Genomic DNA, 91,598 nt, shown 5'->3' with positions numbered 1-91,598 from the left:
CGAAGCGCCGTTGCGCATGTTGATGAACAACCTGGACCCGGAGGTCGCCGAGCGTCCGGATGACCTGGTCGTGTATGGCGGCACGGGCCGGGCTGCCCGGTCCTGGGCCGCGTTCGACGCGATCACCCGGACCCTGGAGACCATGGAGAAGGACGAGACGCTGCTGGTGCAGTCCGGCAAGCCCGTGGGCGTGTTCCGCACGAACGAGTGGGCGCCGCGGGTGCTTTTGGCGAACTCGAACTTGGTGGGGGACTGGGCGACGTGGCCGGAGTTCCGCCGCCTGGAGGCAGAGGGCCTGATGATGTACGGGCAGATGACCGCCGGGTCCTGGATCTACATCGGCACCCAGGGCATCCTGCAGGGCACCTACGAAACCTTCGCCGCCGTCGGGAACAAACTCAGGGCCGCAAGGCATGACACTGCCCGCCGCCTGGCCCCGGCCCCGGAGGGTTCCACCGAGGGCCCGCTCGCGGGAACGCTGACGCTGACCGGCGGGTGCGGTGGCATGGGCGGGGCCCAGCCGCTCGCGGTGACCCTGAACGACGGGGCCTGCCTGATCGTGGACGTGGACGAGTCCCGGCTGCGCCGCCGGGTCGGCAAGCGCTACCTGGACGAGGTCGAAACCGACCTGGACACCGCGATCGCCAAAGTCCAGAAAGCCAAGGCCGAGCGCCGCGGCTGGTCCGTCGGCTACGTGGGCAACGCCGCCGAAGTCTTCCCCGAACTCCTGGCCCGCCACCGGGCCGGGGAGATCAGCATCGACGTCGTGACGGACCAGACCTCCGCGCACGACCCGCTCTCCTACCTGCCCGAGGGCATCACCGTGGAAGAGTGGCACGCCGAGGCCGAAGCGGACCCGGAAGGGTTCACCAAGAAAGCCCAGGCCTCCATGGCCCGGCACGTCCAGGCCATGGTCGAGTTCCAGGACGCCGGGGCCGAGGTCTTCGATTACGGCAACTCGATCCGCGACGAGGCCCGCAAGGGCGGCTACGGCCGGGCGTTCGAGTTCCCCGGCTTCGTCCCGGCCTACATCCGGCCSCTGTTCTGCGAAGGACTGGGCCCGTTCCGCTGGGTCGCGCTCTCCGGKGACCCCGAAGACATCGCCGTCACCGAYRMSGCGATCAAGGAACTGTTCCCGGAGAACACCCACCTGCACAAATGGCTCGACGCCGCCGCCGAACGGGTCGAGTTCGAAGGCCTCCCGGCCCGGATCTGCTGGCTSGGCTACGGSGAACGYGCCAAGGCCGGGCTGCTGTTCAACCAGCTCGTCGCCGAGGGCAAGGTCAAGGCCCCGATCGTGATCGGCCGGGACCACCTGGACTCCGGCTCCGTGGCCTCCCCGTACCGGGAAACGGAGTCCATGAAGGACGGCTCCGACGCGATCGCCGACTGGCCCCTGCTGAACGCCCTGACCGCCGCGTCCTCCGGGGCGACCTGGGTCTCCATCCACCACGGCGGCGGCGTGGGCATCGGCCGCTCCATCCACACCGGCCAGGTCTCCGTCGCCGACGGCACCGAGCTCGCCGCCCAGAAACTCGAACGCCTCCTCACCAACGACCCCGGCATGGGCGTCATCCGCCACGCCGACGCCGGCTACGACCGCGCCATCGAAGTCGCCCACGAACGCGGCGTCCGCATCCCCATGAACCCGACCATGACGGAAACCAACTAACCAGACCCCACACCCCCAACTAACTCGCATTAGATGTCGTTATGGGACCCCAAAACGACAACAACTGCAAGCTAGTTGGGAAGGTCAACTGCACATCTGAGGAAGGATCACTTCCATGATCGAAATCGACGGCAAACGGCTGCAGCTGGCCGACATCGCGGCCGTGGCAGGGGGCGGAACAAAGGTGACGTTGGCGCCGTCGGCGGTTGACCGGATGGCCGCATCCCAACGGTCCGCTCGTGCGACGGCACTGTCCCGACCCGTCTATGGGCGGTCAACAGGCGTCGGGGCCAACCGCTCCGTGGCACTGGACGCCGCGAACAAGGACGCCAACGTCCACGGCTTGAACCTCTTGCGCAGCCATGCCGTCGACGCCGGACGCGTCCTTGACCAGGAAACCGTCAGGGCCATGCTTGTCATCAGGCTCTCGCAGCTTGCCGCGGGCTCGTCCGGCATCAGCCCATCTGTGGCCGACGCAGTGGTGGACATGCTCAACGCCGACGCTTTGCCGGAGGTGCGGGAATTCGGCGGAATCGGCACAGCGGACCTGGCTGCGCTGGCGGGAACGGCCCTCACCCTCCTCGGTGAGCGCCCCACCATGGAGGGCAAGGACGTCCCCGCGCCGCTGGAAACCTGGGCCACCGAGGACGCACTTCCCTTCATCAGCTCCAGCGCGCTCACTATCGCCCAGGCCACACTCGCCCACCAAAGACTCGCCACGCTCGTGGAAAACCTGACCACGGTGAGCGCCTTGTCCTTCGCTGCAATGTCCGGGAATCCCGAGGCATTGAGCCCTGAAGTCGCGCGGGCAGCTGATTCGCCCGCAGTCACCGAGGTGGCTGGGGTTCTGCTCGGCCTCGTGGAAGGCAGCGGTGCGCCGGCGAGGATCCAGGACCCGTACTGCTTGCGCACCCTGCCTCAGGCCCTCGGCTCGGTGGTCGAGGAGTTGGACGCGCTCGGTACCCTTTTGGAACGCTTGGTTGTGGCCGGTCATGAAAACCCCCTAGTGTTCGGTTCCGCAGAGGAGGGCAGCAATGGAGTAGCCCACCACGGCCTCTTCCAGATGACCAGCCTCGCCCGCCGCATTGATGCCCTGGAACTGGCCATCGGTGCGGCGTGCGCCACGAACCTTCGGAGGATCAGCTTGCTCTGCGACCCGGCGTACACCGGCCTGCACCGATTCCTTGCGGGCGACGACGCCGGCCAGTCCGGCGTCATGATGCTGGAATACGTGGCAGCCGCAGCGGTGGGCCGAATTCGGGCCAATGCCCAGCCCGTGAGCCTGCAAACCGTGGTGCTCTCGTTGGGCGCCGAAGAGGATGCCAGCTTCGCGAGCGTGGCCAGCTCCCGCATGGATTCCACCGTGCGGGCGCTTTCTACGGTGGTTGGCATCGAACTCCTTTGCGCATCGCGGGCGCTCAGGCTGCAGGGCAGGACACGAGGAGAATTTACGAGTCCTCGGTTCCGAAAAGCCTTCGACGCCGGTCTATCGTTGCCCGCCGACGTGCAGGACCGGGATCTCCGCCCCGACGTCGATGCCGCGTCCCACCTGGCGACCCTTCCGGAGTTCGGTCACTAAGCGTGCTTAGCTATTTACTGTCGCCCCGGACGGGCGTACCTTAATATCCAAACACCGCACTGGGGAGGTGGCGTGTTTGGCTGGGTCTCTGGGGTGCCGTCGCGTTTCTTTGGTTCGCCCCGTTCTTCTCGCCGTTTTTGGCGCATTGGCGTGGTTGCTATGGCTGGCCGGTCCTTCGCAGGCAGCTAGCGTCCTGCCGACGATTCCGGCTGTCCCTGCCGTTCCCTCAGCTCCAACCATTCCCCTTTCATCCTCCCTGCTCCCGTCCCCGTTGCCCGATCCGATCGGGCCAGTGGCCCACAGCCTGTTGTCCGCCATTCCTAGTCCGACGCAAGTGTCTGCCCTTCCCGGAACCGTGGTCAGCCAACTGCCCGGCTCCACGGCGACTCGCCTTGTGACCGCGCTCACCGATCCCGCGAGCTCCTTGGTTGATACGGTGGTCGGCACAATTCCGGCGTTGCCCGGGTTGCCTTCGGTACCCCAACTGCCTCCAGGGCCGGCCTTGCCGCCGCCATTGCCGCCATTGCCTGGTGTCCTGGATCCTCCGGGACGAGGCCTTCCAATCGGCGCAGTCCCAGGCATTCCGTTGAGGGCTCGGGCCGAAAGCGAACACGCGTTGGCATATCCCACGCTTTTGCCAATCCCCGGACGCGGAGCGGCGACGAGCATGCGGATCCCCGGATTCATTCTGGCCGACCTCGTTGTCCTGCCCCCGGCAGTGCTGGCGACGACGGAAATGCCTCAGCTTCCGGGCGGCCCTCCGCCCGGCAAACAGGTCCCTCCGGTGGCACCGCCCCAAGAGTCTGGCTCGACGTCGGAATCGCAAGGCGGCTCGGCCGCCAACGGCGCGGCGGACCTCCCTGAACAACGTGCACTGGCGCCACCGCTCCACAGAAGCCCCGTCCCCGACGGTGGGCAAGTCCCCCCAGCCGAACCTGCGTTCGATCCGGGGTCAACTCCCGACTGAACAGGTCAACCCTGTCCCCGTGGCAGGCACGACCATCCGCGCTAAACAGCGCGGGACCAAGTCTCAGTCAGGAGAAAGACAATGCAAGTCCAAATCAGTAGCAACCACGCAATCCGGGCCACGAAGACATCAACCGGCCGGATCATAGGAAATTGGCCCGACCCCATGCAGAAGGGAGGTATATAGATAGCATCGCGACAGGCGCTCAGCGCCCATAAGGGAACAAGGACGCCGGCCGCGCAGTCAATCTGACTGCACGGCCGGCGTCATGATGCTGAAGGTAGGAACGCCTCCCTTTAGAACAGGGCGTTCACCACAGCCTGGGTGAGCTGGTGGAAGATGTCGGTGCGGGCCGGGATATCGCTCTCGTCCTGGCCTTTGGTGTAGACCACGAAGGCGTAGGAGTTGGTCCCGTTGGTGAGGATGCTGGCGTCGTGGAGTTCGTCGTCGAGCAGTCCGTACTTGTGGAAAACAGTGATTCCGGCTGGCACCGCGGCGGGGATGAGCGATTCGTAGTTGGTGTTCTGCATGTAGGACAAAAGCTGTGCGGTGTCTTGCTGGTTCAACAGCTTCCCGCCGTAGAGCCCGGCCATGATGCTTGCCATTTCGCTTGGAGTCAGCGTGTTGTTCATGGGGTCATAGCTGACGCCGATCGAAGCGGCATAGGACTGGAGTTCCGAAAAGCCAACCGCGTCCATGATCAAGGACCAGGAGTCGTTGTCGCTGTCCTGGATCATCTCTTTGATCTGGAATCCAGCCGTGTAGTCGCCCAAGGGATCGTCAAGGGACACTACGCCCGTTTCGACGAGGTGATAGTACGCGGCGGCAGCCAGGACCTTTGCGGTGCTTGCTGCCTCGAACGGCGCCTGGACCCCGTACTGATGGCTCGAGCCATCGGACAGGTCGATCAGGGTGACGCCAATCTGGTACTGGCTGTTCGCGTCGATGATGGCGTTGATCTCCGAGTCCAACGCGGGAGTCACGCCGGTAGCCGGCGCGGCCGGCGCTGCGGCTGCGGGAGCGGCGACGGCTGGGGCGGCGCTCGGAGTCTCGGCCGCGGTCGACGGCGGTGCGGCGGCTGCCGTCGTCGGGGCCGCTGCCGTCGGGGAGGCGGTTGGAACAGCTGCCGACGGCGTGGCGCTGGCTACCGCCGATACGGTTCGGGAGACGGATGAGCGGGCATGCGCAGCCGAGTAGACCGTGGCCGTCAGGGTCAAGGCCAGAATGGCCGCGAAGGCTGTCAGCAAGGCCGATCGACGTCGGCGGGGACTCCAGCTGTTCCACCGACTTCTCTTTCGTCCGGACCCTTGGCCGGGACGACGGGGCTCTCGCTCTTCCATAATGAACCAACCGTAGCTACTGCAGCTATGTGAGAGCTATGAAAATCCTGTCCATCAGCCACGTGTCGCCTGGGTGAATATCAGGCGTCACGGATCGGCGAGCCCAATACCGTGAACCGGGTGCCGCCCATCTCACCGGACAGCAGTGGCATCGTCTCACTTATCGCGGCCCGGACGCTGTCCAGCTTCAGCGAACCTTGGTGTGCTTCCGCCGATTCCCAGAGTTCGCAGACAAAGACCGTGTCCGGCGATTCTTCGTTGACGCCCACCTCGTAGAGGAGGCAGCCCGCGCCCCGGAGCTCCGGTTTCGGTCTGAGCAGGATGGATACAACGGCGTCGCGTTGGCCGGGTTTCGTGCCGAGGCTTCCTACGTTTGCAAAAGTCATGGGCCCATTGTGCTTCATTCCTCCGACGTTATTGGGGAATCTCGTACCGGCGGACAAAGTTGCCGAGGATCTTCATTGGTTCGGTCGCGGTGATCTTCCGGGCGTCGGCCATCAGCTGCTCAGCAGCCTCAGGCGGGAAGTATCCGGCGTGGCGATAGGTGTCGATCCGTGTGACGAGGCCTTCGGCGTCGAGCTCCGGATGGAATTGAGTGGCATAAAGGTTCTTCTTGATCCGGAACATCTGCACCGGGCAGGCGGCCGAACCAGCCAGCAACACCGCGTGCCCCGGCAGGACCGTGCAGGCTTCCTTATGGCCGGTAAAGGCGACAAAGCGCTCGGATATGCCTTGGAGGAGCGGGTCCTGGATGCCCTCCGCTGTGAGTTTGATGGTTACCCCGCCGAGTCCTTCACCATAGGTACGGTCAATCACGGCCCCCTGGTGAAGTCCCAAGGTTCCCACTCCGTAGCAGGCCCCCAGGAAGGGAAAGTCGGCGGCAACAATCGTGTCCAGCAACTGCGCGAGTTCCTTCTCCACCCGTTTCTGGACCGGGCTCTTGTGCTCCGGCGAGTCGCTCGAAGTGAAGGGGCTGCCTCCCACGATCACGCCGGAATAGTCGGAGAGCCTGAGCGGCGGCAGGGGCGCCGCCTCCATTCGGATGCGCTGTAGCTGCTCGGGAGCGAGCCCTCCAAAACGAAGATACGCCTGGTACTCTTCCTCGGCGGCGGCGTCTTCGGCGCGAGATGCGAGCAGGAGAAACGGCTTCACAGGCTAAGTGTGCGCCCGGTACCCGTGACGCGCCAGCGTTCGGCTGAAACATCCTTTTCGGGGCGGTGAGCCGCCGTTCACGTGCGAGAAATGTCCCGAATTCCGGCCGGGTGAAAGGATTTCACCTCCGTTGACTCGGGAATCCGCGGAATCACGGGGATCCCCGCCACCCTCTCCAGGTGGCCTCGCGTCCCCGCCGGGGGGCCGTTAACATTCCCGAAACATGCCCGTCATGCGTTCTTCACGCCGAGTCAAGTTATGTAACGTCCCCGCAATTTTTCCTCGCATTGCTTGAAACACGGAACCGGAAATATTGGGCAGGGGAAGAACGGGGCCACGCTACGGCGGCCCTCCTAGGCATTCCGATAAGAAGGGAAACGCACGTGGATATCACTGCGGAAAACGTTTGGGTGATGGTGTCGGCGGCACTTGCACTGCTCATGACCCCGGCACTCGGCCTCTTCTACAGCGGCATGACCCGGGCCAAGGCCTCCCTCAACATGATCATGATGAGCTTCATCTCCGCGGGAATCGTAGGCGCCGTGTGGATCCTGTGGGGCTACTCGATGATCAGCGGCAAGAGCGTACTGGGGATCTTCGGTAACCCGTTCAGCAGCTTCGGCTCGGCGGACTTGGTCGGTTCCACCGATCTCATCAAGCTCGGCTTCAGCGCTACGTTCGCTATCGTCACCGTGGCCTTGATCAGCGGCGCTATCGCCGACCGCGCCAAATTCACTTCCTGGGTCATCTTCGTCCCCATCTGGATCACCCTCGTGTACTGTCCCTTGGCTTTCATGGTCTGGGGCGGCGGCCTGCTCAGCCCCGGCGGAGCCATCAGCTCGGTCTTCGGCCAGGTGATTGACTTCGCAGGTGGCACAGTGGTGGAAATCAGCTCCGGCGCCGCCGCGTTTGTCCTAGCGTTGATCCTGGGCAAGCGGCACGGCTTTGGAAAAGACCCGAACCACCGCCCGCACAACCTCCCCTTCATCATGCTTGGCGCCGGCCTCTTGTGGTTCGGTTGGTTCGGTTTCAATGCCGGCGCGGCCACGACGTCGGCGCAGGCCGGCTTGATCTGGGTCAACACCCTTGTAGCCCCGGCTGGTGCCATGCTCAGCTGGTTGGTCACCGAGAAGATCCGGCACGGCCACCCCACATCCTTGGGCGCCGCATCCGGCGTCGTTGCCGGCCTCGTGGCTATCACTCCGGCCTGCGCCAACGTGGCTCCTGCCGCAGCCCTTGGCCTGGGTCTGGTGGCCGGCGCAGCCTGCGCCGTGTTTGTCGACCTGAAACACAAGTTCGGCTTCGATGACTCCCTCGACGTCGTGGGCGTCCACCTTGGTGGCGGGCTCGTGGGCACGCTCGCGCTCGGATTCATCGCGCTGCCGGTAAACGGCAAGGGCGGAGGACTGTTTTACGGAGGCGGACTCCAGCAGCTCGTGGCGCAGATCGTCGCCATTCTGGTCACCCTTGCAGTATCTGGAATCATGACGGCGATCATCGCCCTGGTCATCCACAAGACCGTTGGATTCCGGGTCAGCCACGAAGCCGAGGTGGCTGGCGTGGACTTGTCCGAGCACGCCGAGACCGCCTACGAGTTCGGCAGCATGTCCCGGAGCCATTTCAACGCCATCCCGCACGTTGCTGCCCTCCCCCTCGTCAACATCCCGGTTGCCGCCCGAGCCACCGCCGCCCCGGTTTCAGCCCGTGCCGCCGCCGTCGCCTCGTCGCCCGCCGCCGCCGTCCAGCTCCAGCGCGAAAAGCAAACCGACCCGGCTTAGGCGAGGCGGGCATTTCCGCCACTGCAGGGGACGCGTACGCTCAACTTGTGGATATCGTCGATTTCCTCTCGGACCGCCTGGACGAGGACGAGGCTGCGGCGCGGAAACTCCTCGGCGACCGTTCCGTCTCCGAGGCGGGCAAATGGTACGAGCGGCGCCTTCTCTTGGAATGCGAATCAAAAAGAAGGCTGCTCAGCATCGTGGAATCCGCACGGCAGACGGCCCTGGCCACGATGGTTCGCGGCACGCTTGGGGACACCCCCCAGTGGATCCCGGAATCGATCGAATGGACCACGAAATCTCTGAATGCCCTCGCGCTGCCCTATTCGGACCATCCGGACTTCGAACCGGAATGGCTGGCGGGGACGTAGCCCCGGCCCGCCCATCGCGGACTAGGCTTCCAAGCACAAATCGGCAAGATCTTGCCGAAATGAGGTTTTGACGGCTTCACAACAAGCAAAATCATTACTTTCGGCAGCATCTTGCCGATCTTGGCAAAATGGTTCAGAATTGACCAAGAATACTGTCAAATCGGCAACATCGTGCCGGATCATCGGAGACTCGTGGAAGACCTAGCGGCGATTGCGGCCACCATCCGGAAAGCCCGCAAAGAGGCTGGAATCACGCAAGCTGACCTTGCCGACCTTGCCGGGACTTCCGAAAGGACCGTGCGGGCGATTGAGACCGCCACCGGAAATCCTTCGCTGGGGGCCGTCGTGGCCGTAGCCAACGCCGTCGGCCTGCACATGGCAGCAGTCTGATGGCCGACGATTTCGAGGAGTTGAAGTTCGTTCGTGCAGCGGACGTTCACAAAGGCGGCGTCCTGGCGGGCCACCTTGCCCGCACTGGCCAGGGCGGGGTCAGTTTTTCCTACGCGGCGGAGTACCTGACATCCGGTTTGCCCGCGGTTGCCAGTTCGCTGCCCGTGACGGACCATCCCGTCGAGACTCCCGCTGGCGCTCTTCCGCCGTTCTTCGCGGGCCTGCTGCCGGAGGGGCATCGGCTGAGCGTGCTCAGGGACGCTACCAAAACCAGCTTCGACGACGAACTCACCCTCCTGCTCGCAGTCGGCGCCGACGTGCCAGGAGACGTCCAAGTGGTCCCTAGCGGCGAAATTCCCACCGAACCGGCACCCCTTGCCGACACATCCAGGCCCGAGGAATTGGACTTTGCCGCCCTCGCCAATGCAGTGGACCGCCATGCCATCCCCGGAGTGCAGGACAAGGCAAGTGCCTCCATGCTGACCACGCCACTGTCTCTCCGGGGGCAGCGGTATCTGCTCAAACTCGACCCGCCCAACCACGCACACTTGCTGGTAAACGAAGCGCTGCACCTTTCCGCCGCCAAGGATCTCAAGATCCCTGTAGCGAAGAGCCATATCATCGCCGACATGCACGGGCTGCCTGGGTTGCTGGTGGAACGCTTCGACCGCGTGCAGGACAAGGATCGCTCCTGGGTGCGCCTACCCATGGAAGACGGAGCCCAGGTCATGGGCCTGCCACCGGCTTCCAAGCATTCCGTGACGTCGGAGGACGTCGCTGCTGCGCTGGCCGGGCAGTGCAAGGCCCCACTCGTGGCAAGCCGCAATCTGTACCTGCAGTTCGTCTTTGCCTGGCTGACCGGGAACGGCGATCTCCATGCCAAGAATCTCTCGATCCTCGGGGACCGGCACGGAGGATTCGTTATGGCCCCGATCTATGACATTCCATGCACGCTGTTATACGGAGACGACTCGCTCGCGTTGCCGTTGTCCGGGAAAACCAAAAACCTCAAGGCGAAGCACTGGGCCGATTTCGCGTTCGCCCTCGGCCTACCACAACGCGCCGCAACCGCCGCAAATACATTGGCCCTGTCAGCCTCTGGGAAGGTCAAGTTGGAGGACCTACCGTTCACTGGGTCACCGCTCCGAGGCGCCCTGCGGGAGTTGAGGTTCCGGAGAGGAGAGCTGGCGGGCTGACTGGCGCACCCACACTCTGAGGCCTGCTAGATCGACTGCCGGTATCCGAAGAACTCGTAGTCTTCGTTGTAGCCGCCGAATCCGCCACCCACGTCGGAGAAGTCCGCTACGAACTCGATGCCCTTGATCCATTTGACCATCTTGAAGCCGAGCTGCACTTCGTTGCGCAGCCGAAGTGGCGCCCCGTGTCCGTACGACAGCGGCGCGCCGTTCATGTCATAGGCGAGCATGGTGAGCTGATAGCCCATCTGCTCGATCGGATGCGCATCGTAGTAGTCGCCCTCATCCGGCCCCTCACCCAACGAATAGAACACCACCCACTTTGCTTCGGGTGCCGGCTTGACCAAGTCGAGGATGGCCTGCATCGACACCCCTCCCCATTTGGCTACTCCCGACCAGCCCTGGATGCAGAAGTGTTGCGTAATCTGCTCGTGGTAATCCATTGCTCGCAGCTCGGCGAGGCTCAACTCGACCGGATTGCCCACGAGCCCGTTGATGCGCAAGCGGTAGTCCCGGAAATCGTTGTCAAAGAGATTCTTGTACTCGTCGGATTCGGGATACTGGCCGTTCAGCCAGAGGCGCGGCGAGATGTCCTTCTCCGTGTACTGCCCCGGGCGTGAGTCGATGTGCTCGAACAACCGCTGTGCCGGGCCGATAAGGGCGTAACCGGCCCTCTGGACGAGCCGCGGATGCCGAATGGTGAGCGGAGTAGCAGCGACCCAGCCGACGATGATGACCACCATCGAGGCAGCGAAAATCCAGAACCCCGTCCAAGACTGGTCGTTGCGCCCCGCGTACATGTGGTTGAGGTTCTCCAGCGCCCCGGTAGTGAGAACCAGAGCCACGTGAAGGACGATGAACAACAGGAACCAGCACAGCACCAGGAAGTGCAAGGAACGTGCCATCTGGATGTTGAAGACCGAGCTGATACGCCGAAACCGCGTGGAGAGCGCCGGGGACATGCCTAGCCCGGTGATGAGGGCCAGGGGTGCAGCGATGAAGATCGTGATGAAGTAGGCGATCAGTTGCAGGCTGTTGTAGTTGGTCCATCCGCTCTCGGTAGGCCATTCCAAGGAGAGGTATTGGATGACAACCGAGATCGAGTTGGGGATGACGTCCCAGCTCAGCGGGACCACGCGCATCCACTGGCCCGTCGCGAACAACAGCACGAAAAAGACGACTCCGTTGACCAGCCATAGCGTATCCCAAGGTGCCACCAGCGCGCGAGCCCGATCGAGTGCCGTAGCCCTGGCAGGCCGACCTGCAGAGGGAGGCTGATCGAATCCTTCTTAGCCGTCCACAGTGGATCTTCGGGTACTGGCTTCTGTACCCGGAACCAATCCCGTCCCGGCGTCGAATGTCGCGTCCAATAGAGTCGCGGGTGGTCCGTGAGTATCTGTGCACCCGAACGGATGATGAAGATCAGGAAGAACATGTTGAGGAAGTATTGCCAACCCAGCCAGGCTGGAAAGCCGACGGGGGCGCCCTCCGGCAGCTTTGAGGCTCCCGGATAGGTCTTCAGGAACGACTCGACGGGCGGCAGCCCGCGGATCCCTTTCGCGACGGCGACCGCGACGATGAGCAGCACGAAGCCGATCGGAATCAACCAGAGCAGATTGAACCACTTGGTGGGGCTGATCCGAACACGCGGGGCGATGCCGCGATCCTGCGGAAGCGAACCGGCGAAGGTCATCGGGTCGATGACGTCCTCCCCGCGCTTCAATTCACTCCGGAAGCTGCCCTCGGCACCGGGTCCGGCTTGCGACGTCGGACCCCTCCGCTGCGGGTCCTGCATCGGATCCTGCGGCATCGGTTTGTCAGCTGTCATGAGGCCGAGCCTAGACCCCGGCGGGGTTGGATGATGAAACTGGATCGTCGCCCTTGGCGAATCCACACTGTCCCGCCCCGCTTCATCAGTTCACTGATGATTTAGCTGATGGTTCCCTGTGAGTCGGACCAACGTGTTTCGGGGCTCCTAGCTTTGGGACCATGAAATTCAAAACAATCCCGGTCATCATCGGAACATTGTCTTGTGTGCTGGTCGGCAGCGCTGCGTTCGCGGCGGTCTCCACCTTCGCCGGCCCCCACGAGGACGGAACGGCAGTCACTTCAATCGGCATGCGCGTCACGCCGACCGGACAGCAGACCTCACTTGGGGACCTCCCGCTGAACTCCGCCATCTCCCCCGACGGCAAGCGGCTCGCCGTCACGAACAACGGTCAAGGTACGCAGTCGCTGCAACTCGTGGATCTCGCAGACCACGAGGTAGACCAGACCATCTCCTACAAGTCCCCGGAATCCCTCTACATGGGCTTGGCGTGGAGCCCCGACGGCACCAAGCTTTACGCCAGCGCGGCAGCAAACTCCAAGATCCGCACCTACGGCTACTCCGGCGGCAAGCTGGCCGAAGGGGCGCCCATCCAGCTACCCACCACGACGCCCGCGGGTAAGGCAGTCAATCTCTTTCCGGCCGGATTGGCGATCACGCCCGACGGCAAGCGGCTGGTTGTCGCAGATCAGCTCGCTGACGCCGTGTCCGTCGTCGACCTCGCCACCGGAAACGTCTCGACGACGCCAGCCGGTCACCGGCCGCTTTCGGTCGCCGTTTCCCCGGACGGCACGACGGCGTTCGTCACCAACCAGGGCGCCTCGGACATCTCCGCGGTGGACATCACAGGCGCCGAACCGAAGGTTTCCCGCACCGTCACGGTGGGTCTCCATCCCAACAAATCCGTCCTATCGAAGGACGGCCACACGCTTTACGTTGCCAACGGCGACGACGACACCGTCTCGGTTGTCGACACCGCCGCCGGTACAAGCACGAATATCAGCGTCGCACCTGAAAAGGGCGCACCGGTGGGAACCAATCCCACCGGACTGGCCTTGGACGAAGCCGGCCACCGCCTGTTCGTGAGCAACTCCGGTAACAACGACGTCGCCGTCGTCGACCTCGCCCAGAAGGCAGTCGCTGGTGTGGTGCCCGTGGGCTGGTACCCGAGTTCGCTGGCCTTCCGCGGCGGGACATTGCATGTCACCAACGCGAAAGGGCTAGGCGCCGGGCCAAACAACGGACCTGGCCACCCAAACCCCGAGTCAACCGCTCCGGCCGCCGAAAACCAGTACAGCGGATCGATGATCGTTGGCACACTGAGCAGTTTCAGCGTGCCGGAGGGCGGTCAGCTGCAGAAGGCCACCGAGCAGGTCAAAAACAACAATCGCCCGGACACCGCCGGCGGCAACATCATCCCGCGCCAACCCGGCCAAGAGAGTCCCATCAAACACGTGATCTACGTGGTCAAGGAAAACCGCACCTACGACCAGGTGCTTGGGAGCCTCGGCAAGGGCAACGGGGATCCCTCACTGAACCTCTTCGGCGATGAGTCCGCACCGAATATGCGGGCCCTCTCCAAGAAGTTCACCACCATTGACAACTTCTACGCCGATGCTGAAGTGAGCGCCAACGGATGGAATTGGGTGGCCTCTGCCAACTCGAACCCGTACGCCGAGCAGATGTGGCCGGCCAACTACTCGGGTCGCAAGGCACCGTATCCCAGCGAAGGAAATGCCCCTGAAATCGCGGCCCAACAGCCTGACAACACGTATGTCTGGCAGCGGCTCGCCAAGGCAGGCATCAGTTTCCGCAACTACGGCTTCTACGTTTCCAATAATGCCGGCACGTTCAACGCCGCGGACCCCGTCCTGGATGCGCAGACCGACCACAACTACCACGGTTACGACCTGAACTGCCCTGATTCGGCGGGATCGTTCGCGCCGCTGAAGCCTGGCTGCGGTACCCCACGTATTGAAGAATGGGCCAACGACTTCCAGTCCCAAGTGACATCCGGAACGGTTCCCACGGTCCAGTTCGTGCGCCTGCCGAATGACCACACCCAAGCCACCCGTGTTGGCGCCCCCACGCCAAAGGCTTATGTCGCGGACAACGACTACGCGCTCGGCAAGCTGGTGGACACCGTGTCCCACTCTTCCGCCTGGAAGGACACCGCCATCTTCGTCACGGAGGATGACGCTCAGAACGGCCCGGACCATGTGGATGCGCACCGCACCTTGGCGCTGGCCATCAGCCCCTACACCCAGACAGGGAAAGTCGATTCGACCTTCTACAGCACGGCGTCAATGGTCCGTACCATCGGCCTCATTGCCGGCATCGGTCCGCTGACCCAGTTCGACGCGTTCGCCACTCCCATGAACGCATCGTTCACGGCCAAGCCTGACAACACGCCGTACACCGCGCTCAAGCCCAGCTACGACATGACCACCGTCAACGGGGCAAACGCTCCGATGGCCCCGCAGGTGGCCACCCAAGACACTGCCACCGAAGACAAGATCGATGAGCAGCTGTTCAATAAGTCCATCTGGCAGTCAGTGAACGGTGCTGACTCGAAGATGCCCGAACCCCAACACAGCGTGATCGGCTCCGGTTCCAGCAGCCAGCCGGCTGCGAAGGATCCTGACGGCTAGCCAGATCCTCTTTGGCAGGGCGGTCACCAGAATCGGGTGGCCGCCCTTCGCCGCGCCTGCGCTGAGCCTTGGATAAAAAACGGGCACACTCCCCTGTCAAAGAATTAGTCCAGAATCTATTCTGTTGATGGACCGGTACAAATATGGTCCGCCAGGCCACCGGCACGTCCCGGGAAGCCCATCCCGCTCCGGGGGCCGTCTCTACGAGGAGGCGTCCATGTCAACTCCCGATGTGCCAACCCGGGGGCCCGCAAGGCCCGGTCCGTATATTGCGGCCGGAATCCTGCTGGCCATCTCCATTCTGGTTCCGCTGTTCGTCCCGGCGTATTCGATTGACCAGCCGCGGCTCGCAGGTATGCCCTTCTTTTACTGGTACCAAATGCTCTGGGTTCCGATCACCGCGGCCATGGTGGGCGTCTCCTACCGGCTGGTAACCAAGGAAGACCGTCGCCGCCGCGAGGTCGCGCGGGGCGCACGCACTCGGGAGGAAGAACAATGAGCGGGCTCGCCGTCCCTCTGGCGACCACGGGGGATCGGCCCGTCAACGGCGTCGCGCTCACCGTCGTCGTCGTGCTCTTTATCCTGGTGGCGGTGCTGGGCTTCTTCGCGGCGCGATGGCGCGCTGGCAAGGAAACGGGCCTGCACAGCCTCGATGAGTGGGGCCTCGGTGGCCGCGGTTTCGGAACCTGGGTGACGTGGTTCCTCCTGGGCGGGGACCTCTACACGGCCTACACGTTCGTGGCGGTGCCGGCGGCGATGTGGGCCACTGGCGCCGTGAGCGGTTTCTTCGCGGTGCCGTACACGATCGTGCTCTACCCGATCGTCTTCCTGCTGATGAGCCGTTTGTGGTCGGTCTCGCACCGGCATGGCTTCGTCACGCCGGCGGACTTCGTTGGCGGGCGCTATGGCAGCAGGGCGCTGACGGTTGCGGTGGCCCTCACGGGCATCGTTGCGACCATGCCCTATATCGCGCTGCAACTGGTCGGCATCAAGGCGGTGCTCACCGTGCTGGGCCTCGGGAGCGCTGAGAATGTGCTGCTGACTGACTTACCGCTGATCATCGCATTCGTGGTCTTGGCCGCCTACACCTACACCTCGGGCCTTCGGGCGCCGGCGCTCATCGCCGTCGTGAAGGACCTGCTGATCTACCTCGCGGTCATCGTCGCTGTGATCTACCTGCCGATCAAGTTCGGGGGCTGGGACAACATCTTCGGTGCAGCCCAGACGAAACTCGACGCCGTCAGCCCGGCCACGGGCAAGCCCGCCGGCGTCTTCATCCCGGGTGCCGCCAGTTACTCGGCATACTGGACGCTGGCCCTTGGCTCGGCCATGGCGCTGTTCATGTACCCGCACTCGGTCACTGGAGTCCTGGCGACGAAGAGCAGGAACACCATCCGCAAGAACGCCGCCGTCCTTCCGCTGTACTCGCTTATGCTGGGATTCCTCGCCCTCCTGGGTTACGCGGCAATCTCTGCGGGCACCAAGCCGATAGACCTGAACGGTGCCGTCAATCCACAGCTTGTAGTTCCGCAGTTATTCCTGGACAACTTCCCCTCGTGGTTTGCAGGGATCGCTTTGGCGGCTATCGCCATCGGCGCCTTGGTCCCGGCGGCCATCATGTCGATCGCTGCCGCCAACCTGTTCACCCGCAATATCTACCGCGACCTGATCCGGCCCGACGCCGACCCGCGGCAGGAAGCGAAGGTCTCCAAGATCGCCTCGCTCGTGGTGAAGTTCGGGGCGCTGATCTTCGTCATCGCCATGGACCAGTCCGCCGCCATCAATATGCAGCTCCTCGGCGGTATATGGATCCTGCAGACCTTCCCGGCGATCGTGGCTGGGCTCTACACCCGATGGTTCCACCGCTGGGCGCTGTTCGCAGGGTGGGTCGCCGGGATCATCTACGGCACCGTCGCTGCATACAACGTGGTCAACCCCGTGACGAAGGCTAACTTCGGCGGCTCCATCGCAGCCATCCCGGGCACCAATGTGCAGGTCTACATCGCGGTCGTCGCGTTTGCCATCAACCTCATTGTCGCTGCCGTCCTATCGCTGGTCTTCCGCGCGATGAAACTTCCCGACGGGAAGGACATCACCCGGAACTCGGACTACGGGGCTGACGAGGACGATCCCAAGGTTGCCCAGCTCCAACGCGAGTACCCACTGGGCGAAACGGGAGGCGGCACGTTCTGACCGGATCTGCTCGCTAGCGCTTCATCGACATTGCCACAGCAGCGATATCCCGCGGTGTCGTCCGGCACGAGCGCCAGAAGGGCCTCAGCCTCCGCGAAGGAAGGCAACGTCTCACAGGCCAGCAAGTCCACCCGCGCCTCCACCAGCGCCCCCATCCGCGGCCGGTGGAACTCCTTGAACTCGCGCTGGGTGAGGACGTAGTCGCCCCGATACTCCGGTGGCGAGAGCACCATCCACTGTCAGGTTTGCACCCGAATCGAGCAGGCACGACAAGCTGGCGCTGCGGCTGCCCTTGCTTTCCATAGCTTGAGCCTACGATCCTTCTGCCGGGTTTGTTTGCCTAGGCTGGTTGGCGTAGTTCGCGTTGGTGGCGCCGGTTAAACAGGTCCCCGAAATAGTGTGCCGCCATGACGGGCGGGTCTCCGTTCAAACGCGTTCCTGGCAGGGGTGGTGCTGTGGATCGGTAGGTATGTCCGGTGGGGGTGAGGATGTCGAGGACATGCCGTGTCCCGGGGCTGGTTCTTGCTGTCCTGGTTTTTGCTGGTCTGGTTTGTGCTGTCCAGCCGTTGAGTTCTTTGGTGTGGTTGCATGCCTCGCACAGACCCGCCCCGTTGTGCAGGCTGGTGGGGCCGTCGTCGTGCCAGGGGATGATGTGGTCGAAGTGGCGGATCGGTGCGTCGCAGTAGGGTGTCCGGCAGGTGTCGTCGCGGGCCTGGATGAAGCGCCGCAGCCCGGGCGGGAAAAACCGGGACCGGGAATCGACGGCGACGAGTTCACCGGTTCCGGGGGCCGTGAACAGGCGACGGAGCCAGACCGTGAAGTCGTGCGTCTCTTCGGCTTGGTCCTGGCCGGACCGGCCATCCTTGGTGTTGCCGGTGGTGCTGAGTAGTGTCCTCGCCCAACCAGCAGGCACGATGCCGTAGCCGGGGAGCCGGGCCGGTTCGCTCTCGCCTTGGAACAGGGTGCGGTCGGTCATGACGAGCTGGACCTCAACCCCGCTGATCCCGCCGGGGGTGCCGGTGATGCGTTCGACGAGCGCGTCGGCCATGATCTGCCCCCGGGTCCGCGTGTCCCCGGTTGAGCGCAGGGTGTCGGCGTGCCGGGTCAGGGCCGCGTGCACGGCCACGCCTTGGGCGACGGGAAGCAGGGCGGTCAGGTAGGTCATGGTGTCCGGGGCCGGGCGCAGGGACACGTGACGTTCCTCGGCGGCACGGGCCGAGCGTTGCGTGACGGAGCGGGGGTCGCGCCGGTAGGCCGCGGCCCGCGCCGCGGCGATGATGGCCTTGTCTCCGGCGCCGTCGAAGGTTCCGGTGTCGGCGGCGAGTTCCTCATCCACGGCGCAGCGGTCTTCGGCGGACAGGCAGGCTGTTTCCTTCACCAACAGGGTGGCGCGCCATTCGTTCAGCTGTCCCGATTCCAAGGCGGCCAGGGTGCGCGGCATCTCTGTGACCAACGCCTTCGCCAGTCCGGAGAGCCGGGATCCGCGGGCGGGCGACTCCCGCCGGGCCAAAGCCACCTGGGCGGCCACGCCGCGGCCGCGTTCGTCGGTTGGCACACCTGCCGCCGCCTCGGCGCTGCGCTGGGCGGCATCGAACGTGACAGCGATCCGGGCCTGCGCGGCTGAGGCCGCTGACTTCAGATCCTCCAGTGCCCGCAGCAGGTCAATCAATTCGGCCGTGTCGGCAAGTTCAGCGAAGCCGCCATGTTCGGTGCCGCCGGACGGCGCAAAGGCAGCGGCCGGGCGAAGCGATCTCACGGCATCGATCAACTCGCGCACCCGGAGGCACGGGCCAGCAGCCTCCGGAACCGCGTCGCCGGTTGGCGCGACCGCTCCGATCAGCTGTGTTCCCCGATTGCCATCCATAGGAAAAGCTTCGCAAAGGGGTCTGACATTATTAGGCCCGAGAACCACGCCCGGGCGAAAAATCTTGGGAAGGGGCCCGGTTTTTTGGGGTGGGCCTGCGAAGGGCACCAGACAGCCCGGCCGTCGCCAGGGCCACTGATAGGCGTAGGCTATCGATCGATTCGGAAGTCCAGCCAGAGGAGCCCCATCATGGACACACGAAAACTAAAGTACTTCCTCGCCGTCGTCGACCATGACGGGTTCAACCGCGCCGCCGAGCATTTGCTGATCGCACAACCGTCGCTTTCCCAAACCATCGCGAGCCTCGAGAAGGAAGTCGGCGTTCCGCTGTTCCACCGCATCGGCCGCAGGGCGGTCCTCAGCGAAGCCGGCAAGGAATTGGTCGGGCCGGCCAGACTCGTCATGCGGGACCTCGACGCCGCACAATCAGCTGTTCAGTCACTCCGAGGCATCAGGAGCGGCCGGCTCGACATCATCACTATGCCTTCGCCGGGCATCGAGCCGCTGACGTCTATGATCGCCGCCTTCACCAAGGCGTACCCGGCGGTCCGGCTCAACGTCAGTGCTGCCTTCACGCCCGAAGAAGTGATCGAATCGGTCCGGAACGGCAGCTCCGAAATCGGGCTGGCCGGCTCGCCTACGCCCATCTTGGTCCCCGGCGTCGAGGTCCTCGAACTCGAAAAACAACCGCTCATCCTGATCGTCAACCCGCAGGCCGACACCTTCGGCGCCGAGCAATCGGCCATCCAACGTGAGGATCTCGGGGGACAGCGCATCATTGCGAGCCAGCGAGGCTCCCTCATGCGTTGGCTCGTGGATGATGCGCTGGCGCACGGCGTACAGGTGGAGATCGTCGTCGAAGTCGCCCACCGGACCTCCATCTTGCCCCTCGTTTTGGCGGGCGTCGGGCACGCGGTGATGCCGTCGTCGTGGGCTCCTACCGCGCACAAAGCCGGCCTGCGCACAATGCTCATCGAACCAGTGAGCCACCTGGACGTCGCGGTGCTCAGCCGCAAGGACAACCTCACTCCGGCGGCCAAGGCGTTCTTGCAGGTCGCTGCGGAGCACACCGAAGATTAGCGCGCTCGACTGCAAGAAAAGATAGGCGCCACCTATCAGCCGTATCGAAACTAAGTCTTGGACGCCACCTACCCGCCGCCCGTCTACTTGAAGAGGAAGGCAGTGTGACTCTGCTAACAAACTCAACGAGGAGGTAGGCATGAGCGCCACCCAGAAATTCAGCATCGCATCAATCCCCGCAGACGGCGTCGGCAAGGAAGTTGTCTCCGCAGGCCGCCGCGTCCTGGACGCCCTGGCCGCAAACTCCAACGGCAAGTTCGCCTTTGAATGGACCGAATTCCCGTGGGGCTGCGGCTACTACGAGAAGACCGGCCAGATGATGGACCCCAAGGGCCTGGACGCCCTCAAGGACTTCGACGCCATCTACTTCGGAGCCGTCGGCTGGGAGAACGTCCCGGACCACATCAGCCTCTGGGGCCTGCGCCTGAACATCACCCAGAACTTCGACCAGTGGGCCAACATCCGCCCGGTCAAGTTCCTCCCCGGTATCGAGTCCCCGCTCCGCAAGGCTGACAACACCGAGCTCGACTGGATCGTTGTCCGCGAAAACAGCGAAGGCGAATACGCCGGACTTGGCGGACGCAACCTGAGCGGCCGCGGCCCGGGCAACGAAGTTGCGCTGCAAACCGCGCTGTTCACGGAGAAGGGCTGCGAGCGCATCATGCGTTTCGCGTTCGATCTCGCACGGACCCGCACGGTCAAGAAGGTCTCGTCCGTCACCAAGTCGAACGCCCAGCAGTACGGCATGGTCCTGTGGGACGAAACCTTCAACCGCGTCGCCCTCGACTACCCTGACGTGCGGACCGAGAGCGTCCTGGTTGACGCCATGAGCGCCAAGTTCATCCTCCACCCGGAGGAATTGTCGGTGGTGGTCGCGTCCAACCTGAACGCCGACATCCTCTCGGACCTCGGCTCGGCACTCGCCGGCAGCCTTGGCCTCGCCGCGAGCGCCAACCTGAACCCGGAGCGCCGCTTCCCGTCGATGTTTGAGCCGGTCCACGGTTCCGCACCGGACATCGCAGGCAAGGGCATCAGCAACCCCATCGGGGCCATCGCCAGCGCCGCGTTGATGCTGGACCACTTCGGCCTGCACGAAGAAGCGCGCCTGGTCGAGGCGGCCATCGAACAGACCACAGCCGCCGGATTCTTGACCCGCGACGTCGGCGGCGAAGCCACCACGGACGACGTCACCGAAGCGATCATCAAAACAATCAGCCACAGCCTCGCCGCCGTATAACGTCCGGTGACGTACGACGGCGGCTGGCCGGCCGCCGTCGTACCTCCCGCGGAGGTCCCTCCAACTTTCTCCACAGACATTCCACAATGAGGTAGGAATCATGGAACACATCAACAAAGCCGGCGCAGCTCCGGCACCCAAGACCCGGCGCGTCAAAACAGCGTGGTACCGGCAACTGTATTTCTGGGTTCTGACCGCCATTCTCATTGGCGTCCTGCTCGGCTGGCTCGCGCCGACCGCGGGCATTGCCATGGAACCGATCGGGACCACGTTCGTCAATGCGATGAGGATGCTCATTGGCCCGATCGTCTTCCTGACCATCGTCGGCGGGATCGCGAGCGTCGCGGACCTGAAGAAGGTCGGGATGACAGGCCTGAAGGCCCTCACCTACTTCCAGCTCGGCACCATTTGTGCGCTCGTGTTCGGCCTTGTCGCGATCAACATCTTTCGGCTGGGCGAGGGCGTCAACGCCGCGGCCGGCACCATCAAGACCACTGATGCCGCGGCCAAGCTCATCGACGCCGGCGCACACCAGGAATGGTGGCAGTTCCTGACCAACATCATCCCCACGAGCATCGTTCAGCCCTTCATCGCGGGCGACATCCTCCAGATCATCTTCATCGCGGTTGTCTTCGGCATCGCGTTGAACGCGATGGGCAAGTTTGGCGCGCCCGTGCTCGACGGCGTGCAGCGGCTCACCGGTGTGATGTTCAAGATCCTGGGCTTCATCATGAAGGCCGCGCCGCTGGGTGCATTCGGCGCCATGGCCTTCGCGGTCGGCAAGTACGGCGTGTCCTCCCTGACCAGCATGGGCGGACTGATCGCACTCTTCTATGTCACTTCGATCCTCTTTGTCGTGGTGGTCCTCGGCTCCGTCATGGCGTTCCTGAAGCTGAACATCTTCACGATGATCAGGCACTTCAAAGAGGAATACCTGATCATTCTGGGCACCTCGACCGCCGAACCGGCACTGCCGGGACTGATGCGCAAACTCGAGCACGCAGGGGTTAAGAAGGAGACCGTGGGGCTTGTTGTCCCTACCGGCTACAGCTTCAACCTCGACGGCGCCGCGATCTACCTTTCCCTGGCCGCCGTATATATCGCCCAGGCCACCAACACGCACCTGAGCATCGGCCAGCAGTTGGGGCTCATCGCCGTCATGCTGCTTACGTCCAAGGGTGCTGCAGGCGTCGCGGGCGGCGGTTTCATCGCCCTCACCGCAACGTTGGCCACCATCGGTACCATCCCGGCCGCGGGCATCATGCTCATCTTCGGCATCGACAAGTTCATGTCCGAATGCCGCGCCCTCGTAAACTTCACCGGCAACGCTGTCGCGACGCTGTTCATCGCCTGGTGGGACCGCACCCTCGACGCCGACCGTGTCCGCCGCGTCTTCGCGGGCGAAGTCGTGGAGCCGATTCAGGCGGTTGAAATTCCCGCGCCCGCTACCGCCGTCGAGCCTTTTCAGCCCGCCGACCGCCGTCCCGCCTACTCAGAATCCATCTGACATGAGCAACGCAACTGCCCCGATGAGCGTCCTCATCGCGCCCGACAAGTTCAAAGGCAGCCTCACCGCCGGCGAGGTGGCGGACGCCCTGGCAACAGGGCTCCGTTCCGCCGGAGCGGTGCAGTGTGAGCTGCTGCCGCTGGCGGACGGAGGTGACGGCAGCGTGGATGCCGCCGTCACCTCCGGGTTCGCCCGCCACGCTTTGGTGGTCCCGGGGCCGACCGGACAACCCGTCAAGGCGAGCATCGCGTTCGACGGGGTCACTGCTGTTGTGGAGGTGGCGAATACTTGCGGTTTGGGACTGTTGCCGGACGGGCGGCTCTTGCCGCTTGATGCGTCGAGCCGAGGCTTTGGCGAGTCTGTTCTCTTTGCCCTTTCGTTGAGGCCGGCGCGGATCGTGCTGGCGCTGGGCGGAAGCGCGAGCACCGACGGAGGAATGGGCATGCTCACCGCCCTGGGCTTCCGTTTCCTCGATGCTTCCGGCCGTTCTTTGGAGGGCAACGGGCGGAACCTTGGCCTTGTTCATTCTGTGGATGCGCCTCCTGGGCTGATTGGTGTGGAGCTGATTGTCGCGAGTGATGTGCATAACCCGCTCTGCGGGCCGGACGGTGCGCCGGCGGTTTTCGGTCCGCAGAAGGGCGGATCGCTTGCGGATGTTGCAGCGCTCGACGCCGGTCTGACGCACTTTGTCTCTGTGCTCACTTCGGGCGGGTTTGAGAGTGCGGCGTCCCTTGCCGAGCATCCCGGCGCCGGAAGCGCCGGCGGGATCGGCTTTGCGTGCCTGTTGCTTGGCGCTTCCCAAGTATCCGGGGCGGACTACTTCCTGGACCTCCTGGACTTCGACACCCGCAAGGACGGCTGCGACGTCGTCATCACGGGCGAGGGCAGCATCGACGAGCAGACCCTCGCCGGAAAGCTGCCGGCCGCCGTCGCGCGCCGCTCGGGCACCCGGCCGATCATCGCCGTCGCGGGCCGCTCGTTGCTGCCGCGGGAGCGGTGGCCCGAGATGTCGCTCTCGCGTGTCTACACGCTGACGGACTACACGGATCTGGACTCGTCGAAGGATCCTGGGCTTTCGGTGGAACTGCTGCGGCGGATCGGGCGGGAGATTGGGGAGGGGCTTGGGCGCTTAGGTGGCATGTAAACAGACACGCCCGACTTCCGTGATCTCTTGCTGCCGCGGGTCTACGGTTGGCTCAATGTCGGATTGGTCAAGGGGGACACATGGAATTCGCAGAACGGCTCTCGGCGCTTGCCGCAAAGGTGCGTCAGCAGCGCGAGGCTATTCAGACCGAGGAAGCAACGAAGAACGCATTCGTCATGCCGTTCATCTCAACGATCCTCGGCTACGACGTTTTCAACCCTCTTGAGGTCGTGCCGGAGTTCACAGCGGATGTGGGAATCAAGAAAGGCGAGAAGATCGACTACGCCATCGTGAAGGATGGCGAGATTCAGATCCTCATCGAGTGCAAGAAGTCCATTGGACCGGTAAGGATCGAACACGCTTCCCAACTATTCCGCTACTTTGCAGTCACAAATGCGCGGATTGCCATACTCACCAATGGCGAGGTGTATCAGTTCTTCACTGATCTCGATGCTCCGAACCGTATGGACGAAAAGCCGTTCTTGGTGCTGGATCTCAATGACATCGATGATTCGCTCCTGCCTGAACTCCAGAAACTCTCAAAAGATGTCTTCGATCTTGACTCGATCATTAACGCAGCTGGCGAACTGAAATACATCGGCGAGCTAAAACGGACACTGGCCGCCCAGTTCCGCGAGCCTGAAGACGAGTGGGTCAAGTTCTTGACCACACGGGTGTACACCGGCCCATATACGCAGCGTGTGCGCGAGCAGTTCACTTCGCTCGTCAAAAAGGCATCGAAGCAGTTTCTCAACGATCAGGCCAATGAGCGTCTTAAGAAGGCCCTCGGCTCTCAGACCTTTACGCAGATCGACGATTCGGCAATTCTTCCGAAGGTGACGAGTGAGCCGGTGGTTGAATCCGACCTCGCCGAGGCCGATGGTATTGAGACCACACTCGAAGAAATCGAGGGCTACCAGATTGTCCGGGCGATCGTTTGCAGCGACGTAAAGCCCTCAAGGGTCTTCCAACGCGATGCCAAGTCGTACTTCGCCGTACTTCTGGATGACAATAACCGCAGGCCGATAGCACGCCTGCATTTCAACCGAACACAGAAGTACATCGGACTCTTCGACGAACACAAAGAGGAACGGCGTGTTCCCATCGACTCCCTTGAAGACATCTACGAACACGCTGACGCTCTTCGCGCCAGTGTGAAGGGCTACCTGTAATTGCTGCCGGCTGGGTGGCGGCGCCGATCGTTACCCGCGACGGCCACGAGGTGGCAGAGCTCAAGCCTGTGCGTCGACGCAGCCGCCAAACAGAACGACTGATCGCCAGCCGCCGGCACCTGCCGCGCGTGGACAGTGAGATATTCCGGGCAGATCTGGACGAGATCCTGGCTTCGAGTTCGGTGTCCCTATGGTCAAGGACAGGAACTCCATGCTTCGTCTGGTTCAAGACCGGCAAATACGTCGCGGACGCCCCGCCCCAAGCCGAAGTATTCGGACCGCCCCCGACCGCGGAAAACGCGGTCGGGGGCGGTTTGCTCGGAGTCTGGGGCACTAGGGGATCTACAGGTCCCTCAGCGAGGAATCCGCGTCGAGCCGGGCGAGTCTTGCGACGTGGCCGAGGGCTCCAAGGCACAAGAACAAAGGAACGCAGAGGAGTGCTCCGAGCACGAGCAGCCAGTTGGGCATGGCCCATGCGGTCACCGGCAGGAGGTCGAGCTGCAGTCCGTTGAAGACCGCCGTTCCTATGACGGAGCAAAGAGTTCCCAGGAGCGCCCCCGTCACGCCAATGATGAGGCCTACTGCAGCCAACTCGACCATGTAAACCCCTGCTATCGAGGCCCCCGACCAGCCGATGGCTTTAAGGAGACCCACTTCGCGGGCCCGCTGCTTGATCCAACTGCCGCCAACGGACACCCCGACGCCGAGGCAAAAGATGATCAGGAAGCCACCGATCACCCAGCTGACAAGGGCAAGAAGAGCGAAGAGGCCTGACAGGGACCGGATTTGGCCCGCTACGCTGTTCACGGAGTACCCGAGGGCTCGGACTTGGTTTTGCACGTTGACCACTTCATCCGCTGAGTCAACGCGCACATATGCGCGGGGATAGACCAGCGTTTTGGTGGCTGGCCGGGCATTGGCGAGTGTTGACTGAAGTACCTTGCTGGAGACGTAGGCAGCTTGTGCGCCATCCGTACGCGGCGACGAGTTGTCATAGATACCTGAGACGCGGAGCGATATGGAAACGGGTTCGCCGTTGCCGGGGCCGATTTCCTTCGTATACACGAAGCTCATTTCCTTGCCGAGCAGCTCGGTGTATTTCTGGCCCTGACCCTTGTCGGGGAGCAGGATCTGGCCTTCCCCAGGGCCGTCTTCGGAGACATCGCCGAGCAGTATTTTCGGGGTGATGCCGCTGATGAATGGCGTACCCATGAACGCGCCTGGGTTGTTCGGTGACGGCCAGTTCGCTGGGTCCTCTATGGCGAGGTCAATTTGTGCCCAGCCGAAGGATCCCACCACATGATCGATTTGGTCGAACCGGGACAACGAGTCGTCAGTGATCTCGCGAGCTGAGTCTGGACCGACTGAAGTCACCTCCACATAATTCAGTGCGGAGTTGGTGCTGATCTTGTTTGAGTATGAACTTATGCCTGCCCCAACGATGCTGTCGGCGAATATGAATACCGCGATGCCAAGACTCATCAGGACCGCGAGTGGCCTCAATTTCGAGAGAGAAAGCCGCACCGACCTCGCAGCAAAGGCTCTATTTCTGTTCAAGGAGCAACTCCTTCATCGGAAGCTGACGGTGGGCCACATGCTGGAAGACTTCGTCATGGGAAGCGACGAGGACACCGCACCCGCCGTCGGCGCCCCTTCGCATGGCGTCCAGGATGGCTTCAGTGTTTGGCGCGTCAAGACCCGAACTTGGTTCGTCCGCTAGTAGCAGCGATGGTTCGTTGATCAGTGCGCGGCAAAACGCGACTCTTTGTTGCTGGCCGCCGGAAAGCCTCTTCGCTTGCCGGTCAGCGACCGCCGCAAGACCGAAGCGTTCCAACTGCTCCGTAATCGTTGCGCGTGTCATGGGCTTGCTGCTGGCAAGGAGAACATTTTCCAGCGCCGTAAGTTCGGGAAGAAGGTTGCTGCTCTGAAACACCATTCCAATTTCGCTCGAGCGGACACGACTAGCCGTCCGGGACGATGCATCGGTTCTGTCGTTACCGTTGATCCACACTTTGCCGGCATCGGGGGTCGATAGAAGTCCGGAGATATTCAGGATGGTTGACTTCCCCGAACCCGATTCACCTCGCAGCCAGACGATTTCACCTGCCTGGACGTTCAGGCTGACTCCAGAAAGGACCAACTGTCGGGTCCCGCGTTCATCTGAAAAAGACTTGGTGATGTTCTCAAGACGAAGTACCGAAGTCACTTGTTCTCCCCGAAATCGTAGGCACCCGGGACCGCGATCATGGCAGCTGAAATCGAGAGGCTGCATGGTGACGCTTTGTCTGGTTCCATCCGATACAGAGACGGGAATTCTTTACAGCCTTTCAGAATCCGCAGTTCCTCGGCCGCCTTGTCGAAGTCGTTTGATCCAAGTCCGGACCGACTTGCGTTCGTCATGGCGGTCAACGCCCGAAAGTAGTTCAGGCCCTTTCCTCTGGATGAACCGATGAGCTGCGGGAGAGCGGACTGGACGGCCGGAAACATTGATCTCACTTCTTCGCTGTTTGAGAAGTACATGGAGTTGGAGAGCGCCATTAGCGCTCCGGAAAGTAGATGTTCAACCCCGGGGTCTGCGTCGAACGTCTCCAGTCGCGCCAACCGGGCATTAGGCTCAAGCTGCACCAGAACATCCACCAGGTCGATGTACCCGCTGAGATTTGCGAATGTCACGGCAGCCGGAAGCGCTGCCCTTCCCTGCTCGATGATCGAACCGTAGCTCCCCCAGGATGAAGATCCGGAGCGCTTAAGCGCCACAAGCGCCTTGAGTTGGGTGATCAGATCGGTTCCAGGTGCCTTCAACACCCGTTCCAATTCGTCTCTGGTTCTTTCGCTCGTGACCTCTGGAAAGTTAGTGTCGAGGAGTCTTGCGGCAAGATACGTCCCGTGGACCGAGCCTTTGGCGAGAGTCGATGAACGGATAAGTCCCGTCGTCTGGTCAACCCTGGGTGCGATACGGTCCTTGACAAGTCGTTGCGCCTCGGTCTGAGCGTTCAGCAATTCCAGGGAACGCAGCATTGAGGCGATCAGCGCGTCATCATGCACCTGGTTTGAATCCAGAAGCCTAACGATATGTTCTCTAGCGTCATTTGGAACGACCAGATCCTTTCCAAGAGTTGCTCTCACTTCAAGAGCGGCTTGAAAGTCAAGGGTTGACTCATAGTCGCCAGGGAGCTTCCTGGAATCCACGTTCTTCAATGCTCGTTCCAATTGACTGGGTTTCGCCTTTTGCAGAGCCGAATAGGAATCGAAGAGACGCCACAGAAGATAGGGCTTCTCCGCGATCGAGTTGACGTCAATTGCGCCAAGCCGTACGAGCGCTTCTCCCCCAAAGGACTTTGCAGCAATCGCGGACCAGCCTTGCATCCTACCGATATCGATCCAAAACCACAGCGCGGCGATTTCCGCGCCTACATCCTGTTGCGTCGGAGTCATCGAGGCACTGGCCAATTTCTCCTCTAATTCGGCAGGCACAGCCGCGCCGGCAGTCCTAATCAGCTTAAGCGCCGATCATAGCGTCGGCAGGTCGACTGTGGACTGCTCGCTGAGCGCTTCACGGACAGTCCTGTTGGCGCTGTCCGCGGCCAGCAGGTAGGTCCCAAGGTCCTCGGAGTACACTGCCGTAGTGTACAGATCTCCACGCTCTTGGCCCTCCCCCTCGGGCATCCTTATGAGGCCGTTGGTTCCCTCGAGCTTCTTCAAGTCCCCTTGTATGGCAGACACATCGTTAGCGGGTGCGGAGAGATCGGCACTGCAGGCAGGCAGGAAAAGCATAGCCACGATTAGCACCGAAAACAGTTTGGCGTTTCGTATGTTCTGCAACTTTTGACGGCATATACCTAGGCTTCTTTTCATTTCTGCAGTGCCGATCTCTTAGTCATACGCGCGCGGAGGCAGTGCGCAAATTGCCGTAATAGTAAGCGGTGGCCGCCACATCCGCACCCAAGTAGAACGCTCCCCAACCCATGCAGACTGTGCCACTCAGATATGATCCACGAGCACCGTTACTGTTGGTCCACTGAAGTGTCGCCGGATTACTGGTTCCGGATCCCGATACATTGACACCCTTGATGCTGATGGACCCAACACCGTACTGATAGAACGATGTCGTATTGCGAATCCAATTGGGTGATACGTTCATCACAGCCGACGAGGAAAAACTCCCACAACCGCCATTTGATACCGGCTGAATCCACATATTTGCCGTGATCGGCTGCCCGTTATCGAAATACGCCGTGCCCGATGCGCTAGTGGCCTGCGCTCCCGACGCGACCCCAATTGCCATGAGCGCTGTCAGCGCACCTACCGCAACTACCTTCCTTGCATTCCTAACCATTTTCATTCGATTCCCCATTCTCAATTACCGGTCGGCCTTTGAATTCCGACCGCGTTTCTGGTCAGACATGAATATCGAACATGTTCTCCACCCCGAGCCGATCGCACGGAACGGGACCGGGGTCGCGGTACACGAGTCCTTTGCTCAAGTACGGAGGTGCCCGCTCTCGGCCCCAGATCAGGCGCTCCACGAACAGGACCACCACCGACCCCAGCGCGAGAACGAATAGCCTTCCCATGGCCGGCACCTAGAGACTACTGACGGATTTGTTTTCGGAGGCCTCAGCATCGACGACGAGAGACATGGTTCCAAGACAGATCGCGCCGATTGTCCAAAGCCATATCGGAATCGACCCGGGGAAGCCAACGGTCGCCGCTCCCGTGAAAACGCCACTACCCATCCCGCTGATCGCGAACAGACCAGCATCGCGCTTCGGACTTCGCCTTGTCGTGAGCACTAGGACCAGGGCAACCGCGCCAATAGCTATGGAGGTCCAGGCAAGAGGCGGTGTCTTCGGTTCGTGAAGGAGCCCGACAATAGTGCTGCCAGCGACACACGTGAGCACGAGCGCAGTGGCCGTTCTGCGGATAGCTGATGAAAAGATCATTTTCGGAACCTTTCTGGGGGAGTTAGCTACGACCGCTGGGGCGACAGGGATAACTAGGGTTCGCATGCGCGTTCGCTTTGTTTGTACGCATCGAAAGCGTCTTTTCGGGCCCAGACGGCAACAAGGGCTCCATGGCATAAGAATTCAATGCAAACCGCGGGGACGATAACCCAGCTCGACACGCCTGCTCTGGCGAGTGCACCGAATATCACAACGGTGAGCACCGCACTTGCTAGGTTGAACCAGCGTCGGCCCGGAGTTGCGTCCATAGCCGTCAGGAGTTCGTCTAGGTAATAGAGCATTTCGATCCATTCCGAAGACCGCCGCCACCGGTAATAACCCCTTGCGCAGGGGCACACCGCAGCTCTGATCGCAGGGGGCCCAGGATGCTCGCAAGCGGGCCACGGGCGGGTGTTGCCGATGGGACGTCCCGAGCAATCAAGATGCGATTTTCCACGAATCCCCCAATCCATCTGTGGTTCCGATTTGAAATCGAAACCCATACGGGAAGGCTAAGGGCGAAAAAGCCGTCTCAGTGTAGAAAAGAGGAAACTCAGTGCTGGGAGACCCAAATTTCAGTGTGGAATCGGGCAATCTCCGTGTGGTCGGTGGCGCTTCTCCGTGTAAATCGAGGCTGAACACGTAGAGAGATGTCCGCATCGGGCGGCGAGGCCAGAGTGGACTTCGCATCCACCCCCCCCTCCCAGCCCACCCAACCCCGCCATCTGGTATCCCAAACCACCTCCACGCAAGACGCCCCCTTGACTCCCACCCCCTCCTTCCCTAAACTTTTCATAAAGCAGAATCTAAATTCCACAAAGCGGAAATCGACAAGGGCGAACTAGCCCAAGAGAACAAGCCAAGTGGAAGATGGATCCCAAGCCCTCCCCCGGAAGGACACCTACGATGACGTACACAGTGAACTGCTCCATCCTCCTGACGGAGCTGCCCCTGCTCGAGCGCCCCGCAGCCGCGAAGGCTGCCGGCTTTGACGCCGTCGAATTCTGGTGGCCCTTTGAGACTTCCGTCCCGTCGGACGCCCAGGTCACCGAGTTCGAGAACGCCATCAAGGACGCTGGCGTTCAGCTCACCGGCCTGAACTTCAACGCCGGCAACATGCCCGGCGGTGACCGCGGCCTGGTTTCCCGGCCCGCCCGCTCCTCCGAATTCCTGGACAACATCGACGTCGTCGCAGGCATCGGCGAGCGTCTGGGCTGCAAGGCATTCAACGCGCTCTACGGCAACCGCGTGGACGGCGAATCGGCCGAGAAGCAGGACGCCATCGGCGCCGAGAACCTGGCCAGTGCCGCGGAAGGCGTCGCACGCATCGGCGGCACCGTCCTCCTTGAACCGGTCAGCGGCGCCCCCAAGTACCCGCTTCTCAAGGCCGCCGACGCCCTCAAGGTGATCGCCCGCGTCAAGGAAGAATCCGGCGCCACGAACGTCAAGCTCCTCGCCGACTTCTACCACCTGGCAGTCAACGGGGACGACGTCGCAGCCGTCATCGAAAACCATGCCAAGGACTTCGGCCACATCCAGATCGCCGACAACCCCGGCCGCGGGGCTCCCGGAACCGGCGAGCTTCCCCTCGGCGAATGGATCGCCCGCAGCCGCGAACTCGGCTACGAAGGCTACATCGGCCTCGAATACAAGGAACCGCAGGAAACGGCCTTCAGCTGGGCCATCCGCCAGCGCGCCACCTCCCACTAGCGAACCCCTACGACCCAACTGAGTAGCAGTTGATGTCGTTTAGAGCCCTCAAAACGACATCAACTGCGAGCTAGTTGGGTCCAGCACACTTGAGCTAAAAAAGACTTCAGTAAGGAAAATCATGAGCAACGTTGCAGTTATCGGACTCGGAATCATGGGCCTCCCCATGGCCATCAACCTGGTCAAGGCCGGCCACACCGTCACCGGTTTCAACCGTAGCCAGGACAAGATCGACAAGCTCGTCTCCGAAGGCGGCAAGGGTGCCACGAGCATCGCCGACGCCGTCAAGGACGCCGACGTCGTCATCACCATGGTGCCGGACTCCCCCGACGTCGAAGGTGTCGTCAGCGGCCCGGACGGCGTCTTCGCCAACGCGAAGAAGGGCACCCTCTGGATCGACGCAAGCAGCATCCGCCCGGACGTCGCGGCCCGCCTCTCGGCAGACGCCGTCGCCGCCGGCATCCGCCCGCTCGACGCCCCGGTTTCCGGTGGCGAACAGGGTGCCATCGACGCCGTCCTCTCCATCATGGTCGGCGGCGACGCAGACGACTTCGAAGCAGCACAGGATGTCCTCAACGCCGTCGGCAAGACCATCATCCACGTCGGCCCCTCCGGCTCCGGCCAGACCGTCAAGGCAGCCAACCAGCTGATCGTGGCCGTCAACATCGAGGTCCTCGGCGAGGCTATCGCCTTCCTTGAGGCCTACGGCGTGGACACGGACGCAGCCCTCAAGGTCCTCGGCGGCGGCTTGGCCGGCTCCAAGGTCCTCGACCAGAAGGGCCAGAAGATGCTCGACCGCAACTTCGACCCCGGCTTCCGCCTTGCCCTCCACCACAAGGACCTCGGCATCGTCACCTCCGCAGCCCGCGAAGCCAACGTCGCAATCCCGCTCGGCGCCGTCGTCGCACAGCTCGTCGCCGCCACTGTCAACCAGGGCGACGGCGGACTCGACCACTCCGGCCTCTTCAAGCAGGTCCTCCAGCTCAGCGGCCGCAAGTAAGCCGCCCGCCCCAAAGGGCGGAAACAAGCGAAAACCAGCAGCCGGCGTCGGGCATTTCCGACGCCGGCTCCCCCAGACACACCCAAAAATCCGCCCGAAGCGGGCAAAAACAGACTTTTCAAGGAGCACACCATGACGAAGATGCGCACTGTAGACGCAGCCGTCGCCATCTTGGCAAAGGAAGGCGCCATCGAGGCGTTCGGCCTGCCAGGCGCAGCAATCAACCCCTTCTATTCCGCGATGCGGGCACACGGCGGCATCCGCCACACCCTGGCCCGCCACGTTGAAGGCGCCAGCCACATGGCTGACGGCTACTCCCGTGCGGCGGACGGAAACATCGGTATCTGCATCGGCACCTCGGGCCCTGCAGGAACGGACATGATCACCGGCCTGTACGCAGCCTGGGCAGATTCCATCCCCATGCTCTGCATCACCGGCCAGGCCCCCGTTGCCAAGCTGCACAAGGAAGACTTCCAGGCCGTGGACATCGAGTCCATCGCCAAGCCGGTCACCAAGATGGCCATGACCATCCTGGAACCGGGCCAGGTTCCGGGCGCCTTCCAGAAGGCTTTCCAGTTGATGCGCTCAGGCCGTCCGGGCCCGGTCCTGCTGGACCTGCCGTTCGACGTGCAGATGGCCGAGATCGAGTTCGACATCGACGCCTACGAGCCCATCGTCGTCGAAAAGCCGAAGGCCAGCCGCAAGCAGCTGGAAAAGGCGCTGGACATGCTCACCGCGGCTGAGCGCCCGCTGATCGTCGCCGGTGGCGGCATCATTAACGCCGGCGCCTCCGCGCAGCTGGTTGAACTGGCCGAACTGCTGAACGTTCCGGTCATCCCCACCCTCATGGGCTGGGGCACCATCCCGGACGACCACGTGCTGATGGCCGGCATGGTGGGCCTGCAGACCTCGCACCGCTACGGCAACGAGACCATGCTGGCCTCGGACTTCGTGATCGGCATCGGCAACCGCTGGGCCAACCGCCACACCGGCGGCCTGGACACGTACACCGCGGGCCGCAAGTTCGTGCACATCGACATCGAGCCCACGCAGATCGGCCGCGTGTTCTCGCCGGACTTCGGTATCGCGTCCGACGCCGGTGCGGCGCTGGACGGGCTGATCGAGCTGGCACGCGAGCGCCAGGCAGCGAAGTCCCTGCCGGACTACTCCGCTTGGGTCGCCGAGTGCACCGCCCGCAAGGGATCGCTGCAGCGCAAGACCCACTTCGAGAACGTGCCGATCAAGCCGCAGCGCGTGTACGAAGAGATGAACAAGGCGTTCGGCAAGGACACCACGTATGTGTCCACCATCGGCCTTTCGCAGATCGCCGGTGCGCAGCTGCTGCACGTGTTCGGCCCGCGCAAGTGGATCAACGCCGGCCAGGCAGGCCCCCTGGGCTGGACCGCCCCGGCCGCCCTCGGCGTCGTTCGCGGCAAGCCGGACGAGACCGTTGTTGCCCTGTCCGGTGACTACGACTTCCAGTTCATGATCGAAGAGCTGGCCGTGGGCGCACAGTTCAACCTGCCGTACATCCACGTGGTGGTGAACAACTCGTACCTGGGCCTGATCCGCCAATCGCAGCGCGGCTTCAACATGGAACAGAACGTGTCCCTGGCGTTCGAGAACATCAACTCCCCGGAAACAAACGGCTACGGCGTGGACCACGTCAAGGTTGCCGAAGGCCTGGGCTGCAAGGCCATCCGCGTGGAAAACCCGTCCGACCTGCCTGCCGCCTTCGACAAGGCCAAGGCGCTCATGGGCGAGTTCAAGGTTCCCGTGGTGGTTGAAGTGATCCTGGAAAAGGTCACCAACATCTCCATGGGCGTTGAAATCAACGGTGTGAACGAGTTCGAAGATCTGGCCGAGCGCGGGGCGGACGCCCCCACTTCGATCATCTCGATGCTGGACTAGTAAGTACTGAAGGAGGTACGGAATGCGTGTGGTCATAGCCCCGGACAAGTTCAAGGGATCGCTGTCAGCTCCCGAGGTCGCCAGCCGCTTGAGCGCCGGATTGCGGGCAGGTTTTGCCGCTGGCCGCGCAGCGGCGAGTTTGCCAGCCGAGGGCTTTGAAACCACTCTCATTCCAGTGGCCGACGGCGGCGAGGGGACTCTCGACGCCGCCGTCGGCTCCGGCTTCACCCGCCGCAGCACGACGGTCACCGGACCCACGGGCCAGCCGATCACGGCCGAGTTCGCCGTCCGCGGCGAGGAAGCCGTCATTGAAATGGCTGCGGCCTCCGGGCTTGCGGTGCTGCCGGGCTTCGGCGACGGCAGCGCCCCGTCTACCGAAACGGCCAAGAGCTCCACAAGCCTGGGCACGGGCGAACTCATCCGGGCCGCCCTGGACCTCGGCTGCCGGCACATCATCCTCGGCGTCGGCGGGAGTGCCAACACCGACGGCGGCGCCGGCGTCCTGCAAGGCCTCGGCGCCGTCCTACTCGACGCCGAAGGGAACGAACTCCCCGGCGGCGGCGCGGCCCTGGCCCGCCTGGACCGGATCGACTTCTCGAACCTCGACGTCCGCTTGGAGGTCACCGAGTTCGTCCTGGCGTCCGACGTCGACAATCCCCTTTTGGGCCGCACCGGCGCCGCCGCGATCTTCGGACCGCAGAAGGGCGCGACGCCGGACGATGTCGCCTCGCTCGACGCGGCTCTGACCCACTTCGTCCAGGTCCTCGCCAACGAGATCGGCTCCGAAGCCCAGGACGCCGCACAGGCTCCAGGCGCTGGTGCGGCAGGCGGCGTCGGCTACATCGCCATCGCGGCGCTGGGCGCGGCACGCAGGCCGGGCATCGACGTCGTGCTCGAATTCACTGAACTCGAGCAGCGGTTGGCCAGCGCGGACCTGGTGATCACCGGCGAAGGCAGCCTCGACGAACAAAGCCTGCTCGGCAAAACGCCGATGGGCGTGGCGCGGGCGGCGGCGCGTTCGGGGATCCCTGTGATTGCCGTCTGCGGCCGCAGTACGCTGAGCCCGGAACAACTTTCGGAGTCCGGTTTCGAGTCGGTCCACGCATTGACCGAGCTCGAATCCAATGTAGAGAAATGTATAGCTGAAGCAGGGCCGCTGCTTGAAGAATTGGGTAAGCACATCGGCGTGCGCCTCTCTGAAAAAGCGGTATCCACCCAAGACGCAGCGCGAACCGAGACCAAGGAGCAACTCCATGTCTGAAGAAACCACCACGGCACACGGCCCGTTTGACCTGGTCATCCGCGGCCAGCGCATCCTCACTACCGCCGGTATCACCGCTCGCGAAGTCGGCGTCCGCAACGGCGTGATCGTCGCTATCGAGCCTTTGGGCAACGGCCTGCAGGGCACCGAAATCATCGAGCTCGGCGACGACGAAACCCTCATCCCGGGCCTCGTTGACACCCACGTTCACGTCAACGAGCCCGGCCGCACCGAATGGGAAGGCTTCGCCTCCGCCACGCGCGCTGCGGCAGCCGGCGGCGTCACCACCATCATCGACATGCCGCTGAACTCCATCCCGCCCACCACCAACGTGGAAGGCCTGAAGCTCAAGCGCGAAGTTGCCGAGGACCAGGCGTTCGTGGACGTCGGATTCTGGGGCGGCGCCATCCCGGGCAACAAGAAGGACCTCCGCCCGCTGCATGACGAGGGCGTCTTCGGCTTCAAGTGCTTCCTGCTCCACTCCGGTGTGGACGAGTTCCCGCACCTGGACGCGGACGAGATGGAAGAGGACATGGCGGAGCTCAAGTCCTTCGACTCCCTCATGATCGTCCACGCCGAGGACTCCCACGCGATCGACCACGCACCGCACCCCGGCGGCGCGCACTACTCCACTTTCCTTGCCTCCCGCCCGCGCGGCGCCGAGAACAAGGCCATCGCCGAGGTCATCGAACGTGCCCGCTGGACCGGTGCACGTGCGCACATACTGCACCTCTCGTCGTCGGACGCCCTCCCGATGATCGCTTCGGCAAAGCGCGACGGCGTGCACCTCACCGTTGAGACCTGCCCGCACTACCTCACCCTCATGGCCGAGGAAATCCCCGACGGCGCCACCGCGTACAAGTGCTGCCCGCCCATCCGCGAGGCCTCCAACCGCGAGCTGCTCTGGCAGGGCCTACAGGACGGCACCATCGACTGCATCGTCTCGGACCACTCGCCCTCAACGCTTGACCTGAAGGACCTGGAAAACGGCGACTTCGCCGTGGCCTGGGGCGGGGTCTCCTCGTTGCAGCTGGGGCTCTCTCTGATCTGGACCGAAGCCCGGCACCGCGGCATCACCCTGGAGCAGGTGGTTTCCTGGATGTCCGAGAAGCCTGCCGCCTTGGCCCGCCTGCACAATAAAGGCCAGCTGGCGCTCGGGTACGACGCTGATTTCTCCATCTTCGCGCCCGACGACGCGTTCGTCGTCGACGTCAAGAAGCTCAAGCACAAGAACCCGATCACGCCGTACGACGGCAAGGCGCTCTCCGGCGTCGTACGCAAAACGTACCTGCGCGGCAGCGAGATCGACGGCCGGACGCCCAGCGGCAAGCTGATTCGCCGCGGCGGCGTGTAAGGCCAAGCCATGGCCGTCAACGTCCATGCCCCGTACGGGCAACTGCCCGCACGGCTCAACGCCTCGCGGCACCAGCCCGCCCCCCGGCCTTCCGCGCTTCGGCCCGGTCTGGTTCGGCCCGGGATGCACCCGCGCGGACTCGCCGTGTGGGTACAGCCCGGCGAAGGCCGCGAGATCGATCCCGAGGTTTGGGCCCGGGCCGCTGAAGCGGTCCTGGCCCGGGCCCGCAAACTTGCTCCGGGGGCGGAAGTCCTCCTTTGGCCCGCCGCCGGAGCCGCAACGTCCGGTGATTCTTCCGGCTCGTCCGGCGCCGCGTCCGACGGCGGTTCGGCGTCGGAAGTGCCCGACGCCGAAAACCGCGCAACCGCTCCGTCGCCGGTCTCCCTGGCCGGACGACGCAGCACCGTGGCAGTAGACCTGGCCGCGAATACCGTCCTCCTCGACGGTGTGCCTGTCAGCTTCACCGCGATGGAACACAGCCTCCTCCGCTACCTCGTGGAAAACCTGTCCCGCCCCATCCCACGTGAAGAATTGCAACGCTTTTTGGAGTCACTTGACTGTCCCGGCGCGGCATTTCGGTCGATCGACGTGTATGTTGGACGCGTCCGGCGCAAGCTGGGCTCAGCCCGCCATGTCATCGCCACGGTGCGTGGAGGCGGCTACCAGTTCGTGCCCGGACCAGGCTCCACCGTCCGCGGACCTGCGGAATACTGCATCTAGGCAGCCCGTTACACCATTAGATTGATCGCCGGCCACGGCGGTTGCCCGACAAGTCAAGGATCGCAACATGACCCAGAAACTCCTCGCCGGAACCCAGGCCCCCGATTTCGCGCTGCTTAACTCCGAAGGCCAGAAAGTTTCCCTGTCCGATTACCGCGGACGCAACGTCATCGTGTACTTCTACCCGGAAGCCGCCACCCCCGGCTGCACCACCGAGGCCTGCGACTTCCGCGACAGCCTTGCCAGCCTGCAGTCCTCCGGCTACGAAGTCCTGGGCATCTCCCCCGACGCCCCGGAAAAGATCGCACACTTCGCCGGCGATTTCTCCCTGACCTTCCCGCTCCTCTCCGACGAAGACCACGCAGTAGCGCTGGCCTACGGCGCCTGGGGCGAGAAACTCGTGAACGGCGAGGTAGTCGACGGACTGGTCCGCTCCACCGTAGTGCTCGACGGCGAAGGCAAGGTCAAGCTGACCCAGTACCAGGTCAAGGCCCAGGGCCACGTAGCAGCCCTGAAGGCCGAACTCGGACTGTAACGCCCGCTCACAAACAAGGCCGTCCGGGCCGACGCCCGCTCACATATGACGACTCCCGGGCCGACGCCCGCTCACCTATGACGACTCCCGGGTCGACGCTCGCTCACCTATGAGGCCAAATAGAGAGTCCTCCTGCAGATCATGATCTGCAGGAGGACTCTCTATTTTCGGCCAGGAGTGAGCGGGCATTTCGGAATTGGCCTTCATATGTGAGCGAGCGTCACGGCATGAGCGTCGATATGTGAGCGGGCGTCATGGCTTGAGCGTCGATATGTGAGCGAGGGTCATGCCTTCGCGATCGCTTCTTCCAGCGCGCCAAGCACGAGCTTCACCGACGCCCTGTTGGCATTCGGCCCCATCATGCCGATCCGCCAAACGGTCGACGTAAACGCACCCGCACCGGAGCCGATTTCCGTACTGAAGTTCTCCAGAAGGTAGGCGCGGACGGCGGCCGAGTCCACGCCGTCGGGCACTTTGACCGTGGTGAGGCTCGGCAATCGCGAGCCCTCCGCGGCAAACAGCTCGAGCCCCATCGCTTCGAGGCCGTCGCGCAACTCGGCCCCGGCGGCACGGTGCCGCGCTTGAACAGCCGCGAGCCCCTCGGCCAAGATGCGGTCAAGTCCCGCCTCTAGCCCCGCGATCATGGTCACCGGCGCCGTGTGGTGATACGTTCGGCTGCCGCTCGCCGCGCCGACATACCCGCCCAGAAGGCCGATATCCAGGTACCACGAACGAGGCTCCCTGACGCGTCGCTCGAAAGCGCGCTCGGACACTGTGAACGGGGACAAGCCAGGGGGCGCTCCCAAACACTTCTGCGTCCCGGCATACCCGACGTCGATCCCCCAGTCGTCGGCCAGGAGTTCCAGTCCGCCGATGGACGTCACCGCGTCCACGATCAGCAAGGCATCGCCCTTGCCGGCGCCAAGGGGCGCGACGTCGGACAGGACACCCGTGGAGGTTTCGGCATGGACAGCGGCAATCACCTTGGGATGGGGGTGCGCGGCGAGGACCCGCTCCGAATCCACCGGTTGGCCCCATTCATGGTCGACGCGGACCACCGTGGCACCGCACCGCCGGGCGACCTCACACATGCGCTCCCCGAAAAGCCCGTTGACGGCAATGACTGCCACGTCGCCGTCGGACACTGTATTAACAAAGGCAGCCTCCATGCCGCCGGAACCAGTGGCACTCAATGGCAGGGTGCGGGCATTCCGGGTCCCCCACACCGTCCGAAGCCCCGCGCATGTCCGGTCCAGTCGCTCGATGAACACGGGATCCAGGTGCCCGATCACCGGATACCCCAATGCGGCCGTCACTTCCGGATAGCAATTGCTGGGACCCGGCCCGAACAGATACCGGGATGTCAGGACCTCTGGCATGGCGGAACTCCTTTGGCTCGTTGCTGACATTGTCCACCAGGCGACGAAGGTGAGCGAGCGTTTCGGTAGAACCCACCGAAGGTGAGCGAGCGTTTCGGGAAACGGCGGCATAAGTGAGCGAGCGTCGCAGAGAGGCCAAAGCGGGAAGGAGGGAGGACCGGGGTGCGGTATTCTCTTGACACCACGGCTGTCATTGGATTCACTATTACGTATGCTGAAATAACAGTTCCATGATGTGGAAGGCCTGGAGTGCGGAGGCGCGCAGGTCCATCCGGCAGGAATCGCCGGAGTTCCGCATAGCCAACACCATGGATGCCAGCACTCGCACGAGGAATGAACAAGCATGCAGCTTGAAGTATTCAACAGCGTGGACCGTGCGGACGCCATCGACGTCCTCCGCCCATGCCTCGACATCCAGCGTTGGGTGGAGCACGTCGCAGATGCGCGTCCGTTCAGCGGCTTGGACTCCTTGCTCGATTTCGCCCGGGAAACCGCCGAGCCGTTCACGTCGGACGAAGTGGCGGCCGCGATGGCCCATCACCCGCGGATCGGCGAACGACCCAAGGCGCAGACCACCGAAGCCGCGATGTCCCGCTCCGAACAGGCGGGCGTCGACCCCGGCGATGACGGAGTCGTCACCGCTTTGGCCGAAGGCAACCGAGAGTACGAGGCCAAGTTCGGCCGCGTCTTCCTCATCCGGGCAGCAGGACGGACAGCCAACGACATCCTGGCCTCCCTCCACGAGCGCCTGACCCATACCGCGGAAGAAGAAGACCTGATCGTGGCCGGACAATTGCGCGAAATCGCCCTGCTGCGTCTTGCCGGCGTGATCAGCGAAGACAGCGGGAGCAGCGAAGGAGAACCCAGCAAATGAGTGTTTCCCAGATCACCACCCACATCCTGGACACCGGTTCCGGGCGCCCGGCGGCCGGCGTCGCCGTCGTTCTCTCCGTGCGCGACGGCGACAACTGGCGCCACGTAGCTAGCGGCACCACGGACGCGGACGGCCGGATCAAGGACCTTGGCCCTGAGAGGGTCGACGGCGGCAGTTACCGCTTGAACTTCGCGACCGGTCCGTATTACAAGGCACAAGGCGTTGACACCTTTTTCCCGGAGGTGGACTTGAGCTTCACGGTGTCCGACGCCGGTGAGCACTACCACGTGCCGCTCCTGCTCAGCCCCTTCGCGTTCTCCACGTACCGGGGCAGCTAACCCATCGGTTCCCCACCCACAGCTGGAGTGGGGAACCGACCTGGAAGCTTCCGCTAGTCGATCGGCGTGACGTAGGCTCCGGAGATTCCGCCGTCAACCATGAAGGTCGACGCGGTAATGAACGAGGCGTCGTCGCTCGCCAGGAAGGCGACCGCAGCGGCCAGTTCCTCGGGCTCGGCGAAGCGGCCCAAGGGCACGTGGACCAAGCGCCGCGCGGCCCGCTCCGGATCGGAGGCGAAGAGTTCCTTCAGCAGCGGAGTGTTGACCGGTCCCGGGCACAGCGCGTTGATTCGCACCCCCTTGCGCGCGAATTCGACGCCGAGCTCACGGGTCATGGCCAGCACGCCGCCCTTGGAGGCGCTGTAGGAGATCTGCGAGGTCGCCGCACCCATCACGGCCACGAAGGACGCGGTGTTGATGATCGAGCCCTTGCCCTGCTCCAACATGTAAGGCAGCGCGTATTTGCAGCAGTAGTAGACGCTCGTCAGGTTGACCTCCTGGACCCGGCGCCAGGCGTCGATTCCGGTGTCGAGGATGGATGCATCGTCCGGCGGCGAAATGCCCGCGTTGTTGAACGCGATATCGACGCTGCCGTAGTGGCTCTTGGCCGCGGCGAAGAGGTCGATGACTTCCTGCTCGTCTGTGACATTGACCTTCACGAAGATGCCATCGACGGCGGCCGCGGCTGCTTCTCCGGCTGCCGGATCGATATCGGCGATGACCACGTTGGCACCCTCCGAGGCGAAACGCTTTGCCGTGGCCAAACCGATCCCGCTGCCGCCGCCGGTGATAACGGCTGTGCGGTCCTTGAGTCGGTGTGAAATGAATTCGGTCATGGTGATCTCTCCTTGAATCATGGGTCTTCCAAAGTTGGTGGGTTCAGTGCGCGATGAAGACGTTCTTTACGTCGCTGAAGGAATCGAGGGCATCGGGACCCAGTTCGCGGCCCAGGCCCGATTGCTTGAAGCCGCCGAACGGCGTCGAATACCGGACTGAAGAGTGGGAGTTCACCGAAAGGTTTCCGGCTTCCACCCCGCGGGCCACGCGCAAGGCCCGGCCAATGTCTTGGGTCCAGATCGATCCGGAGAGGCCGTATTCGGTGTCATTGGCAATCCGTACCGCGTCCCCCTCGTCGTTGAAGGGAACGACGACGACGACCGGTCCGAAGATCTCCTCCCGCACTGCCGGGTCGTCGAAGGAGTCGGGAGCCAGGACCGTGGGCGGGAACCAGAATCCCGGCCCTTCGGGCACCTCGCCTTGGAAAGCTATGGGCGCTCCCGAGGGCACAAAGCCTGCAACGGTTTCCCTTTGCCGGGCGGAAATCAAGGGCCCCATGACGGTACTTTCATCCGCCGGGTCGCCGACTTTGACAGCCCGAACGGCGGGCTCGAGAAGCTCCAAGAAGCTGTCGTAGGCCGATTTTTCCACCAGGATCCGGGACCTGGCACAGCAGTCCTGGCCGGCGTTGTCGAACGCGCCGCCTGGTGCTGCGGCAGCAGCGGCCTCAAGGTCGGCGTCGGCGAACACGATGTTCGCGCTCTTCCCACCCAGCTCGAGCGTCACGCGCTTCACCTGGTCGGCACAACCGGCCATGATCTGCTTGCCAACCCCGGTGGACCCGGTGAAGACGACCTTTCGCACCGCAGGGTGGGTGACGAAGCGCGCCCCCACAACGGAGCCCTTCCCGGGGATGATAGTCAGCACGCCATCGGGCAGGCCGGCCTCGCGCGCCAGCTCCCCGAGTCTCATCGCGGTCAGCGGCGTAAGTTCCGCGGGTTTGAGTACCACCGTGTTGCCCGCCGCGAGCGCCGGAGCGAAGCCCCACGCCGCGATCGGCATCGGAAAGTTCCACGGCACAATAATGCCGACAACGCCCAATGGCTCGTGGAACGTCACATCGAGGCCTCCGGCAACGGGGATCTGCCGCCCGAAGTGCCGCTCAGGAGCCGCCGAGTAGTAGCTGATGACGTCGCGCGCATTGCCCGCTTCCCAGCGGGCGTTGCCGATCGTATGCCCCGCGTTGCGGACTTCCAGTTGCGCGAGGTTCTCCAGATCGGCGTCGACGGCGGCCGCGAACCGGCGCAGGAGCAGTGCCCGGTCCGACGGCGACACGTTCCGCCAGGTCTCGAAGGCAGCGGCCGCGCGGGCAATCAGCGCGTCCGTTTCGGCGAGGGATGCCAGCTCAACGGTTTGAAGGAACTCTTCTGTGGCCGGATTGATGATGTCAAAAATTGTGGCACTCACGCCCAGCTCTTTTCTGTCGCTGTGAATTCCGTCGATGGGTTGAGGCGCTCAGCGTAGAGTTCCCCGTCCCGGTACCTTCTGGCAGCCTCAATGAATCCTTCGAAGAGCCGCACGTCGGAACGATTTTGTTCAGGATGAAACTGAACGCCCAACGCCCAACTTCCTTGGGTCGATTCGACGGCCTCGACCGTCCCGTCCGCCGCACGCGCGGTGACGCAAAGGCCTTCGGCAACCCGGTCAAGAATCTGGTGGTGATAGACCGGCGCCGATGCCTTTTCACCTAGTAGTTGCGCGCTGATGCTGCCCGGCCGAGTATCGAACTCAACCTCCCCGTAGACTCCGGGAGCAGGTTGGTAGTTCGCCTCGGGCAGCACGTCCGGCACGTGCTGGATGAGGTTTCCGCCCAGGGCCACGTTGAGGATTTGCGCGCCGCGGCAGATCGCGAAGAGCGGAATGCCCTTCTCCAAGGCCGCCAGCGTCAACGAGATATCGTGCTCGTCCCGCTCGGGCTGGCTGCGTGTGCTCGGGTGGGGCTCGGCGTCGTAATTTCCGGGGTCGACGTCGGCGCCTCCCACCACAACGAGGCCATCCACGAGGTCAAGGACGGAAGTATCGGTGCCGATGGGCGGCAGCAGGAGAGGGGTGCCGCCTGCCGCCACCACGGCTTCCAAATACGTTGCCGGCAGTACCGCTGCCCGCGCGTCCCAAATCCCCCATTTCGCGTTTTGAAGATACGTGGTCAACGCGATGCGAGGAGGCCGGCTTGAACCTGGAGCCTGTGTCTGATTCTGAGTCATCGCCTACAGCCTTTCGAAGCCGCGGCGGAGCTCCCAGTCCGTGATGGCGGACTCAAAAGCTGCCAGTTCGACGTCGGCGTAGTTCACGTAGTGCCGCACCACTTCCTCGCCGAAGACTTCCTTGGCGATCACGGAGTTGGCGAACAGATCCCGCGCTTCCCGCATCGTCGTCGGCACGGTGGGAGCGCCCGAGGTGTAGGCGTTGCCAAGGGTTCCGGGCTCGAGTTCGAGCTCGTTTTCGATTCCGTAGAGCCCGCCGGCAAGCATGGCCGACAGCGCCAAGTACGGGTTGACGTCACCACCCGGTAGCCGGTTTTCCAGCCGGGCGCTCTGACCGTGGCCCACGAGGCGCACTGAGCAGGTGCGGTTGTCGAGGCCCCAGGCCACCGCCGTCGGAGCGAACGAGCCTTTGACGAACCGCTTGTAGGAGTTGATGTTGGGAGCGTAAAAGAGCGTGAATTCCCGCATCGTGGCAAGCACCCCGGCGATGAAGTGATCGTAGGTCTTGGTGCGGGCGCCGGTGGCCTTGTCCCAGAAGACCAGTTCATCGTCGAGTCCGCGAAGGGACAGGTGGATGTGGCAGGAATTGCCCTCGCGCTCGTTGGGCTTGGCCATGAAGGTAATGGATTGGCCCATGTCATGGGCGATGTCCTTGGCCGCGGTCTTGTAGACGGAATGGTTGTCCGCCGTGGTGACCACCTCGTCGTACTTGAACGCGATCTCGTGTTGGCCGAAGTTGCATTCACCTTTGGCTGATTCCACGGTCATGCCGGCTGCGTACATCTCGTTCCGGATCCGGCGAAGCAGGGGTTCCACGCGGCCGGATCCGAGGAGCGAGTAGTCCACGTTGTATTGATTGGCAGGAGTGAGGTGCTTGTAGTCCAGCTCCCATGCCTGCTCGTAGGAGTCGTTGTAGACCACAAATTCAAGCTCGGTTCCGGCAAGTGCCTTCCAACCGCGCTCGGCCGCCTTGGCCGTCTGGCGCTTGAGCATGGCGCGGGGCGAAACGGAGACCGGAGTGCCGTCGGTCGTGGACAGATCGCACTGGATCAGCGCACTCCCCTCGCGATAGGGAAGGACACGGATGGTGTCCAAATCCATGTCGAAGAGCATGTCACCATAGCCCTTTTCCCACGAGGAAATGTCATAGCCATCCACGGTGTTCATTTCGGTGTCAACGGCGAGGAGGTAGTTGCAGCCTTCAGTGCCGTGCTCCAGGACGGAATCCAGGAAGAATTGCGCGTGAAGGAGCTTGCCCTGAAGCCTGCCCTGCATGTCGGTGAAGCCGAGAATCACGGTGTCTATGGCGCCCTCGGCAATCCGCGCCTTGAGTTGCTCAACGGTGAGCATACGGTCATTGCGGGGGTGAACAGTGGTGTCCGCGGTGTTCGAAATGTCGTTCATAGTGCTGCTCATTTCAGTAGTCCCTTGAGTAGTGCGGCAGTGGACTCGCAGTGCAATTCCATGACGCTTCGGGCCGCTGCAGGCTCGCCGTCGAGGATGGCCTGCACTATCAATCGATGCTCTTGGTTTGAATGTTCGATGTTCCGCTGCAGAAAGGGGATTTCCGCGAGGAACTCGTGGATCTTTGTCTGGATGGTGGTGCTGGCTTTATTGAGTTCGGACGACCCCGCAACAGCGGAGAAAGCCAGGTGGAGGCGGGCGTCGGCTTGCCTGTATTCCACCGGGGAACCCGCGTTTTCAACCTCGGCCAAGGAATCAATCAGGAGCTGACGCTGATCCTCGCTGAGCCGCATCGAGGCCGCCCGCTGGCAAGCCCCGGGTTCAATCACGGAACGGAAGATGAGGATGTCGCTGATTTCCCCCTGCCTGTCCTTGTTGTCGAGGCGCTCCGGCGGCCGGGCGTTGCCGACCGGTTCCACGATGGTTCCGCCGCCCCGCCCCCGGACGGTCGTGACGAAGCCCGCGGCTCGCAACGCGCTGATCGCTTCCCGCAGCGTGGCCCGGGAGACCTGCATGCGCTCGGCCAAGTCGCGCTCGGGCGGGAGGCGCTCACCGGTTTTGAAGATCCCCAACTGGATTGCCGATCCCAAGTGCTCAACGCATGACTCGAAAGCCATGTGTCCACGCGCGGGGAGCAAGACCGTCTCAAGTAGGGGGGATTCAATCGGTTCAACGAGGAACATGGCGACCTTCCTGGCTGGGAGGCCGCCGGCGAAGAACCGCCGGCGGCCCGCGAGTGTTGCTAGTTGAGCAGCTTATCCGCGTCGATCGTCAGGTGCTCCTGCTCGGCACTCGTCATGAACGTCCGGCGCCCCGTGGTGTACCAAAGCACGGTGGCAAGGAGGAACACGACGACGACGGCGATCGGCGCGTAGTTGAACGTGTCGATGGTGATGTCTGCGACGGGCGGAAGAACGAAGAGGATCACGATGATGGCGACCCACACAATCGCTACCCAGTTGATGATGGGACTCCATTTCCCCAGGTGCCACGGGCCCGGTACGAAGTTCTTGTTGAGCCTGCGGAGCAACACGGGGGTGATGTACGCGATGTAGAGGCCAATGACGGCCACGCTCGTCACGGCAAAATACGCGGTGGTGTTGAACAGGGCTGGTGAGGCGAGCACGATCGCGCAGCCAACGCAGAGCCAGATGGAATTTGTGGGGGTGCCGCTCCGGGCGTTGACTTTGGCCCAGATGCGGGAGCCTGGCAGTGCATTGTCGCGGGAGAAAGCGTAGGTCATGCGTGAGTTGGCGGTCACTGAGGCCATGCCACAGAAGAATTGTGCGCCCACCACGATGGCCAGCAGGAATTTCGCTACGCCGGGGTTGCCCAATGCATCCAGGAAAATCTGCGCCGGGGGCAAGCCTGTTGCCGTAGCGCCAAGAGTGGTCAGGCCTTCCTCTGAGCCGTCCGGGATCGCCGCGACGAGTGAGTAGAGCAGTATCCAGCCACCAATGATGGAGATGACGACGCTCATGACAATCCCCTTGGGAGCCGCAATGGCTGCGTTCTTGGTCTCCTCGGCAACGTGGGCCGAAGCATCGTAGCCGGTGTAGGTGTACTGCGACATGAGCAGGCCCATGAGGAAGACGTACGGCCCGAAAGTGAAGCCGGTTTCGTTGTGCCACGCGGTCATCGTCCAGTCAAAGGACTGGTGGCTCGTGGGCATGAGCCACAGCGCCGCCACAATGATCGCGACACCCACGATGTGCCACCAGGCCGAGACATTGGACAGGAAACTGACAATCTTGACGCCGAAGCTGTTGAGCAGGGCGTGGATAACCATGAGGACGACGAACAGCGCGAACGTACCGCCCGGGGTGGGCTCAACGCCGAAAGTCAGCGCCGCGAAAGCCATCATTGTTGTGGCGCAGCCGAAGTCGATTGCGGCCGTGACGGCCACTTCACCGAGGAAATTGAACCACCCGACATACCAGGCCCAGGCCCGCTTGTTGCGTTTGGCGAGCCTGCCGGCCCAGAAATACAAGCCACCGGCGGTCGGGTACCGCGAACAAACCTCGGCCATGGAGAGCGCCACGCACAGGACTAGAACGCCAACCAGCGGCCAACCCAGGTTGATGGCAGCCGGACCGCCGGACTTGAGCGCAATGCTGAAGGAGGTAATGCAGCCAGCCAAAATCGAAATGATGGAAAACGAGACTGCGAAGTTGGAGAAGCCGGACATGCCGCGATGTAACTCTTGCTTGTAGCCAAGCTCGGCGAGGGCCGCAGCATCTGCGTCTTGCACAGCCTGCACCTTCGCTGCCGTAGAACGATCACTCATGATTATTCTCTTTCTAAACGGAAGGGGGGAACGGGCCGACACCGCTCGCATCGATAGTGACCCACTTCACATCAATCTGTCAATGGTCTGACTTCAGACCACAAACCAACCTCTTCGGAACGGTAAGCTGGAAGGCATGGTTTCTGAGGGCGCGAACGCCGACGGCACATCGCAAAACAGCACGTCACACAACAGCCCGGCACGCAACGCCGCGGCAGACAACGGCACTCCGGAACGCCGCGGGATCACGGTCCGCCGTGCGCCGAAGTTCGTTCCCTTCATGGGACTGGGCGGGGTGCTCGGCATCATTGTTGCCGCGTTCGTTGCCTACGGGATCCCCGGCGACCAAAGTTTCGACACGGGGGCGGTCTTCGGTTTTTTCCTTGTGTCCTTCGCCGCGGGCGGCGTGCTGCTGGGCGCCGTCGCGGCCCTCGTCCTCGACAAAGTCAGCGTGCGGCGTTCCCAGCGTGCCGTCGTCGAGTCCGTGCCCAGCCCCACAGAGGACGACGCCGGGGCATAGGATCCCGGTCACAATGTCGCGTGAGGGAAAGTACCACGCCAACATCATGCGACAATTGACCAGTGGCACGTGGCGACGGAAAACTTTCTCATGATCTTCTCCCCGACGAAAAAGGACCTCAGGACGCTTGTGGCGTCTTCGGGGTCTGGGCGCCGGGCGAAGAAGTAGCAAAACTCACCTATTACGGGCTGTATGCGTTGCAGCACCGCGGACAAGAATCGGCTGGTATTGCTACCAGTGACGGCAAGCGCATCAATGTCTATAAGGACATGGGCCTCGTGTCCCAGGTCTTCGACGAGACAACCCTGAACACCCTCACCGGGCACCTCGCCGTCGGCCACTGTCGCTACTCCACCACCGGAGCAAGCCACTGGGCCAACGCGCAGCCCACCCTGGGCGCAACCGCCACTGGCACCGTTGCCCTCGCGCACAACGGCAACCTGACCAACACGGCTGAGCTCCGGGAAATGATCCTCGAACTCAACGGCGGTCAGCTGACCGGAGAAATGAAGCAGGGCAACACCTCGGACACCGCCCTGGTCACCGCCCTCCTGGAAGGCGAAGAGGGCAAGACCCTGGAACAGACTGCGCTTGAGCTGCTTCCCAAGATCCGGGGCGGCTTCTGCTTCGTGTTCATGGACGAAGGCACCCTCTACGCGGCCCGCGATACCTTCGGCATCCGCCCCTTGTGCCTTGGCCGCCTCGAGCGCGGCTGGGTTGTCGCCTCGGAACAGTCCGCCTTGGCAACCGTCGGCGCGAGCTTCATCCGCGAGATCGAGCCTGGCGAGTTCATCGCCATTGACGAGAACGGCGTCCGTTCCCAGCGTTTCGCAGAAGCGACGCCGGCCGGTTGCGTTTTCGAGTACGTCTACCTTGCGCGCCCCGACGCGTCGATTGCCGGTCGCTCCGTGTACGAGTCCCGTGTGGAGATGGGCCGCCAGCTGGCCCGCGAGAACACCCAGGTAGCGGACATCGTCATCCCGGTCCCCGAATCCGGTACTCCGGCAGCGGTGGGCTACGCCGAGGAATCCGGCATCCCGTTCGCGCACGGCTTCGTCAAGAACTCCTACGTGGGCCGCACGTTCATCCAGCCCTCGCAGACCCTGCGCCAGCTCGGCATCCGGCTCAAGCTCAACGCCCTCGAATCCGTGATCCGCGGCAAGCGCGTGGTGGTAGTGGATGACTCGATCGTCCGCGGCAACACCCAGCGCGCCATCGTCAGGATGCTCCGCGAGGCCGGCGCCGCAGCCGTCCACGTCAAGATCTCCTCCCCGCCCGTCCAGTGGCCCTGCTTCTACGGCATCGACTTCGCGTCCCGCGCTGAACTGATCGCCAACGGCGCCACCATCGAGGAAATCTCCCAGGCCATCGGAGCGGATTCGCTGGCTTACATTTCCGAAGACGGCATGATCGGCGCCACCCAGCAACCGCGCGAACGCCTCTGTACCGCCTGCTTCACCGGCCAGTACCCCATCGCACTTCCGGGTTCGGACAAACTGGGCAAGAACCTCCTGGAGCGCACCGACCTCGGCGGGCTGCCGACGTCGGGCATCTCCGCCGAAGCCGTAACCGCGGACTCGGACGACCCGGCCAACAAGCCCGGCGCCACGGGCTGCGATCCCGGACCCGACGCCGAGTTTGAGAACCTGCTGACCGACGCCGATAAGAAAGAGTCCGTATGACCTCCGCATCCTCCGCCGCTGAGAACACAACCGGCATCACCTACGCGTCCGCCGGCGTCGACGTCGAAGCGGGCGACCGCGCCGTCGAACTCATGAAGGACGCCGTCAAGGCGACCCACAACAGCTCCGTGCTCGGCGGCGTCGGCGGTTTCGCCGGCCTGTACGACGTCTCCAAGCTGCTCACGTACAAGCGGCCCCTGCTGGCCACGTCCACGGACGGCGTCGGCACCAAGGTGGCCATCGCCCAGGCCATGGACATCCACGACACCATCGGCTTCGACCTGGTGGGCATGGTGGTGGACGACATCGTCGTAGTCGGCGCAGAGCCGCTCTTCATGACCGACTACATCGCGTGCGGCAAGGTTGTCCCCGAGCGCATCGCGGACATCGTCCGCGGCATCGCCGCCGCTTGTTCCGTGGCGGGCACTGCCCTGGTGGGTGGCGAAACCGCTGAGCACCCGGGCCTGCTGGGTGAGCACGAGTACGACGTCGCCGGTGCAGCTACCGGTGTTGTCGAAGCCGACGCCCTGCTTGGCCCGGACCGCGTCCGCGCCGGCGACGTCGTGATCGGCATGGCTTCCTCGGGCTTGCACTCCAACGGCTACTCCCTGGTCCGTCGCGTTATCAACCACGCCGGCTGGGCCCTTGACCGCCAGGTCTCCGAACTCGGCCGCACGCTGGGCGAAGAACTGCTGGAGCCCACCCGCGTCTACGCCGCCGATTGCCTGGACCTCGCCCGCGCGTTCCCGGTCAGCGGCCTGGGTACTGCGCCCGGCGCCGTGCACGGCTTCAGCCACGTCACCGGCGGCGGCCTCGCAGCCAACCTGGCCCGCGTCCTGCCGCAGGGCCTCGTGGCCACGGTTGACCGCGCCACCTGGGAACTGCCGGCCATCTTCAAGCTGGTGTCCGAGCTCGGCAATGTTCCCCTTGCCGACCTCGAGCGCACGCTCAACCTCGGTGTCGGCATGGTGGCCATCGTGTCTCCCGAAATCGCCGACGCCGCCGTGGCCCGCCTCAACGAGCGCGGCTTGCCGTCGTGGGTCATGGGTACGGTGGCCGCGGACTCCGACTCGATCATCAAGAGCGGTCCGGACTACGTCCAGGGCGCCAAGGGCGTCGACGGCGGCGCCGTGCGCCTCGTGAACGCTTACGCCTAAGGGTTCTCCGCGCAAAAAGTGCCCACCCCATTGCCGATCCGGCAGTTGGGTGGGCACTTTTGTTTGAGGCCTAGTTGCTTTCGGCGGCCATGAGGCTGAAGGCTGCTCCGGCTGGATCACCGAGGACTGCCATGCGGCCGACGCCAGGGACGTCGAAGGCAGGCGCGAAGACCTGGGCGCCGAGCTCGACGGCCTTCGCCACGGACTCGTTCACGTCCGCAACATTGAAGTAGGTCATCCAGAACGGCGGCATTCCCTCGACGGGCTGCTTCATGGCGCCGCCCACGGACTTCCCGTCCACTACGAGCTGGGTGTATTCCTGCAGGTCTCCGGCCGCGGCCGTCTCGCTGGAGCATCCCGTCACGGATTCGTAGAAGGCGACGGCCTTGGGGACGTCGTTCGTCTGCAGTTCGTTCCAGACCACCGTGCCCGGTTCATTGACCAGCCCGGCGCCGTGGTGGGTTCCGGCCTCCCAGAAGCCAATCTGTGCACCCGTGGGATCGGCTGCGAAGAACATCCGCCCGCTTCCGTTGGGGACGCTGTCCGGCGGGAAGAGAACGTTGCCGCCTGCCGCCGTGACGCGCTCAGCGGCGTCATCTACCGAATCGACGGCGAGGTAGTTCGCCCAGAAGGACGGTGCGCCGGCCGCGGTCATGTCCGGCATCTGCTGCATCATGCCCGCCACGTAGCGGTCCTGCAGCTTGGCCATGTAGTAGGTCATGCCGTTGCCGGCATCCATCGCGTCCAATTCCCAGCCGAACAGATCACTGTAAAAGGCCTTGGAGGCCTCCATGTCCGACGACGACAGGTCCACCCAACACGGGGTTCCCTGCTTGTAGCTATCAACCTGCGGCATTGCTATCCCTTCGTTGATGATGCCTCGAGCTTAGGCGTGAACAGTCCGGCCGGTGAAAGCGACCAGGCGCTCCAGGCTGGATGCCGTCTCGGCGACTTCCCGGGCCGGTGCGAAGCTGCCGCTTGCGCGGACCTGCTCGCTGATGGTGTTCTGCGCGAGGACTTCGACGTAGTCGGTGAGCTCATCCGCCACCGACACCTCGAAGCCCAGGGCCTTGGAGAAGTCCCAAGCGTGGACCAGGAACTCGAGGTTGAGGATGGAGGCGACCATCGTGGCCGGCAGTTCGGCGAAGCCCATGTCAATGGTGCCTTCGAGTCCGCGGCGATAGAAGGCTTCCAGCGTCGGCTGGGCGAGGTCGGCGATGCGCACCTCGGGCGACTTCCCGGCGTCGTCGGCTACTTCGGCGCCCAGGGCCTTGGCGATGTTGGCAATTGAGCCGGCAAGGTGGTCAAGCAACTGCGACACGTTGAAGTCGGCGCACGGAGTCTGGGTCTGCGCGTCGGCTTCGGTGACGTGCGCCAGCACGCGCTGCACGATGGCGAGCGTGGCGTCCGCGGAGGTGAGCTCATTGAGATCGGCAGGGGCAGCTGCCCATTCGTCGGCACCGGCGTCGCCCGTGGAGGCCTCGGCGAGGAGACGGTCGAGGTAGTGGTTCCAGCCCTCGGCGTGGCCTGCCAGGGCTTCCGGAGTCGGAAGGCCTTCGTGCACCAAGCGCACGGAGGTGCCGCCGTCGGCCGGCTCAAGTGTGATGGCTACCGTGGAGACGTTGTCCGCCGGCGCTTCGGGCTGCTCCCAGCCCCAAGTGAAGACGACGCTCTTGCCCGGCTCGATTTCCGTGAACGTTCCCGCCGCGTGGTGACCCGGGGTGATCGTCCAGCGGTACTCGCCGCCAACCTTGAGGTCGACGCGGGCGGCAACGGTCTGCCAGCGGCGGAGGCGTGCGGGCTGCGTGATGAGTTCGAACGCCTGGTCGACGTTGAGGGGAAGAAGAACGGTCTTGTCGTAAATCATGATGATTCCTCTGTTGTTTGAAGGCGGTCGGTGGTGAAGTTTTGTGCGTCAGCGAGGAGCATGTCCAGCTCAGCGGTCCAGAACTGCTCAAAAAGCATCCGGAGTTCTCTCATGCCGTCGTTATCCAAGCGGTAGTAGCGGTTGCGGCCCTCTTTGCGGGCCGCAACGAGGCCTACCTGCTCCAGCAACAACAAGTGCTGCGAGACAGCGGATCTGCTCACCGTGAATTCGCCAGCCAGCTCCGTCACGGTGCGCTCGCCCGCCGCAAGCAGGTGCAACAGGCGCCGCCTGTTCGGCTCCGCGGCAACTTCCAGTCGGTCGAGCATGATTAATACGTTAGCCGTCACTAACGCATTCTGTCAATCGCTTCCGAGAGCGCACTATCAACAACTACAGGACCGCAGACAAGAACGCCCTGGTCCGCTCATGCTGCGGGTTACCGATGACCTCTTCGGCGGGACCTTCCTCAATGATCCGGCCGCCGTGCATGAACACCACCCGATCAGCCACGTCGCGGGCGAAGCCCATCTCGTGCGTCACAACAATCATGGTCATTCCCGTCCGGGCCAGGTCCTTCATCACCCTGAGGACCTCGCCCACCAACTCCGGATCCAGCGCCGACGTCGGCTCGTCAAACAGCATCAGCTTCGGCTGCATGCACAGGGCCCGGGCGATCGCCACCCGCTGCTGCTGCCCGCCCGAGAGGTGCCGCGGATAGGTCCCCGTCTTCTCCGACAGGCCCACCTTCTCCAGCAAATCCAACGCCCGACGGCGGACATCCGCCTTGCGGTGCTTGAGCACCCTGATCGGGGCTTCCATCAGGTTCTCCAGCACGGTCATGTGCGGGAAGAGGTTGAAGTGCTGGAAGACCATCCCGATATCGGTCCGGTCGGCGCAGATTTCGTTGTGGGACTGTTCATGGAGCTTGTCCCCCTTGATCCGGTAGCCCACGGCCCTGTCCCCCACCCACAGCAGGCCACCGTCGATCTTCTCCAGGTGGTTCACGCACCGCAGGAAGGTGCTTTTCCCGGAGCCCGAGGCGCCGATCAGGCAGACCACTTCGCCGCTCTGGACGTGCAGATCGATTCCCTTGAGGACCTCATTGTCGCCGAAACTCTTGCGCACGCCTTCCGCGCGTACCAGCGGAAGCGCCTCCGGCGCCTTACGGCTTTCCTTCGTCTCGATAGTCATGACTGGCCTTCCTTTCCTGAGCCTTGTTTTCCTGAGCCTTGCGCGGAATGTACCCTGAAGAATTTCCGCAACCGCTCGGCGGCGGTCGGCGGGACGGAACGGGACGTTCCCCTGGCGAAGTGCCGTTCCAGGTAGCCTTGGCCCACCGTGAACACCGTGGTGACGATGATGTACCAGATACTGGCGACCAGGAGCAGCGGGACAACCTGCAGGTTCTTCGAGTAGATGATCTGGGCGGAGTACAGGAGCTCGGGGACCGCCAGGACACTGACCAGCGAGGTCATCTTGAGCATGCCGATGAACTCATTGCCCGTAGGCGGGATGATGACGCGCATGGCCTGCGGCAGGATCACCCTGATGAGGGTCTGGATGCGGGACATGCCGAGGGCACCCGCGGCTTCGCCTTGACCTTGATCGATGGACTGGATTCCTGCCCGGACGATCTCCGACATGTAGGCAGCCTCGTTGAGGCCCAGGCCAAGGATCGCCGCGGCGAGGGGTGTGATGATCTGGTTGGCGTCGAGGCTGACGCCGGGGATACCAAAGGTGATCACCGGATACAGCGCCGACAAGTTGAACCAGAACAACAGCTGGACCAGGACGGGGGTGCCTCGGAAGATCGTCACATAGGCGCTTGCCGAGGCCTTGACCACGGGGTTTGCCGAAAGCTGCATGACCGCAAGCACTACGCCAAGCCCCACCCCGACAGCCATGCAGACAACCGTCAGGAACAGGGTGATGCCGATCCCGTTGACTATGGCAACGTCACGGAAATACAGGGCCACCTTGTCCCAGCCGAAACGGGGATTGCTCACCGCGGAAATAAGCAACAGGATCACGACGGCGCCTACCGCAGTGCCAGCCACCCATCGCCAGGGGTGCCTGGCCGAGACCACGGTGAACTGTCGGCGGTCCGTTGTTCCCATCTTTGGGACGGTGATCACGGTGCTCATTTCGCACCACTCGCGTCCACGGCATCAGCGCTGATGGTCACCGAGTCCGGGATTCCGTACTTCGCATTGATCGCCTTGTACGTGTCGCCAGCGATCAGCGCCCTGACCGCCGCGACGATCGCCTTGGTCAGGGGCGAGCCTTTGGGCATGGCGATACCTACCGGCGTCGGTTCGAAGTCCTGGTTGCCGGCGAGCTCGAAGGCACCGCCGGAAAGCTTGCTTGCGTAACCCATGCCAACAAGGCCTGAGAGGACGCTGTCCACGCGGCCGGAGATGAGTGCCAGGTTGGCTTCGTTCTGGGAGGGAAACAACTGGATGTCGATCGGCGCTTTGCCGGCGACGACGCACTGCTTCGAAAACGCCGGAAGGGTCTCGATCCCTTGCGTGGTCCCCTTTTCGCCACCCACCTTCGTGCCGCACAGCTTCATCGCGTCGAGGGCCAGCTTCTTGGGGTTGCCGGCCTTGACGGCAAGGCCGGAGCCGCTGCTTTGGTAGGAGGCGAAATCGGCATTCATCTTACGCTCGGCCGTGACATTGAAACCCGAGATGCCGACGTCGTACTTGTTGGAGCTCACCCCCGGGAGGATGGTGTCGAAGGTCGCGGGAACCATCTTGACTTCGAGCCCCAGCGTCTCGCCGACTGCTTTCGCAAAGTCCGCGTCCCAGCCGACAACCGTCTTGCTGTCAGCCGCGTAGAACTCATAAGGCGCGAAGGTGGGGTCGGTGCCGACCACCAATGTCCCCTTGGCCTTGACGTCCGGGGGCAAGAGATTCGCGGCGGACTTGTTGAAGGGCGCCGCCGGAATCGCAGCGTCCTTGCCGGGAATCGAACTGGCGGCGGCTTCCTTGCCGGCGTCGAGTGACGCAGTGGTGCAGCCGCTGAGCCCGACGGCGGCGGCCAGCAGCAGAGCGGATGTGGAGATGTATCTAGGACGGTTCATGATTGCCTTTCGCATAGCTTGTTCCATGGTCAACGGCGATGTTGACCACGGTGGTGCCGATATTGACGAGGGCGGGATGCCGAATGATTGCGACCACCCCGTCCATCGGTGAAAAGAAGTCTTTTGGAGGACGCTCGAGTTCTTCCACTGAGTGAACGCGGGCCACGAGCTCTCCGGCCGCGACTTTCTGGCCAAGTCCGACCACCGGCTCGAGGATGCCTGCCATGGTGGAATGGACCGCGGACTGGGCCGTGAGTTCGACCCACTGGATCGGCTCTCCGATCCCTGAGAGGCCGGCGTCCTTGAGCACGCCCCAGTGCCCAAGCAGCGAACGAAGTCCCGTCCGGGCCCTTGCGAGGATCGGCAGGGATACGGTTCCCCTCCCACCGAGTTCGGTCGAGATCATCGGCACGCCGGCCCGATCGGCCGCGCCGCTGATGGAGCCCGCCTTCAGCATGGGCTTCACCACGACGGAATAAGGGGCATTGAATGCGGCGACCGCCGCCACCTTCGCAGCCCATAGCTCCGGCGTCGGTCCTTGGTAGACGAACGCGGACGGCACATACTCCGAGGCGATCCCCCCGGAATGGATGTCCATCACAAAGTCGGCCATGGGGATGAGTTCCTGGGCCACGATCGAGGCGATCTGCAGTGCCGGTCCGCCGTCGGCGCGGCCCGGGAGGGCACGGTTCAGATTGACCCGGTCCACGCTGGAAACACGTCTTCCTTCGCGGACAGCAGGGATGTTGAGGGCGGGCAGGATGATCAATCTCCCGGTCACCTCATCAGGGTTCAAGGTGCGGATGAGTTCCTGGAGAAGGATCTGTCCTTCATATTCGTCGCCATGCGTACCGGCGATCAGGAGGACCGTGGGGCCGTCCCCACCACTCAGGACCGCGATCGGCGAAGGGATGACAGCGGCGTCATTCTCATTGTCCGAATGTTCGATCTCCAGGTAACCCAGCTGCTTGCCGACGGCGGCAAAATCGATGCCGGGTATGCGTGGAATGCGCAGGCTCATAGGGCAACTTTCTTCAGGGTTGGTAGAATTGGATTCACTGTATACAGTGAATCCTGTGATGTAAAGCACGTAGGATTGAACGAGTTTTGATACGAAAAAGGGGATGAGGCGAATGGCCACGCAAGCTGCCAAGGGGATGAGGCCGCTGAGCGAGCACGTCTACGACAGGATCAGCAATGAGATCGTCAACGGAGTGGTCGAGCCTGGCGCTCCCCTGGTCCAGGAACAGCTGGCCGAAGAATACGGCGTGTCCCGGACGCCGGTCCGCGACGCCCTGAACCGCTTGGTCCACGAAGGACTCGCCACTTTGGTCCCGGGCTCGGGGTATTTCGCGACGACGCTGACCCGATCAGCCGTCGAGGAAGTCTACGAAGTACGCAAGGCCCTCGAGATCATGGCCATCAGGCAGTGTGGGGCAAAATACACCAACCTTCAGCTTGCGAGGCTGGAGCTGCTTATCGCCGAGGGTGCGGCAAGCGCCGACCCGGAGGAACTGTTCACCGCCACGCGGGCGTTCCATTTGGGCTTGGCGGCGCCTGCGCCCAACGGATTCTTGCTGAAAACCCTCGAATCCGTCTGGGACAACCCTGTTCAACGGCTCATCAGCCGCTCGTACCCCTTGGACGACGCCAAGCTTGAGCGCGTGGCGGACGCCCACCGGAAGATCCTGGCCGCAGCGCGCGCCAACGACCTCGAAACACTGATCCCCCTGCTGGATCTGTGCCACGAGAAGGACTGACCGGCCAAAGGGCACGAAAAAGGCCCGTAGCGCACGCCAATCATGGCGCGCCCTACGGGCTCTATCGTTTTGGGAGGCATCCGGGGATGCCAAACGACCTCGTGTACGACGGCGGTACGCAACTCGATGCCGAAAGGCACCTGATTGTTGCTACAGCTATCCGATACGGCGGGTGTCTACCTCGTCGTCATCGTCTTCCAAGTCCTGTGCGTACTTGTCCTCGTAAGCCGAGTAGTCCGGCTCCGGCGGATCATCCGCGAATCGGCTCGTCGCACGACTTGATGGCCCAGTCAGCTCGCGCTGAAGGGCCGAATAGTCAGTGTTCGGGGAGTAGTACTTGATGTCCCGAGCCTGCTTGGTAGCTTTTGCCTTTTGACGGCCGCGCCCCATGGCGTGACCCCCTTTTGTACTTGGACCGGAGGTGGTCACCTTGGCGATCGGTGAGGCCCCGGAATGTTTGGTCAATTTGTCGTATGTCTAGATTACATGCTTTCTGGAGCAACTGCTTGCCACTTGCTTCGCGAAAGCGCCGTCACAGTTCCACCTGGCAGTATCTCCATTCATTGGCATGAAAAACTTGGGTAGAGTCGCCCTAATATGGGGCGGCAGGCATGAAAGGCGCGAACTCAGACATGGGCCAGGACAACATGATCCAGGGCAACAACGGTACGGGCGACAATGAGTCGCCGGTAGACCCTGGTTCCGGGACCTGGTATTCCGGGACTTCGGGCACGTACCCCGATGCAGGCATGCCTGGCGAAACCGGGCCCGAGGGCCCTGCTCCCTCCGAGAAAGGCTCGTCCCTGCGGAATGCCCTGGACGCCATAACGCGGTATCGGCTCATCATTGGCGGCATCGTGCTGGCCGTGCTGATCCTGATCGGCGTAGTGATCTGGATCCTCGTCGGGGCCTTGGCCAACCGCCCGGCGGCCGCACCCGTCCCCGCGCCGGCCACGTCCACCAGCCGCGGTCCCCTCCCGGCGGATGTGGAGGCAAAGGATTACCAATTGGGAGATTGCTTCGCCGATTTCGACTCCAACGCCATCAAGTCCAAGGTGGTGGACTGCACCACCGACCATTCGGCCCAGCTGGGCGCCATCTTCCGGTACAAGGCTGACGACACCTTCCCCGGCGCCACTGCCTTGCGTGACAAAGGCCGCGAAATCTGCCGTGATCTGGTGCTCAACGAGGCATCCACGAAGTACGCGCTCCTGCAGCAGAACGTGTACCCGAGCGCCACGAGCTGGGACAACGGCGACCGCCGCGTGGACTGCTTCATCGTGGTGAACTCGGGAAACACGCTCAAGGAATCCGTGCTGCAGAAGTAGCTATTCCTTCCGCCTCACCGTCAGGCCGCTACCCGCCGGAGCACCGCCGTCGGGACCCGTCAAAGCCTCGAGACCCTCGATGGTGAGTTCGTCGACGTCGGCCGCGGTGTCTACCAGTACCGTGTCGCCGTCCGCGATCTGTCCGGCAAGGATTTCCTTGGCCAGGCGGTCACCGATCTCGCGTTGAACCAGCCTTCGCAGCGGACGGGCGCCGTAGGCGGGATCGTAACCGGACATCGCGAGCCAGGCACGGGCGCCGTCGCTGACCTCAAGGGTGAGCCGGCGGTCGTGCAGCCGCTTGGTCAGCTCGTCCACGTGCAATTCGACGATCCTGGCGAGCTCGTCGACGCTAAGCGGATCGAACAGCACAATCTCGTCGAGCCGGTTGAGGAATTCCGGCTTGAAGGAGGCGTTGACCACGGCCATGACCGCATTCCGCTTCGCCGTGGAGTCCAGCGTTGGATCCACAAGGAACTGGCTACCCGAGTTGGAGGTCAACACCAGGATGGTGTTCCGGAAGTCCACGGTGCGGCCCTGCCCGTCGGTGAGGCGGCCGTCGTCGAGCACTTGAAGGAGGATGTCGAACACTTCCGGGTGGGCCTTCTCCACCTCGTCGAGCAAGATCACGGAGTACGGGCGACGGCGGACCGCTTCGGTGAGCTGGCCGCCTTCCTCGTAGCCCACGTATCCGGGAGGGGCACCGACCAGCCGGGCCACGGAGTGCTTCTCGCCGTATTCGGACATGTCGATCCGCACCATGGCGCGTTCGTCGTCGAACAGGAAGTCGGCGAGTGCCTTGGCGAGCTCGGTCTTACCGACGCCGGTGGGGCCCAGGAACAGGAACGAACCCGTGGGGCGGTTGGGGTCGCTGATGCCCGCGCGGGCGCGGCGGACGGCGTCGGAGACGGCGGCCACGGCCTTGGACTGGCCGATCAGCCGCTTTCCGATCTCCTCTTCCATGTGCAGCAGCTTCTGGGATTCCCCCTGGAGCATGCGGCCGGCGGGGATGCCCGTCCAGGCCGAAATAACCTCCGCGATATCGTCCGCCGTGACTTCGTCCGCGACCATCAGGGCGGGCTTCGCTTCACCGCGCGCTTCCCGGGCGGATTCTTCCTCGGCTGCTGCGCTGAGCTCGCGCTCCAACGCGGGCAGTTCGCCGTAGAGAATGCGCGAGGCAGCTTCAAGGTCGCCCTCGCGCTGGTACTTTTCGGCGGCGGACCGCAATTCGTCGATCTTTGCCTTGAGGTCGCCCACGCGGTTGAGCCCGGCCTTCTCGGCTTCCCAGCGGGCGTTCAGCGCACCCAAGGCTTCCTTCTTGTCCGCTTTGTCCGCGCGGAGCGCGGCGAGGCGTTCGATGGAGGCCGCATCCGTCTCGCGCTCGAGTGCCAATTCCTCCATGGTGAGACGGTCCACGGCACGGCGGAGCTGGTCGATTTCCTCGGGAGCCGAGTCGATTTCCATGCGTAGCCGGGACGCCGCCTCATCCACGAGGTCGATGGCCTTGTCCGGCAATTGACGGCCCGAGATGTAGCGGTTGGAGAGCGTGGCGGCGGCTACCAGGGCGGAGTCCGCGATGGCCACCTTGTGGTGGGCCTCGTAGCGTTCCTTGAGGCCGCGGAGGATGCCGATGGTGTCCTCCACGCTTGGTTCGCCTACGTAGACCTGCTGGAAGCGGCGTTCCAAGGCAGGGTCCTTCTCAACGTTCTCGCGGTACTCGTCCAGGGTGGTGGCGCCGATGAGCCGCAGCTCGCCGCGGGCCAGCATGGGCTTGAGCATGTTCCCTGCGTCCATGGCGCTTTCACCGGTGGCACCGGCGCCCACCACAGTGTGGATTTCGTCGATGAACGTAACGATCTGCCCGTTGGAGTTCTTGATCTCCTCCAGCACGGCCTTCAGCCGTTCCTCGAATTCGCCGCGGTACTTCGCGCCGGCCACCATGGATGCGAGGTCCAGCACGATGAGGGTCTTGCCCCGCAGGCTTTCCGGGACGTCACCTGCCACCATGCGCTGGGCAAGGCCTTCGACGACGGCGGTCTTGCCGACGCCGGGTTCGCCGATCAGCACGGGGTTGTTCTTGGTGCGGCGGCTCAGGACCTGGACCACTCGGCGAATTTCGCTGTCCCGCCCGATCACGGGATCCAGCTTGCCGGAGCGCGCGACGGCGGTGAGGTCCGTGCCGTATTTCTCAAGCGCCTGGAAGGTGTTTTCCGGGTCTTGCGAGGTGACTTTCCGGTCACCGCGGACACCCGGCAAGGCGGCGAGGAGCGCTTCGTGGGAGGCGCCGGCGTCGCGCAATAGCTTCCCCACGGCGTCGCTACCGGCAGAGAGCCCCAAGAGGAGGTGCTCAGTGGACACGAAGGAATCGCCGAGTTTCTCGGCCTCGTTCTGGGCGGCCTGGATGGCCTGCATCGAAGGGCGGGAAAGCTGCGCTTGCTGCACTGAACTGCCCGACGACGACGGCAGGGCCTTGATGGCCGAACTCGCCTGGACGCTCACGGCATCCGGGTCCGCTCCAGTGGCGCGCAAGAGCGCCACCGCGACGCCCTCGCGTTGATCCATGAGGGCTTTGAGCAAGTGGGCTGGCTCCACCTGCGGATTTCCGGCGGTGGAGGCGTTCATGGCCGCCGCGGAAAGAGCCTCCTGGCTCTTGGTGGTGAATTTGACGTCCATGGAAGAGCTCCTCTCGGGAAAGATGACTAATTCTCAAAGTTGAGTCTACTATGCTCAACTTTGGCGAAGCGTCCCTCCTGCTCCATGTTTGCCGACGGCGAAACTGCTGTCCATAGCCTTCCCCGCTTACGGTGAAAAGTCCCTCGCTGTTTGCGTTCCCTGGCCCTAGGATCAGGTGTGACCGGGTGGAACACCCCCCCCCGGGCGCGCATGAGAAAAAGGACACGCAATGAAGAAGTTCGTAGTTCTCTACAATGCACCACAATCGGCGGAATCGATGATGGCTGGCAGCTCCCCTGAGGCAGCAGCCGAAGGCATGAAGCTGTGGATGGACTGGGCCGCGAAGGCTGGCGCTGGGCTTGCCGATCTTGGCACACCCCTCGGTGGCGGCAAAGTGGTTGGGAACTCTGGAGTATCCGATGCAGAGACCGGCGTGGGCGGTTACAGCGTCCTCCAAGCCGAAGACATGGACGGAGCGCTGAAGCTCCTCGAAGGCCACCCGCATTTCCTCATGGCCCCCGAAGCCTCGATCACCGTCTACGAAGCGCTCGACGTCCCGGGCATGTAAGGGAGCACCCGCCGTCGAAATCGTGGATCCGGGCCGCGCGCTGCGTGCCGGAACGCAGCACTCGGCCCGCGCCCACGATCCCGGCAAAGCGCCGTACGATATGCACATGGCACCCTTCACAGTCACTCGCAATGCGCTGATCCCCGCCGCACCCGCCGACGTCTTCCCCTTCGTCAACAACTTCCACGAGTGGACCAAGTGGTCTCCGTGGGAAGCCGTGGACCCCAAGCTGAACCGGAGCTATTCCGGCAACGAATCCGGCGTCGGAGCAAAGTATGCCTGGAGCGGCAACAACAAGGCCGGCACCGGAACCATGGAAATCGTCGGCTCGGAGGAGCCCGGCAGGATCGACATCCGCCTCGAGTTCACCAAGCCGATGAAGGCAGTCAATCCTACGGGTTTCACGTTCGTACCCGAAGGGGACGGCACCCGCGTCACCTGGACCATGACCGGCGAGAACAAAGGCCTCGGCAAAATCTTCGCTTTGTTCATGAACATGGACAAGATGGTGGGCGGCGACTTCGAAAAGGGTTTGACCGCTCTCTCTGCGGTAGCCACCCGGAAAAACTCCTAGTTCTCTGGCGCGGGCCATGGCCGTCTACGTTGATCCGCCGCTGTGGCCCGCGCACGGGACCGTGTTTTCCCACCTCGTCTCGGACACCTCGCTCGAGGAGTTGCATGCCTTCGCCGAAGCCACGGGGATTCCCGGGCGCGCCTTCGACGGCGACCACTACGACGTCCCGGAACGCCGCTACCAGGACCTCCTGTCCGCAGGCGCCATCCCCGTGGAGGCGCGCATTCTTGTGCGGAAACTGATCGCGAGCGGCTTGCGGATCCCCGCCCGCCAACGCAGCAAGGCGCTCACCGTACCCTTGCTGGAGCGCTGGAATTCGGCTCTTCCAGGACATGAGGAGCTGGGTTTTGAGCTCCTCGAACGCTGGGGCGAGGACCATCGGAAATACCACAGCCGCACGCATTTGCTGGCGGTCCTGGAAGCCTTGGATCTCCTCACCGAACCCTCTCTGCCTGCGCGCTCAGTGACGTTGGCCGCATGGTTCCATGACGCCGTCTACGAGGGAATCGCAGGGCAGGACGAAGAGCAATCGGCCCGGCTGGCCGAGGACCGCCTGGCTCTTGCGGGACTCCCGGAACCGACGATCCACGAAGTTGCCCGGCTGGTCAGGCTGACCTCCACCCACAGCCCCGAACCGGGAGACCGACTCGGCGCCCTCTTGTGCGACGCCGATCTCTCCATCCTCGGCGCGGAACCAACGGCTTACGCCCGCTACCTTGCTGCTGTCCGCGAGGACTACGCCCACGTCAGCGATGCCGACTTCGCTGCCGGCCGGGCCGCCGTCGTCCGCCATCTGCTCGCCTTGGATCCACTCTTCCACAGCGAACGCGCGCGGAGCCTGTGGCTGGATGCCGCCCGCCGCAACCTGGACGCCGAACTGTCATGAGCGCGCCAGGGACGGTGCACCGGCAGCTTCCGTTCACCGTGAGGTTTGAATGGGGGCTCGACGGCGCCCGTGCGGTTGCGTCCGGAACGGACCTCGCCGTCGTGGTTGACGTCCTCACCTTCACCACATGCGTCAGCGTCGCCGTCGACCGCGGTGCCATCGTGTTCCCCTACGCGTGGAAGGACGCCGGGGCCGAGGATTTCGCCGCCCACCACGATGCCCAGCTGGCTGGTCCGCGGGGTGGAGGCGGACTGAGCCTCTCGCCGTCGAGCCTGCGGGACGCGCGGTCGTTGAGCCGCGTCGTGCTGCCATCGCCCAACGGCTCTTCGATCGCATATGAGCTCGCCCAGGAAGTCCCGCTCCTCGCGGCCGTGTCACTGCGGAACGCAGCCGCCACCGCCGAGTGGGTGGCCGCCGAACTCCCTCCGGATTTAGTGGTGGCGGTGATCGCGGCCGGTGAACTGTGGCCAGGCGGCTCCCTCCGGCCCGCCCTGGAGGATCAGATCGGGGCCGGCGCCTTCATTGCCGGACTCGCTGCCGCCGGGCGGGGCGGCTTCACGCCGGAAGACGGCAGGGAAGGTTTCTCGCCGGAGGCTGATGCGGCGATGGCTGTTTTCAACGCCGTCGAGCCGCGGCTCCATCACGCGTTGCGGGATTGCTCCAGCGGCCGGGAGTTGATCGGCGCAGGGCACGCGGACGACGTCGAGATTGCCGCCGAACTTGACGCCGGGACCGCCGTGGCCCTCTTGAGGGACGGCGCGTTCCAGCAGCCCTGAGTGCACTTCGGTGCGGTTTCCGAAGGGGCTTGCGCTTCCACTACTTAGCGGTACTATGTACCAGTAGCTAGTAACACTGAGTAGTGGAAGGAGGTGTCCGATGGGCAGGCAAATGACGGAGATGCTCAAAGGGACCCTCGAGGGCATCGTTCTCGCCCTCCTGACCGGGAATCCCGCGTACGGGTACGAAATCACGACGCTGCTCCGAGGCCAGGGCTTCACCGAGATCGCCGAGGGCACCGTGTATGCGCTGCTCGTCAGGATCGAGCAAAAAGGCCTTGTCGACGTCGAGAAACGGCCGTCCGAGAAGGGCCCGCCGCGCAAGGTCTATTCGCTCAACGAGCAGGGCGAAAAGGAACTGGACGAATTCTGGAACACATGGAGTTTCCTGTCCGAGCGACTGGAACAGCTCCGAAAGGGAGGAAAGTGAACATGGCCGCAGGGTGGATCGAGCAGCTTACGGGATCGCTCGAACAGAAGAAGCAATACCGGCAAAACAAGGCACGCGTGGAGCAGCTTCCCGCGGAATATCGCGCGGCGGCGACCGCGCTGGAACGGTACCTGATGTACTTCGGTGCCATCACCAAGGGCGATGTGCTGCTGCGGATGCTCGGGGACCTCACCGATCTCTTCGAACAGAGCGCCGCAGACGGGACGCCGATCCGCGACATCGTTGGTGACGACCCCGTGGAGTTCGCCGAAACGTTCATGCGCAACTACACGGTCGGTCAGTGGATCAACAAGGAGCGCGAACGCCTGGTCAAGGCGATCGACGCCGCTGCCGGAGACGATGGGAAGGAGCGGGAATCATGAGCAATGCATCCACCACCCGCGAACCCGCGATCCGCGTGCAGGGCATGGAAAAGTCCTACAAAGAGCTGCACGTGCTGCGCGGCGTGGACTTCGACGTGGCACCGGGCACCATCTTCGCCCTTCTCGGCTCCAACGGAGCAGGAAAGACCACGATGGTGAAAATCCTGTCCACGCTGCTGAGTCCGGACGCCGGCACGGCTACCGTCAACGGATTCGACGTCGTGGCCCACCCGCTGCGGGTCCGGGAATCCATCAGCCTCACCGGACAATTCGCAGCGGTCGATGAAATCCTCTCGGGCAGGGAAAACCTGGTGCTGGTTGCCAAGTTGCGGCACCTGAAGGACCCCGGGCAAGCGGCGGACGATCTCCTGGCGCGCTTCAACTTGTCCGAGGCAGCGTCCCGAAAGGTGTCCGCGTATTCCGGAGGCATGCGCCGTCGCCTTGACATCGCCATGAGCCTGATCGGGCAGCCCGAGGTGATCTTCCTCGATGAGCCGACCACCGGGCTCGACCCCGAAGCACGCATCGAGGTGTGGCAGGTAATCCAGGAGCTCGCGAAACGGGGCACCACCGTCCTGCTCACCACGCAATATCTCGACGAGGCAGAACAACTCGCGGACAGCATCGCCATCCTCCATCAAGGGCGCATCATCGCGAACGGGACTCTCGCCGAGCTCAAGCAACTACTCCCACCGGCGAAGGTCGAGTACGTCGAAAAACAGCCCAGCCTGGAGGACATCTTCCTCGCACTGGTGGGGAACGAGGGCAAGGTCGCGTCAAGTAAGGAGCAGTCATGAGCACACATTTCTTCGGAGACACGGCGGTCTTGCTGGGCCGCTCCATGCGTCACATCTTCCGCAGCGCGGACACCATCATCACCACCGCGATCACGCCGATCGCCCTCATGCTGCTTTTCGTCTACGTGTTCGGCGGCGCCATCAGGACAGGCACGGAGAACTACGTCAATTACCTGCTGCCGGGAATCATGCTGATCGCGATCGCCTCGGGCATCGCGTACACCGCTGTTCGCTTGTTCACCGACATGAAGAGCGGCATTTTCGAGCGGTTCCACTCCATGCCGATCGCACGATCATCGGTCCTGTGGGCACATGTGCTGACCTCCATGGTGGCGAACGGGCTCTCGCTCGTGATCATCATGCTGGTGGCCCTCCTGATGGGATTCCGCACCTCCGCAAGCCTGCTGGCATGGCTCGCGATCGTTGGAATCCTGGCGCTGTTCACCCTGGCACTCACCTGGCTCGCGATCATTGCAGGCCTGACAGCGAAGTCAGTGGACGGTGCCGGCGGGTTCTCCTACCCGCTCATCTTCCTGCCGTTCATCAGTTCGGCCTTCGTCCCGACGGCCACCATGCCGGGTCCCGTGCGCGCCTTCGCCGAGAACCAACCGGTCACTTCGATCGTCAACACGATCCAGGATCTGTTTGAACAACGGCCGATCGGAAACGACATATGGGTCGCCCTCGCATGGTGCCTCGGCATCCTGATTATCGCGTACTTCTTCGCCACGGCCGCCTACCGGCGCAGGATCAGCTAAGGGTCGTTCTAGCCGAAGGCGTCGTCTCGTATCATGGAGGTGTGACCTCCTACCTCCAGCGCCGTGGTGCCGCACTCCCCCAAGCCCGTCCCGACGTCGAGCACGTCCTGGCGGTGCGCGGCACGGGAGGCTACCGGCAGTACCGCATACCGGCGCTGGCCGTCTCGACGGCGGGGACAGTGCTCGCCGCCTATGACGGCCGGCCGAACTTGGACGACCTGCCCAATCCGATCGATCTCCTGCTGCGGCGCAGCACGGACAATGGCCGCAGCTGGGAGGAACAGCGCGTGGTCCGCAGCGGCTCGGGGCTCAATGGCTACGGCGATCCGAGCCTCTTGGTGGACGCAGTGACCGGGCGGATCTTCATGTTCCATGCCGCGGGGACGCATGCCGGTTTCTTCGAAGCGGTAGGCGGCCTGGAACCCGATGACGACGTGCAGCACTGCGATGTCAGCTTTTCCGACGACGACGGCGTCACCTGGCAGCATCGGCGGCTCACCGGACAGCTCAAGCGGGGCGGTGTTCCGGGCGCTCGTGCCGGCGACCGCGGCATCACGGGGATTTTCGCAGCAGCCGGTCAGGGAATCCAGATGCACGCCGGTCCGTTCGCCGGGCGACTGGTCCAGCAGTTCGTGGTGCTCGTCGACGGCGAAATCATGGCGGCTTCCGCATACAGCGACGACCACGGCGAGAACTGGACGCTCGGATCGCTCATCGGAAAGGGTCCGGATGGGGTCGGCCCCAACGAAAACAAAGTGGCATGCCTCGACGACGGCCGCCTCCTCCTGCACTCGCGCGCCACGCCCCGGCGGCTGGCGGCAATCTCCCATGACGGAGGCGAGACGTGGAGCCGGTTGGAACCGGTCGGGGACCTCCCCGACCCGAGCGACAACGGCTCGCTTGTCCGCTTCGACGGCCTGCCGAATGTGGCATCCCTGGCCACCCCGGCCACGAGCAGCTGGCTGCTCGCGAGCAACAACCAGGACACTTCCCTGCGCCGCAATACGGTCCTCAGCCTGTCCACGGACAACGGGGCCAGCTGGCCCGCCAAGCTGGTCCTCTGCGAGGGAAGCTCGGCCTACTCGACTGCGGCGCGGCTTCCGGACGGCAACATCGGCGTCTTGTACGAGCGGCAGGGATACCGCGAGATCGTCTTCGTTTCCGTGCCGGTGGAGCAGCTGACGGAGCAGCTTTCGGGCCCGGCGGGTGCGGCGGGTGCGGCGGGTGCGCCGGGTGCGCCTGGTGCGGCGGGTGCGCCGGGAACCCAGCCCGACCACCTCGAGTTTCACATGGAACTGCGCTCCATCACTCCCGGCCGGCCCCCTGTGTGGCAGAACGCCGGTGAATTCCATGTCCTCCCCTGTGACAACGATCGTGACTGGGACGTTCAGACGTGGAAGGAAATCGGCCAAGGATACTCAGCGGAGCAGGCGCAGATCCTCGGAACCCGCGAAGCCCAGGACCTCAACTACGGGCCCATCATTCCGGGCTACAAAGCCGGGGACATCCTCGCGTTCACCGGACGCGCCCGCAACCTCGGCACCCAGGCCGCATCCGGCGTCGTACTCCTGGGACCGCACGCGAACCCGGCGGACTTCCCGCCCGCTGATCTGGCATCCGGCGCTGAAGCACTGTATTTCACGCCGGTTTACACGGTCACTGAGGAGGATCTGGCGCGGGACTCGCTTGAGCTGACTTTTGCGGTGGCGCACGACGGCGGCGCCCGGGTGGTGAAGCGCAGCTTCAGTTTCGATCTGCGCACCGGAGCCGTGACGGCTGGCTAGTCCCGTGCGGTAGCGGTTCCGACTAGAAAATCTGGCGGATATTGGTCTTCGCGAGGTCGATGAGCTGGTCGCCGCGGCCGGAGAGTACCGTCCGGATCGCGTAGAGCGTGAAGCCCTTGACCTGCTCGGCACTGATCGCCGGCGGAATGGACAGTTCCTGCCGGGCCGTGCGGACGTCGATGAGGGCCGGACCGTCGTGCGCGAAGGCTTCAGCCAGCCCCGCCTTCAACCCGGAGGAGTTGTCCACCCGGATTCCGCGGATGCCCAGCGATTCTGCCAGTTTGGCGAAGTCCGGATTCTCGAGCTCAGTGCCGAAATTGACGAATCCGGCGGCCTTCATTTCGAGCTCCACGAAGTTCAGCGAGGAGTTGTTGAAAACCACCACTTTGACCGGGAGCTTGTTCTGCACCAAGGTGATCAGCTCGCCGAGAAGCATGGTCAGGCCGCCGTCCCCCGCGAGGGCCACCACCTGGCGCCCGGGATACGCGGCCGCCGCACCGATTCCGTGCGACAGTGCATTGGCCATGGTTCCGTGGTTGAACGAGCCGAGCAGCCGGCGTCGGCCATTCATGCTCAAGTACCGGGCCGCCCACACGGTGGGGGATCCGACGTCGCACGTGAAAACCGTATCCGGGCCGGCCAACTCATCCACGAGCCTGCCCACGAACTGCGGGTGGATCGGCTGGCCGTCCTTCGCCGGCGAAGCCAGGTCATCGAGTTTGGCGCGCGACTTGGCGTAATGCTTGAGCGAGGTACTCAGGTGTGTGCGCTTTACCTTGCGCTCGATCAAGGGCAGAAGCGAGGCTGCAGTGTCCCTGACCGTGCCCACCAGGCCAAGATCGATCCGGGACCGCCGGCCGAGTTGCTCGCCCCTGATATCCACCTGGATGATCTTTGCGTTCTCCGGGTAGAACTGTTGGTACGGAAAATCGGTGCCCAGCATGAGCAAGGCTTCGCAGCTCTCCATCGCGCGATAGCCGGAACTGAAGCCCAAAAGGCCGGTCATGCCGACGTCGAACGGGTTGTCGTATTCGATGTGCTCCTTGCCGCGCATGGCGTGGACGATTGGCGCGCCCAGTGCGTCCGCCAGGGCCATGACCTCGGCGTGCGCACCCGCGCTGCCGGCACCGGCCAGGATGGTGACTTTGCCGGCCGCGTTGAGGATGTTCGCTGCCTCGGCGAGCTCCCGGGGGTTGGGCCGGATCTGCGGCCGGGCGGCCCGGATCACGGAGGTCCGGTCACTCTGCGCCTCCGCGAGGGCCACGTCACCGGGAATCACGACGACGGCGACGCCCCGCTTCTCGACGGCCGTCCGCATGGCGATTTCCAAGACCCTGGGCATCTGGGAAGGATGCGCGACGTGCTCGACATAAACGCTGCACTCCCGGAACAACTCCTGGGGATGCGTCTCCTGGAAGTACTGGCTGCCGATCTCTTCGCTGGGAATGTGGGCGGCGATGGCCAGCACCGGAACCCTGGACTTGTTGGCATCGTAGAGGCCGTTGATCAGGTGAAGGTTGCCCGGGCCGCAGGATCCGGCGCACACCGCGAGTTCATCCGTGAGGCCCGCCTCGGCGGCGGCCGCTAGCGCCGCGGCTTCCTCGTGCCGGACGTGCACCCAACGGATGCTCTCCTCTTCCCGCAGCGCGTCCGTGAAACCGTTCAGCGAATCCCCGGGGATCCCGTAGACGCGTTGGACATTGTTGGCTTTGAGGGTGGAGACGATGTTCTTGGCAACAGTGTTCCTGGCGGCGGACATGGACTGTTCCTTTCGAGGGGAGGCAGTGCAGACACCGCCTACGCTACTCCGGAACACTCCATGGCGCCCCGCTGCCCGACGCCGGGGTTCGGGTGGCCGGCGTCGCCGTGCTAGCGGTAGGTGCTGACGAACGGTCGGTTGCTCGGCACGATCTGCTTGCCCAGCGGCATGAGCGATACCGGAATGAGCTTCAGGTTGGCTATGGCCAGCGGGATCCCAACGATGGTGATGGCCATGGCGAAGGCCGTGACCACGTGCCCGATCGCGATCCAAATGCCCGCGACCAGCAACCAGATGACATTGCCTAGGAGCGTAAAGACGCCCCCGCTCCCGGGCTTGTCCACCACCATGCGGCCAAACGGCCACAGCGTGTACGAGGCAATCCGGAACGACGCGATGCCCCACGGGATGGTGACGATCAACAAGCAGCAGACGATTCCGGCCATGAAATATCCCAAGGCCAGGACGAAGCCGCCGAAGACGAGCCAGATGATGTTGAGCAGCGTTTTCATATCTCCCATTGTCCCTTGCTGGATGCGGCCTGGGCCTAAGGGTTCGCCCTGAAATCCCCCTGATTTTATGGTTTCCCGGTGTCCAGGACCGCTGACAAATCGAACTTCACGGGTTCCTCAAGCTGCTCATAGGTGCACGACTCCGGATGCCTGTCCGGCCGCCACCGCACGAACTGCGTTGTGTGCCTGAACCGCTCCCCTTCCATATGGTCGTAAGCCACTTCCACCACGAGATCTGGCCGCAGGGGCGTGAACGACAGGTCCTTCCCTGCGCTCCAGCGGCTCCCTTCGGCGTTGCGGGGTGTCCGGCTGCCTTCCTCCTGCTCGGCCCATGCCCAGGGATGCCCCTCGAACCCGGTCACGAGGGGTTGGAGTTCGTCGAACAGTTCCTTGCGCCGCTGCATCGAGAAGGATCCCACCACGCCCACGTTGGAAAGCCGGCCGCCGTCGTCATAAAGCCCCAACAATAGCGAACCAATAAGATCGTCACCCGTCTTATGAACCCGGTAGCCGGCCACGACGCAGTCGGCGGTCCGCTGGTGTTTGACCTTGAACATCACGCGCTTGTCCGGTTGGTAGGTACCATCCAGCGGCTTGGCGAGCAGGCCGTCCAGGCCTGCGCCCTCGAACTGGTTGAACCACTGCTCCGCAGTTCCCTTGTCCCGGGTTGCCGCAGTGAGGTGGATGGGAGCGGCGGCGTCTGCGAGCGCTTGTTCAAGCGCTGCCCGCCGTTCGGCGAAGGGCCGTCCCGTGAAGTCCTCATCGCCAAGGGCGAGCAGGTCGAAGGCCACGAATTTCGCCGGCGTCTGCTCGGACAACAGCTTGACCCTGCTGGCTGCCGGATGGATGCGTTGCTGGAGGGCTTCAAAGTCCAAGCGGTCACCGGACCTGCCGACCAGGATGATCTCGCCGTCGAGGACGCAGCGTTCCGGCAGGTTTGCCTTCAACGCCTCGATGAGCTCCGGGAAGTACCGGTTCATCGGCTTCTCGTTGCGACTACCGATTTCGACGTCGTCACCGTCACGAAAAACGATGGAGCGGAAACCATCCCATTTGGGTTCGTAGCTCATGGCGCCATCCGGGACGGCACCAACCGCCTTGGCAAGCATGGGTGCGACAGGAGGCATGACTGGCAGCTGCATGAAGCCATTCTTGCCGCGGCAACGGGACTGCGCTAGCTGTTTATTCGCTTAAGTGGATAAAACCGCTACTTGCAGTTGGCGCTCAGCCAAGTGGTAACGGGAGCCATCGCCTTTTCGAACTTGCCGCTTGAGTAGACGGTCTGGTCTTTCAACCCGGCAATCGCAGTGTCCTTGAGGTTGGTGAAATCAGCCTTGAGCGCGTCCGGGACACGATCCGCCGTTGCGGCGAGCTCGGCCTTGTATTGCTCCAGCTCGGCGGTCTTGCCTTGCGCCGCCGACATTGGCAACAACGACGCTCCCGTAGCTTCTTTGGAGATGGTGGAGCACATTTCGGCCGCCGACGCGAAGCCCCCGAATGGCCCCGATGATGGAGTCGGGCTTGCACTTGCGGATGCCGGGTCGCCCGTGGAAGAGGACGACGGCGTGCCCGCCGCTGCGGATCCCCCTCCTGGTGTGGAGCATCCGGACAGCGCCAGTGCGGCGAAGAGGGCGACTGTCAGGTATCGGATAGGGCCGTTAAGAGGTTTGGAAGAAGTTTTCAAAGGTCGCATTCTGCTTGATCGTCGGTCTCCGGAACCGTTCGGTCTCCAGAGCAATGGCATTCTGTCCCCGCCGTGGAGTGTAGCCCGGATGGGCACCGACCTTCCAAGTTGACTTCGGCCCCTTTTTGGACCGCTTCCCTATTCCCGCACCAGCAACGTGTCCAGTTTGGTGAACGAGGTGCCCCATCCCTCGCGGGTCATGTCCACCCATTCGTCGGAGTCAAAGGGGCCCTGGGTGAGATGAAGCCGGGTGCGGCCGCCATCCAGTACCTCGAACTCAAGGCGCATTTCCAGCAAGAGTGTGATTCCGGCGTCGGGCTCTGCTTTCTGGGTGGCGACCAGCAGGGCGGGCGGGTCGTATGCGGTGATGACCGCGTCGATGGGTGATTCCTTGGCGACCCCGTTCTCGTCCCAGGTCATGACGAGCTGCCAGGCTCCGCCCACACGAGGGTCGACGACGATCCGCTCGCGCGGCGAATCCACTCCGACAGGCCCGAACCATGCGGCGAGCTGCTCGGGGTCCACAAAGGCGTCGAAGACGAGCTCGCGTGGCGCATCGAAATCGCGGGTCATGGTAAGGATGTGCTGTTCGGTGTTCATGGTTTGACTCCTGGATCCTCTGAATCGTGCTGAATCTTGCGTAGGTGGGCGTCGAGGCGGGTGAAACTGGCGTCCCAGAAGCGCCTGTATTTGTCCATCCACTCGGTGGCTTCGCGCAGTGGTTCCACTTCAAGCTTGGAAGACCTCCACTGCGCACTCCGGCTCCGGCTGATCAGCCCTGCTTTTTCCAGGACTTTGAGATGCCGGGAGACGGCGGGAAGGCTGATGTCGAACGGTTCGGCAAGCTCGTTCACGGTGGCGTCACCCTCCGAAAGCCGGGCCAAAATGGCCCTTCGTGTGGGGTCGGCAAGTGCCGAGAAGATGAGACTGAGCCGGTCTGTGGACATTTCTTGCGCCTTTATATTTAACACCTCGGTTAATTAGCCGATGTGTTAAATATGCGACGACGGACGGCGGCTGTCAAGGGCTTCTTGCGGCGCTCGCTCACTTTTGGGGGCAAAACCGCAGACGCCCGCTCACATCATCTGAGCGAGCGTTTGGGAGAAAGGGCGTTAAAGGTGAGCGAGCGTTGGGGGGACGTCAGGCTTTGGCGGCTTGGACGAAGGCGCGCACGAGGTCGAGGTCCTTGACTCCGCGGGAGGACTCCACGCCGCTGGACACGTCGACGCCCCAAGCCTCGGCTTCGAGCGCCGCGGCTCCGACGTTGGACGGGGTCAATCCTCCGGCCAACAACCAGTGGCGCGCACCAAGGCCCAGGTTCCGGACCGAGGCATAGTCCCATGCCTCGCCCGATCCCGGCACGGCGGCGTCGATCAGGAGAAGTTCCTCGCCCCACTCTTCGAACTCGTCCGGGGCGGCACCCATGGTGACGGCCCGGATAAGCCGCATGGCGGCGTCGTGCACGGTCTTAACGTCTTCCGGCGAGCGGCTGCCGTGGAGCTGGACCCACTCGAGGCCGGCCTCGCGCGCGGTTGCGACGGCATCGGCGGCTGTCTCGTGGCGGAAGACCCCGACGGCGGCGACACCTTCCGGTACATGGGCCAGTAGATCCCGGGCACGGCCGGGCGATACCTCGCGCGGGCTCTTCGTCAGCACGAAACCTACGGCGTCCGCGCCCGACTCGACAGCGGCCTGCACGGATTCGGGCGTGCTCAAACCACACACTTTGACGAACATGCCGCGCCTCCAACCGTTTCCCTCCCTATGACGTTAGCAAGCGCCTCGGGGATTGTTGAACCGCGCCAAGATTGCACCGATGTTACGCCAGCGTTCAGCCGGCCAACCGCGGGCCCGGGCTAGGCTGGAGCGCATGGAGATCATCCGCTTTGCCGAGCTCAAACCCGAACCGTGGCGCAACGGAGGCGGGGTGACCCGCGAACTCGCCAGCCATCCGAAAGCGGCATCGGCGCAGGACGGAGCATGGGACTGGCGGGTCAGCATCGCCGACGTCGGATCGGCCGGCGATTTCTCGACGTTCCCCGGCATGGAGCGCGTCATCACCGTGATCGACGGCGAATTGCTGCTGCTCACGGTGGACGGCGAAGAGCACCCCTTGGAAAAGTACCGGCCTTTCCGGTTTTCCGGCGAGGCGGCTTCGGCCAGCGCACTCCCGACCGGCGACATCCGGGACCTCAATGTGATCGCCAGGGCCGGCGAATTCAAGGGCTACACGTCCATCATCGAGCTCTCCAAGAAGCGCGCACACCCGGTGTTCCAAGGTCAGTTGGCAGTCCTCTTGGAGGGCAAGGCTTCTGTTAGTCCCGGCGCGGAGCCCGCGGAATCGGCTGTGTCCGGGGACGGCCCGGATGGTGTGGCTGCCGCCGCGCCTGCAGAGCCCCAGTCCGTGGAACTGGCGCGCTACGACGCGGTAGTAGGTTCCGATACCCGCAGCCCGGAAATCCTGGGCCGTGGCTTCCTCGCCGTCATCTCCATCGACCGCGTGGAGCATGCGCACTCCTAGTCCCAGCGGCGACATGTCCCTTGGTGCGGCTCGCCACCAAAGCTGGCCACCCGGCGTCGGGATTTGCTAGCCTCGAAGGAAGGCCCGCAGAGGGACCTCCGGACGACGGTTCAGTACCCGGCACGCGACAAGACTGGCCAAAGGATCTGTCATGTCGTGGTTAATCCTCATTCTGTCCGGCGCTCTAGAGGCCGTCTGGGCCGCAGCTCTCCACCGCTCCAAGGGCTTCCGCAAGCCGCTGCCCTCAGCCGTCTTCCTCGTCACCGTGGTTGCGAGTACCGCGGGCCTGGCCTTCGCGATGCAATCCATCCCCACCGGAACCGCGTATGCGGTGTGGGTGGGAGTCGGCGTCGTCCTCACGGCGGCATACGCGATGATCACCAAAGTTGAGCGCCCGACGGCGGCCCGGCTGCTCCTGCTCGCCGGAATCGGTGTGTGCGTGGTCGGCTTGAAAGTGGTGGCGTAGCCATGACCGCCAAGTTCGCATGGGCCATTCTGCTGGCCTCCGCCGTGCTCGAAGCTGTATGGGCGACGGCTCTCGGGCTGTCCGACGGCTTCAGCGAAGCCCTCCCCACCGTGGTCTTCGCCGTCACGGCAAGCCTCAGCATGATCGGACTCGGCATCGCGGTGAAGCGGATTCCCTTGGGCACGGCGTACGCCGTCTGGGTCGGGATCGGGGCAGCACTGACCGTTGGCTGGGCGATGGCCACCGGCGTCGAACCGGCCAGCCCGCTCAAGCTGCTGTTCATTGCGGGAATCGTGGGTTGCGCGGCCGGGTTGAAGGCCCTTCCCACGGAGAAGCGTGAAGAAGTGAGCGAGCCCGCCCAACGATAAGCGCGGAATACTCCCCCGCGCCACGGGGTTGCCAGCAGTGAGACGAACACTCGGCGAAGGAGAAGCACCATGAGCCCGGAAACCACGAACGTACAACTCGGTGACGGCCTGACCGTGAGCCCCCTCGGTTTCGGCGGGATGGCCTTGACCCCCGTGTACGGCGAGGTGGATCCCGCCGAATCCCGCAAGACGCTGCATCACGCCGTGGATGCAGGCATCAGCTTCATTGACACCGCCGACATTTACGGCGCGGGCGACAACGAGGAACTGATCGCGAAGCTGCTAAAGGATCGCCGAGACGAGGTTCAGTTGGCCACCAAGTTCGGCATCGTGGGCAACCCGCGCGAGGGCTACACCGATGTCCGGGGAGATACCGCGTACGTGGCCCAGGCGGCGGAAGCGAGCCTCCGCCGCCTGGGCACCGACGTCATCGACCTCTACTACATGCACCGCCGCGACCTCCGCGTTCCGATTGTGGAAACCGTGGAGGCCATGGCAGAGCTTGTCCGGGCTGGCAAAGTCCGGCACCTTGGCCTGTCGGAAGTGACAGCCGAGGAGCTGAGGGAAGCCAACGCCGTGCACCCGATCGCAGCCGTGCAGAGCGAGTGGTCGATCTGGAGCCGGGACGTTGAGCGCAACGTCGTCCCGACCGCGGCAGAGCTGGGTGTGGGCTTCGTACCCTATTCGCCGCTTGGCCGGGGATTCCTCACCGGCACCGTCAGCGCCGAGCAACTCGGCGAGAACGATTTCCGGCACCGCATCCCCCGTTTTGCCGACGGAGCACTCGACGCCAACCAGGCAGTTGTTGCCGCAGTGCGGGCCGTGGCCGCCGAGCTGTCCGAGAGCACCGGCCGGGAGGCAACTCCCGCCCAGGTGGCTCTGGCCTGGCTTTACGCCCAGGGCCGCCGCCTCCAGCTCAGCGTGGTCCCCATCCCCGGAACGCGCAAAGCGCACCGGATCGATGAGAACCTGGGCGCCTTGTCGCTCGAGTTGAGTGCCGCCCAACTGGACGTGCTCGACGGCGCCGCGGACGCCGTCGTCGGCTCACGGTCCGCGGATCCCACCTGGGTTTCGCAGGGCCGCGAGTAGTCGGTGAGCCGCAGGCGGCTTCCGTAGAGTGGACGAATGGACTCACTCATTCATTCACTGCGTGACATCACCATCCGGCGAATCTCGGTCAGCGAGTTGAACAACAACGTGTACCTGCTCACCGCCAAGGCAAGCGGCGCGCAACTCCTGATCGACGCCGCGGACGACCTTCCGGCGATCCAAGCAATGCTTGCGGAGTCGGTCGCCGACGCCGCATCGCCACCGAAACTTGCCCTCATCGCCACCACCCACCAGCATTGGGACCACGTCCCCGCGCTGCCCGGGTTAGTGGAAGCTACGGGCGCGAAGACCTCGGCCGGAGTGGACGACGCCGACGCGCTCCCAGTGCCCGTGGACGTGCAGTTGCACCATGGGGACGTGGGAAACTTCGACGGTTTCGACATCACCGCTGTGCACCTGCGCGGCCACACCCCGGGTTCGATCGCCTACGTGTACCTGGACCCCGAAGGGCCAGCGCACATTTTCAGCGGCGACTCGTTGTTCCCCGGAGGAGTTGGCAACACGCAGAACGATGCCGCCCGCTTCACGTCGCTGTTGAACGATGTGAGCGAACGGCTGTTCGAGGCCTACCCGGACGACACCCTGGTGCATCCGGGCCATGGAGATCCGACCACGCTCGGTGCAGAGCGGCCACACCTTGCGGAATGGCGCGAACGCGGGTGGTAGTCCCTACGGGGACGGGAGCCCCTAGACCCCGCGCGGCTTAGCGGCCGCGGCGCTCGTTCGACGCCGGAGCCGAGGCACGGCGCGGGCCGCTGCGGGCGGGACGACCGGCACCTGAATTGCCCGAGCCCGAGCCGTAGGAGCCACCGGAGTTGCCACCCGTGTTCGAGGACCAGACACCTTTGTTGCCACCGGTGCGCGTTGAAGTTGCGGATTCCGTGCGCGGGGCCGACGCCGAGCGGTTGCCTGCGGCTGCACGCTGGCCGGTTGCCCGGCGTCCGCTGCGACCACCCTGCGCACCTTGGCCACGAGCAGCAGGAACGTCGTTGCGGTGAGCGGAAGCTGCGTTGCCGCGGCCACGCGTGCTGCGGGCGACGTCGTCGTTCGCTGCTGCGCGGCGCTCAGCGCGGTTGATGTCGGTGCGCACGGGCTCGGCCGCAACCTTGCCACGGCCACCGCGACCACCACGGCCACCCGCAGTGGGTGCAGCCTGGGTGGTGCGGCGGTTGCGCTTGCGCTGGGCGTTGGCACCGGTGGATGTGCCGCCGCCCGGCTGCTGGGTCTTCGCTGCGAGCAGTGCCGCACTAGTGCGGGGATCAACCTTGTCGGCGACCTGGCCCACGAGCTCGGCAATCAGGGGAGAGTTGGCCGTGACACGTTCGAACGAGACGTCGACGCCGGCAGCCTTCATGAGCTTCTTGACGTCGGACTGCTGCTCGGGGAGCGTCAGCGTGACCACGGTGCCGTCGGAACCTGCGCGGGCCGTACGGCCAGAGCGGTGCAGGTAAGCCTTGTGCTCCGTGGGCGGGTCGACGTGGATGACGAGTTCGACGTCGTCGACGTGCACGCCGCGGGCAGCGACGTCGGTGGCCACCAGGACCCGGACCTCACCGCTGGAGAACTCGGCGAGGTTGCGGTCACGGGCATTCTGCGACAGGTTGCCGTGAAGATCGACGGCAGGGATGCCGCAGTCGGTCAGGGTCTTGGCGAGCTTGCGGGCGTGGTGCTTGGTCCGCATGAAGAGGACGCGGCGGCCGGCGCCGGAGGCCAGCTCGACAATCAGCTGCTTCTTGACGGTCTGGTCGTTGACCACCAGGACGTGGTGCTCCATGGTGGTGACGGCGGCCTGGGGGTCGTCCACGGAGTGGGTCAGCGGGTTGGACAGGTAACGGTTGACCAGTTTGTCAACACCGTTGTCCAACGTCGCAGAGAAGAGCAGGCGCTGGCCCTGGGTGGGGGTCATGTCCATGAGCTTCTTGACCACCGGGAGGAAGCCGAGGTCTGCCATGTGGTCGGCCTCGTCCAGGACGGTGATCTCGACGGCTTCGAGGGTCAGGATGCGCTGGCGGATGAGGTCCTCGAGGCGGCCCGGGCAAGCGATGACGATGTCGACGCCGGCGCGCAGCGCCTTTTCCTGGCGTGCCTGCGAGATGCCGCCGTAGATGACCGTGGTGTTCAGGCCCATGGCCTTGGCCATCGGTTCGATGGTGGCGTTGATCTGGGTGGCCAGCTCACGGGTCGGCGCGAGGACCAGTCCCATGGGGCGACCGGGCTTGCGGAAGTGCTTGGCTTCGCGCTCGGCGAGACGTGCCACAAGCGGGATAGCGAAAGCGATGGTCTTACCGGAGCCGGTGCGGCCACGGCCCAGGACGTCGCGGCCTGCGAGCGTATCCGGGAGGGTCTTGACCTGGATGGGGAAGGCTTCTTCGATGCCATCTGCAGCGAGCGAGTCGGCAATGGCCTTGGGCGTGCCAAGGGCAGCAAAAGTAGTCATGTGCTTCAAGGGTCTTTCTGGCGGTGTCCAACGGACATCGTCCCCCGACGCCGGTTGGGCCAAGGGTTCGCCGAGGAAAAAGTCAGTGATCGACCGGTAGGCAATAAGCCGTGGCCGGGACCAGAGAAAACGCGTTCATCGACGCAGGATGTGCCTCTCACATGAAAAAAGCCCACTTCCCAACTTTGGAACCAAGCCAAATTCGGGGACTAAGCGGGCATCACTGCACATCAAGTAGATCTATTCTAGCATCCGCGGGCCGCGGGCCTTTCCACAGGGCAGGTTCACGCAGGCGGTGTTCCCCCAAGTAGCTCGCAGTTGTTGTCGTTTTGAGGGCTTATAACGACAACAACTGCGAGTCAGTTGGGTGGGGACAGGCGTTGCCTCGCGGCGCACGTCAGGGCAGGCTTGAGCCATGACGCACCAGCACGACGGCGGAGCCCACCTTCACAGCGAAATCCACGACAGCGGAGCCCACCTTCACAGCAACCCTGACCAGGACGCCGACCCGGCGCAGTTTTGGGACGAGGTCTACCGGGAGAAGGCGAAGAGGTGGAGCGGGAATCCCAATCCGCAGCTCATCGCGGAAGCCAAGGGACTGGCTCCCGGCACCGCCCTGGATCTCGGCTGCGGGGAGGGTGCGGACGCCATCTGGCTCGCCCAGCATGGCTGGACGGTGACCGCGGTGGACGTCTCCGCCGTCGCGCTTGAACGGGCAGAAGCCCATGCCGTCGACATCGGGCTACCGGACCGGATCACGTGGCTGCAACGGAATTTCGGCTCGTGGCACCCGGAAGCGGGCTTCGATCTGGTGTCCTCCCAGTTCCTGCATTCTCCGCTTCTTCCGTGGCGCGATTTCCTGGCCTCGGCTGCGGCGGCCGTGGCTCCCGGCGGCGCTTTGTTGGTTGTCGGGCATCATCCGGATGGCCTGACTCCGTGGAGCGGGCACAAGGACATGAAAGACAAGTTCTTCACGCCCGAGGACTTGGTCGAGGCGCTCACAAACGGTCCGGGGACGTGGCGGATCAACGTTGCCGATTCCCGCGAACGCGCGGTGACGGGCCCTGACGGCCAACACGCCACCACCATCGACAGCGTGCTCCGGGCCACCCGGACATCCGGGGCTCACACGTCCTAGGCCCGCACGTCGTCCGCTTCGGCTGCGCGGTGCGCCTCGGCGTCCACCGCATGTTCAGCACCAGGAGGCCGCCGGGCCGCGACCCGTGGCGCAATGACGAGCCCGACGACGGCGATGGCCGACGTCAGGACGAACACCCCCGCGAAGGAACCCGCCGTCGTCGTCAGCGCACTGAAGACGAGACCCGTCACGGCGAGCGAGAGGGCGCCGCCGAGGGAATCGGAGATGGACATCGCAGAACTGTTGAAGCCTTGATCCTCGGGCTTGGAGAGCGCCAGGGTCATGACACTCAACCGCGGGTACATCAGACCCATCCCGGCGCCCGCGAACAGCCAGCCCGCAATCGCCACTCCGGCGGGCCACGCGAGCACCGTGGTCACGAGGACGATGACCACCGAACCGAGCACCAGCGCAGACCCGATCTTGACTGCAAGGGCGTTGCCGAGCCGGGAACCCATGCGGCCCTGGACTGCGGACGCCGCTGCCCAGGCAATCGCCGATCCCGTCAGCGCAAGTCCGGCGAATGCCGGGGAGAACGAGTACCGCTCCGTGAGGAGGTACGGCACGTAAACCTCGGTACCGAAGAAGGCTGCTGAGGCAACTCCGCGCATGAGGATGACGCTTGGCAATCCGCGGTGCGCGCCGAGCGTGCCGCGCGGGACCAGCGGCCGCACTGCCAGCATGGCGATGACGAGCGCGACGGCGGCGATCATCCATCCGACGCCGGGCAGCTGTCCGGAGAGGTTCAGGCCGAGAACCGCAAGGGCGGCGAGCGCGGCCCACCCCATGCGGCCGAAGGCCCAGGGAACATCGGCGCCTCCAGGCTTCGCCTCTCCGGCGCCCGCCTTGGGGGAGCCTGGCTCCGAGGAGCCCGCCTCCCGCGCGTCCGGCGTGGACCGCACCCCCCGCATGGCGGGAAGGATCATTGCCAAGGCCGGAACCACCAAACCCACGACCCCGAGGAACACCCAGTGCCAACTGCTCAACTCGGCAACCACGCCGGCGGCGAAGGGACCGATCATCGAGGGAATGACCCAGGCCGCCGAGAACGCGGCAAAGACTTGGGCATGCAACCTGGCGGGGTAGACCCGGGCGATCACCACATACAGCGCCACGGTCATGGCGCCTCCGCCGAGGCCTTGGACCAGCCTGCCGGCCACGAGCATCTGCATGGAAAGCGCGGTACCGGCGATGAGCAGCCCGGCCGCGAACAGCGCAACGGATGCGTACAGCGGGGCGGCCGGCCCACGCCTGTCCGCCCAGTTTCCTGCGGCCACCATGCCGATCACGCCCGTGGCGAGCGGACCGGCGAAGGCCAACGCATAGAGTCCGGCACCGTCCAGATCGCGGCTCACGAGCGGCATGATGGTAGTGACGGCCATGGATTCGAACGCTGCCAGGAAGACCAACGCCCAGGCACCCGCCGTCGCCAGGAGATAGGGGCGTTGCAGTATGCCGGCTGTTGCGTCGTGGCTTGTCATCATCCCAGCCTAGAAGCCCAAACGAGTTTGGGGCCACCTTCAAAATCCATTCAAGTGATTAATATTCACCTGAAATTAACTCTGGGCAAACTCTGTACTAAATAGCCGACTATCGGTTGTTCCCGTAATCATTCCGTGATGCACTGCTTGGCGTGAACTTCACAAGACGCAACTTCCTGTCCGTTGCCGGATCTGCCACGGCTGCGACGCTTGTCAGCGGCGCCACCGTGAGGACCGTGCCCGCCGCAACCGCACTCCCACAGCCCGGTTCCTCAGGCATCGACCACATCATCGTGGTGATGATGGAAAACCGCTCGTTCGACCATTTCCTTGGCTGGATGCCTGGCGCGGACGGAAAACAGGCCGGACTGACGTTCGTTGACCGCTACGGCATTCCGCATACAACCCACCACCTGACGGATTTCCAGGGCTGTGGGCATCCGGACCCTGACCATTCCTACGAGGGCGGCAGGATCCAGTTCAACAACGGCAAGAACGACGGCTGGCTGCGGGCAGGCGAGAACGATGAATTCGCCGTGGGATACTACGATTCGAGCGACCTCGACTTCTGGCGCCAAGCGGGTCCCGACTGGACCGTCTGCGACCGCTATTTCGCAGCCACCCTCGCCGAAACGTATCCGAACCGCTTCTACCAGCACTCTGCTGCCACGGACAGGCTCCATAACTCGACCGTCACCAGCACCCTGCCCACGATCTGGGACCGCTTGGCAGCCGCCGGCGTTCAGGGAAAGTACTACTACGGCGACGTTCCCTTTACCGCCCTCTGGGGAACAAAGTACCTCGGCATCTCCAGGCCCTACGCCGAGTTCCTCAGCGACTGCAGTTCCGGCAAGCTCTCCTCGGTGTCCTTCGTGGATCCGCGCTTCACGGATGAGTCCAGCGGAACCTCAGGCGATGACCACCCGCATGCGGACATCCGCTCCGGCGAGCTCTTCCTGGCGGAGGTCTACAACGCCGTGACCAAAAGCCCCAACTGGGCGAACACCATGCTGGTGGTCAACTACGACGAATGGGGCGGGTTCTACGACCACGTGCCACCGGAAACGGCACCGGACAGCAATCCGGATACCGCACGGCGCGGCTTCCGCGTCCCGTCCATGGTCATTTCTCCGCGCGCCCGCAGGCAATACGTGGCGCACGATACCTACGACCACACCTCAATCCTGAAGGCCATCGAGTGGCGCTGGGGGCTTCAAGCCCTGACGCCTCGGGACAATGCCGCGCGCAACATCGCCGAAGTGCTTGATTTCCAATCAGCACCCAATTTGACCGCTCCCACGTACCTCGTGCCGCCTTATGCCGCCGGACCGGCCTGCTCGCCTGTCGGGCCGCCGGCGGAGGAAGAGTGGGCCGGCCTGAAACAGAAAGCACTTGCGGACGGATGGACCCTGCCATGACCTTCAAGAACTTCGCCATTTCCAAGATGCGGCTCGGATTCGCTGCGCTGCTGGTCGTCCTGCTGGGCGCCTCCTGCATCGCCTTCGGATTGCAGCAGACCGAGGCACAAGCGAGCGAACCCCAAACCGTCCAGAGCTCCGGGTACCTCCCGGGAGCCAAGCACGTGTTCGTGATCAACCTCGAGAACAAGGGGTACGACACCACATGGGGACCGGGTTCGGCGGCACCGTACCTTTCCACCACACTGCGCAACCAAGGCGTCCTGCTGAACCAGTATTTCGGCACGGCACACAATTCGCAGCCGAACTACGTCGCCCAGATTTCCGGTCAAGGACCCAACCCGCAGATGCAGGCCGATTGCCAGACGTACTCCCCGTTCGCGAAGACCGGAACAGCAGATCCCGGCCAGGCCGTTGGGGACGGCTGCGTTTTCCCCGCCGATGTGCCCACGGTGGCGGGCCAGTTGACGGCAGCCGGGAAGACCTGGAAGGGCTACATGGAGGACATGGGCACACCGTGCCGCCACCCGGCCCTCGGCGCACCCGATGACACCCAGAAAGCAAGGGTCGGGGACCAGTACGCGGCCCGCCACAACCCCTTTGTCTACTTCGCGGGGATCACGGGGTCGCCGGACTGTGCGAAGAACAACGTGGACCTCGGAGACCTGAAGACCGATCTCGCTTCGGTCTCCACCACGCCCAACCTGTCCATGATCACGCCGAACCTTTGCCATGACGGACACGACTCCCCCTGCGTTGACGGACAGCCCGGCGGCCTGACCAGCGCCGATGCCTGGCTGAAGCAGTACGTTCCGCTGATCACCTCGTCTCCCGCCTTCCGCCAGGACGGCGTCCTGATGATCACCTTCGACGAATCCGACAGCCCCCAATCAGACGCTTCAGCGTGTTGCGGCGAGGGCCCCGGGCCCAACTCCCCGCTTCCCGGGATTGTCGGACAGGGCGGCGGCCGGGTCGGCGCTTTGGTCATCTCCCCCTTCACCAAGGGCGGCACCTGGTCCACCACGCCGTACAACCACTACAGTCTGCTGGCCAGCATTGAAGACACCTTCGGCCTCCCGTATCTCGGCTACGCAGGCACCCCTGGGCTGAACCGCTTCGGACTAGACGTCTACAACGCCGCCCTCTAAGCCAAGCCGACGGCGGCGGTCGGCACGACGGCGCCGGTCGCCGTCGAGTCCGGGTTCAGCATCCAGCCGACCCGCTTGGCCGTGCTGAGCATCACGACGCTTTCGACGAGTTCGATCCCGGGAATGCGTTGCTGGATGGCGAGTTCCATCTCCATGACCTCGGCCAGCGAGCGCAGCCACATGATGATCACAAAGTTGGTGCTGCCGGTGGTGGAGGCCGTGAACCTGACGTTCCTCACGGCCCGCAACTCGGCGGCCGCGGCCTCGTGCTGGCCTGCTGGAACATTCGCGAACCACTGGCACGTCATGGGATAGCCGGAGAATTGCTGGGCGATTTCGCAGCGGAAGGACAGCATCCGGCTTGCTAGCACCCGGCCGAGCTGCCGTTGCACCGTTGCAGGGTGCCGCCCCAGTGCGCGTGCGATTTCCGCGGCCGAAGCCCGTCCGTCCCGGGCGAGGAAGGGAAAGAGCTCCATATGGCTCGCCGGCAACGGGGTGACCTGCGCATAAGGGGCGGACGGATTGAGCGCTTCCGGCCCGGCGAGGGCGCGCAGGGCCTGCTGCTCCGCCCGGCTCAGGACGTTGAGCCGCCACGCATAGCCGCTCGTGTGGATCCGGGTGCAGAGCGAGGTCCGGTACTTGGTGAGCCCCCGGATTTCCTTGAGCTGGGGCAATAGCCGGCTGCTGAACTCGCCCAGGTCCTGCGTGATGACGGTCAGCATGAGGTCCCGGTTGCTGGCGGCCTCCTCGACCGTGATGATCTCCGGAATCGCCGCGAGCGCGGCCGTTACCTCTGGCCTGAGGTGCATTTCGCAGTCCACGTCCAACAGGGCAAGGCAGGCATGCTTGGGGTCGCCCATGAGGTGCGCCGTGGTCCAAGCGGCTCCGGATTCCCGCAGGCGGTCCCATCGGGAGGCCAACGTGGTGGCATGGACGCCCAGGACCTCCGCGGCGTCGGACCAACTGATCCGCGGCGAGATCTGGAGGGCATTGATCAGCCGGAGGTCCTCTTCACTGAGTTCCATCAGCGATCCTCTCCTTGTCGATGCGCGATTCTTGTTAATTCTGGCATGTTCCTGAATTTTTACAGGGCTTTGGAAGAATGTGAGGCTAGTCACTCGACAATGGCTATGGATACCTACCAATCGTTCAGGAAACAGGAGAACAGATGTCGATCGCCTCAGACGCCCAAGAGATGCAGGGAGAAATCGCCCGGTTCCGCCACGAGCTCCACCAGGAACCGGAAATCGGCCTGGACCTCCCGCGCACCCAGGAAAAGGTGCTCAAGGCGCTCGACGGACTCCCGTACGAAATCACCCTTGGCGAGAGCACGACGTCGGTCACCGCAGTCCTGCGGGGCGGGGCGGCGCACGCCTCAGCGCAGAAGCCGGCTGTGTTGCTCCGTGCCGACATGGACGGACTCCCCGTCCAGGAGCGCACCGGCGTCGAGTTCTCCTCGAAGATCGACGGCGCCATGCACGCCTGCGGCCACGACCTCCACACGTCCATGCTCGCCGGAGCCGCAACCCTCTTGGCCGAGCGGCGCGATCAATTGGCCGGCGACGTCGTCCTCATGTTCCAGCCCGGCGAGGAAGGCTTCGACGGCGCGGGCCACATGATCCGCGAAGGCGTCCTGGACGCCGCAGGCCGCCGTGTTGACGCCGCCTACGGCATGCATGTCTTCTCCTCACTGGAACCTCACGGCCAGTTCTGCACCAAAGCTGGCGTGATGATGAGCGCCTCGGACGGACTCTTCGTCACGGTCCTGGGCGCCGGCGGCCATGGCTCGGCGCCGCATTCGGCCAAGGACCCCGTGACCGCGGCCGCGGAAATGGTGACGGCGCTGCAGGTCATGATCACCCGGCAGTTCAACATGTTCGATCCCGTAGTCCTGACCGTGGGGGTGCTGCAGGCGGGTACCAAACGCAACGTCATCCCCGAATCCGCGCGTTTCGAAGCCACCATCCGCACATTCTCGGAAGCCTCCCGCGAGCGGATGATGACTGCGATTCCGCAGCTCCTCAAGGGCATTGCCTCCGCGCACGGCCTTGAGGTGGACGTCGACTACCGCGGCGAATACCCCATGACCGTCACTGACGAGGACGAGACGCACACCGCCGAGGACGTCATCTCGGGAATGTTCGGCGATTCCCGGCTCTCCCGCTGGGCCACGCCGATCGGTGGCTCGGAGGATTTCTCCCGGGTCCTGGCCGAAGTTCCGGGAACCTTCGTGGGCCTCAGCGCCGTGCCGCGGGGCGTGGACCACACCACCTCACCGTTCAACCACTCTCCCTACGCCACGTTCGACGACGGCGTCCTGTCCGATGGTGCGGCGCTCTACGCAGAGCTCGCGGTCTCTCGTATCGCCACCCTCGCCGCCGGCAACTAACCACCACCCCCAGACCTTGGAGCAAGACATGACCGCAACCGTAGGCGCTTCAGCCACAGCCCAGGTTCACAAGTCCCATCTGCGAACCCTCATCGGCACCGGCATCGGCAACGCCGTCGAATGGTACGACTGGGCCATTTACGCCACGTTCTCGCCCTTCATCGCCAGCGCGCTCTTCAGCAGCGCCGACCCCACGTCCGCGGTCCTCTCCACCTTGGCGATCTTCGCCGTCGGATTCGTGGCCCGGCCGTTCGGCGGCTTCGTCTTCGGCTGGATCGGCGACCGGATCGGCCGCAAGACGTCCATGACCATCGCCGTCGGCCTCGCGGCTGTCGGCAGCCTGTTGATCGGTATCGCCCCGACATTCCAGGCCGTTGGGGCCCTGGCATCCGTCATGCTCCTGGTGGCCCGCCTCATCCAGGGCCTCGCCCACGGTGGCGAGCTGCCGTCGTCGCAAACGTATTTGTCCGAAATGGCGCCCAAGGAAAAGCGCGGCTTCTGGGCGACCCTCATCTACACCTCCGGCACAGCCGGCATCCTTGCCGGGACGCTGCTGGGCGCCATCCTGACCGGTGTGCTGAGCAAGGCCGACATGAACGCCTGGGGCTGGCGCGTGCCGTTCCTGGTGGGCGGCGCCCTGGGCATCTACGCCTTGGTCATGCGGGCCAAAATGAAGGAGACCGAGGCGTTCCAAGCCGAAGCTCCGAAGGAAAAGCGCGAGCCCATGTGGCCGCAGATCGTCAAATACCGCAAGCAGGCCCTGCAGGTTATCGGGCTGACCGTCGGCCTCACCGTTGTCTACTACATCTGGGGCGTCGTGGCGCCGAGCTACGCGGCCAGCAGCCTCAAGATGGATCGTGGCGCAGCCTTGTGGGCCGGCGTCATCGGCAACGTCGCGTTCATCGCGTCGCTGCCGTTCTGGGGCAAGCTGTCCGACCGCATCGGCCGCAAGCCCGTGCTGATCGTGAGTTCCGCCGGGGCGGCGTTGCTGCACTTCCCCATGACGTGGCTCCTGAAGGACTCCCCTTGGCAGCTTGCCGTTTCGATGTCCGTGATGTTGTTTTTCATTGCCGGCAGCGCCTCGATTGTCCCGGCCGTGTACGCCGAACTGTTCCCGACCAAGATCCGCACCGTCGGCGTCGGCGTCCCGTACTCCATCTGCGTTGCGGTCTTCGGCGGGACGGCCCCGTACCTGCAGACGTGGCTCGGCAGCATCGGCCAAGCCAACATGTTCAACGTCTACGCCGTGATCCTGTTGGCCATCGGTATCGCGTTCGCCTTCATGATCCCGGAAACCAAGGGCAAGGACCTGACGCACTAACCTCCCCCTTTCGGACCCAACTGACTCGCAGTTAACGTCGTTTTGAGCCCTGAAAACGACAACAACTGCGAGTCAGTCGGGCTAGCCGACGTAGCGGTTCCGACCGGCGCGGAACCCGAAGAAGGCCGCCAGGGACCCCACCACGAGGAACAGGATGCCGGCTGCGGCGAAGCCACCGGTCGCTTGGTGCAACTGGCCGACCATCAGTGTTCCCGTGGAGCCCAAGCCATAGCCGACGCCCTGCATCATGCCCGAAAGGTGCGCGGCGGTGTGCGAATCGCGGGTACGCAGCATGATCATGGTCAACGCCACGGCCGTGAGGCTCCCCTGGCCAAGGCCCAACAGTCCGGTCCACACCCAGATCAGGTCCGTGGGGCCGAAAATGCTCAAGGCAAAGCCACCCCCGGTCATGAGCGCCACCACGGTGTTGATGACGCGCTGATCCTTGAACCGGGCCGCTAGCCCCGGAGCAACGAACGAACCAAGCATCTGCAGGACAATCGACACGGACACGATCAAGCCGGCCGTCCCGCCGTCGATCCCGCGATCACGCAGGATCGGCGCCAACCAGGCGAACACGCTGAAGGACATCATCGCCTGCAACACCATGAAGGCGGTGACCTGCCAGGCGACGGCGGAACGCCAGACGTTCGCACCGCCGTCGGCCGCGTTGTGGCGGACGGGGTGCTGGCGGATCGCCAGCGGCAGGAAAAGCAAAAGTACGACGGCGGCGGGCAGCGCCCAGAACCACAGCGCCGAGGTCCAGTGCCCGGCCGCCGTGAAGACGGGGTAGGTGAAACCGGCACCAAGCGCGGCAGACGCGCAAATCGCCGTCGTATACAGACCGCCCATGAGTCCGAGCCGATGCGGGAAGTCGCGCTTGACCACGCCGGGCAGCAGCACGTTGCACAGGGCGATCGCGGCGCCGCACGCCGCGGTTCCGGTGAGCAGTGCGGGCAAGTGCCCCGCTCCGGCGAGGTCCACGGGTCGGATCAGCAGCCCCGCTGTCAGCACGGCCATCGCGCCGAGCAGCACCCTCTCGGCACCGAAACGGCGGGCCAGGATGGGCGCCAGCGGAGCGAAGACACCCAGCAAGGTCACCGGCACGGTGGTGAGGACAACCACCGCCCAGCCCGGCAGACCGGCGTCGGCGGTGACTTCCGGAAGGACAGCCGAAAAGCTCGAGAAGACCGTCCGCAGGTTCAGCCCTATGAGCACCAGGCAGATCCCCAGGAAGACGAGTCCGCCGCGCGTCTTGACCTGGGTGGGCTCGGCGGCGGGGAGCTCGTCGATCTCGGCGTCGACAAGTACCTCGGCGACGCCGGAGTGTGGCTTGGTGTTCTTGGGGGCGCTTGAAGCGGGGGTCACCAACCCATTCTGGCAGTCACTCCCGTGGGCGGGCGCCTCGTGACGGGAGAGTGCGCAGGTTCCGCCGCGGGCGTTTGGTCCTGCAACGGTATTCTGGAGGGGATGAGTGAAACCCCAGAATCCCCTGAAACACCGCAGTCTTCGCGCCCCGTGACCCCAGGGAGCCAGGCCTCCTTCGGCACCTACGGCGGCCGGCCGGTCAGTTTCGTGCGCCGCGGGACGCGCCTCCAGGGCCGCCGCCAGGCAGCGTGGGAAGAGCACTCGGACCGCTGGGCCATCCAGGTCCCGCGGCATGTCGCCAACACCTCGGTGCACCCGGACTACGTGTTCGACGCCGAAGCGGAGTTCGGGCGCAAGGCACCGCTGATCGTTGAAATCGGTTCGGGACTCGGCGATGCCGTATGCCACGCTGCGGAGGAGAACCCGGACAAGGACTTCCTCGCCGTGGAGGTCTACACCCCGGGCCTGGCCAACACCATGATCAAGATCAACAGCCGCGGGCTCAGCAACGTCCGGGTGGTCGAAGCCAACGCGCCCGAGGTCCTGGCTACCATGCTTCCTGCCGGTTCGGTGAGCGAGCTCTGGGTCTTCTTCCCCGACCCCTGGCACAAGTCCCGGCACCACAAACGCCGCCTCATCCAGCCCGCGTTCGCCGAACTCGCTGCGCGGTCCCTCAAGAAGGGTGGCCTGTGGCGGATCGCCACCGACTGGTCCAACTACGCCGTCCACGTCCGCGAGGTCCTGGCCGGCTCAACCGAGTTTGAAAACCTGCACGACGGCGAGCGGGCCGGCGCGGACAGCCCCCTCACCCAAGTGTGGGAATCCGGAGTCGAATCCATGGTGGGCGGGGCCCCCGTCAAGGAAGGCCGGGCACCGGTCAGCACCGAGCACACCGGCCCCAACGAGGGAGTGGACCACGTAGGCGGATGGGCTCCGCGCTTCGATGGCCGCATCCGCACCAGCTTCGAAAACAAGGCCCACGAGGCCGGGCGCATGATCTTCGACCTTAGTTACCGCAGGATTTAGCTTCACGAATGCTCACGTGCCCTTTGCGTGCCGCACAGGCACCGGATACCATGTGAGACGTGTCACCGGAAGGCGGCACACGCTTATGATCTGCGGCGGGAGAGCCCTGCCGGTACGTTTCAGCAGGCGCCGTAGGAGCAAATCCTCCCCAGGAATCTCTCAGGCCCATGTACCGCCGCGGCAAGGCAACTCTGGAAAGCAGCCCGGGCAACCGGACTCACCGACGGTGCAAGCGTCCAGCCGCAAGGCAGGGACGCGGAAACTCTCAGGTCCAATACAGAGCGGGGAGGAACCGAATCATCGTGGTGCGTCCGCGCCACCTGAATTATGGAGTTCCTCATGACCCTGGCACCTGAAGGCCGTAAGCTGCTGCGCGTTGAACAGCGCAACAAAGCCGTCCCGGTCGAACGCAAGCCCGAGTGGATCAAGGCCAAGGTCCAGATGGGCCCGGAATTCGTGGGCCTGAAGAACCTCGTGAAAAAAGAAGGC

At 63.9% G+C, this 91,598-nt stretch carries 86 protein-coding genes, 2 pseudogenes and 3 riboswitches; of the genes and pseudogenes, 49 read left to right on the top strand and 39 right to left on the bottom strand.

Annotation, left to right across the window (positions count from 1 at the left end; genetic code table 11):
• The coding region (locus AB4068_RS12535; RefSeq protein ID WP_441433553.1) for a urocanate hydratase at positions 1–1,672 on the top strand (1,672 nt) is incomplete at its 5' end.
• Between the two features lie 115 nt (positions 1,673–1,787).
• The gene (locus AB4068_RS12530; protein WP_441433552.1) at positions 1,788–3,251 is read left to right on the top strand and encodes an aromatic amino acid ammonia-lyase; all 1,464 of its coding nucleotides are present in this window, start codon (positions 1,788–1,790) and stop codon (positions 3,249–3,251) included.
• Between the two features lie 1,263 nt (positions 3,252–4,514).
• Here AB4068_RS12530 and AB4068_RS12525 read toward each other — a convergent pair.
• From AB4068_RS12525 to AB4068_RS12515, 3 genes are all read right to left on the bottom strand, one after another.
• On the bottom strand, positions 4,515–5,465 hold the full coding sequence (locus tag AB4068_RS12525) for a serine hydrolase (protein WP_441433551.1): 951 nt from the start codon (positions 5,463–5,465) through the stop codon (positions 4,515–4,517).
• A 173-nt stretch (positions 5,466–5,638) separates the two neighbouring features.
• Positions 5,639–5,944: a putative quinol monooxygenase gene (locus AB4068_RS12520; RefSeq protein WP_441433550.1), complete on the bottom strand. Its 306-nt coding sequence runs from the start codon at positions 5,942–5,944 to the stop codon at positions 5,639–5,641.
• A gap of 28 nt (positions 5,945–5,972) precedes the next feature.
• The gene (locus tag AB4068_RS12515; RefSeq protein ID WP_441433549.1) at positions 5,973–6,710 is read right to left on the bottom strand and encodes a glutamine amidotransferase; all 738 of its coding nucleotides are present in this window, start codon (positions 6,708–6,710) and stop codon (positions 5,973–5,975) included.
• A 383-nt stretch (positions 6,711–7,093) separates the two neighbouring features.
• Between AB4068_RS12515 and AB4068_RS12510 the strand changes: the two genes are divergently transcribed.
• The 4 genes from AB4068_RS12510 to AB4068_RS12495 all read left to right on the top strand — a co-directional run bounded on the left by AB4068_RS12510 (position 7,094) and on the right by AB4068_RS12495 (position 10,445).
• Positions 7,094–8,488 (top strand): ammonium transporter, encoded by a 1,395-nt coding sequence (locus AB4068_RS12510; RefSeq protein ID WP_441433548.1) that lies wholly within the window; start codon positions 7,094–7,096, stop codon positions 8,486–8,488.
• A gap of 47 nt (positions 8,489–8,535) precedes the next feature.
• Positions 8,536–8,859 carry a DUF6221 family protein gene (locus AB4068_RS12505; RefSeq protein ID WP_332602963.1) on the top strand — a complete coding sequence of 108 codons (324 nt, stop codon included), beginning with the start codon at positions 8,536–8,538 and terminating at the stop codon, positions 8,857–8,859.
• A gap of 192 nt (positions 8,860–9,051) precedes the next feature.
• Complete coding sequence (locus AB4068_RS12500; RefSeq protein ID WP_284992068.1) at positions 9,052–9,249, top strand: helix-turn-helix transcriptional regulator; 198 nt, start codon at positions 9,052–9,054, stop codon at positions 9,247–9,249.
• The gene (locus AB4068_RS12495; RefSeq protein WP_441433547.1) at positions 9,249–10,445 is read left to right on the top strand and encodes a type II toxin-antitoxin system HipA family toxin; all 1,197 of its coding nucleotides are present in this window, start codon (positions 9,249–9,251) and stop codon (positions 10,443–10,445) included. The genes AB4068_RS12500 and AB4068_RS12495 overlap by 1 nt, the downstream gene beginning before the upstream one ends.
• 26 nt (positions 10,446–10,471) lie before the next feature.
• Here the strand turns inward: AB4068_RS12495 and AB4068_RS12490 are convergent, their stop codons facing one another.
• Positions 10,472–11,614, bottom strand: a complete 1,143-nt coding sequence (locus tag AB4068_RS12490) for a molybdopterin-dependent oxidoreductase (RefSeq protein WP_441433546.1) — start codon at positions 11,612–11,614, stop codon at positions 10,472–10,474.
• Positions 11,569–12,273: a hypothetical protein gene (locus AB4068_RS12485; RefSeq protein ID WP_441433545.1), complete on the bottom strand. Its 705-nt coding sequence runs from the start codon at positions 12,271–12,273 to the stop codon at positions 11,569–11,571. Before AB4068_RS12485 ends, AB4068_RS12490 begins: the two co-directional genes overlap by 46 nt.
• A 161-nt stretch (positions 12,274–12,434) precedes the next feature.
• On the opposite strand from AB4068_RS12485, the gene AB4068_RS12480 reads away from it, so the two are divergent.
• From AB4068_RS12480 to mctP, 3 genes are all read left to right on the top strand, one after another.
• The gene (locus tag AB4068_RS12480) at positions 12,435–14,924 is read left to right on the top strand and encodes an alkaline phosphatase family protein (RefSeq protein WP_441433544.1); all 2,490 of its coding nucleotides are present in this window, start codon (positions 12,435–12,437) and stop codon (positions 14,922–14,924) included.
• A gap of 217 nt (positions 14,925–15,141) precedes the next feature.
• Positions 15,142–15,423 carry a DUF3311 domain-containing protein gene (locus tag AB4068_RS12475; RefSeq protein ID WP_284992064.1) on the top strand — a complete coding sequence of 94 codons (282 nt, stop codon included), beginning with the start codon at positions 15,142–15,144 and terminating at the stop codon, positions 15,421–15,423.
• On the top strand, positions 15,420–17,117 hold the full coding sequence (gene mctP / locus AB4068_RS12470; RefSeq protein ID WP_441433543.1) for a monocarboxylate uptake permease MctP: 1,698 nt from the start codon (positions 15,420–15,422) through the stop codon (positions 17,115–17,117). Before AB4068_RS12475 ends, mctP begins: the two co-directional genes overlap by 4 nt.
• Before the next feature lie 59 nt (positions 17,118–17,176).
• Here mctP and AB4068_RS12465 read toward each other — a convergent pair.
• Both AB4068_RS12465 and AB4068_RS12460 read right to left on the bottom strand, forming a co-directional pair.
• A pseudogene (locus AB4068_RS12465) lies at positions 17,177–17,332 on the bottom strand (homocysteine S-methyltransferase family protein); the annotation flags it as partial.
• A gap of 125 nt (positions 17,333–17,457) precedes the next feature.
• Positions 17,458–18,981, bottom strand: a complete 1,524-nt coding sequence (locus tag AB4068_RS12460; RefSeq protein WP_441433542.1) for an HNH endonuclease — start codon at positions 18,979–18,981, stop codon at positions 17,458–17,460.
• A 189-nt stretch (positions 18,982–19,170) separates the two neighbouring features.
• On the opposite strand from AB4068_RS12460, the gene AB4068_RS12455 reads away from it, so the two are divergent.
• The 5 genes from AB4068_RS12455 to AB4068_RS12435 all read left to right on the top strand — a co-directional run bounded on the left by AB4068_RS12455 (position 19,171) and on the right by AB4068_RS12435 (position 25,121).
• The gene (locus AB4068_RS12455; protein WP_306961977.1) at positions 19,171–20,061 is read left to right on the top strand and encodes a LysR family transcriptional regulator; all 891 of its coding nucleotides are present in this window, start codon (positions 19,171–19,173) and stop codon (positions 20,059–20,061) included.
• Between the two features lie 139 nt (positions 20,062–20,200).
• A complete protein-coding gene (locus AB4068_RS12450; protein WP_284991939.1) occupies positions 20,201–21,298 on the top strand; it encodes a tartrate dehydrogenase in 1,098 nt (365 codons plus the stop codon).
• A 100-nt stretch (positions 21,299–21,398) separates the two neighbouring features.
• The gene (dctA, locus tag AB4068_RS12445; RefSeq protein ID WP_441433541.1) at positions 21,399–22,805 is read left to right on the top strand and encodes a C4-dicarboxylate transporter DctA; all 1,407 of its coding nucleotides are present in this window, start codon (positions 21,399–21,401) and stop codon (positions 22,803–22,805) included.
• Between the two features lies 1 nt (position 22,806).
• Complete coding sequence (locus tag AB4068_RS12440; RefSeq protein WP_441433540.1) at positions 22,807–23,949, top strand: glycerate kinase; 1,143 nt, start codon at positions 22,807–22,809, stop codon at positions 23,947–23,949.
• A gap of 80 nt (positions 23,950–24,029) precedes the next feature.
• A complete protein-coding gene (locus AB4068_RS12435; RefSeq protein ID WP_307053944.1) occupies positions 24,030–25,121 on the top strand; it encodes a type I restriction endonuclease in 1,092 nt (363 codons plus the stop codon).
• 342 nt (positions 25,122–25,463) lie between these two features.
• Here the strand turns inward: AB4068_RS12435 and AB4068_RS12430 are convergent, their stop codons facing one another.
• The 5 genes from AB4068_RS12430 to AB4068_RS12410 all read right to left on the bottom strand — a co-directional run bounded on the left by AB4068_RS12430 (position 25,464) and on the right by AB4068_RS12410 (position 29,695).
• Positions 25,464–26,333 (bottom strand): ABC transporter permease, encoded by an 870-nt coding sequence (locus AB4068_RS12430; protein ID WP_306961986.1) that lies wholly within the window; start codon positions 26,331–26,333, stop codon positions 25,464–25,466.
• A gap of 331 nt (positions 26,334–26,664) precedes the next feature.
• The gene (locus AB4068_RS12425) at positions 26,665–27,327 is read right to left on the bottom strand and encodes an ABC transporter ATP-binding protein (protein ID WP_306961988.1); all 663 of its coding nucleotides are present in this window, start codon (positions 27,325–27,327) and stop codon (positions 26,665–26,667) included.
• A complete protein-coding gene (locus AB4068_RS12420) occupies positions 27,324–28,595 on the bottom strand; it encodes a hypothetical protein (protein WP_441433539.1) in 1,272 nt (423 codons plus the stop codon). Before AB4068_RS12420 ends, AB4068_RS12425 begins: the two co-directional genes overlap by 4 nt.
• Positions 28,596–28,631: 36 nt before the next feature.
• The gene (locus tag AB4068_RS12415; RefSeq protein ID WP_441433538.1) at positions 28,632–28,823 is read right to left on the bottom strand and encodes a hypothetical protein; all 192 of its coding nucleotides are present in this window, start codon (positions 28,821–28,823) and stop codon (positions 28,632–28,634) included.
• 695 nt (positions 28,824–29,518) lie between these two features.
• Positions 29,519–29,695, bottom strand: a complete 177-nt coding sequence (locus AB4068_RS12410) for a hypothetical protein (RefSeq protein ID WP_306961992.1) — start codon at positions 29,693–29,695, stop codon at positions 29,519–29,521.
• Between the two features lie 1,275 nt (positions 29,696–30,970).
• Here AB4068_RS12410 and AB4068_RS12405 point away from each other — a divergent pair.
• The 7 genes from AB4068_RS12405 (at position 30,971) to bcp (ending at position 38,555) form a co-directional block, all read left to right on the top strand.
• Entirely contained in the window at positions 30,971–31,774 is an 804-nt protein-coding gene (locus AB4068_RS12405) for a hydroxypyruvate isomerase family protein (RefSeq protein WP_441433537.1), read from the top strand.
• Positions 31,775–31,895: 121 nt separating this feature from the next.
• The gene (locus AB4068_RS12400) at positions 31,896–32,774 is read left to right on the top strand and encodes a 2-hydroxy-3-oxopropionate reductase (protein ID WP_441433536.1); all 879 of its coding nucleotides are present in this window, start codon (positions 31,896–31,898) and stop codon (positions 32,772–32,774) included.
• A 132-nt stretch (positions 32,775–32,906) separates the two neighbouring features.
• The gene (gene gcl / locus AB4068_RS12395) at positions 32,907–34,685 is read left to right on the top strand and encodes a glyoxylate carboligase (RefSeq protein ID WP_307055490.1); all 1,779 of its coding nucleotides are present in this window, start codon (positions 32,907–32,909) and stop codon (positions 34,683–34,685) included.
• Between the two features lie 22 nt (positions 34,686–34,707).
• Positions 34,708–35,946, top strand: coding sequence for a glycerate kinase (locus AB4068_RS12390; protein WP_441433535.1), 1,239 nt, complete (start codon positions 34,708–34,710; stop codon positions 35,944–35,946).
• Positions 35,939–37,300 carry an allantoinase AllB gene (allB, locus tag AB4068_RS12385; protein ID WP_306962000.1) on the top strand — a complete coding sequence of 454 codons (1,362 nt, stop codon included), beginning with the start codon at positions 35,939–35,941 and terminating at the stop codon, positions 37,298–37,300. The genes AB4068_RS12390 and allB overlap by 8 nt, the downstream gene beginning before the upstream one ends.
• A 9-nt stretch (positions 37,301–37,309) precedes the next feature.
• Entirely contained in the window at positions 37,310–38,020 is a 711-nt protein-coding gene (locus tag AB4068_RS12380; RefSeq protein WP_307055486.1) for a winged helix-turn-helix domain-containing protein, read from the top strand.
• Between the two features lie 67 nt (positions 38,021–38,087).
• Positions 38,088–38,555, top strand: coding sequence for a thioredoxin-dependent thiol peroxidase (gene bcp / locus AB4068_RS12375; protein WP_306962004.1), 468 nt, complete (start codon positions 38,088–38,090; stop codon positions 38,553–38,555).
• A 284-nt stretch (positions 38,556–38,839) separates the two neighbouring features.
• On the opposite strand, the gene AB4068_RS12370 is transcribed toward bcp, so the two are convergent.
• Positions 38,840–39,934, bottom strand: coding sequence for a pyridoxal-phosphate-dependent aminotransferase family protein (locus AB4068_RS12370; RefSeq protein WP_441433534.1), 1,095 nt, complete (start codon positions 39,932–39,934; stop codon positions 38,840–38,842).
• 343 nt (positions 39,935–40,277) lie between these two features.
• Between AB4068_RS12370 and uraD the strand changes: the two genes are divergently transcribed.
• Together uraD and uraH are read left to right on the top strand one after the other, a co-directional pair.
• Positions 40,278–40,808, top strand: coding sequence for a 2-oxo-4-hydroxy-4-carboxy-5-ureidoimidazoline decarboxylase (gene uraD / locus AB4068_RS12365; protein ID WP_284991923.1), 531 nt, complete (start codon positions 40,278–40,280; stop codon positions 40,806–40,808).
• Positions 40,805–41,146, top strand: coding sequence for a hydroxyisourate hydrolase (uraH, locus tag AB4068_RS12360; RefSeq protein ID WP_265979873.1), 342 nt, complete (start codon positions 40,805–40,807; stop codon positions 41,144–41,146). Before uraD ends, uraH begins: the two co-directional genes overlap by 4 nt.
• Before the next feature lie 53 nt (positions 41,147–41,199).
• Here the strand turns inward: uraH and AB4068_RS12355 are convergent, their stop codons facing one another.
• From AB4068_RS12355 to AB4068_RS12330, 6 genes are all read right to left on the bottom strand, one after another.
• Positions 41,200–41,982, bottom strand: a complete 783-nt coding sequence (locus tag AB4068_RS12355) for a 3-oxoacyl-ACP reductase (RefSeq protein ID WP_171983479.1) — start codon at positions 41,980–41,982, stop codon at positions 41,200–41,202.
• Positions 41,983–42,025: 43 nt separating this feature from the next.
• A complete protein-coding gene (locus tag AB4068_RS12350) occupies positions 42,026–43,390 on the bottom strand; it encodes an aldehyde dehydrogenase family protein (RefSeq protein ID WP_441433533.1) in 1,365 nt (454 codons plus the stop codon).
• Positions 43,387–44,187, bottom strand: coding sequence for a gamma-glutamyl-gamma-aminobutyrate hydrolase family protein (locus AB4068_RS12345; protein WP_059389935.1), 801 nt, complete (start codon positions 44,185–44,187; stop codon positions 43,387–43,389). The genes AB4068_RS12350 and AB4068_RS12345 overlap by 4 nt, the downstream gene beginning before the upstream one ends.
• Before the next feature lie 3 nt (positions 44,188–44,190).
• Positions 44,191–45,603 (bottom strand): glutamine synthetase family protein, encoded by a 1,413-nt coding sequence (locus tag AB4068_RS12340; RefSeq protein ID WP_441433532.1) that lies wholly within the window; start codon positions 45,601–45,603, stop codon positions 44,191–44,193.
• Complete coding sequence (locus tag AB4068_RS12335; RefSeq protein ID WP_441433531.1) at positions 45,600–46,268, bottom strand: FadR/GntR family transcriptional regulator; 669 nt, start codon at positions 46,266–46,268, stop codon at positions 45,600–45,602. Before AB4068_RS12335 ends, AB4068_RS12340 begins: the two co-directional genes overlap by 4 nt.
• 125 nt (positions 46,269–46,393) lie before the next feature.
• On the bottom strand, positions 46,394–47,938 hold the full coding sequence (locus AB4068_RS12330; protein ID WP_306962019.1) for an amino acid permease: 1,545 nt from the start codon (positions 47,936–47,938) through the stop codon (positions 46,394–46,396).
• Positions 47,939–48,074: 136 nt separating this feature from the next.
• Between AB4068_RS12330 and AB4068_RS12325 the strand changes: the two genes are divergently transcribed.
• From AB4068_RS12325 to purM, 3 genes are all read left to right on the top strand, one after another.
• Positions 48,075–48,458 (top strand): hypothetical protein, encoded by a 384-nt coding sequence (locus AB4068_RS12325; protein WP_306962021.1) that lies wholly within the window; start codon positions 48,075–48,077, stop codon positions 48,456–48,458.
• 62 nt (positions 48,459–48,520) lie between these two features.
• Positions 48,521–50,140 carry an amidophosphoribosyltransferase gene (gene purF, locus AB4068_RS12320; protein ID WP_284991916.1) on the top strand — a complete coding sequence of 540 codons (1,620 nt, stop codon included), beginning with the start codon at positions 48,521–48,523 and terminating at the stop codon, positions 50,138–50,140.
• Positions 50,137–51,297: a phosphoribosylformylglycinamidine cyclo-ligase gene (purM, locus tag AB4068_RS12315; RefSeq protein WP_236813108.1), complete on the top strand. Its 1,161-nt coding sequence runs from the start codon at positions 50,137–50,139 to the stop codon at positions 51,295–51,297. The genes purF and purM overlap by 4 nt, the downstream gene beginning before the upstream one ends.
• Before the next feature lie 70 nt (positions 51,298–51,367).
• On the opposite strand, the gene AB4068_RS12310 is transcribed toward purM, so the two are convergent.
• The 7 genes from AB4068_RS12310 to AB4068_RS12280 all read right to left on the bottom strand — a co-directional run bounded on the left by AB4068_RS12310 (position 51,368) and on the right by AB4068_RS12280 (position 57,270).
• Positions 51,368–52,153, bottom strand: coding sequence for a VOC family protein (locus tag AB4068_RS12310; protein ID WP_441433530.1), 786 nt, complete (start codon positions 52,151–52,153; stop codon positions 51,368–51,370).
• Positions 52,154–52,183: 30 nt separating this feature from the next.
• The gene (locus AB4068_RS12305) at positions 52,184–53,164 is read right to left on the bottom strand and encodes a TIGR03086 family metal-binding protein (protein ID WP_441433529.1); all 981 of its coding nucleotides are present in this window, start codon (positions 53,162–53,164) and stop codon (positions 52,184–52,186) included.
• Complete coding sequence (locus AB4068_RS12300) at positions 53,161–53,490, bottom strand: ArsR/SmtB family transcription factor (RefSeq protein WP_059389930.1); 330 nt, start codon at positions 53,488–53,490, stop codon at positions 53,161–53,163. Before AB4068_RS12300 ends, AB4068_RS12305 begins: the two co-directional genes overlap by 4 nt.
• Before the next feature lie 64 nt (positions 53,491–53,554).
• Positions 53,555–54,355, bottom strand: coding sequence for an amino acid ABC transporter ATP-binding protein (locus AB4068_RS12295; protein ID WP_441433528.1), 801 nt, complete (start codon positions 54,353–54,355; stop codon positions 53,555–53,557).
• Positions 54,352–55,308 (bottom strand): amino acid ABC transporter permease, encoded by a 957-nt coding sequence (locus AB4068_RS12290; RefSeq protein ID WP_441433527.1) that lies wholly within the window; start codon positions 55,306–55,308, stop codon positions 54,352–54,354. The genes AB4068_RS12295 and AB4068_RS12290 overlap by 4 nt, the downstream gene beginning before the upstream one ends.
• Complete coding sequence (locus tag AB4068_RS12285; RefSeq protein ID WP_441433526.1) at positions 55,305–56,249, bottom strand: ABC transporter substrate-binding protein; 945 nt, start codon at positions 56,247–56,249, stop codon at positions 55,305–55,307. Before AB4068_RS12285 ends, AB4068_RS12290 begins: the two co-directional genes overlap by 4 nt.
• Positions 56,236–57,270, bottom strand: a complete 1,035-nt coding sequence (locus AB4068_RS12280; RefSeq protein ID WP_441433525.1) for a succinylglutamate desuccinylase/aspartoacylase family protein — start codon at positions 57,268–57,270, stop codon at positions 56,236–56,238. The genes AB4068_RS12285 and AB4068_RS12280 overlap by 14 nt, the downstream gene beginning before the upstream one ends.
• A gap of 112 nt (positions 57,271–57,382) precedes the next feature.
• On the opposite strand from AB4068_RS12280, the gene AB4068_RS12275 reads away from it, so the two are divergent.
• Positions 57,383–58,009: a GntR family transcriptional regulator gene (locus tag AB4068_RS12275; RefSeq protein WP_059389925.1), complete on the top strand. Its 627-nt coding sequence runs from the start codon at positions 57,383–57,385 to the stop codon at positions 58,007–58,009.
• A 156-nt stretch (positions 58,010–58,165) separates the two neighbouring features.
• Here the strand turns inward: AB4068_RS12275 and AB4068_RS12270 are convergent, their stop codons facing one another.
• Complete coding sequence (locus tag AB4068_RS12270; protein ID WP_028265518.1) at positions 58,166–58,399, bottom strand: DUF3073 domain-containing protein; 234 nt, start codon at positions 58,397–58,399, stop codon at positions 58,166–58,168.
• Positions 58,400–58,620: 221 nt separating this feature from the next.
• Between AB4068_RS12270 and AB4068_RS12265 the strand changes: the two genes are divergently transcribed.
• A complete protein-coding gene (locus tag AB4068_RS12265) occupies positions 58,621–59,337 on the top strand; it encodes a septum formation family protein (RefSeq protein ID WP_441433524.1) in 717 nt (238 codons plus the stop codon).
• Here AB4068_RS12265 and clpB read toward each other — a convergent pair whose 3' ends face one another.
• Positions 59,338–62,007 carry an ATP-dependent chaperone ClpB gene (gene clpB, locus AB4068_RS12260; RefSeq protein ID WP_441433523.1) on the bottom strand — a complete coding sequence of 890 codons (2,670 nt, stop codon included), beginning with the start codon at positions 62,005–62,007 and terminating at the stop codon, positions 59,338–59,340.
• A gap of 229 nt (positions 62,008–62,236) precedes the next feature.
• Between clpB and AB4068_RS12255 the strand changes: the two genes are divergently transcribed.
• The 9 genes from AB4068_RS12255 (at position 62,237) to AB4068_RS12215 (ending at position 68,963) form a co-directional block, all read left to right on the top strand.
• Positions 62,237–62,575, top strand: a complete 339-nt coding sequence (locus AB4068_RS12255; RefSeq protein WP_441433522.1) for a hypothetical protein — start codon at positions 62,237–62,239, stop codon at positions 62,573–62,575.
• 106 nt (positions 62,576–62,681) lie between these two features.
• The gene (locus tag AB4068_RS12250) at positions 62,682–63,149 is read left to right on the top strand and encodes an SRPBCC family protein (protein WP_441433521.1); all 468 of its coding nucleotides are present in this window, start codon (positions 62,682–62,684) and stop codon (positions 63,147–63,149) included.
• A 16-nt stretch (positions 63,150–63,165) separates the two neighbouring features.
• Complete coding sequence (locus AB4068_RS12245) at positions 63,166–64,035, top strand: DUF4031 domain-containing protein (protein ID WP_441433520.1); 870 nt, start codon at positions 63,166–63,168, stop codon at positions 64,033–64,035.
• Positions 64,032–64,811 carry a 2-phosphosulfolactate phosphatase gene (locus tag AB4068_RS12240; protein ID WP_441433519.1) on the top strand — a complete coding sequence of 260 codons (780 nt, stop codon included), beginning with the start codon at positions 64,032–64,034 and terminating at the stop codon, positions 64,809–64,811. Before AB4068_RS12245 ends, AB4068_RS12240 begins: the two co-directional genes overlap by 4 nt.
• Before the next feature lie 100 nt (positions 64,812–64,911).
• Positions 64,912–65,241 carry a PadR family transcriptional regulator gene (locus tag AB4068_RS12235; protein ID WP_059389920.1) on the top strand — a complete coding sequence of 110 codons (330 nt, stop codon included), beginning with the start codon at positions 64,912–64,914 and terminating at the stop codon, positions 65,239–65,241.
• Between the two features lie 2 nt (positions 65,242–65,243).
• Positions 65,244–65,624, top strand: coding sequence for a DUF1048 domain-containing protein (locus AB4068_RS12230; RefSeq protein ID WP_284991900.1), 381 nt, complete (start codon positions 65,244–65,246; stop codon positions 65,622–65,624).
• Positions 65,621–66,421 carry an ABC transporter ATP-binding protein gene (locus AB4068_RS12225; RefSeq protein ID WP_441433518.1) on the top strand — a complete coding sequence of 267 codons (801 nt, stop codon included), beginning with the start codon at positions 65,621–65,623 and terminating at the stop codon, positions 66,419–66,421. Before AB4068_RS12230 ends, AB4068_RS12225 begins: the two co-directional genes overlap by 4 nt.
• Complete coding sequence (locus AB4068_RS12220; protein WP_284991899.1) at positions 66,418–67,179, top strand: ABC transporter permease; 762 nt, start codon at positions 66,418–66,420, stop codon at positions 67,177–67,179. The genes AB4068_RS12225 and AB4068_RS12220 overlap by 4 nt, the downstream gene beginning before the upstream one ends.
• A 41-nt stretch (positions 67,180–67,220) precedes the next feature.
• The gene (locus AB4068_RS12215; protein ID WP_441433517.1) at positions 67,221–68,963 is read left to right on the top strand and encodes a sialidase family protein; all 1,743 of its coding nucleotides are present in this window, start codon (positions 67,221–67,223) and stop codon (positions 68,961–68,963) included.
• A 22-nt stretch (positions 68,964–68,985) separates the two neighbouring features.
• On the opposite strand, the gene poxB is transcribed toward AB4068_RS12215, so the two are convergent.
• The 7 genes from poxB to AB4068_RS12180 form a co-directional block, all read right to left on the bottom strand.
• Positions 68,986–70,722 (bottom strand): ubiquinone-dependent pyruvate dehydrogenase, encoded by a 1,737-nt coding sequence (poxB, locus tag AB4068_RS12210; protein WP_332602932.1) that lies wholly within the window; start codon positions 70,720–70,722, stop codon positions 68,986–68,988.
• 110 nt (positions 70,723–70,832) lie between these two features.
• The gene (locus AB4068_RS12205; protein ID WP_059389916.1) at positions 70,833–71,234 is read right to left on the bottom strand and encodes a YccF domain-containing protein; all 402 of its coding nucleotides are present in this window, start codon (positions 71,232–71,234) and stop codon (positions 70,833–70,835) included.
• Between the two features lie 65 nt (positions 71,235–71,299).
• The gene (locus AB4068_RS12200) at positions 71,300–72,376 is read right to left on the bottom strand and encodes an ATP-dependent DNA ligase (RefSeq protein WP_441433516.1); all 1,077 of its coding nucleotides are present in this window, start codon (positions 72,374–72,376) and stop codon (positions 71,300–71,302) included.
• Positions 72,377–72,441: 65 nt separating this feature from the next.
• Complete coding sequence (locus AB4068_RS12195) at positions 72,442–72,918, bottom strand: hypothetical protein (RefSeq protein ID WP_306962060.1); 477 nt, start codon at positions 72,916–72,918, stop codon at positions 72,442–72,444.
• Positions 72,919–73,056: 138 nt separating this feature from the next.
• Positions 73,057–73,518 (bottom strand): SRPBCC family protein, encoded by a 462-nt coding sequence (locus tag AB4068_RS12190; protein WP_059389913.1) that lies wholly within the window; start codon positions 73,516–73,518, stop codon positions 73,057–73,059.
• On the bottom strand, positions 73,515–73,865 hold the full coding sequence (locus tag AB4068_RS12185; RefSeq protein ID WP_059389912.1) for an ArsR/SmtB family transcription factor: 351 nt from the start codon (positions 73,863–73,865) through the stop codon (positions 73,515–73,517). Before AB4068_RS12185 ends, AB4068_RS12190 begins: the two co-directional genes overlap by 4 nt.
• 193 nt (positions 73,866–74,058) lie before the next feature.
• Positions 74,059–74,655, bottom strand: coding sequence for a phosphoribosylanthranilate isomerase (locus tag AB4068_RS12180; RefSeq protein ID WP_441433515.1), 597 nt, complete (start codon positions 74,653–74,655; stop codon positions 74,059–74,061).
• Positions 74,656–74,788: 133 nt separating this feature from the next.
• Here AB4068_RS12180 and AB4068_RS12175 point away from each other — a divergent pair, with 133 nt between their 5' ends.
• The 5 genes from AB4068_RS12175 (at position 74,789) to AB4068_RS12155 (ending at position 78,049) form a co-directional block, all read left to right on the top strand.
• The gene (locus AB4068_RS12175) at positions 74,789–75,439 is read left to right on the top strand and encodes a HutD/Ves family protein (RefSeq protein ID WP_059389911.1); all 651 of its coding nucleotides are present in this window, start codon (positions 74,789–74,791) and stop codon (positions 75,437–75,439) included.
• 76 nt (positions 75,440–75,515) lie between these two features.
• Positions 75,516–75,581: riboswitch (guanidine-III (ykkC-III) riboswitch) on the top strand.
• Between the two features lie 9 nt (positions 75,582–75,590).
• On the top strand, positions 75,591–75,905 hold the full coding sequence (locus AB4068_RS12170; RefSeq protein ID WP_059389910.1) for a DMT family transporter: 315 nt from the start codon (positions 75,591–75,593) through the stop codon (positions 75,903–75,905).
• 2 nt (positions 75,906–75,907) lie between these two features.
• On the top strand, positions 75,908–76,273 hold the full coding sequence (locus tag AB4068_RS12165; protein WP_059389909.1) for a DMT family transporter: 366 nt from the start codon (positions 75,908–75,910) through the stop codon (positions 76,271–76,273).
• A 69-nt stretch (positions 76,274–76,342) separates the two neighbouring features.
• Positions 76,343–77,362 carry an aldo/keto reductase gene (locus AB4068_RS12160; RefSeq protein WP_441433514.1) on the top strand — a complete coding sequence of 340 codons (1,020 nt, stop codon included), beginning with the start codon at positions 76,343–76,345 and terminating at the stop codon, positions 77,360–77,362.
• A 36-nt stretch (positions 77,363–77,398) separates the two neighbouring features.
• Entirely contained in the window at positions 77,399–78,049 is a 651-nt protein-coding gene (locus tag AB4068_RS12155; protein WP_441433513.1) for an MBL fold metallo-hydrolase, read from the top strand.
• Positions 78,050–78,086: 37 nt separating this feature from the next.
• On the opposite strand, the gene AB4068_RS12150 is transcribed toward AB4068_RS12155, so the two are convergent.
• Positions 78,087–79,820 carry a DEAD/DEAH box helicase gene (locus AB4068_RS12150; protein WP_441433512.1) on the bottom strand — a complete coding sequence of 578 codons (1,734 nt, stop codon included), beginning with the start codon at positions 79,818–79,820 and terminating at the stop codon, positions 78,087–78,089.
• 415 nt (positions 79,821–80,235) lie between these two features.
• Between AB4068_RS12150 and AB4068_RS12145 the strand changes: the two genes are divergently transcribed.
• A complete protein-coding gene (locus AB4068_RS12145; protein WP_441433511.1) occupies positions 80,236–80,958 on the top strand; it encodes an SAM-dependent methyltransferase in 723 nt (240 codons plus the stop codon).
• On the opposite strand, the gene AB4068_RS12140 is transcribed toward AB4068_RS12145, so the two are convergent.
• Entirely contained in the window at positions 80,955–82,439 is a 1,485-nt protein-coding gene (locus AB4068_RS12140) for an MFS transporter (protein WP_441433510.1), read from the bottom strand. The two genes, AB4068_RS12145 and AB4068_RS12140, sit on opposite strands and share 4 nt — an antisense overlap.
• A gap of 152 nt (positions 82,440–82,591) precedes the next feature.
• Between AB4068_RS12140 and AB4068_RS12135 the strand changes: the two genes are divergently transcribed.
• The gene (locus AB4068_RS12135; RefSeq protein ID WP_441433509.1) at positions 82,592–83,857 is read left to right on the top strand and encodes an alkaline phosphatase family protein; all 1,266 of its coding nucleotides are present in this window, start codon (positions 82,592–82,594) and stop codon (positions 83,855–83,857) included.
• Complete coding sequence (locus AB4068_RS12130) at positions 83,854–85,005, top strand: alkaline phosphatase family protein (RefSeq protein ID WP_441433508.1); 1,152 nt, start codon at positions 83,854–83,856, stop codon at positions 85,003–85,005. Before AB4068_RS12135 ends, AB4068_RS12130 begins: the two co-directional genes overlap by 4 nt.
• Here the strand turns inward: AB4068_RS12130 and AB4068_RS12125 are convergent.
• Positions 85,002–86,030 carry an Lrp/AsnC family transcriptional regulator gene (locus AB4068_RS12125; RefSeq protein WP_284991885.1) on the bottom strand — a complete coding sequence of 343 codons (1,029 nt, stop codon included), beginning with the start codon at positions 86,028–86,030 and terminating at the stop codon, positions 85,002–85,004. The genes AB4068_RS12130 and AB4068_RS12125 overlap by 4 nt on opposite strands.
• Positions 86,031–86,173: 143 nt before the next feature.
• On the opposite strand from AB4068_RS12125, the gene AB4068_RS12120 reads away from it, so the two are divergent.
• Complete coding sequence (locus AB4068_RS12120) at positions 86,174–87,394, top strand: M20 metallopeptidase family protein (RefSeq protein ID WP_441433507.1); 1,221 nt, start codon at positions 86,174–86,176, stop codon at positions 87,392–87,394.
• Between the two features lie 28 nt (positions 87,395–87,422).
• Positions 87,423–88,715, top strand: coding sequence for an MFS transporter (locus tag AB4068_RS12115; protein WP_307055425.1), 1,293 nt, complete (start codon positions 87,423–87,425; stop codon positions 88,713–88,715).
• Between the two features lie 81 nt (positions 88,716–88,796).
• Here the strand turns inward: AB4068_RS12115 and AB4068_RS12110 are convergent, their stop codons facing one another.
• Complete coding sequence (locus AB4068_RS12110) at positions 88,797–90,083, bottom strand: MFS transporter (protein ID WP_441433506.1); 1,287 nt, start codon at positions 90,081–90,083, stop codon at positions 88,797–88,799.
• 102 nt (positions 90,084–90,185) lie between these two features.
• Between AB4068_RS12110 and trmB the strand changes: the two genes are divergently transcribed.
• Together trmB and AB4068_RS12100 are read left to right on the top strand one after the other, a co-directional pair.
• Positions 90,186–91,109, top strand: a complete 924-nt coding sequence (gene trmB, locus AB4068_RS12105; RefSeq protein ID WP_284991880.1) for a tRNA (guanosine(46)-N7)-methyltransferase TrmB — start codon at positions 90,186–90,188, stop codon at positions 91,107–91,109.
• A gap of 86 nt (positions 91,110–91,195) precedes the next feature.
• A riboswitch (glycine riboswitch) is annotated at positions 91,196–91,294 on the top strand.
• Position 91,295: 1 nt separating this feature from the next.
• Positions 91,296–91,399, top strand: a riboswitch (glycine riboswitch).
• Positions 91,400–91,448: 49 nt separating this feature from the next.
• A pseudogene (locus AB4068_RS12100) lies at positions 91,449–91,598 on the top strand (lipoyl synthase); the annotation flags it as partial.

Source organism: Arthrobacter sp. 2RAF22 (assembly GCF_052115325.1).
Taxonomy (GTDB): Bacteria; Actinomycetota; Actinomycetes; order Actinomycetales; family Micrococcaceae; genus Arthrobacter.
Note: the sequence above shows the minus strand (reverse complement) of the source record. Positions and strands in the feature narration are given on the sequence as shown.

Bases quoted from the DNA above. Each gene is read 5' to 3' on its own strand.
- AB4068_RS12530 (WP_441433552.1), top strand. From the start codon at position 1,788: ATGATCGAAATCGACGGCAAACGGCTGCAGCTGGCCGACATCGCGGCC.
- AB4068_RS12520 (WP_441433550.1), bottom strand. From the start codon at position 5,944: ATGACTTTTGCAAACGTAGGAAGCCTCGGCACGAAACCCGGCCAACGC.
- AB4068_RS12495 (WP_441433547.1), top strand. From the start codon at position 9,249: ATGGCCGACGATTTCGAGGAGTTGAAGTTCGTTCGTGCAGCGGACGTT.
- AB4068_RS12485 (WP_441433545.1), bottom strand. From the start codon at position 12,273: ATGACAGCTGACAAACCGATGCCGCAGGATCCGATGCAGGACCCGCAG.
- AB4068_RS12480 (WP_441433544.1), top strand. From the start codon at position 12,435: ATGAAATTCAAAACAATCCCGGTCATCATCGGAACATTGTCTTGTGTG.
- AB4068_RS12475 (WP_284992064.1), top strand. From the start codon at position 15,142: ATGTCAACTCCCGATGTGCCAACCCGGGGGCCCGCAAGGCCCGGTCCG.
- mctP (WP_441433543.1), top strand. From the start codon at position 15,420: ATGAGCGGGCTCGCCGTCCCTCTGGCGACCACGGGGGATCGGCCCGTC.
- AB4068_RS12460 (WP_441433542.1), bottom strand. From the start codon at position 18,981: ATGGATGGCAATCGGGGAACACAGCTGATCGGAGCGGTCGCGCCAACC.
- AB4068_RS12455 (WP_306961977.1), top strand. From the start codon at position 19,171: ATGGACACACGAAAACTAAAGTACTTCCTCGCCGTCGTCGACCATGAC.
- AB4068_RS12450 (WP_284991939.1), top strand. From the start codon at position 20,201: ATGAGCGCCACCCAGAAATTCAGCATCGCATCAATCCCCGCAGACGGC.
- dctA (WP_441433541.1), top strand. From the start codon at position 21,399: ATGGAACACATCAACAAAGCCGGCGCAGCTCCGGCACCCAAGACCCGG.
- AB4068_RS12440 (WP_441433540.1), top strand. From the start codon at position 22,807: ATGAGCAACGCAACTGCCCCGATGAGCGTCCTCATCGCGCCCGACAAG.
- AB4068_RS12435 (WP_307053944.1), top strand. From the start codon at position 24,030: ATGGAATTCGCAGAACGGCTCTCGGCGCTTGCCGCAAAGGTGCGTCAG.
- AB4068_RS12430 (WP_306961986.1), bottom strand. From the start codon at position 26,333: ATGGGTACGCCATTCATCAGCGGCATCACCCCGAAAATACTGCTCGGC.
- AB4068_RS12410 (WP_306961992.1), bottom strand. From the start codon at position 29,695: ATGGGAAGGCTATTCGTTCTCGCGCTGGGGTCGGTGGTGGTCCTGTTC.
- AB4068_RS12405 (WP_441433537.1), top strand. From the start codon at position 30,971: ATGACGTACACAGTGAACTGCTCCATCCTCCTGACGGAGCTGCCCCTG.
- AB4068_RS12400 (WP_441433536.1), top strand. From the start codon at position 31,896: ATGAGCAACGTTGCAGTTATCGGACTCGGAATCATGGGCCTCCCCATG.
- gcl (WP_307055490.1), top strand. From the start codon at position 32,907: ATGACGAAGATGCGCACTGTAGACGCAGCCGTCGCCATCTTGGCAAAG.
- AB4068_RS12390 (WP_441433535.1), top strand. From the start codon at position 34,708: ATGCGTGTGGTCATAGCCCCGGACAAGTTCAAGGGATCGCTGTCAGCT.
- allB (WP_306962000.1), top strand. From the start codon at position 35,939: ATGTCTGAAGAAACCACCACGGCACACGGCCCGTTTGACCTGGTCATC.
- AB4068_RS12380 (WP_307055486.1), top strand. From the start codon at position 37,310: ATGGCCGTCAACGTCCATGCCCCGTACGGGCAACTGCCCGCACGGCTC.
- bcp (WP_306962004.1), top strand. From the start codon at position 38,088: ATGACCCAGAAACTCCTCGCCGGAACCCAGGCCCCCGATTTCGCGCTG.
- AB4068_RS12370 (WP_441433534.1), bottom strand. From the start codon at position 39,934: ATGCCAGAGGTCCTGACATCCCGGTATCTGTTCGGGCCGGGTCCCAGC.
- uraD (WP_284991923.1), top strand. From the start codon at position 40,278: ATGCAGCTTGAAGTATTCAACAGCGTGGACCGTGCGGACGCCATCGAC.
- uraH (WP_265979873.1), top strand. From the start codon at position 40,805: ATGAGTGTTTCCCAGATCACCACCCACATCCTGGACACCGGTTCCGGG.
- AB4068_RS12355 (WP_171983479.1), bottom strand. From the start codon at position 41,982: ATGACCGAATTCATTTCACACCGACTCAAGGACCGCACAGCCGTTATC.
- AB4068_RS12345 (WP_059389935.1), bottom strand. From the start codon at position 44,187: ATGACTCAGAATCAGACACAGGCTCCAGGTTCAAGCCGGCCTCCTCGC.
- AB4068_RS12340 (WP_441433532.1), bottom strand. From the start codon at position 45,603: ATGAGCAGCACTATGAACGACATTTCGAACACCGCGGACACCACTGTT.
- AB4068_RS12335 (WP_441433531.1), bottom strand. From the start codon at position 46,268: ATGGCTTTCGAGTCATGCGTTGAGCACTTGGGATCGGCAATCCAGTTG.
- AB4068_RS12330 (WP_306962019.1), bottom strand. From the start codon at position 47,938: ATGAGTGATCGTTCTACGGCAGCGAAGGTGCAGGCTGTGCAAGACGCA.
- AB4068_RS12325 (WP_306962021.1), top strand. From the start codon at position 48,075: ATGGTTTCTGAGGGCGCGAACGCCGACGGCACATCGCAAAACAGCACG.
- purM (WP_236813108.1), top strand. From the start codon at position 50,137: ATGACCTCCGCATCCTCCGCCGCTGAGAACACAACCGGCATCACCTAC.
- AB4068_RS12310 (WP_441433530.1), bottom strand. From the start codon at position 52,153: ATGCCGCAGGTTGATAGCTACAAGCAGGGAACCCCGTGTTGGGTGGAC.
- AB4068_RS12305 (WP_441433529.1), bottom strand. From the start codon at position 53,164: ATGATTTACGACAAGACCGTTCTTCTTCCCCTCAACGTCGACCAGGCG.
- AB4068_RS12300 (WP_059389930.1), bottom strand. From the start codon at position 53,490: ATGCTCGACCGACTGGAAGTTGCCGCGGAGCCGAACAGGCGGCGCCTG.
- AB4068_RS12295 (WP_441433528.1), bottom strand. From the start codon at position 54,355: ATGACTATCGAGACGAAGGAAAGCCGTAAGGCGCCGGAGGCGCTTCCG.
- AB4068_RS12290 (WP_441433527.1), bottom strand. From the start codon at position 55,308: ATGAGCACCGTGATCACCGTCCCAAAGATGGGAACAACGGACCGCCGA.
- AB4068_RS12285 (WP_441433526.1), bottom strand. From the start codon at position 56,249: ATGAACCGTCCTAGATACATCTCCACATCCGCTCTGCTGCTGGCCGCC.
- AB4068_RS12280 (WP_441433525.1), bottom strand. From the start codon at position 57,270: ATGAGCCTGCGCATTCCACGCATACCCGGCATCGATTTTGCCGCCGTC.
- AB4068_RS12275 (WP_059389925.1), top strand. From the start codon at position 57,383: ATGGCCACGCAAGCTGCCAAGGGGATGAGGCCGCTGAGCGAGCACGTC.
- AB4068_RS12270 (WP_028265518.1), bottom strand. From the start codon at position 58,399: ATGGGGCGCGGCCGTCAAAAGGCAAAAGCTACCAAGCAGGCTCGGGAC.
- AB4068_RS12265 (WP_441433524.1), top strand. From the start codon at position 58,621: ATGAAAGGCGCGAACTCAGACATGGGCCAGGACAACATGATCCAGGGC.
- clpB (WP_441433523.1), bottom strand. From the start codon at position 62,007: ATGGACGTCAAATTCACCACCAAGAGCCAGGAGGCTCTTTCCGCGGCG.
- AB4068_RS12255 (WP_441433522.1), top strand. From the start codon at position 62,237: ATGAAGAAGTTCGTAGTTCTCTACAATGCACCACAATCGGCGGAATCG.
- AB4068_RS12250 (WP_441433521.1), top strand. From the start codon at position 62,682: ATGGCACCCTTCACAGTCACTCGCAATGCGCTGATCCCCGCCGCACCC.
- AB4068_RS12245 (WP_441433520.1), top strand. From the start codon at position 63,166: ATGGCCGTCTACGTTGATCCGCCGCTGTGGCCCGCGCACGGGACCGTG.
- AB4068_RS12240 (WP_441433519.1), top strand. From the start codon at position 64,032: ATGAGCGCGCCAGGGACGGTGCACCGGCAGCTTCCGTTCACCGTGAGG.
- AB4068_RS12235 (WP_059389920.1), top strand. From the start codon at position 64,912: ATGGGCAGGCAAATGACGGAGATGCTCAAAGGGACCCTCGAGGGCATC.
- AB4068_RS12230 (WP_284991900.1), top strand. From the start codon at position 65,244: ATGGCCGCAGGGTGGATCGAGCAGCTTACGGGATCGCTCGAACAGAAG.
- AB4068_RS12225 (WP_441433518.1), top strand. From the start codon at position 65,621: ATGAGCAATGCATCCACCACCCGCGAACCCGCGATCCGCGTGCAGGGC.
- AB4068_RS12220 (WP_284991899.1), top strand. From the start codon at position 66,418: ATGAGCACACATTTCTTCGGAGACACGGCGGTCTTGCTGGGCCGCTCC.
- poxB (WP_332602932.1), bottom strand. From the start codon at position 70,722: ATGTCCGCCGCCAGGAACACTGTTGCCAAGAACATCGTCTCCACCCTC.
- AB4068_RS12205 (WP_059389916.1), bottom strand. From the start codon at position 71,234: ATGAAAACGCTGCTCAACATCATCTGGCTCGTCTTCGGCGGCTTCGTC.
- AB4068_RS12200 (WP_441433516.1), bottom strand. From the start codon at position 72,376: ATGCAGCTGCCAGTCATGCCTCCTGTCGCACCCATGCTTGCCAAGGCG.
- AB4068_RS12190 (WP_059389913.1), bottom strand. From the start codon at position 73,518: ATGAACACCGAACAGCACATCCTTACCATGACCCGCGATTTCGATGCG.
- AB4068_RS12185 (WP_059389912.1), bottom strand. From the start codon at position 73,865: ATGTCCACAGACCGGCTCAGTCTCATCTTCTCGGCACTTGCCGACCCC.
- AB4068_RS12180 (WP_441433515.1), bottom strand. From the start codon at position 74,655: ATGTTCGTCAAAGTGTGTGGTTTGAGCACGCCCGAATCCGTGCAGGCC.
- AB4068_RS12175 (WP_059389911.1), top strand. From the start codon at position 74,789: ATGGAGATCATCCGCTTTGCCGAGCTCAAACCCGAACCGTGGCGCAAC.
- AB4068_RS12170 (WP_059389910.1), top strand. From the start codon at position 75,591: ATGTCGTGGTTAATCCTCATTCTGTCCGGCGCTCTAGAGGCCGTCTGG.
- AB4068_RS12165 (WP_059389909.1), top strand. From the start codon at position 75,908: ATGACCGCCAAGTTCGCATGGGCCATTCTGCTGGCCTCCGCCGTGCTC.
- AB4068_RS12160 (WP_441433514.1), top strand. From the start codon at position 76,343: ATGAGCCCGGAAACCACGAACGTACAACTCGGTGACGGCCTGACCGTG.
- AB4068_RS12155 (WP_441433513.1), top strand. From the start codon at position 77,399: ATGGACTCACTCATTCATTCACTGCGTGACATCACCATCCGGCGAATC.
- AB4068_RS12150 (WP_441433512.1), bottom strand. From the start codon at position 79,820: ATGACTACTTTTGCTGCCCTTGGCACGCCCAAGGCCATTGCCGACTCG.
- AB4068_RS12145 (WP_441433511.1), top strand. From the start codon at position 80,236: ATGACGCACCAGCACGACGGCGGAGCCCACCTTCACAGCGAAATCCAC.
- AB4068_RS12140 (WP_441433510.1), bottom strand. From the start codon at position 82,439: ATGACAAGCCACGACGCAACAGCCGGCATACTGCAACGCCCCTATCTC.
- AB4068_RS12130 (WP_441433508.1), top strand. From the start codon at position 83,854: ATGACCTTCAAGAACTTCGCCATTTCCAAGATGCGGCTCGGATTCGCT.
- AB4068_RS12125 (WP_284991885.1), bottom strand. From the start codon at position 86,030: ATGGAACTCAGTGAAGAGGACCTCCGGCTGATCAATGCCCTCCAGATC.
- AB4068_RS12120 (WP_441433507.1), top strand. From the start codon at position 86,174: ATGTCGATCGCCTCAGACGCCCAAGAGATGCAGGGAGAAATCGCCCGG.
- AB4068_RS12115 (WP_307055425.1), top strand. From the start codon at position 87,423: ATGACCGCAACCGTAGGCGCTTCAGCCACAGCCCAGGTTCACAAGTCC.
- trmB (WP_284991880.1), top strand. From the start codon at position 90,186: ATGAGTGAAACCCCAGAATCCCCTGAAACACCGCAGTCTTCGCGCCCC.